The 106,201-nt window shown below is 48.6% G+C and carries 79 protein-coding genes, 4 tRNA genes and 2 pseudogenes (1 of these 85 running past the window's edge); 53 read left to right on the top strand and 32 right to left on the bottom strand.

Annotated elements, in window-relative coordinates; translation table 11 throughout:
* Window positions 1-74 precede the first annotated feature (74 nt).
* Both LVQ79_RS16820 and LVQ79_RS16815 read left to right on the top strand, forming a co-directional pair.
* Window positions 75-9,818: an Ig-like domain-containing protein gene (locus LVQ79_RS16820; protein WP_232865795.1), complete on the top strand. Its 9,744-nt coding sequence runs from the start codon at window positions 75-77 to the stop codon at window positions 9,816-9,818.
* Window positions 9,819-9,877: 59 nt separating this feature from the next.
* The gene (locus LVQ79_RS16815) at window positions 9,878-10,228 is read left to right on the top strand and encodes a tryptophan synthase subunit beta (protein WP_232865794.1); all 351 of its coding nucleotides are present in this window, start codon (window positions 9,878-9,880) and stop codon (window positions 10,226-10,228) included.
* Window positions 10,229-10,496: 268 nt separating this feature from the next.
* Here the strand turns inward: LVQ79_RS16815 and lapD are convergent, their stop codons facing one another.
* From lapD to LVQ79_RS22600, 5 genes are all read right to left on the bottom strand, one after another.
* Entirely contained in the window at window positions 10,497-12,437 is a 1,941-nt protein-coding gene (gene lapD, locus LVQ79_RS16810; RefSeq protein ID WP_232865793.1) for a cyclic di-GMP receptor LapD, read from the bottom strand.
* Between the two features lie 10 nt (window positions 12,438-12,447).
* On the bottom strand, window positions 12,448-13,086 hold the full coding sequence (lapG, locus tag LVQ79_RS16805) for a cysteine protease LapG (protein WP_232865800.1): 639 nt from the start codon (window positions 13,084-13,086) through the stop codon (window positions 12,448-12,450).
* An 82-nt stretch (window positions 13,087-13,168) separates the two neighbouring features.
* A complete protein-coding gene (locus LVQ79_RS16800) occupies window positions 13,169-14,035 on the bottom strand; it encodes an amino acid ABC transporter substrate-binding protein (protein ID WP_232865792.1) in 867 nt (288 codons plus the stop codon).
* Between the two features lies 1 nt (window position 14,036).
* Window positions 14,037-14,951, bottom strand: coding sequence for a transporter substrate-binding domain-containing protein (locus LVQ79_RS16795; protein WP_232865791.1), 915 nt, complete (start codon window positions 14,949-14,951; stop codon window positions 14,037-14,039).
* The gene (locus LVQ79_RS22600; protein ID WP_232865790.1) at window positions 14,941-17,136 is read right to left on the bottom strand and encodes a putative bifunctional diguanylate cyclase/phosphodiesterase; all 2,196 of its coding nucleotides are present in this window, start codon (window positions 17,134-17,136) and stop codon (window positions 14,941-14,943) included. The genes LVQ79_RS16795 and LVQ79_RS22600 overlap by 11 nt, the downstream gene beginning before the upstream one ends.
* A 755-nt stretch (window positions 17,137-17,891) precedes the next feature.
* On the opposite strand from LVQ79_RS22600, the gene LVQ79_RS16785 reads away from it, so the two are divergent.
* The 12 genes from LVQ79_RS16785 to LVQ79_RS16730 all read left to right on the top strand — a co-directional run bounded on the left by LVQ79_RS16785 (window position 17,892) and on the right by LVQ79_RS16730 (window position 33,477).
* Window positions 17,892-20,084: a sensor domain-containing phosphodiesterase gene (locus LVQ79_RS16785; protein WP_370639864.1), complete on the top strand. Its 2,193-nt coding sequence runs from the start codon at window positions 17,892-17,894 to the stop codon at window positions 20,082-20,084.
* Window positions 20,085-20,212: 128 nt separating this feature from the next.
* Window positions 20,213-22,312, top strand: coding sequence for a methyl-accepting chemotaxis protein (locus LVQ79_RS16780; RefSeq protein ID WP_232865789.1), 2,100 nt, complete (start codon window positions 20,213-20,215; stop codon window positions 22,310-22,312).
* Entirely contained in the window at window positions 22,299-23,384 is a 1,086-nt protein-coding gene (locus tag LVQ79_RS16775; RefSeq protein ID WP_232865788.1) for a chemotaxis protein CheB, read from the top strand. Before LVQ79_RS16780 ends, LVQ79_RS16775 begins: the two co-directional genes overlap by 14 nt.
* The gene (locus LVQ79_RS16770) at window positions 23,381-24,805 is read left to right on the top strand and encodes a CheR family methyltransferase (protein ID WP_232865787.1); all 1,425 of its coding nucleotides are present in this window, start codon (window positions 23,381-23,383) and stop codon (window positions 24,803-24,805) included. The genes LVQ79_RS16775 and LVQ79_RS16770 overlap by 4 nt, the downstream gene beginning before the upstream one ends.
* Before the next feature lie 8 nt (window positions 24,806-24,813).
* Window positions 24,814-26,958, top strand: a complete 2,145-nt coding sequence (locus LVQ79_RS16765) for a hybrid sensor histidine kinase/response regulator (RefSeq protein ID WP_232865786.1) — start codon at window positions 24,814-24,816, stop codon at window positions 26,956-26,958.
* Window positions 26,959-26,981: 23 nt separating this feature from the next.
* Window positions 26,982-27,350, top strand: coding sequence for a response regulator (locus LVQ79_RS16760; RefSeq protein ID WP_232865785.1), 369 nt, complete (start codon window positions 26,982-26,984; stop codon window positions 27,348-27,350).
* Between the two features lie 33 nt (window positions 27,351-27,383).
* A complete protein-coding gene (locus LVQ79_RS16755; protein WP_232865784.1) occupies window positions 27,384-29,042 on the top strand; it encodes a diguanylate cyclase in 1,659 nt (552 codons plus the stop codon).
* The gene (locus LVQ79_RS16750) at window positions 29,039-29,563 is read left to right on the top strand and encodes a chemotaxis protein CheW (RefSeq protein ID WP_232865783.1); all 525 of its coding nucleotides are present in this window, start codon (window positions 29,039-29,041) and stop codon (window positions 29,561-29,563) included. Before LVQ79_RS16755 ends, LVQ79_RS16750 begins: the two co-directional genes overlap by 4 nt.
* Complete coding sequence (locus LVQ79_RS16745; RefSeq protein WP_232865782.1) at window positions 29,547-29,906, top strand: hypothetical protein; 360 nt, start codon at window positions 29,547-29,549, stop codon at window positions 29,904-29,906. Before LVQ79_RS16750 ends, LVQ79_RS16745 begins: the two co-directional genes overlap by 17 nt.
* 220 nt (window positions 29,907-30,126) lie before the next feature.
* Entirely contained in the window at window positions 30,127-31,137 is a 1,011-nt protein-coding gene (locus tag LVQ79_RS16740) for a sensor domain-containing diguanylate cyclase (protein ID WP_151993234.1), read from the top strand.
* Window positions 31,138-31,176: 39 nt separating this feature from the next.
* Window positions 31,177-32,358, top strand: a complete 1,182-nt coding sequence (locus tag LVQ79_RS16735) for an acetyl-CoA C-acetyltransferase (RefSeq protein WP_151993235.1) — start codon at window positions 31,177-31,179, stop codon at window positions 32,356-32,358.
* 423 nt (window positions 32,359-32,781) lie between these two features.
* Entirely contained in the window at window positions 32,782-33,477 is a 696-nt protein-coding gene (locus LVQ79_RS16730; RefSeq protein ID WP_064513498.1) for an oligogalacturonate-specific porin KdgM family protein, read from the top strand.
* A 180-nt stretch (window positions 33,478-33,657) separates the two neighbouring features.
* Here the strand turns inward: LVQ79_RS16730 and LVQ79_RS16725 are convergent, their stop codons facing one another.
* On the bottom strand, window positions 33,658-34,833 hold the full coding sequence (locus LVQ79_RS16725; RefSeq protein WP_232865781.1) for an oligogalacturonate lyase family protein: 1,176 nt from the start codon (window positions 34,831-34,833) through the stop codon (window positions 33,658-33,660).
* A 426-nt stretch (window positions 34,834-35,259) separates the two neighbouring features.
* On the opposite strand from LVQ79_RS16725, the gene kduD reads away from it, so the two are divergent.
* Window positions 35,260-36,021, top strand: coding sequence for a 2-dehydro-3-deoxy-D-gluconate 5-dehydrogenase KduD (kduD, locus tag LVQ79_RS16720; RefSeq protein WP_232865780.1), 762 nt, complete (start codon window positions 35,260-35,262; stop codon window positions 36,019-36,021).
* A 136-nt stretch (window positions 36,022-36,157) separates the two neighbouring features.
* On the opposite strand, the gene LVQ79_RS16715 is transcribed toward kduD, so the two are convergent.
* The 5 genes from LVQ79_RS16715 to LVQ79_RS16695 form a co-directional block, all read right to left on the bottom strand.
* The gene (locus LVQ79_RS16715; RefSeq protein ID WP_232865779.1) at window positions 36,158-37,288 is read right to left on the bottom strand and encodes an oligogalacturonate lyase family protein; all 1,131 of its coding nucleotides are present in this window, start codon (window positions 37,286-37,288) and stop codon (window positions 36,158-36,160) included.
* An 83-nt stretch (window positions 37,289-37,371) separates the two neighbouring features.
* The gene (locus LVQ79_RS16710) at window positions 37,372-38,661 is read right to left on the bottom strand and encodes an ABC transporter substrate-binding protein (protein WP_232865778.1); all 1,290 of its coding nucleotides are present in this window, start codon (window positions 38,659-38,661) and stop codon (window positions 37,372-37,374) included.
* A gap of 14 nt (window positions 38,662-38,675) precedes the next feature.
* Window positions 38,676-39,803: an ABC transporter ATP-binding protein gene (locus tag LVQ79_RS16705; protein WP_232865777.1), complete on the bottom strand. Its 1,128-nt coding sequence runs from the start codon at window positions 39,801-39,803 to the stop codon at window positions 38,676-38,678.
* A gap of 13 nt (window positions 39,804-39,816) precedes the next feature.
* Complete coding sequence (locus LVQ79_RS16700; protein ID WP_232865776.1) at window positions 39,817-40,731, bottom strand: carbohydrate ABC transporter permease; 915 nt, start codon at window positions 40,729-40,731, stop codon at window positions 39,817-39,819.
* The gene (locus LVQ79_RS16695) at window positions 40,724-41,614 is read right to left on the bottom strand and encodes a carbohydrate ABC transporter permease (RefSeq protein WP_064560709.1); all 891 of its coding nucleotides are present in this window, start codon (window positions 41,612-41,614) and stop codon (window positions 40,724-40,726) included. Before LVQ79_RS16695 ends, LVQ79_RS16700 begins: the two co-directional genes overlap by 8 nt.
* A 688-nt stretch (window positions 41,615-42,302) precedes the next feature.
* On the opposite strand from LVQ79_RS16695, the gene wzz(fepE) reads away from it, so the two are divergent.
* Window positions 42,303-43,412, top strand: a complete 1,110-nt coding sequence (wzz(fepE), locus tag LVQ79_RS16690; protein WP_232865775.1) for an LPS O-antigen length regulator Wzz(fepE) — start codon at window positions 42,303-42,305, stop codon at window positions 43,410-43,412.
* Between the two features lie 61 nt (window positions 43,413-43,473).
* On the opposite strand, the gene LVQ79_RS16685 is transcribed toward wzz(fepE), so the two are convergent.
* Window positions 43,474-43,797 (bottom strand): cupin domain-containing protein, encoded by a 324-nt coding sequence (locus LVQ79_RS16685; RefSeq protein WP_151993240.1) that lies wholly within the window; start codon window positions 43,795-43,797, stop codon window positions 43,474-43,476.
* A 164-nt stretch (window positions 43,798-43,961) separates the two neighbouring features.
* Between LVQ79_RS16685 and LVQ79_RS16680 the strand changes: the two genes are divergently transcribed.
* Window positions 43,962-44,657, top strand: a complete 696-nt coding sequence (locus LVQ79_RS16680) for an aspartate/glutamate racemase (RefSeq protein WP_232865774.1) — start codon at window positions 43,962-43,964, stop codon at window positions 44,655-44,657.
* A gap of 207 nt (window positions 44,658-44,864) precedes the next feature.
* Window positions 44,865-46,031 (top strand): MFS transporter, encoded by a 1,167-nt coding sequence (locus tag LVQ79_RS16675; RefSeq protein WP_232865773.1) that lies wholly within the window; start codon window positions 44,865-44,867, stop codon window positions 46,029-46,031.
* A gap of 1 nt (window position 46,032) precedes the next feature.
* Here the strand turns inward: LVQ79_RS16675 and LVQ79_RS16670 are convergent, their stop codons facing one another.
* Entirely contained in the window at window positions 46,033-46,956 is a 924-nt protein-coding gene (locus LVQ79_RS16670; protein WP_232865772.1) for a LysR family transcriptional regulator, read from the bottom strand.
* A gap of 112 nt (window positions 46,957-47,068) precedes the next feature.
* Between LVQ79_RS16670 and lysA the strand changes: the two genes are divergently transcribed.
* Window positions 47,069-48,328, top strand: a complete 1,260-nt coding sequence (gene lysA, locus LVQ79_RS16665; protein WP_232865771.1) for a diaminopimelate decarboxylase — start codon at window positions 47,069-47,071, stop codon at window positions 48,326-48,328.
* Here the strand turns inward: lysA and LVQ79_RS16660 are convergent.
* Window positions 48,301-49,329, bottom strand: coding sequence for a LacI family DNA-binding transcriptional regulator (locus LVQ79_RS16660; protein ID WP_232865770.1), 1,029 nt, complete (start codon window positions 49,327-49,329; stop codon window positions 48,301-48,303). The genes lysA and LVQ79_RS16660 overlap by 28 nt on opposite strands.
* 306 nt (window positions 49,330-49,635) lie before the next feature.
* On the opposite strand from LVQ79_RS16660, the gene LVQ79_RS16655 reads away from it, so the two are divergent.
* The 4 genes from LVQ79_RS16655 to LVQ79_RS16640 all read left to right on the top strand — a co-directional run bounded on the left by LVQ79_RS16655 (window position 49,636) and on the right by LVQ79_RS16640 (window position 53,717).
* Complete coding sequence (locus LVQ79_RS16655) at window positions 49,636-50,973, top strand: PTS sugar transporter subunit IIC (protein ID WP_232865769.1); 1,338 nt, start codon at window positions 49,636-49,638, stop codon at window positions 50,971-50,973.
* 7 nt (window positions 50,974-50,980) lie between these two features.
* Window positions 50,981-52,408, top strand: a complete 1,428-nt coding sequence (locus tag LVQ79_RS16650) for a glycoside hydrolase family 1 protein (RefSeq protein ID WP_232865768.1) — start codon at window positions 50,981-50,983, stop codon at window positions 52,406-52,408.
* A gap of 89 nt (window positions 52,409-52,497) precedes the next feature.
* On the top strand, window positions 52,498-53,271 hold the full coding sequence (locus LVQ79_RS16645; protein WP_232865767.1) for a GntR family transcriptional regulator: 774 nt from the start codon (window positions 52,498-52,500) through the stop codon (window positions 53,269-53,271).
* Entirely contained in the window at window positions 53,268-53,717 is a 450-nt protein-coding gene (locus tag LVQ79_RS16640) for a GNAT family N-acetyltransferase (protein WP_232865766.1), read from the top strand. Before LVQ79_RS16645 ends, LVQ79_RS16640 begins: the two co-directional genes overlap by 4 nt.
* Before the next feature lie 3 nt (window positions 53,718-53,720).
* Here LVQ79_RS16640 and galR read toward each other — a convergent pair whose 3' ends face one another.
* A complete protein-coding gene (galR, locus tag LVQ79_RS16635; protein ID WP_232865765.1) occupies window positions 53,721-54,728 on the bottom strand; it encodes an HTH-type transcriptional regulator GalR in 1,008 nt (335 codons plus the stop codon).
* Window positions 54,729-55,421: 693 nt separating this feature from the next.
* On the opposite strand from galR, the gene aas reads away from it, so the two are divergent.
* Window positions 55,422-57,581, top strand: coding sequence for a bifunctional acyl-ACP--phospholipid O-acyltransferase/long-chain-fatty-acid--ACP ligase (gene aas, locus LVQ79_RS16630; RefSeq protein WP_232865764.1), 2,160 nt, complete (start codon window positions 55,422-55,424; stop codon window positions 57,579-57,581).
* Window positions 57,574-58,770 (top strand): lysophospholipid transporter LplT, encoded by a 1,197-nt coding sequence (gene lplT, locus LVQ79_RS16625; protein ID WP_232865763.1) that lies wholly within the window; start codon window positions 57,574-57,576, stop codon window positions 58,768-58,770. Before aas ends, lplT begins: the two co-directional genes overlap by 8 nt.
* A 35-nt stretch (window positions 58,771-58,805) precedes the next feature.
* Here the strand turns inward: lplT and LVQ79_RS16620 are convergent, their stop codons facing one another.
* The 4 genes from LVQ79_RS16620 to mutH form a co-directional block, all read right to left on the bottom strand.
* Window positions 58,806-59,846 carry an NADP(H)-dependent aldo-keto reductase gene (locus LVQ79_RS16620; protein ID WP_232865762.1) on the bottom strand — a complete coding sequence of 347 codons (1,041 nt, stop codon included), beginning with the start codon at window positions 59,844-59,846 and terminating at the stop codon, window positions 58,806-58,808.
* A 279-nt stretch (window positions 59,847-60,125) separates the two neighbouring features.
* Entirely contained in the window at window positions 60,126-60,344 is a 219-nt protein-coding gene (locus LVQ79_RS16615) for a YgdI/YgdR family lipoprotein (protein WP_232865761.1), read from the bottom strand.
* A 126-nt stretch (window positions 60,345-60,470) separates the two neighbouring features.
* Complete coding sequence (locus LVQ79_RS16610; protein ID WP_232865760.1) at window positions 60,471-61,184, bottom strand: TerC family protein; 714 nt, start codon at window positions 61,182-61,184, stop codon at window positions 60,471-60,473.
* A 73-nt stretch (window positions 61,185-61,257) separates the two neighbouring features.
* Complete coding sequence (mutH, locus tag LVQ79_RS16605; protein WP_232865759.1) at window positions 61,258-61,944, bottom strand: DNA mismatch repair endonuclease MutH; 687 nt, start codon at window positions 61,942-61,944, stop codon at window positions 61,258-61,260.
* A gap of 685 nt (window positions 61,945-62,629) precedes the next feature.
* On the opposite strand from mutH, the gene rppH reads away from it, so the two are divergent.
* From rppH to recD, 12 genes are all read left to right on the top strand, one after another.
* The gene (gene rppH / locus LVQ79_RS16600) at window positions 62,630-63,160 is read left to right on the top strand and encodes an RNA pyrophosphohydrolase (RefSeq protein WP_034457550.1); all 531 of its coding nucleotides are present in this window, start codon (window positions 62,630-62,632) and stop codon (window positions 63,158-63,160) included.
* Between the two features lie 12 nt (window positions 63,161-63,172).
* Window positions 63,173-65,419, top strand: coding sequence for a phosphoenolpyruvate--protein phosphotransferase (gene ptsP / locus LVQ79_RS16595; protein ID WP_232865758.1), 2,247 nt, complete (start codon window positions 63,173-63,175; stop codon window positions 65,417-65,419).
* 234 nt (window positions 65,420-65,653) lie between these two features.
* Window positions 65,654-66,529: a prolipoprotein diacylglyceryl transferase gene (lgt, locus tag LVQ79_RS16590; protein ID WP_232865757.1), complete on the top strand. Its 876-nt coding sequence runs from the start codon at window positions 65,654-65,656 to the stop codon at window positions 66,527-66,529.
* Between the two features lie 6 nt (window positions 66,530-66,535).
* Window positions 66,536-67,330, top strand: a complete 795-nt coding sequence (thyA, locus tag LVQ79_RS16585; RefSeq protein WP_151993255.1) for a thymidylate synthase — start codon at window positions 66,536-66,538, stop codon at window positions 67,328-67,330.
* A 184-nt stretch (window positions 67,331-67,514) separates the two neighbouring features.
* Window positions 67,515-67,988, top strand: a complete 474-nt coding sequence (locus LVQ79_RS16580; RefSeq protein WP_232865756.1) for a prepilin peptidase-dependent protein — start codon at window positions 67,515-67,517, stop codon at window positions 67,986-67,988.
* Window positions 67,979-68,539, top strand: a complete 561-nt coding sequence (locus tag LVQ79_RS16575; RefSeq protein ID WP_232865755.1) for a prepilin peptidase-dependent protein — start codon at window positions 67,979-67,981, stop codon at window positions 68,537-68,539. The genes LVQ79_RS16580 and LVQ79_RS16575 overlap by 10 nt, the downstream gene beginning before the upstream one ends.
* Window positions 68,536-68,970, top strand: a complete 435-nt coding sequence (locus LVQ79_RS16570; protein WP_232865754.1) for a DUF2509 family protein — start codon at window positions 68,536-68,538, stop codon at window positions 68,968-68,970. The genes LVQ79_RS16575 and LVQ79_RS16570 overlap by 4 nt, the downstream gene beginning before the upstream one ends.
* Entirely contained in the window at window positions 68,952-69,293 is a 342-nt protein-coding gene (locus LVQ79_RS16565; protein ID WP_064513419.1) for a prepilin-type N-terminal cleavage/methylation domain-containing protein, read from the top strand. The genes LVQ79_RS16570 and LVQ79_RS16565 overlap by 19 nt, the downstream gene beginning before the upstream one ends.
* Before the next feature lie 7 nt (window positions 69,294-69,300).
* Entirely contained in the window at window positions 69,301-72,675 is a 3,375-nt protein-coding gene (gene recC / locus LVQ79_RS16560) for an exodeoxyribonuclease V subunit gamma (protein ID WP_232865753.1), read from the top strand.
* A gap of 155 nt (window positions 72,676-72,830) precedes the next feature.
* On the top strand, window positions 72,831-75,719 hold the full coding sequence (gene ptrA, locus LVQ79_RS16555) for a pitrilysin (protein WP_232865752.1): 2,889 nt from the start codon (window positions 72,831-72,833) through the stop codon (window positions 75,717-75,719).
* A gap of 44 nt (window positions 75,720-75,763) precedes the next feature.
* Window positions 75,764-79,306, top strand: a complete 3,543-nt coding sequence (gene recB, locus LVQ79_RS16550; RefSeq protein ID WP_232865751.1) for an exodeoxyribonuclease V subunit beta — start codon at window positions 75,764-75,766, stop codon at window positions 79,304-79,306.
* Window positions 79,303-81,138, top strand: coding sequence for an exodeoxyribonuclease V subunit alpha (gene recD, locus LVQ79_RS16545; RefSeq protein ID WP_232865750.1), 1,836 nt, complete (start codon window positions 79,303-79,305; stop codon window positions 81,136-81,138). Before recB ends, recD begins: the two co-directional genes overlap by 4 nt.
* A gap of 24 nt (window positions 81,139-81,162) precedes the next feature.
* Here recD and argA read toward each other — a convergent pair whose 3' ends face one another.
* Entirely contained in the window at window positions 81,163-82,494 is a 1,332-nt protein-coding gene (argA, locus tag LVQ79_RS16540; RefSeq protein WP_232865749.1) for an amino-acid N-acetyltransferase, read from the bottom strand.
* 233 nt (window positions 82,495-82,727) lie between these two features.
* Here argA and amiC point away from each other — a divergent pair, with 233 nt between their 5' ends.
* Complete coding sequence (amiC, locus tag LVQ79_RS16535) at window positions 82,728-83,984, top strand: N-acetylmuramoyl-L-alanine amidase AmiC (protein WP_151993263.1); 1,257 nt, start codon at window positions 82,728-82,730, stop codon at window positions 83,982-83,984.
* Between the two features lie 119 nt (window positions 83,985-84,103).
* On the opposite strand, the gene LVQ79_RS16530 is transcribed toward amiC, so the two are convergent.
* The 4 genes from LVQ79_RS16530 to LVQ79_RS16515 all read right to left on the bottom strand — a co-directional run bounded on the left by LVQ79_RS16530 (window position 84,104) and on the right by LVQ79_RS16515 (window position 84,596).
* A tRNA-Met gene (locus LVQ79_RS16530) sits at window positions 84,104-84,180 on the bottom strand.
* A 61-nt stretch (window positions 84,181-84,241) separates the two neighbouring features.
* Window positions 84,242-84,318 (bottom strand) — tRNA-Met (locus LVQ79_RS16525).
* 62 nt (window positions 84,319-84,380) lie between these two features.
* Window positions 84,381-84,457 (bottom strand) — tRNA-Met (locus LVQ79_RS16520).
* 62 nt (window positions 84,458-84,519) lie between these two features.
* A tRNA-Met gene (locus LVQ79_RS16515) sits at window positions 84,520-84,596 on the bottom strand.
* Window positions 84,597-84,828: 232 nt separating this feature from the next.
* Here LVQ79_RS16515 and mltA point away from each other — a divergent pair.
* Both mltA and tcdA read left to right on the top strand, forming a co-directional pair.
* On the top strand, window positions 84,829-85,929 hold the full coding sequence (gene mltA / locus LVQ79_RS16510) for a murein transglycosylase A (protein WP_232865748.1): 1,101 nt from the start codon (window positions 84,829-84,831) through the stop codon (window positions 85,927-85,929).
* 19 nt (window positions 85,930-85,948) lie between these two features.
* Entirely contained in the window at window positions 85,949-86,758 is an 810-nt protein-coding gene (gene tcdA, locus LVQ79_RS16505; RefSeq protein ID WP_232865747.1) for a tRNA cyclic N6-threonylcarbamoyladenosine(37) synthase TcdA, read from the top strand.
* On the opposite strand, the gene csdE is transcribed toward tcdA, so the two are convergent.
* The gene (gene csdE, locus LVQ79_RS16500; protein ID WP_151993266.1) at window positions 86,749-87,189 is read right to left on the bottom strand and encodes a cysteine desulfurase sulfur acceptor subunit CsdE; all 441 of its coding nucleotides are present in this window, start codon (window positions 87,187-87,189) and stop codon (window positions 86,749-86,751) included. The two genes, tcdA and csdE, sit on opposite strands and share 10 nt — an antisense overlap.
* Window positions 87,190-88,395, bottom strand: a complete 1,206-nt coding sequence (gene csdA, locus LVQ79_RS16495) for a cysteine desulfurase CsdA (protein WP_232865746.1) — start codon at window positions 88,393-88,395, stop codon at window positions 87,190-87,192. It abuts the gene before it with no gap.
* Between the two features lie 192 nt (window positions 88,396-88,587).
* Between csdA and LVQ79_RS16490 the strand changes: the two genes are divergently transcribed.
* The 4 genes from LVQ79_RS16490 (at window position 88,588) to rlmM (ending at window position 91,639) form a co-directional block, all read left to right on the top strand.
* Window positions 88,588-88,815 carry a YgdI/YgdR family lipoprotein gene (locus LVQ79_RS16490; RefSeq protein WP_034457528.1) on the top strand — a complete coding sequence of 76 codons (228 nt, stop codon included), beginning with the start codon at window positions 88,588-88,590 and terminating at the stop codon, window positions 88,813-88,815.
* A 368-nt stretch (window positions 88,816-89,183) separates the two neighbouring features.
* Complete coding sequence (gcvA, locus tag LVQ79_RS16485; RefSeq protein WP_034457527.1) at window positions 89,184-90,101, top strand: glycine cleavage system transcriptional regulator GcvA; 918 nt, start codon at window positions 89,184-89,186, stop codon at window positions 90,099-90,101.
* A gap of 49 nt (window positions 90,102-90,150) precedes the next feature.
* Complete coding sequence (locus tag LVQ79_RS16480; protein WP_034457526.1) at window positions 90,151-90,546, top strand: DUF423 domain-containing protein; 396 nt, start codon at window positions 90,151-90,153, stop codon at window positions 90,544-90,546.
* Window positions 90,539-91,639 carry a 23S rRNA (cytidine(2498)-2'-O)-methyltransferase RlmM gene (gene rlmM, locus LVQ79_RS16475; RefSeq protein ID WP_151993269.1) on the top strand — a complete coding sequence of 367 codons (1,101 nt, stop codon included), beginning with the start codon at window positions 90,539-90,541 and terminating at the stop codon, window positions 91,637-91,639. The genes LVQ79_RS16480 and rlmM overlap by 8 nt, the downstream gene beginning before the upstream one ends.
* A 40-nt stretch (window positions 91,640-91,679) precedes the next feature.
* Here rlmM and xni read toward each other — a convergent pair whose 3' ends face one another.
* Window positions 91,680-92,450, bottom strand: coding sequence for a flap endonuclease Xni (xni, locus tag LVQ79_RS16470; protein ID WP_232865797.1), 771 nt, complete (start codon window positions 92,448-92,450; stop codon window positions 91,680-91,682).
* Between the two features lie 186 nt (window positions 92,451-92,636).
* On the opposite strand from xni, the gene LVQ79_RS16465 reads away from it, so the two are divergent.
* Window positions 92,637-93,821, top strand: a complete 1,185-nt coding sequence (locus LVQ79_RS16465; RefSeq protein ID WP_232865745.1) for an aminotransferase-like domain-containing protein — start codon at window positions 92,637-92,639, stop codon at window positions 93,819-93,821.
* Between the two features lie 52 nt (window positions 93,822-93,873).
* Here LVQ79_RS16465 and kdgT read toward each other — a convergent pair whose 3' ends face one another.
* Window positions 93,874-94,869 (bottom strand): 2-keto-3-deoxygluconate transporter, encoded by a 996-nt coding sequence (gene kdgT / locus LVQ79_RS16460; protein WP_151993271.1) that lies wholly within the window; start codon window positions 94,867-94,869, stop codon window positions 93,874-93,876.
* Between the two features lie 408 nt (window positions 94,870-95,277).
* Here kdgT and kduI point away from each other — a divergent pair, with 408 nt between their 5' ends.
* Window positions 95,278-96,114, top strand: coding sequence for a 5-dehydro-4-deoxy-D-glucuronate isomerase (gene kduI, locus LVQ79_RS16455; protein WP_232865744.1), 837 nt, complete (start codon window positions 95,278-95,280; stop codon window positions 96,112-96,114).
* A 181-nt stretch (window positions 96,115-96,295) separates the two neighbouring features.
* On the opposite strand, the gene LVQ79_RS16450 is transcribed toward kduI, so the two are convergent.
* The 4 genes from LVQ79_RS16450 to queF form a co-directional block, all read right to left on the bottom strand.
* A complete protein-coding gene (locus LVQ79_RS16450) occupies window positions 96,296-97,660 on the bottom strand; it encodes an L-serine ammonia-lyase (protein WP_232865743.1) in 1,365 nt (454 codons plus the stop codon).
* Between the two features lie 67 nt (window positions 97,661-97,727).
* Window positions 97,728-99,026, bottom strand: a complete 1,299-nt coding sequence (locus tag LVQ79_RS16445) for an HAAAP family serine/threonine permease (RefSeq protein WP_134184453.1) — start codon at window positions 99,024-99,026, stop codon at window positions 97,728-97,730.
* 478 nt (window positions 99,027-99,504) lie between these two features.
* Window positions 99,505-100,869, bottom strand: a complete 1,365-nt coding sequence (ppnN, locus tag LVQ79_RS16440; protein WP_064513378.1) for a nucleotide 5'-monophosphate nucleosidase PpnN — start codon at window positions 100,867-100,869, stop codon at window positions 99,505-99,507.
* A 115-nt stretch (window positions 100,870-100,984) separates the two neighbouring features.
* Window positions 100,985-101,827 carry an NADPH-dependent 7-cyano-7-deazaguanine reductase QueF gene (gene queF, locus LVQ79_RS16435; RefSeq protein WP_232865742.1) on the bottom strand — a complete coding sequence of 281 codons (843 nt, stop codon included), beginning with the start codon at window positions 101,825-101,827 and terminating at the stop codon, window positions 100,985-100,987.
* 68 nt (window positions 101,828-101,895) lie between these two features.
* Here queF and syd point away from each other — a divergent pair, with 68 nt between their 5' ends.
* The 7 genes and pseudogenes from syd to gudD form a co-directional block, all read left to right on the top strand.
* Window positions 101,896-102,444, top strand: coding sequence for a SecY-interacting protein (gene syd / locus LVQ79_RS16430; RefSeq protein WP_232865741.1), 549 nt, complete (start codon window positions 101,896-101,898; stop codon window positions 102,442-102,444).
* 654 nt (window positions 102,445-103,098) lie between these two features.
* A complete protein-coding gene (locus tag LVQ79_RS16425) occupies window positions 103,099-103,428 on the top strand; it encodes a YqcC family protein (protein WP_232865740.1) in 330 nt (109 codons plus the stop codon).
* Window positions 103,428-104,198 (top strand): tRNA pseudouridine(65) synthase TruC, encoded by a 771-nt coding sequence (gene truC, locus LVQ79_RS16420; protein WP_232865739.1) that lies wholly within the window; start codon window positions 103,428-103,430, stop codon window positions 104,196-104,198. The genes LVQ79_RS16425 and truC overlap by 1 nt, the downstream gene beginning before the upstream one ends.
* A gap of 27 nt (window positions 104,199-104,225) precedes the next feature.
* Complete coding sequence (locus LVQ79_RS16415; protein ID WP_232865738.1) at window positions 104,226-104,675, top strand: flavodoxin; 450 nt, start codon at window positions 104,226-104,228, stop codon at window positions 104,673-104,675.
* Window positions 104,676-105,026: 351 nt separating this feature from the next.
* A pseudogene (locus LVQ79_RS16410) lies at window positions 105,027-105,389 on the top strand (MFS transporter); the annotation flags it as partial.
* A pseudogene (locus LVQ79_RS16405) lies at window positions 105,386-106,072 on the top strand (enolase C-terminal domain-like protein); the annotation flags it as partial. The pseudogenes LVQ79_RS16410 and LVQ79_RS16405, both read left to right, overlap by 4 nt.
* 28 nt (window positions 106,073-106,100) lie before the next feature.
* Window positions 106,101-106,201 carry the 5' end (the start) of a glucarate dehydratase gene (gudD, locus tag LVQ79_RS16400; RefSeq protein WP_232865737.1) on the top strand. Its footprint extends 1,234 nt past the window's final position, so only the first 101 of its 1,335 coding nucleotides appear in the window; the start codon lies at window positions 106,101-106,103; its stop codon lies off the right edge, out of view.

Below are 106,201 nucleotides of genomic sequence, written 5' to 3'. Positions count from 1 at the left end.
AGGCGGGGAAAGATGCCCGGGCCGGTGACAAAGTTGATGTTGCGGTTAACGGACAGACTTTCCACGGCAGGATTGTGGCGGATGCAACCGGCGAACTGCACTATAACGTGGCAGTGCCGAAGGGCACGCTGAATGAAGGCCCGAACGATGTGGCGGTGACCGTCACCAGCCACGACAGTGTGGGCAACGAAACCAGTAAGACTGCGCACCAGAACGTGACACTGGATACCCACGCAGAGACATCTATCACAATTGATGATGTCACCACTGACAACATCCTGAATCATGATGAGCTGGATAATTCAACGGTAACGGTTCACGGACACGTTGGTGGTGATGCGGCAATCGGCGATAAAGTTACCCTTAACATTGGCGGTCACAGTTTCTCCGGGAACGTCATCAAGTTGGGTGATGGTCATCTTGGTTACAGTATTGATGTTAATTCCCGGGCATTTAGCAATAACAAAGGTGAAATCGATACCGACGTTGGGGTTCACGCGACCATCATCTCCCATGATATTGCTGGTAACGAAGCGACTTCTTACAGCGATCATATTGTTCACATTGATAACCATGCTAACAACGATGTGACAATTAACACCGTGGCGGGTAATGACTGGGTGGACGGAAAGGAATACCAGAACCCGATCAGTATCACGGGTGATGTTACCGGCCCGGATGCGAAGGTTGGCGATGATGTCCTGGTGAATCTGAATGGGCACGATATCCCCGGCAAGGTAGTAGCAGGAAGCGATGGCAAGTTGCACTACGATGTGCCGGTTTCTGCCGGGAACTTCATTGAAGGCCTCAATGAAGTGACAGTAACTGTCACCAGCCATGATAAGGTGGGGAACACTGCACATGCTGTGAGCAATCATTTTGTTGCGGTTGATACGCATGCGGATGCGACGATTACGGTTGATGGTATTACCAAAGATAATGTGCTGAACCACGATGAACTGGACCATCCGAAACATGCTATTACAGGAACAGTGGGTGGCGATGCTCGCGTCGGTGATTTGGTAACGCTGGATATCAACGGGCACAAATACACCGGTCACGTCATTGATTTAGGTAACGACAAACTGGGCTACAGCATTGATGTTGATTCTGGTGCGTTCAGCAATAACAAAGGCCACATAGAGACCCACGTCAACTTTACGGCTTCGGTGACCTCTCATGACGCTGTGGGTAACGAAACCACTGAGACGACCCATCACACGGTGAATATTGATAACTTCGCCAAGAATTCAGTGGATATCGGTTTGGTGGCCGGTGATGACACGGTGAACGCTATCGAGTCCCGTATGCCAACGATGATTACAGGTAACGTGGATGGTGATGCGAAGGTTGGTGATAATGTCGTCGTCACTGTTAACGGGCTGCGCTTTAGCGGCGAGGTGGTGCCAGGGGATGATGGTAAGCTTCACTACGAAATACCGTTGCCGAATAGCGCACTCAAGGAAGGCCCAAATGATGTGCATGTGTCGGTAACCAGTCACGATGCGGCGGGTAATGAGGTGACCACCGAGACCAGTCATAACGTTACGCTGGATACCTTTGCAGAAACGACCATCAGCATTGACGATGTCACGATTGACAACGTTCTTAACCACGATGAATTAGCCAGCAAGAATCAGCTCATCACCGGAACGGTAGGCAAAGATGCGAGTATTGGTGATCGCGTTGATATCGAAGTTAACGGCACACATTTCTCTGGCAATGTTATTGACTTAGGTCATGGTCAGCTTGGTTACAGCATCCCGGTTGATCCTTCCGTATTTGCTCATAACCAGGGCGAAGTAGACACCGATGTGACTTTCCACGCTACAGTGACGTCTCATGATGCCGCTGGTAACGAAGCCAGTGACACCACTTCACACACGGTGCATATCGATAACCATGCAAATAACCATGTGACCATTAACACGACGGCTGGTGATGGCGTAGTGAATAAAGTGGAATCACAAGGCCCAACAGCCATTACGGGTGAAGTGACTGGCCCAGATGCGAGGGCAGGTGACAAAGTGGACGTCACCGTCGATGGACATACCTATACCGGCAAGGTGGTGCATGATGATGGCCATCTTACATACCACGTAGATGTACCAAAGGGTGTACTGAAAGAAGGTAATAATGGCGTTAAGGTTGAAGTCACCAGCCACGACAGTGCAGGCAATATAACGGTTGGTGTCGATTTCCAAAACGTCAAGGTGGATACCCACGCTCGAACTACGATAACGATTGATAATGTCACTGAAGATAACATCCTGAACCATGATGAGCTGAATGCTCCGAAACAGATGGTGAGCGGCTTGGTCGGCGGTGATGCGAGTATTGGTGATAAGGTTGATATTGAAATCGGCGGCCAGCATTTCTACGGCAAAGTTATCGATTTGGGTGGTGGCAAGCTGGGTTACAGCATTCCCGTTGATCCTGAAGCGTTCAATAATAATAAAGTCAAGTTTGATGGAGATGTTACCTTCCACGCCACGGTAACATCTCATGATGAGGCCGGTAACGTAGCGACAAAAACTACAACTGGCACCGTCCATATCGATAACCATGCTGATGTAAACATCACTGTTGGTACGGTATCGGGCGATAACTTTATCAACGGAGTTGAATCACACCACGAACACACCACAGTGACGGGCACCGTCAGTGGTGATGTGGGCGTGGGTGATAAAGTCATCGTGGCAGTAAATGGTCATAACTATGAGACGAGAGTTGAGCACCAGCCGCATCTTAATGGAGCGCTGGGTTATAGCGTTGACGTTAATACCGATGACTTAGTTGCCGATCCGAATATCACCGCATCAATTACTGGGCATGATGACGCACATAATACTCACACCGTGACAGTTCCTCATGGTCTGACGATCGATCTGACGGCAGAAGCAACCATCACCATCGATAAGGTGACTGGCGACAATATTATCAATGGTGCGGAGTCGGGAGAGGAGTTCACCGACGTTACCGGCACAGTCGGTGGTGATGCGAAGGTTGGTGACCTAGTGCATCTGTATGTGAACGGTAACGATTTAACGGGTCGAGTGGTCAGGACGGATGACGGTTTAGGCTTCAGCATTAAGGTCAGCACGAATGACTTAATGGCTGACCCTCACTTAACCGCGACAGTCACTGCGACTGATGAGGCCAATAACTCGATAACAGTGTCAGATTCACAAAAGGTGAAAATTGATACCCATGCTGATGCCACAATCACTGTTGATAAAGTAGCGTTCGATGACACGCTGAACGGAGATGAGCTTAAACATGGCTATACCATAGTGAGCGGTATTGTCACCGGAGAAATGAAGCCTGGTGACTCAATACATTTGAACGTGAATGGTCATAATTATGATGGGTTTGTGGAAGATCAGGGTAATGGCAAAATGGGTTACCACATTCCAGTTGGTACAGGCGATATTCAAGCTGGCGGCGAGCACAGTAATATTAGTGCCACCATTACTGTTATCGACCATGCAGGAAATACGGCAACGGCGACGACTAATCATCACGTAGGTATTGATGACCATGCTGATGCTTCCGTGACGATTAACGCGGTTTCTGGTGATGATGTGCTCAATAAGTTAGATCAAGAATCCCCAACAACAACTGTTAGCGGCACCGTAGGCGGTGATGTTAAGGATGGGGATGTCGTACATCTGATGATTAATGATAAACCCTATAATGCCACCGTTCACCTGCAAATTTACCCTGACGGTCAGCCTGCCGGTTTGGGTTATTCGATAGAAGTCGATACCAAAGACCTGTTAGCCGATCCGAATTTCACAGCCACCGTCACCGCAACGGATGATGCAGGTAACACGGCAACAACCGAAGCTCATCACAGCATCACAGAAGATCATGAGGTTAATGCAGGCATCACCATTGATAAAGTCACCAAAGATAATGTGATTAACAATGTGGAAGCCCATAACCCACATACCACTATCACTGGTACTGTCTCAGGCGATGTACATATTGGTGACCCTGTTGATCTGATGGTCAATGAGCAGCACTACTATGGCCGGGTTGAGGACTTGGGCAATAATAAAGGTTTAGGTTATAGAATTGATGTCAGTACTGATGATCTGATCTCGGAAAAAGATCCGAAAATTCATGCATCAGTAACCGGCTATGACGGTGCAGGAAATACAGTGTCAGCTGAAGCTGATCGCAATGTTCTGGTTGATACGCGTGCGGATGTCCATCTTGAACATGGTACTTCTTCGCCCCAAAAGCCCGATGGGCCTGATTTATATGACGTCAAAGGTTATGTTAGCGGTGATGATATACACGTAGATGATCTCGTACATGTCACTACGGGCAGCGGTTCGCAGGATCTCCATGTTGAAGTTATGGCTGATGGCCGATTGGGGTATCACTTCACAATGAGACCTGATGAGGTAAGAGCGGATCCCAATGTCAAAGTCGAAATAACCAAAACGGACAAACACGGTAATACCACGACGCTTCACGATAATATTCACGTCGATTTAGTACCGGAAAATAATAGTGATAATAACGGGAATGGCAACCAAGGTAATGGTAATCATAATGGCAACCAAGGCAATGGTAACCACGATGGCAATATTCCGTGGGTGCCGTTACATCCTGTTTTACACGCTAATATAACTGTTAGCCCTGTCGCCGGTGACAACTGGATAAACAAAGTTGAATCTACATCTAACAGTGCTATGACCGTAATACGGGGAACCGTTACCGGTGATGTGCATGTTGGCGATAAGGTGACGGTCGATATTGGGGGGAAACTCTATGACGGCACTGTCTTTGAACGCCCTAATCTCCCTGGCGAGTATGGTTATGCCGTAGATGTTGGAACGGATGTGCTTAAGGTACACCCTAATTTCACGGTCAGTATGTTCAATGGCACTAGTCATACCGATGGCTCTGTACAAGTTGATACCGATGTTAACGCCACAATCACCATTGATAAAATTGCGGGTGATGGGGTTATCAACATTGCTGAGGCGGCGTCGGGTACCACAAGCGTTACTGGAACGGTGTCTGGCGACAATGTGCATGTAGGTAGTAACGTCACTATTGAAGTTAATGGCCACAAGATAACGACGCAGGTGCTTGATGGGTTGAGATACAAGGCAGATGTCAGCATTGACGATCTGCGTCAGGATCCGAATATTACTGTCAGCGTGACCGGAAATGATGATCACGGGAACTCAATGACAGCAACGGCCGATACCCACGTTACCGTTGATACCCAGGTTTCAGCCAATGTCAGTATTGATGATGTCACGACAGATAACGTACTTAACGCGGATGAAAGTAAGCCGGGTGGCACTTTTGCAATCACCGGTAAGGTCTCAGGCGACGTGGATGCTGGCGATCATGTGAAAGTGATGGTCAATGATCATGAATATGATGCTGTGGTGGATGCTACCGGGAAATACAAAGTTGACGCTCTCACAGATGATCTAAAACTGGATCAGCCAAATAATATAACCGCTGAAGTGACAGGGCATGATGATGCTGGGAACACCACCTTAGGCACTGCCAACCACGGTTTTTCAGTCGATACCCAGGCGGGGGGAACTATCACCGTTAACACCGTTTCTGGTGACGATATTCTCAGCGCGAAAGATCTTGCATCAGGCACCACTACGGTGAGTGGTCGTGTCGGTGGTGATGCGCAGATTGGCGATCCCGTCACGATCATGGTCAATGGTCATCCGTACACGACAAATGTAATAGCGTTGCCCAATATGAATGGGGTGCTAGGCTATCGCGCAGATGTGAAGACGGATGACCTGAAAGTGGATCAAACCATTGATGTGTCTGTCAAAGGTCACGATAGTGTGGATAACGAGTTTGAAGCACACTCTGACAGAACGCTGAGTATTGATGACCATGCTGATGCTGGAATAAGTATCAATGATGTGTCCGGCGATAACGTGCTAAATGAAGCTGAAACCCATCACCCAACCACGGAAATCAGCGGCAAAGTAACCGGGGATGTTCATGTCGGCGACAAAGTTGTCGTCACCGTCAACGGTAACAACCTGCTGGGTGTTATTGAGAAAGATGAGACTAGTGGTGATTTGACCTTTAAAGTTAATGCCAGCACGAATGACCTGCTTAACGATCCACATATTACCTATTCGGTAACAGGCACTGATGATGTGGGTAATACCTATACCTTTACCACAGATAAAACGATTACCGTCGATCGCATAGCGGAAAACCACATTCATATCGATATGGTTGCCGGTGACGATACAGTCAATATTGATGAATACAATGCAGGCACAACGTCGATAAAAGGCACGGTTGATGACGATGCTCATGCTGGTGACACCGTTACACTGACTGTCAATGGCAAGACTTTCCACGGCAATGTAGTCGATCACAACGGTATGCTGACTTACGACATTCCGGTTGATAATGACGCGTTAAATGAAGGTGCTAACGATGTTGTGGTCAATGTCAGTGGGCAGGATGCTGCGGGTAACACAGCAACCTCGACCGATCACCGGGTTATCACGGTAGACACGCATATTGCTGCCTCCATCCATCTTAATGATGTGACAACAGACAACGTTGTTAACAACCAGGAATCCGCGAATATCCACATCACTGGCACGGTGGGTGAGGATGCGAAAGATGGCGATGAAGTTAAACTGGATGTGAATGGTCACCCCGCCACAGGCAAGGTCAGCGGTGGAGGTTATGACATTCTGGTGGATAAATCCTGGCTGAACGAAGGTGACAATAACGTCAAAGTGTCAGTGACGGCCTCAGATGAGGCGGGCAATACTGAGACTGCCACCACTGAGCATCATTTCGTGCTGGACACCCATGCCGACGCCTCAATCAATCTCGGCATAGTGGCTGGAGATAACATCGTCAACGCTCAGGAGTCGGGGGATATTCATATCACCGGCACGGTAGGCAAAGATGCGAAAGCAGGCGATGAAGTGACACTGGAAGTGAATAATCACTCCGTCACAGGCCACGTCAGTATGGTGGATGGTCACTTGGGTTACGACATTCCGATGGATAAATCCTGGCTGAACGAAGGTGACAACGACGTCAAGGTAACCGTGTCAGTCACTGATGCTGCGGGCAACAACACGACGGCGACGGATAACCATAATGTGGTGCTGGATACGCATGCCGACGCCTCAATCATCCTTGGCACAGTGGCTGGAGACAACGTTGTTAACGACCAGGAATCCGCGAATATTCATATCACCGGCACGGTAGGCAAAGATGCGACAGCAGGCGATGAAGTGACACTGGAAGTGAATAATCACTCCGTCACAGGCCACGTCAGTATGGTGGATGGTCACTGGGGTTACGACATTCCGATGGATAAATCCTGGCTGCACGAAGGTGACAACGACGTCAAGGTAACCGTGTCGGTCACTGATGCTGCGGGCAACAACACGACGGCGACGGATAACCATAATGTGGTGCTGGATACGCATGCCGATGCCACTATCACTATTGATCCTGTGACAGCGGACAACGTAATCAATGTCAAAGAGTCCGCAGATATTCACGTCACTGGTGCGGTTGCTGGCGATGCGCATGATGGCGATTTAGTTACGCTGAATGTCAATGGTCATACAATCGAGACCAAAGTGGTGCCGGTTGGCGACCATCTGGGCTACGACGTTCGCATGGATAAAACCTGGCTGAATGAAGGTGAGAACAATGTCACCGTCAATGTTCAGGTAACAGACGATGCGGGTAACCGGCTCATTCCAGCCTTTAATCAGGTTGTAACTTTGGATACCCATGCTGATGCGACTATCACCGTCAACCCGGTAACGGCTGATAACACCATCAATGCGGCGGAAGCTAAGCATATCTCTGTGACGGGCACCGTTGATGGTGATGCTAAAGTTGGTGACAGCGTGAAGCTGGAAGTAAATGGCCACTCTATCAATGCAAAAGTTGAGATGGTCGACGGGCATAAGGGTTACAGCATTCAGCTTGATAAAGCCTGGGTACACGAAGGCCATAACGATCTGAAAGTGAGCGTAAGCGTAACTGACGCGGCGGGTAACCACTTTACGACGCCACCTGTCATTCACCCTGTTTATGTTGATACCCAAATCCACGCGTCAATCGATATCAATCCGGTAGCTGCCCATAACGTGGTGAATGCTAACATGGCGGAACATGTCACGATCACTGGTAGCGTTGGCCAAGATGTGAAGCTGGGCGACCACGTATCGCTTGAAGTTAACAATCATCCGTTTACGGCTGAAGTAAAAGAGGTCAACGGGCGCCTGGGCTATGAAGCGCAAATAGACAAAGCGTGGCTGAATGAAGGTGATAACGACCTGAAGGTACGCGTGACAACGGAAGACCATGCGGGTAATACCACATCGGCTTACCACAGCCAGACTATCAATCTGGATACACACGCCAACGGCACGATTACCATTGATCCTGTGGCGGGAGACAACGTAATCAACGCTAAAGAGTCCCAGCACATGATTCATGTGACGGGTAAAGTTGATGGCGATGCGCATGATGGCGATTTAGTTACGCTGAATGTCAATGGTCATACTATCGAGACGAAAGTCGTGCCAGTTGGCGACCATCTGGGTTATGACGTGCGCATGAATAAAGCCTGGCTGCACGAAGGTGAGAACAACGTTACTGTGAATGTCCGCGTGACGGACGATGCCGGTAACCGCGTGACTCCAGCCTTCAACCAGGTGGTGGTGCTTGATACCCATGCTGAGGCTTCAATTACCGTCAATCCGGTGGCTGGGGATAACGTCATCAACGCGTCAGAAATGAAGCATATTTCCCTGACGGGGCAAGTGGGTGGTGACGCTAAAGAAGGCGATAAAGTTACATTGGACATTAACCATCACACCGTTACAACCGACGTTAAAATGATCGATGGCCACTTGGGCTATAACGTAGACATTAGCAAATCATGGGTACATGAAGGCCACAATGAGCTGAACGTTGGGGTTAAAGTAACTGATGCGGCGGGTAATACCGCAACGGCTCACTACAAAGAGTCTTTCCAGGTTGATACCCGTACTGACGCTACACTGACCGTGAACAAAATCGCAGGTGATAACCACATCAACGCCCAGGAAGCGCGTCATGACGTGACTCAAATCACCGGGCAAGTTGAAGGAGATGTGCACAGAGGTGATCACGTTACAGCGACGATTGGCGATAAGCAGTACGACGCAGTTATTCATGAACACAAAGGGCATTTGAGCTACGACATTCCAGTGAACACCGCCGACCTTCATGCCGGAAACAACAGTGTGAATGTGTCAGTCACTGCGCAAGATGCTCATGGAAATAATAATCTGATTGAGCAAAATGTAGATGTCACAGTGGATGCTCCATCCCATCACGGCAAGCATGACGTGGATATTGCTGACAAATCACTCCATGCCGCTAATGCACCTTCTCACGATCATGGATTAAGTAACTTGTTTGGCGATGACAATGACTCGTTCTCCTTTAATCTTGCCCATGATTCGAAAGGTCATCACGGCGATGAAGGTCTGAAGGTCTTTACAGGCAAAGAGAACGGCCATTTCGACAAAGTTGATCTCAGCGATTTGGCTCATGAGCTGCACGAAGGCACGGATATTGCGCAGATGATTAAGGTTGTTGAGGCACCACAACATCAAGGCAAGGGCAGCGCTGCCGATGCAGTTGCTCCAGCGCCGGCGGTTCCTGGGCATACCGGCGATGCACATCATGCCGGCTATGACTCAGCTGGTTCTGCGACCCATTCACTGGATCACTTAATCCCAAAGCCTGAGCAGTTCCACTCATAATTGAGAGTCACCGCCCTTTACCGGGCGGTGATATCACATGCACTTAAAAGGTATTGAAAATGTATTACGTTCAACGTAATGAAGAAGGCCAGTTAACACGGGTTGAAAGCGAGCCGTTTAGCGGCATGACGGGTGAGATTTTCTCACAGACTCCGGAGATTGCAGCCTGGAACAGCGCCCGTGATGTGGTTGATGGGACTTTACAGAATCGAGAGTTGCTTCAGCGAAGCGACCTGGAAATGGTCCGCGTTCTGGACGATCTGATTTTTTTGCTGATTCAAAAAGGCGTGATAACCATTACTGATTTGCCAGCAATGGCACAGGTTAAGCTGATGAATCGTGCGCAAGCGCGCCAGGGATTGGGTGGGTTAGAGGATTTATTAAACTCTGACGACCAGGGCATCTTCTAAATAGCCGTCATATTTCGAGCTGCTTCTGCGTTGACTGCGTTCACAAACCCCAGTCACTTACTTTTGTAAGCTCCTGGGGATTATGCGGCCCATCCATGGGCCTTACCCCTTTGGGGACGCTGCAAGCAGCGTTCAAATTTGTTCCAGACAAATTTGTTGCTCTCTTGCCGCCTTGATGCAACTCGAACTATTTAGGCTACGCATTAGTGAACGCGTTTAATGGTTTGTAGGGTGGATAAGCGAAGCGTCATCCACCATTTTTTACTGCTTAAAACGGAGCTGGTTCACCTAACAACTGCCCCATAGCACCGTAAATCCCCACCTCTTGCAGCACTCGCAGTTCACCTTCGGTTTCTACTCGCTCGGCAATCAATGGCAGATCAATGTTGTTTGTCGCACCGTGTAACACGTCAATAAACAAGCGCTTATCGTTTTCAATATCAATATGGCGGATGTAGCTGGAGTCGATTTTCAGATAAGCCAGGCCCCATTGTGACAGGTGGCCAATCATATCGAAGCGACTACCGAAGTGTTGCAGGCCCAGGCCACAGCCATACTGGTTCAACGATTTGATAAAGACTTCCATCTGCTCAGGTTCTGGCAACTGGTTTTCATCCAGCTCCAGAATTAAGCGGTTGGCAAGCTGCGGGCTTTGCTTCAGTGGGCTGAGGAGCTGTTTGATACTCGCTTCATTCGCCAGTGAATTTCCGGACAAGCTGAGCGCCAGATAGCCTGGGTAGCTTTTCAACTGCTTCAGGGTCAGGCTCAACATCACCTGGTCAAGACGTTGGCTCCAGCCAAAGCGGTGAATCCATGGCAGGAAGCGGCCGGCGGTAATGCTGTTGCCGTTTTCATCCACGATGCGCGACAACACTTTGTAATGAATAATTTTCTGTGTATTTTTACAATCGACAACCGGCTGGAAGAATAACTGGAACTGCTCTTTACTCAACGCATTTTCAAGGCGAGTAAACCACAGATGTTGGTCTTCCAGGGCGGCGTCAGTTTGTACCACAGGCAGGAAATTAGTCTGATGCGTGGTATGCGTTTCTGATTCCGTCAGCGCTCGGTCAGCCTGAACAATCAGCGACTGCGCTGAATCGCCGTAGCTAAATGGCACCATTCCTGTATGTGCGACAGGGTTCATGTCTGACATACCGGTGGCATAGAATGCGGCAAGCTGCTGATTGAGCGAGTTTTGCAAATTCAGCATTTCATTATGTGTGACACCCGGGCAGAGCAGGGCGAATTCACCACCACGGATACGCGCAAGAATACTGTCTGAACCGGCGTATTGGTTTCTCACCACATTCATCATATCGGCAACATGTTTGAGCAGGTTGTCAGTATGCGGGCCGCCAAAACGTTGGTTCAAGCCACCCAGATCCTGAATACGCAGTAACAGTAAATATCCTGATGCGGTTTCTTCGTCGCTTAAACGTGTTTGCATCTGCATATCGAAAGCACGGCGGTTAGCAATACCTGTCTGGCTGTCGATATAGGCTTCATTGTGCAGGCGTTCACTGTGCTCAGCTTGATCTTCAAATAGCGTTTTGAGTTTGGTGACCATCAGGTTCATGGCTTCAACTACACGGCGCAGTTCTGGGGTTTTCGGTAAGTCGATCTGAGTCAGATATTCACGACGAGTAATAGCTTGCGATTGTTTAACCATGTAATTGAGCGGGCGTAACTGGCGGCGTAATAGTGCTGCACCCGCCAGAATACACACGACGCTACAGGCCAGCATCCACAGAAGGTTCGCCAGCGTGCTTTGCCACAAACGCTTAATCGCAAACACCGGGTTGCTTATCACCTCAACACGGGCTGCTTGTTGCCAGCCGCGCATAATGGTTGCTTCTGCGGGTTGCGGAGAGACATTGACCAACGAGACAAACCAGGCTGGAACCTCAGGTACGGACAAAGAGGCGGTGCGCTCAAGAATAGTCTTGCCGCTAGCTTGATCGATAACACGGATAGCATCGTAATAACCGCTATCAAAAATCGAGCTAACCATCAGTTCGATCATCGCGGGATCGTCAACGTGCGGAGTGAGTGATAGGCCCAGTGCGGTTGCAGCATCCTGCGCATGTGAAAGCAGCTGATTATTGTACTGCTCTCGAGAACTTTCGAGATTAACAATAAAACTGCCGCTGAATATAATCAGCATAAAAAGAAAGATAGCTATAAGAAGCTGTTTGAAAAGAGACACAGGCTATTTCCTATTCATCAATTGGGAAACCCTCTTCCCGCATTTTTTTCAACACATCCTGCCAGCGAGAAAGGCGCTTACTATCCCCGACACGTTTATTATTCTGACTTCCTGGTAACCACAGACCGTTATCATTGAAGGAATACACAGGTAATAAATCCGTACGCTTGGTTGCAGGTAAAATGTTATCTGTCAAACTATCAAGTACTATCGGTATTGCATCGGGTGTTTCGTACCAGGTTAATACCATATGGGCTTTATCAAGTCGTAAGGCTTTAACGTAGGTAATACGCAGCTTTTCTCCTGAAACACCTAGCTGACGTAATGTGAAATATTTAGCGATGGCGTAGTCTTCGCAATCTGCTTCCCCTTTTCGAAGGGATTCTATCGGTGTGGCCCAGTAGTCAATTACGTGCCAGATATCAATATCTTCACGATAGTGCAGCTTCTGGTTAAAAAAGTGATTCACTGCACTTAATTGTTCAGACTCACTTTTGTTTCGCTGCTCAAGCAGCAACTGCTGCCAGTCATCAATTCGCTGCCCGGCGTCAATAGGTGCAGGGCCATAAAGTTTGTCGGTGCGTTGTTGTATGGTAGTGAAATCCCATGCAGCACGTAACGAGTTTCCCGCCAATAACAACAATAGCATGCCAGAAAATATGAAATGCGTAGCGAGTCTGGTATGCAAAAATTTCCTGACTGAGTTCAATTACACGTCCACATCGAGGCGCTTAATATTGAGTATTCTGCGTATTTTTCATGACCACTTTTTGCGCCAGCCACTTACTGGTTAGTTGAGCATTGAGTGGCGATTCGAATATTTGGCCCAGTGTTTTGTCGACAAAAGCCACAAACAGTGGGTCTTCTTTTCTCATCATAAGGGCATATTTCATTTTATCACCAACAACCTCAGACGAAACGGTGAAATCTTCAGGGTGTTCACTTTGGTTGATATACGGATAAGCCAGAATATCATCTAATATTAATGCGGCTGTACGTTTTTGCATCATCATATCGAAAGCATCTTCCACAGTATCTGAAGTCACAATCGAAAGGCTAAGATTTTTTTCGCGATTAATCCTGTTCAATTCTAATAGGTCTTTAGAGCCGCGCGGCACAGCAATGGCTCTGCCTTTTAAATCATTAAGAGATTTAATATTATTAGTGCGGAGGGAGATGATGCGCATGTTTGCAACAAAGTAATCAACCGAAAAAGAGACGCTGTTTTGGCGCTCAGGTGCAACAGTGTTAACGCTGCAATCTAAATCAATCTTACTGGAGTTTAGTGCAGAGACACGCTCGGTAAATAAAATGGGAATATAATGAATAGCAAGTTTTTTGATACCCAGACTTACTCGTAATTGATCAGCAATCATATTACACAGTTCAATGGTGTACCCCGTGACTTTGCCATCGCTATCGCGGAATGAAAACGGCTCAAGCTGGCGATAGCCTATGTTTATCGTACTGCTCGATTTAATATGATCCAGCGTAACCGATTTTTGTTCTGCGGATAGTTGCTGGGATACCATGGAAAATGGTAACAAGATCAACGCGCTGAACAGATACTTAATCTTAAGATTAAATGAATTTTTCATTTTAGTTCGCATGGGTTGATGTTGATACAATTAATGCTTTTAGCGCATCTGACATGGGAATATTGAGATTTATCGACTTAGGCGGTATGGGGGACATAAACCAGTGTTGATAAAAACGCGGAAAGTCTTTACTGATGAGAATTGAACGCATGGCATCATCGATAAAGTTTTTAAATTCCCGGTCATTTAACGGCAGGAGCAAGCCTGCAGGTATCGGCTGGCTAAACACCTCATCCGATATTTCGAACTCATCAGGATTAGGGGATTGGGTCATCATACCTTTAAGTAGCACGTAGCTTGAAATTAATGCAGGTAATTCCCCCGATTCAAGGCTCTGAAATGCTGCATTGTTATTATTTTCTAGCTCTATATTGAGATTGAGTTCGTTCACATTATTAAGTTGATGCAGTTGCTCAACATAGATTGTGCCACTTTTCACTAGCACACTGTGGCCGGCTAAATCTTCGATTGTGTCGGTGTGATTATTTTTTCGTGTGATAAAGCGTGTGCTGGAAAAGAAGAAGGGGAGGGTAAACTCTGCTTGTTGGTGGCGTAACTCTGAATAAAATGCCGGAATGCACATCATATCCGTCGCGTGGTTTTTGATTAAAACAAATTGTGAGGCAGTGCTACTTTTGACCCAGCGAACTTTCAGATCTTTTAGTTTTAATTTTACTTTAAGTGCATCAACGATTTTATTACAAATATCTATGGAGTAACCCGCTGGATGCTGGGACTCAACATACGAAAATGGGAAAGCATCATCTTGATAGCCGAGCGTGATGGTTTTTGTCTCGGCTATCCTGTCCAGGGTTGGTTTACTATGAATGTTATGCGCCCGGCACAGCGGGCTTATCAAAAGTAATAGAGCAATGGCCAGATACGAGTTTTTACAAAACCATGGCTTATTCAGCATTGCAAACCTCGCCATCAATGACTTTATTACCAAAGGTTGGCTCCAGATCTTTTTCTGGCAACGGTCGACTGTAATAGTACCCTTGTACGTTTTGGCAGGAAATACGTCGTAAAATAGTCCGCTGCTGTTCGGTTTCGACACCTTCAGCCGTCACACTCATGCCATATTTCTGGGCAAACTGAATCAGCATCACGACCAGATATTGACTGGCACTTTCTTGTTCCAGTTTCATAATCAGCGTGCGGGCGATTTTTATGCGTGTGAATGGATAAATAAGCAGGTAATCCAATGCTGCGTACCCGGTACCAAGGTCATCCATTGCAATTGAGATGCCCATCTCGCGAATGCTATTAAAGACGGGTAGTGCGATAGACTGATCCAGTTTTTCGGATTCAGTGACTTCGATTTCAAGGCGGTTTGCCGAAAGGCCACTTTGTTTCAGCGCATCAACAATAATATCCAGCAAGCCTGGGCTATGAAGTTGATAGGCCGAGATATTGACCGCAACTTTTATTGATTCCGGCCATTTGGCCGCAGCCATACACGATTGGCGAATAATCCACTCGCCCAGGCGGATAATCAGACCTGATTCTTCAGCAATATTAATGAAGTAATCAGGGTATATCAGACCTTTGGTTGGATGATTCCAACGAATAAGCGATTCATAACCACAAACAGTTTCATTTTCCAAATCGACAATCGGCTGGTAGTGCAGCACAAACTCATTGTTATCGATGCTATTAATGATTTCCTGGTTCACAAACACACTGTTGGTGTGCTTCATCATCATGCCATCTTCAAAGAAGTGGTAGCAGCCACGGCCACTGTGTTTTGAGGCATACAAGGCCAAATCGGCATTAATCATTAATGTTGTCGCGCTATTACCCTGAGAAGGGGCCGTGACAATACCGACGCTGCAACTGATCGCAAAAGAGTTGGTGCCGTAGGTAAATGGAATGCTTAATGCACGGACAATTTTTTGCGACAGCGCGGCGGCTTCCTGATTATTGTCAGACTTCACGCTTTGCAGAATTGCGAACTCATCACCGCCCAAGCGGGCAGCAAAATCCATTGGCCCTAACAGCAGTGATAGACGTTGCGCCACGCCAATAAGTACTTCATCCCCTGCCGAGTGGCCGAAGGTATCGTTTACCGGTTTAAAGTTATCAAGGTCAATAAGCAGAAGGTTGAATAGTTGCCCGTTCTGATTCACTTCGCGGATGCACTTATCAAGAGCCTGGCTAAAGGAGGCGCGGTTCGGGAAGCCAGTCAGGGAATCATGGTGAGCCATGTACTCCATTTTTTGCGACATCTCCTGCATTTTTTGCAGGTAATCTCGTTCGACCATCGCTACGCGCAGTTTTTCAATTGCTGAAGCAAGCCTCCCGATTTCGTCATCCTGGTCCAGGTATGGAGTAATCAGATCGGTCTGTTCGTGTGCAATGCGGGTCAATGAGTTTATAAGCACGGGTACCGGGCGGAACAGGCGGCGCATAAAGATGGTCACAAGCGCCAGAGTGCACAATAAAATCAATGCCAGAATGACAAAGGTCTTCTTCAGCATGGCGTCATAAGCCGCATACAATTGGCTTTTATTACCAATACTGCTGATTAAGCTGCCAAGTATTTCACCTGATGGTGCAAGAATCGGAACGGCGCTAATAAAGCACTCTTTTCCATTAATAGTGGCAAAGCCAATGTAATAGTTCACCAGAACGTCTGTGGCTCTTTGCCCTTTGAAGGTGATTTTTGATTCTGGTGATTCCGAATTATTGCTGATGCCCTGAAAGCCTTTTTCCGGCGTATAAAGGAAAAGCCATGTTGGATTGCGGGTTTGTACTGAGGCGAGCGCTAGCACATCGACTGGGTTATAACCGGTCTGGATGACAGAGTCCGGATCACCGAGTTTGTGCTCCGAGACAATTCGCGTGATTTGCCCCGTAGGGCTCGTTCCTACAGCAACATTGGTGTACACGTTACGGACAATGTAAGTCATTATCTGAGCATTCGCTTCAGCCTGGTGAACCCATTGCTGGTACGAGAAACTATCAATCAGGCCCCAACCAGCACATGCACCCGCACCAAACGCAATCAGAACTCCAGCCAATAAGAATTGGGTGACTTTCCCCGCGATAGAATGGTGCCAACCTTTTACGCTTTTAAGCGCGAAAAAATTTTTAGCCACAGATTGTTAGTATCCTAATGAACGCGAATGACTCATGAATTAAAGATTTGGTATTAACTCATTGCTATATATTGTCTGGTTGTTGCTTTTATGTGAGTTTTTTTATGAAGTGTGTCAGACGTTGCGTCAACAATAATGAACTATTGTGTAACATTATTGATGATTATATTTATAAAGGAAAAATGACGCGCCGGGACTATAGTTAACCCAACAGGTCAAGTCAATCATAAAGAATGTACATTAAACACTAATTTAAGTATTGATTGATCCTCTTTAACATTCCAGTTAAATAAACACTTTCAGCACTGCGAGATATTGTCCTTCATTCAACATAATAACCTTTTATCTTATTAATAATAAATAGTTATATTTTCAATTATTTCATACTGTTATGTTACATTTTTACTGTTGAATTTGATGCTTTTTGATAACTTATGATGTCCATTTTTACATATAAATGGCTGTTCTTTTTTGTTCGAAAAGTGAATACAATTAAAGGGTAGCTTGAGGGTGGATATGGTTTTACCTTTCGCTAGTCGCCAATAATATTAAAGTTATTAAGGGTGGTTGTTAATTATTTGTTTGTGCGGGTTTTGGCATAAAAATGTGCGTGTTATTTTTAGCTAGTATAAATGTTAATTAATTACGGCTTTTGTTTTATTTCATAATATCTACCGCAAGATTCTTGCCCATTTAGCAATACATTCACCAAACCACATAAATAATTTACAAAGCATACTCAACGGGTTAAACACTTGGACTCTACAGCGAGCAATAGTACAGCGTATACCAATAAACGGTGGATTTTACCGCTGGTACTCCCGTGTCTGCTTTACTTACTGGCGCAACTACTTAGTAGTCATCGGTTTTTTGAAAACCAGGTATTGGTAGTGTATGACCTGAGATTAGCGGCTCTGACGGCTTTGCTTGTGTTGTTTGGCTACAGAGTCATTGCAGGGGTTACTCTGCTTGCCGTTTACACATTGATATACCGGCCAGAACCTGAAATCTATGACCTGTTTTGCTATCAGTCCGCAGCACTGATCAGTTACTACCTTTATAAACAGAGTACAGGCTGGCGGAGTGCGGCAAGTTTTGGGCGTATAAAACTCACTACCAAAAGAATTATCTGGCTATGTGTTTGTAATGTTTTGCTAAACACCGTTATGAGTGAAGTGATTTGTCTATTTACGACTTATCACACCGGCACAAAAATGGTCTTTGATCATGTTTTCAATGCGGAAACTCTGGTCAGAATACAAGGGATGATGAACGGGTGTGTTACCGGCATTCCCCTGTTTTATACAGTGTTAAGGATTATTTGCCGTCCGAAGTATTGGTTTACTTGCGTAAGGACGATGAAGGCTCAGTTTTCTGCAGACGTGAGTCTTTCCCACTTTACCGCGTGGTCGGTAGTGCTGATTGCTCTGATGTACTGCCTGAACACTCCTTACCAGGGCTCGGTCTTATTCACGTTTTATAGCCTGATTTTAATCTTCCCGCTCATGCTGTGGAGTTCTGTTCGTATCGGCTATGTTTTCACGGCACCGGTCTGGACCGTGATGATGATCGTGCTGGCGAAGAACAACGCAAATTATATCGCGCTAAATGATGACTTCATGCTTCATCAGATGTTGGTTTCAACAGTCATTTTTATCTTTACCCTGACTATTGTCATTATGGGCGTTCTGGCGAGATTCAATACGTTACGCTTCGAGCAGTTGCTACATATGGGGCTCACAGACCCTATGACTAACATGCCTAATCTCCGGGCATTAAAAGCCGATGTAAAAGAATCCCCGAACTCTACGGTTTGCCTGATACAAGTTCCTGAAGTGGATCTGTTTGCCCGGCGCTATGGCACGCACTTTCGCGCCAGATACCAGAAAAAACTAGGCGAAACGCTGCGTACAAAGCTCAATGCCAATGAAAAGGTTTACTACCACGCGGGCTACGGTCTGTTGCTGAAGCTCGAGCAGCCAAGCTGGGGAAGACTCAGCATTCTTTACAGAGCAGCGAATACATTTCGTTATTCCCACAATAACCAGCAACTCGGTTTTCGTAGTGGGCTTGGCTATTGCCGTGCGACACAATTTTCCGACGACATTTACAGCCTGACAGGAAAGCTGGGTATCGTTTCCGGGCTATCGGTGGTGAGCGGTAAGCCTGAAAACCTCGAAGCACAGACCAGTCGCGCAATTGAAAACCATATTGTTGGCCGAACTGATATTCGTACAGTCTTACAGAGAACGCTGGATAACGATGCATTTGTCTTAATGGCTCAGCCTATCGTCAGTACCCGTGGCGAAGAGCGGTATCACGAAATACTGCTGCGAATGCTGGATGAAGAAGGTCGCTTTATTCCGCCGGATCGCTTCCTGCCGGTAGCAACTGAGGCGGGCCTGGCACCAGAAATTGATTTATGGGTGATTAAGAACACCTTAAAAAATATGCAGTTGTACCCTGACCGCTGTTTTTCAATCAACCTGACGCCGGTAACTATTTGTCGCGCAAGCTTTGTTAATAATGTTCAGCTATTGCTAACGCAGTTCGGGGTCGATCCACATAGGATCATCTTTGAAATTACCGAAGCGGACGCATTGTCTGATACTGAGCAGTCACAAAATACGGTGCGCTCGCTCAAAAGTCTGGGATGCCGGATAGCGATTGATGACTTTGGCACGGGTTTTTCCAGCCATGCTCGTTTAAGAGATGTCAGCGCAGACATTCTGAAAATAGATGGTTCTTTCATTCGTGAAATTACCGAGAACGAACTCAGCCGCTACATTGTTGAGTCGTTTTGTCATGTAGCAAGAATGAAGAATATGCAGGTCGTTGCTGAATATGTTGAGAATGAAAAAATTCAGCGGTGCCTGGAAAAAATGAACGTTGAATGGCTACAGGGCTATCACTTAGGTAAACCTGTGCCGCTACTGACGTTGGTATGAAATGGCTGAAAAACCGCTCCCTTTGGAATGATTTTTCTGGCCCTTACGCTCGCGTGTCCAGTGAGTACTGCACGTAGCAAGATATTAATTCGGCATTAATTTCACATTATCTAGATCACTGGAATCTCATGCATAAATTCTTAAACATGCAGCAACCTGCGGAAGCTGACGCCTTAGCTACTACGGAAAAATTTCTGACATCATGGCTGCATAAGTTGCAAATCGGTGTCGCCATGAAGCTGGGCCTGATGCTGGTTTCATGCATTGCTGTGTTGTTGGTTGGTGCATCCTTCCTGCTTTCGTCTTACCTGGCGACTCAGCTGCAAGATAATGCTCTGGAAGTTCTGCGTTCCAATACACGGATTTTCCACAATAACATCAACACTGAATACAAAAGGGTCCTGCGGGACGCTGAGCGTTATAGCAACGTATATATTAACAATTACCAGAATATGTCCCCGGCTCCGCTGCGTTCGCTGGATGAAACTGCGCTTAAAGCTTTATTAAGTGATACCAATATTAATTCCCACTTCACTGAGTTAACCAGCGTATTCGCTTCCACCTTAGTGCGTGAAGGCGATCAGTTTGTGCGCGTTTCTTCGACCTTGCAGGGTAAAGAAGGAAAGATTGCCACTTCTACCGTTCTGAGCCATGACAACCCTGCATATGCTGCGTTAATCAAAAACAAACCCTTCTCTGGTGTAGTGGTGATTTACGGAAAACAGTTCATCAGCCACTACGAACCGATTGCCGATAAATTCGGCCAGGTTGTTGGGGCGGTGGCAATTGGTTTTGACGTTAAACTTGCTTTGCAGCCGGTCATTAAAGAACTGTTAGCGGTACACATCGGCGAGGGAGGTTACGCATACGTGCTGGATGCTGGATTTAGTCCTGGTACGATGGTCGCGCACCCGACTCTGGTGAATCAGCATGTTGAGAACCTCACCGACGCCCATGGTTATAAGCGTTACGCCGATATCTTAGCGCGTAAAAACGGCACGATTTATTACGAAACCGTCAGTGGATATGGTGCTGCTCCTCGCAAAAGAGTCGCGGTGTTCGAATATATTGATGGGATTAACTGGATCATCGCCACTACCAGTTATGTTGATGATGTTGCTCGCAGCAGCAACCTGGTACGCAATAGCCTGCTGCTTTTCAGCTTGCTGCTGATGCCAGTGATTTTGCTGTTGATTGCCGGAACCAGCCGAATCCTGATTTCCAAGCGCTTGAAGAACGTATTGAAAATTTCACAAGCGATTTCTCAGGGTGATCTCACCGTTGATATTCGTATCGATCATAAAGATGAAATCGGTGATTTGCTGAGCGCCAACGAAAAGATGCGGGCTTCTTTGCATGCACTGGTTGGCGGCGTTGTGTCCCATGCCCATCACGTACATGAAGCGGCACTAAAAATTACTGAGGCTGTTGATGGCCAGGCTTCTACTAGCGTTGAAACCTCTTCTTCGGTAGCAGAAATCACCTCGACCATGGAAGAGTTGTCAGCTTCTTCTACGCAGATTGCTGAGCATTCTCGCGCAGTGGTAGACATTGCCAATGTGACTCTTGATGACTGCAACAAGGGCTCCGATTCGATGGGTGAATTGCTCACTCGTATGTCTGATATCGACAACGACAACCAGCAAAGCATGCGCGAAATTATGATGCTGGGTAACAAGTCTAAAGAGATTAGCCGCGTGATGGTTATCATCAACAACGTTGCTGACCAGACTAAACTCATTGCCTTTAACGCGGCTCTGGAAGCTTCTAGTGCTGGCGAGTCCGGTAAACGTTTCTCAGTGGTTGCTGCAGAAATTCGCCGTCTGGCAGACTCAGTGACTGAATCGACCTTTGAGATTGAGAACAAAATCAGCGAAATCCAAAACTCGATTAATCGCCTGGTTCTTAACGCAGAAAAAGGCAGCAACAGCATTAAAGCGGGCACTAAAGCCTGTAAAGTCAGCGCTGACCGCTTACATGACATAGTAGCAACTGCTGAACAAACCTCTACCGCAGCTATGCAGATTTCTTTGTCTACTCAGCAACAGAAAACGGCAAGTAATCAGGTGGTTATGGCTTTGCGCGAAATCGTAGTTGCCAGCAATTACACCTCTCAATCAATTAAAGACATTCTGTCCATCAGCCAGGATATGACTCAGTTATCCGAAGAGTTGAACCAGGCCTCAGGGTCTTTCAAATTGACGGATAGACCTGATGAACAGGCCTAAAATTCGGGTGCTGATCGTCGATCATGGCAGCGTGTCGCGCAATGATCTGACTAGACAGCTTGAGAGCAATAAAAACATAGTGGTCGTAGGCCAGGCTGTGCATCGCGAACAAGCGGCGAGCCTGGTTCAAAAGATGGCTCCGCAACTTCTGGTGCTGACGTTAGGTGCGCCAGGTCCGGAAAACGTCGAAACCGTTGAAACGATTATGGCCACTTGCGCGATCCCTATTATGGTGATGCGTTACTATCCCGATGCGCAGTGGGATGCGGAGTTCATCACGCGTGGTGCCCTGGCTGTGGTAAACAACCAGGGTGAGTCGGCACAGGCGACTAAAGCGTTGCATCGCCAGGTTGAGATGTTGGTCGGTGTTAAGGTTATTCGCCATATCCAGGGGTTGCGTCAGCATTCCGAGGCTGCGTCGACAAATAATACTCTGACAAATAGCACGCCAGCGTCAGTCATTGCCGATACGTATCATCGTCAGTGGCCTTATGTGCTAGCAATCGCCTGCTCAACGGGTGGGCCGCAGGCGCTTAGCAAATTACTGCAGGCACTGCCTGCAGATTTTCCATGCCCAATTATTATTGCGCAGCATATTGCTGACGGCTTTGCCAAAAGCATGGTTGAGTGGCTGGATAGCGTCACTGAACTCCAGGTGCAGTTAGCCCAGGAAAATGATGTGTTATGTGCCGGCCACGTTTATATCCTGCCTCCTGAGCACCATCTGGTAGTCAAAAAGTATCATCGTTTGGCTGTTATACCTCGCAAGGCGACTGATGTTTACCATCCTAGCTGCAATTTGCTGCTGGAGTCTGTGGCTGAAGTTTATGGTGAAAAAGCGGTAGGACTCATCATGACGGGCATGGGTAGCGATGGATGCCGTGGCATCGAGGCTATCTTCCATAATGGCGGTAAAACGCTGGCGCAGGATGAAGTTTCTTCCGTCGTATTTGGTATGAATAAATTCGCCATCGACAAAAACGTCGTTCATAAGACACTTCCGCTGGAAAAACTTGCTGGTGCTTTGTTGGCTATGGCTCGTCTTGGGCAATCTGAGGGCAAACTGCCATGATCCCAAATATTGCGGCCTTTAAAACACTCATCAAGGATAGAGTGGGTCTGCATTTTTTTAATGGCATGGAAGGATTGCTTAATGCGGCATTGCAGCAGCGCATCTCTGAGCGCGGAAAAGAGAGCTTTGAAGAATACTATGAGATCCTCTGCGTCTCGACTGACGAATTCGATAAGCTTCTTAGCCTACTGACGATTAACGAAACGTACTTTTTCCGTGAGCCGGATGTGCTGGATATCATTTGCGATAAGCTGGTGCCGCGCATTCTTGAGCAACGCAGTGGCCCGGTGCGCATCTTAAGCGCAGGCTGTTCTTCGGGCGAAGAAGCCTACTCTCTGGCAATAAAGCTCCATCAGAAATACCACGATAAATTCATCGACAACGTGGAGATTCACGGCTGCGATATCGATACCAAAATTCTGGAAAAAGCTCGTGCAGCAATTTACTCCAGTTACTCTTTCCGTGGCGTCGATCCTTTATTGCAGCAAAGCTATTTCACACGCAACGGTAACCAATTCCAACTGCATGATGTGATTCGTAATAAGGTGAAGTTTCACCGCGCGAACATTGTTAAAGAACAGCTTCAACCCACATTCGATATTATTTTGCTGCGTAACGTCTCCATCTACTTTGATGTCGAAACGCGCCGAGCACTGCATTTTAACCTGCTGAACATGCTGCAACCGGAAGGGGCGCTGTTTTTTGGTAACGCTGAAACGCTGGCTAATAATTTTGGCATCCTGAAGCTTAAACAAGAGTTCGGGAATTTCTACTTCTGCCAACCGAAAGCGGCGCGTACTCAGACTCCGGCAGTCAATGTACGACCACGTATTATTACTCCGGTTATTCCGGCCGCCGCACCTTTCATTGATGCTCCGGTTCCTTCCGCGCAGCAGTGTGATAGCTGGATTAAAAAAGCACTCGCCTGCGTTGCTGACAAACGCTTTTCTGAAGCAGAAGAGCTGATAGGTCAGGTGTTGAATAGCGACATTCATAATCTGGAAGCGCTGGTTATCAAAGGTGCCATTGCACTGGAGAAATGTGAGTTCGAGCAAACGGCTTTAAGTGCGAAACACGTGCTTGAGCTGGATGAATGGTCTGCGGAAGCGAAAATGCTACTTGGTTTGGCAATGATGTGGCAGCAGCATACCCAACAGGCGATTGCCTGGTTTAAACAGGTTGTTTATCAACAGCCTGGCTACTGGCCTGCCCATTACTACCTGGCGGAAATGTATCGACAAAGCGAGTTGTACCGCCCGGCTCAACGGACTTATCGCATTACTCTTCAATTACTCAACGCCGAAATGAGCAATACCGGCAACGCCACCGCATTGCGGCTGCCGCTGTCATTTCCGAGTAATTCTTTTCGTTTTCTTTGTGAACATCAGCTGGCGCAGTTCACCACTCAGGATGGGCAATAGAGAACCGTATGGCTATCGATCTTAAAAAATTTGTGCTGCGCTTTATTGATGAAGCAAACGGCCATTTACATACCGTAAAAGAGGGGGCGTTCCTGCTCTCATCTGGTCAAAATACCGACGCACAAATCGGAGAGATGTTCCGTGCGGCACATACCCTGAAAGGGGGCGCGCGAATGCTGAAATTGCAAAGCATCGCCGATGTTACCCATCAGCTTGAAGAGATATTAAGCGAGCTACGAGATAAGAAACTCGAGCCTAACCAAAGCCTTGGTACATTAATTCTTCAGGCTTGTGACTACATTTCAAACCAACTGGCACAACTGTCGGCAAGTGAAGGTAATAACCAGTTGCCTCCGGCAGATGTTGCATTGTGCGAGCAGTTAGCCCGCGCCAGCCGTGGAGAAATGGGCACAGAAGCTGATGAAGTGGTTAAAGCCCCGCTAGAAAAACCGGCCACTTTGCCATCGCTCGAAGTATTAGATGGTGGCTTAAAACAGGCGGGTTCAGTTCGCGTTAAGCTCGAAAAACTCGATGACCTGATAAACATCCTCGGTGAAGTTGTCGCCAGTCATGACCGTCTCGAGCAGCAAGTACACACGTTAGTCAATCTTGGCCCGCGGCTGGCACAAATGGATGTCGAACAACTGCGCAAGCAGGTTCTGCAATTCAGCCGCAAGCTAAAAGATGATTTCCAGGTTCAACATCTCCAGATGCATGAACTTTATGATGTTGCCACCACCATTCGTATGCTTCCGGTGTCGATGCTGTTTGAACCGGTCTCAATGCAGGTGCGGGAGCTGGCATCCTCCCTGAATAAGCAGGTGGACTGCCGTATTTTGGGTGGTGAAGTAGAGATCGACAGGCAATTAATCGACAGACTCTCTGAGCCTTTAACCCACTTGCTGCGTAATGCCGTTGATCATGGTCTTTGCGAAGCACCAGAACGGTTGGCTGCCGGAAAGTCGGCGCGTGGCACCATCACCCTGACCACTCAGCAAGACGGGCGCGGTATTTTGCTGCGTGTGGAAGATGATGGCCGTGGCCTGGATTACGCGGCGATTCGCGCTAAAGCGGTGGCTCGTGGTTTGGTTGATGCGGCTGTGGTTGATCAGCTTTCAGAGCTGGAATGTAACGAGCTTATTTTCCACCCGGGTTTCTCAACCAGCAAGATTGTCACTGAATTATCCGGTCGTGGTGTGGGCCTGGATATTGTTCGCAAGACTATTGTGACTGATTTACAAGGCACGCTTCAGGTCCATAGCCGTCCTGGGCAAGGCACCACCTTTATTATCAGGCTGCCCATTTCTCTGGCAATGATGCGCATTTTGCAGTTTGAACAGCAGAACCATCTTTTTGGGGTTGCTGCGCAGTACGTCGTTGAAGTGGTTAAATATTCTCGTGATGAAATTCGTGATATTGCCGGGCGCCCGGCAATTATTCTGCACAACGAATTTATCCCGGTTATCTCAGCGGCTGAAATACTGCGTATCAACGACAGGCCTGGAGTACATAACTCATCGGCCTCTAATGCGAATGACTTGCTGCTTATTATCATTCAGAACCAGTTTGGCAAGATGGCGATGCTGGTGGACAGCTTGCTCGATGAACGCAGCATGATGATTAAGCCTCTGCCGAAGCATATGCAGCAGCAGTCGCTAGTCTCTGGCATGGTTCTAAGCCCCGACAATCAACTGGTCAGTATCTTGCAAGTTCCAGTTTTAATGGAGATGGCACAAAAACAAGGGCAGCCACGGACCGCTGCACCTAAGCCACAAGTTCGACAGAACTCATGGCATGTGCTGATCGTCGATGACTCATTGAATACGCGTGAAATTGAGAAAAACGTTCTGGAAGCACACGGTTATCAGGTCACGCTCGCCGAAGATGGATTCTCGGGGTTACAAAAAGCGCGTTTAACACAGTTTGACGCAGTATTGACGGACGTAGAAATGCCTGTGATGGATGGATTCTCGCTCACTAAAGCATTGCGTGCCGAAGATAATTACCAACATATTCCGATTATTATCGTGACTTCACGGGCTAAAGAAGAAGATCGCCGCCGAGGGATCCAGGTGGGTGCGGATGCATATATAGCCAAGGGTGATTTCGAACAGGATAGCCTCATAGAAACATTAAAAATGCTTTTATGCTGAAGGCTTAAAAAGTGAGAAAAGAGATGCGTGTTTTATTAGTTGATGATGATTTGTTTGCTGCTGAACTGGCTTCGGTATTTCTGGAAATGAACGGCTATGAAGTGGTTCTTGCAGAAAGTGCAATGTCCGCATTAGCCAATCTTGATTCTGATGATGGAATCGAATTGGTCATCAGCGATTTCCATATGCCGGAAATTACCGGGCTGGATTTATTAGAGGTTTTGCGTGCCAACGGCTGGAAAAAACCTTTTATTTTACTCAGCGCCAGTGAGATGACTGACATCACTATCATTCCGGATTGCTGGGTGAAGAAAGACGAGAATATGGCTGAAAGACTGGTGGCTGTAGTGAATAAATTCCTCAAGCCAGATGCTGCGGCAGAGCAACTATAAATCATGATAAAACAAGAATTTATGCAAAGTACGATGAATACTGCACAAGATAAAATCGCTCGCTTGCGTCAGCGCTTTTTGCAACGTATTCCCGTGATGCTGAGCCAGGCAGATGCTCTGCTGGCAAAATTAGTCACTGAACCGAACGAAGTGGATAGTAAGCAATTGCACCTTTTGTTGCATAGCATCCACGGAACCAGCGCGTCGTTTGGTTTCACGAAAATTGCCAGCCAGGCTGCTGAAGGTGAGCACCTGTTAGTGAGTCATTCTGTTTCGGATACGAAATACAGCAAGCTTGGCGAGATATTACGCCAGCTATATGCATTGACTGAAGAGCAGATGGAAAGCGCACGTCGTGGAGCAGACTCTTTAGTTAAGTTCCCGATAGCGGCTTCGACTCAGGAAGAGGTTGCGATTAATCGCACCATTAAGCCTGTTTATCTGTGTGACGATGAATGCGACCAGGCTGAATTACTGGCAACCCAACTTCGCTGTTTTGGCTTTATCTGTTATGTGTTTACCAACACGGCCGATTTTACCAAGGCGGTTTTATCACAGCCTCCGTCAGTGGTCATTATGGATGTTAGCTTCCCGGATAACGCTTATGGCGGCCCGCTTGCGATGTCTGATCTGAGAGAGAAAGTCGGCACACCTTTCCCGGTGCTTTATCTTTCCTGCCATAGCCATTTCCACGCTCGCATTAATGCGATTAAAGCCGGCTGTGATGGTTACTATGTAAAACCCGCATCAACCACCGATTTAGTTCAGGAGTTGCACCGCTTAACGCAACCGTCACTGAAAAAACCGTATCAAGTTTTACTGATTGATGATGAGCCTGAAGTCGCGCAATACAATGCCGAGATGCTGCGTATGGCGGGGATGGAAGTGCATGTTCTTACGCAGATTCCACACTTGCTGAATGTTCTCAATACTCATCCGATCGATATTGTTCTGATGGATTTCCACATGCCGGACTACAGTGGCGAAGAACTGACAAAACTGATTCGTCAGATCCCACAACATATCGGTTTGCCTATCGCCTATCTCTCAAGCGAGACCAATAAGAAAACCCAGTTTGGGGCGATGAGTACCGGCGCGGAAGATTTTATTATTAAGCAGGCCGATCCGCAGGAGTTAATTAATGCGGTTTCGATTCGCGCAGAAAGAATGCGTACACTGCGTGCTCGCATGTCTCAGGATAGTTTGACGGGCCTGTATAACCACTCAACGACGACGCATTATCTGGAAAGCGCCATCACAGAGTCCAACTACAGCGGTATTCCATTTAGTTTGGTAATGGTCGATTTGGACCACTTTAAAAATATCAATGATACCTACGGTCATGTCGCGGGCGATCAGGTGATTCTGGGCATCTCACAGCTGTTTTCCCACCGTTTACGCAGCACCGATATTGTTGGGCGCTATGGCGGCGAAGAGTTTGCGATAATTATGCCGGCCACCACGCAAGAACAGGCAGCCGCAGTGGTTGAAAGACTGCGCCAGGGATTTGAAAAAATTCACTTCTCAGTCAACCAGACTAACTTCAGCAATACCTTCAGTGCGGGAATTGCCTCCTGGCAGCCGGGAGACAAAATAGAAACTATCCGCGAACGTGCAGACCAGGCTCTATATTCGGCAAAACAGCATGGCCGTAACCGTTATTGCATTGCCGATGATAAGGAAGTCGCATGAGCGAGCCATTAGAGCAAATACTCAGTCTCTATCAGGACGAAAATCGGGAAATTGCCAACGTTGATGAACCGCAGTGCAGCCTTGTTTTGTTTAAGCAGGCTGACAAAAATTTTGCTTTTTACGGTTCGCAAATAAAAGAGATTCTGGCCGAGCGCCCTATTTCATGGGTGCCGGGCTGCCCGCCTTCTCTTGAAGGGGTGATTAATTATCGTGGGCGCGTTGAATCAGTGATTAACATTAATCAGTTAATTGATGCCGCTGGTCAGGATGTGCCAGGCAAACGCACAATTTTTATTGGCCGGGGCAATAAAATGCAAAGCGGGATACTTATCGACAAATTAATAGATGTGCTGGATGTGGCTGAAAGCCTGATTCTTCCTGCCGCTGATAATTTATCTGCTGGTATGCAAAAAGTGGTGGTCGGTATTGTTCCTGTAGGCCACGAGTATTTTGCGCTACTGGATTTGAATTTAGTCTTTGAGCGTTACCTGGAAACCAGTGGCTATGACTCACTCGCTTAGTCTTGCGGCAGTGCGAATCACCCTCGGGAGGATGCATTTTTATATCCCATCATCGCAGGTACAGCGCTGTGTGCTGGCGGGGCCCGATACACCGGATATACAGCAATTTAGCCAATGGCTAGGGTTGCCGGATGAGCCACAGAGCGGTATGCATCTGCATTTATTAGTTCCTGCAAGTAACGTCGCAAAAGGTTGGTACTTCTGGGGAGAGCTGGAAAATGTGATACTACGGCCAAATGAAATACTCCCGCTACCCGTGATATTGCAGCAATGTTGCAAATTACCTGGGCTGCGCGCGCTGGTGCAGGATGAAAGCCTGAGTCCGTTATTAAGCTGGCGGTGAATATTGCGCCGCCCGCTCTCTTCGTTATCACTACGTCAAATTCGCAGATAACTCCCTGAACTAAACGTTTCTTCAATCTTGTGAAAAATGAATCCATCCAACGAGTGGCAGACTCCCAATAGTCATATTTGGCAGGGGAAGTCGTACTCAAAATATGTTAAAAACATGCCCATCTGAGATTTACATCTGTGCGATTAATTAAAAAGGTATACCCGATTTTATGTCTGACAATCTTATCGAGCGTATTTCCACCGCGTTAGAATCTGAATACACACTTGAGGGGCTTGTCCGACAGCTGCTGGAAATGCTCGAATTGGTTACCAACATGGAGTCAACTTACCTGACTCGTATTGACCCGGACGGCAGTTTCCAGCATATCCTCTTTGCCCGTAATACCCATCACATGCAGATCCCTGAAGGCCTTTCGGTTCCTTGGGGTGATACGCTTTGCAAGCGCGCGTTAGACGAAGGAAAGCGTTACACCTGCGATGTGGCCAATGTTTGGGGGGATTCGCAGGCCGCGAAAGCGTTAGGCATTACCACTTACGTCAGCACGCCGGTAACACTTGCGGATGGTTCTTTATATGGCACGCTGTGCGCAGCCAGTTCCGAGCATCGCATTTTGACCGAGCGTAGCGAGCAAGTGCTGCAACTCTTTGCACAGCTGATTGCGCAACAAATTCAGAATGAACAGCTTTTGCAGCAGCTCCAGCAGGCAAATGCCGCGCTCACTACCGCCAGCTATACTGATGAGCTGACTGGGCTGCCTAACCGTCGAGCAGTATTTGAAAAGTTACCAAAACTCTTTTCTCAGGCTCGTCAGGATGCGCGTTTTGTGTTGCTGGCTTTTGCCGATCTGGATGATTTCAAAGAAATTAATGATGTTTATGGCCACGATTCTGGTGATGACTTCCTCTGCTCCATTGGGCAGCGCTTGCAAGCAGGTGCCCGGCCTGACGATATAATAGGGCGAGTCGGTGGTGATGAGTTTATCGTGGCCGGTATTGGTCCTAAAGAGTACGGCATGGCGCTACAGGCAGCGCAGGCATTCAAAATTCGCCTCTCAAACTTGCTGACTGGCGAGTATCAGCTACATTCCAGTGTGATTAATTATGCAGGCCCCAGTATTGGTGTTGTTGCAATCAACCCAGAGCTAACCGATCACGATCAGGCGTTGCGCGAAGCTGATGCTGCGATGTATCTCGAGAAAGATCGTCGCCGGGGCTTATAACCTTTCCAGAAAAGCAGTCACAACGTTGCGGAGATAACGATGAAAGATGTCGTGATAGTGGGGGCTGCACGAACGCCCATTGGCTGCTTTCAGGGGGCTCTTTCACCACGTAGCGCTTCGGAGCTGGGGAGTGCGGTGGTTAAAGCGCTACTAGAACGCAGCGGCGTAAGTGAGCAAGAAGTTGATGAAGTGATCCTGGGGCAGGTCCTCACTGCGGGAGCCGGGCAAAACCCTGCGCGCCAAACCGCACTGAACAGTGGTTTGCCGTGGTCTGTTTCCGCTATCACCATTAATGATGTTTGTGGCTCCGGCTTAAAAGCGCTTCATCTTGCGACTCAGGCGATTCAATGTGGTGAAGCCGACGTAGTGATTGCTGGTGGACAGGAGAATATGAGTCGCGCTCCACACGTTTTGGCCGATAGCCGTAACGGTGCTGGCCTGGGGAATAGCCAACTTATCGACAGCCTGGTTCACGATGGATTGTGGGATGCCTTCAACGATTATCATATGGGCGTGACGGCTGAAAACCTTGCGCGTGAATATGGTATCAGCCGTGAAAGCCAGGATGCCTATGCTCTGGCATCACAACATAAAGCGCGGGCAGCGATTGATGCCGGGCGTTTTAAAGATGAAATTGTGCCGGTGGCGTTTGAGACTAATAGCGGAAAACTGGTGATTGTTGATACCGACGAGCAACCACGCACCGATGCCAGTGCCGAAGCTCTGGCACAATTGCACCCAACCTTCGATATTCAAGGAAGCGTAACCGCGGGAAATGCCTCTTCTATTAATGACGGTGCCGCAGCAGTATTAATGATGAGCGCCAGCAAAGCCGAAGAATTGAATCTGCCGGTGTTGGCTCGTATCAAAGCTTTTGCAAGCGTTGGTGTTGATCCCGCTTATATGGGCATTGCGCCAGTCACCGCGACTCAGCGTTGCCTTGAACGCGCGGGCTGGAAGCTTGAGGAGCTTGATCTTATCGAAGCCAATGAAGCCTTTGCGGCGCAGGCACTTTCGGTGGGAAAAATGCTTGAATGGGACGAGCGCAAAGTGAATGTTAACGGTGGTGCGCTGGCGCTAGGGCACCCGATTGGCGCGTCCGGCTGCCGGATTCTGGTGTCGCTGGTGCATGAAATGATCAAGCGCGATGCCAAAAAAGGGCTGGCGACGTTGTGTATTGGCGGCGGGCAGGGCGTGGCGCTGGCAATAGAACGCGACTAATTTCCTATATTAATTTTAATTATTGATTTTTAAGAACACCGCCTTATAGGCGGTGTTTTTCTATTACAGAGGTCACACTTTTACTCCATTTTATTTAACTGCGTCACAAAATCCCCCTGTTACTCATTTTAATTGATAAGCGTCCACCCATTTTAATTTCATTTAAGTCCTCAGCTTTTTCTTGTGTAAATAAATTTAAATATCATTGAAATGTGTACCAAATGAAGTTTTTGGTTATTTTAATGTGATGTTTGTCGCCAAATATCAGGTGCTGTTGGTTGTTTTGTTGATAGTCATCACGAAGATTACCAGATGTTAATTTCGACATAAATATTTACGATCTCGATCACTAAAATAATGTTCATTTAAAAATAAAATCCAGTTTCATAATAATGAAACGATATTTCAATGAGGGATTTATTTATGTTGAAGAAAACTCTGGGTCTGGCAATGTTGATTGGTGCTTCTTTTGCAGCCCAGGCTGTAACCGTCGACTTACGCCATGAATTCATTGACGGTGGTAAAACGGACTCAACCAACGCCGACCGCGTCTCAGTTTCACATCGTTTTGCAAATGGTTTTGGTTTCTCTGTCGAAGCGAAATGGAAATCAGGTGGTGATAATACCGATCAGCCGTTTAGTGACTTTGTAGGTAATGGCCATGAAGAAGCCATTAGTTGGCAATGGAAAGCCGATAAAAATTTCTCCGTAACACCTGGTTTTAATATTGAAAGTAACGATAGCCGTTCTATCTATAAGCCAAACTTACGTGTGCAATATAGCTTCGATAATGGCTTCTATGTTGCTGCTCGTTACCGTTATGATTACACCCGCTACCCGGCTAACGCTAAGAAAGATGACGATAAAGTCAACCGTGGTGATGCATGGGCAGGCTTCGTGATGGGTGACTGGCGTACCGAGCTAAACTATGTTTACGCACGTAGTGAAGAGGGTAATGCTCGTAATAACAACAAGCCTTATTCTCAGGAATATAACGTGAAGTTGGCTTATAAATTGGATAAAAACTGGGCTCCATATGGTGAAGTCGGTAACGTTGGGGTAAATGATCGCGATGACCGTCAGACCCGTTTACGTGTCGGTGTTGCATACTCCTTCTGATAGTTTAATCCTTTAATACCTTCTCCCGGCCTCTGCTATTAGCAGAGGCTTTTTTATATTTGAATAAGATATAAAGTGATTAATTTTAAGTACACAGCCAATACCTTAAATAAATAGATATAAAAAAGCCCTCTCATAAAGAGAGGGCAAGGCCTACACAGGGCACACTATGTTTATCTATCAGGCAGAAATTAATTCTGGGTTAGCAGGCATTTTGGCAATATACAGTGCAGGCTTACCATCTTTATCGGAGCTGAATAAAATGGCACTGTCATCCGGAGTAAATGAAGGGTGCGGATGCGTAACCTGGCGGCTATTAGCAAAAGTTGCCCAGGAAGTATCGTGGCGAGCGACGCGGAAATAAGCTTTTTTCGCTACATCGAAGGCATATAAATATGGATCGTTGTCGATGGTGTAACCGCTAGTATCTTTAACGTCAACCGGAGTACCGGAACCGTCTCCAACCAGCAACGAACCATCGAAGTTACTCATCAGGTGTGAACATGCTGGCATCTGCATGACTTCGGTATTTTCGCCGTTATCCGGGTTGTAACTATAAATGGTGCGGCCTTGCTGACCTTTCAAATAAGAAACGTACATCAGCGAAGAACCGTTTGGCACCCAGAATTCATGTGTGCAGCTTTCGCCTTCAGCGTGCTCCTTTACTTTGCGCACGTTGCTACCGTCTTCGTTAACCATCCACATGCGTGCATCAACCAGGTCGTGCGGACCTTCGTGACAGAACGCAACGGTGTTGTCATCGAACGGGCGGTAAATCGGGTGGCCAAGCCAGTTATTCTCCTGGTGGATAACGGCGCTTTCGCCGGTTTGTAAATCCACACGCAGCAGGCGACAGTTTGGTCCTTTATGGAAGAAGTCATGGAAGATTTTCCAGTCGTTCAGTGGAACCCAATCGTCTTTGGAAATTTCAATACCGACTAATTTGGTGCAATCGCTGTTAGCAACCCAGGTACCGTAACCAACCCAGTCAGCAGGTACACGATAAACTTCACGCTCAACCAGAGTTTCAAGGTTAACTTCCAGCAGCGTTCGCTCGTTCTTCACATAATAGAGCGATTTGTCATCCGGGGAGAGGAAACCACCAAAGGTATTGTCGCCAGTACCTTCCGTTAACTGTACGGCTTCGGCAGCGGCGATATCCAGCAGATAGTAGTTCCAGTTACCATCAAATTCGCCTGCGAACAGTAACTTACTGCCATCCTGGGTAAAGCATTTTTGGTAGAAGTAATTGCGGTGGCACGTTACTTCTGGTGGCGTTAAGCGGGTGACTTCGACGCCTGTGTCTGGGTCCTGGCTCACTTCATAAACCAGTTTAACCCGCATACCTTTAGCCATGATGCTCTCCTTTAAATGACAATTCATATACCCGTCATCCTGCAACTCGAATGCTAACGGATATCTAGTGAAATCAATGTTCAAAATTCTGGTGTTAATTTATCAAAACATTGTTTCAATATGTGTGATTGCATTCACTAAACGGCAACACCACTATCAATACTTTCAGTAAACAGATGCATTTCAGGGATAAGTGCAGAGGGAACGTGATCGAAATATCAAATTTGAGAAGTATTCTCCTAAAGTTGAAACAACGTTTCATTTATAATTGAAAAGCGATTTCAACAAGATTACTATGAATCCATCAAAGATTACGGAACAGCGTTTTTACCGTAAGTGATTTATGAGTTGCGCAATTTGCGTGAACAAATTTTTCCCCAAAATGCTTGCACTTACAGCAGGCCCGTATAAAAAAAGGAAACCTACATGATTCTGGATTCATTCTCCCTGGAAGGTAAAGTTGCTGTTGTTACTGGTTGTGATACAGGTCTGGGCCAGGGTATGGCTATCGGTCTTGCAGAAGCTGGTTGTGACATCGTTGGTATCAACATCGTTGAACCGGCTGAAACCATCGAGCGTGTAAATGCTCTGGGTCGCCGCTTCCTGAGCCTGACTGCTGACCTGCGCCAGATTGATGGTATCCCCGCTCTGCTAGAGCGTGCTGTTGCTGAGTTCGGCCAAATCGACATTCTGGTTAACAACGCAGGTCTGATTCGTCGTGAAGATGCCATCAACTTCAGCGAAAAAGACTGGGACGACGTAATGAACCTGAACATCAAGAGCGTATTCTTCATGTCTCAGGCTGTGGCTCGCCAGTTCATTGCTCAAGGCAAAGGCGGCAAAATCATTAACATCGCTTCTATGCTCTCTTACCAGGGTGGTATCCGCGTACCGTCTTACACCGCTTCTAAAAGCGCAGTTATGGGTGTGACTCGTCTGCTGGCGAACGAGTGGGCACAACACGGTATCAACGTGAATGCTATCGCACCGGGCTACATGGCGACCAACAACACCCAACAACTGCGTGCTGATGAAGAGCGTAGCGCTGCAATTCTGGAGCGTATCCCTGCTGGCCGTTGGGGCCTGCCAGAAGATCTGAAAGGTCCAATCGTGTTCCTGGCATCTACTGCTTCTGATTACATCAACGGTTACACCGTTGCGGTTGATGGCGGCTGGTTAGCGCGTTAATTCGGGTCAGCGGTGGATGACGCTTGCGCTTATCCACCCTACAAAACCCATTCTGTTTGTAGGTCGGGCAAGCGAAGCGCCCCCGACACCATCAAACGATAGAGAAGCCTCCTGAAACCAGGAGGTTTTTTTATATCTATACCCTTGCCAAATACAACGCGGGCATCCCTTCTTCGTCAGATGTGTAAAGTACCCATTGATTATCAGGGCTAAATGACGGATGTGGATGCGTCACCTGGCGATCGCCATCCAGCACTTTCCAGGATGTATTGTGGCTGCAGATTGCTTTTTGCGTACCTTTCTTTAGATCGAATACCCAAATGAAGGGATCGTTGAGATCGATATTTCCGGTCTTATGCGGCGCGCCATCTCCAACGACCAACGAACCGTCATAGTTACTCATTAAATGTGAGCAAGGAGGAATGGTGCGAAGCTGGCGATTCTCAAGGGTTTGCGGATCGGCGCTCCATAAATAACGGTGCGCATCACCTTCTTTATGCGCGACGTAATAAAGTGTAGAGCCGTCCGGTACCCAGAATTCATGAGTAAAACTTTCACCTTCTTCATGCTGGCGAACTTTGCGTAGATTGCTGCCATCCTGATTAATCAGCCACATCCGAGCATCAATTGCATCACGCGGGCCTTCATGGCAAAACGCGACGGTTTCATCGTCAAACGGGCGGTAAATAGGGTGACCCAGCCAGCGTTTTTCTTGCAAGATGACCTGCTGCTCGCCACTGTGTAAATCGATGCGAATCAGGCGACATTCCGGGTTCGTGAAGTAGAAATCACGGAATTTTTTCCAGTCGGTGAGGGGCGACCAGTCACTTTTTTTGATTTCAATACCCACCAGTTGGCTGCAATCGGAATTTGCAACCCAGGTGCCATAAGCCACCCATTCATCATCGACTTCATAAACCACGTACTCTTCGAGTGAATCCAGATCGACCCGGCGTAATTCGCAGGTGTTCTTCACATACCACAAAGAGCGATCGTCAGCTGACAAAAAGCCGCCAAAGGTATTATCGCCTTCGCCTTCCGTTAGCTGCGTGGCAATTTGCTTTTCTAAATCCAGCGAATAGTAATTCCAGTGGCCCTCGAATGCGCCGCCGAAAATCAGCCGCTGCCCATCGTTGCTAAAGCATTTTTGATAGAAATAATTACGGTGGCAAATAATGTGTGGAGGGGTCAAACGTAATACTTCAGTTCCGGTTTCCTTGTCGCGTCGTGCGCGGAAGGAAAGTTGGATTTTCTTACCTTTAGCCATAACGAATTTCCTTATTTGTTTAAAAAAATACCCTGCCTCGCAAGCGGGGCAGGGTATCTATCTGCAAATATCAGGCTGATTAATTAACGCATTGCGCGTTTCAGAATACGGTTACCCTGGCGTTCAAACTCAGCAGCGGTTTCTTCTACGGTTTTCTGGCCATAGTCGATGTACTGCAAAGAAGTACCGAACAGGGAAACAATCTGCGGGTCATCAAAGTAAGGCGATGTTGGCAGTTTGTTTGGCAAAGATTGCGCCAGCTTCAAGCCCGCAACCGCCGGGTCGTTATCTTTAATCACGCCGTCAGCAGTCAGTTGGGTCACAGCCGCTTTGCTCAACGGAACGCCACGCTCAAGGCCCAGCGCTTCCACGCCTGCTTTTTCGTTCAGCAAGAAGTTAATCAGCATCGCTGCTTCTTTCGGGTGCTTGGTCGTTTTGCTGATAGAGAACATCTGTGCTGGTTTAAAGAACATACCGGCATCTGTTGCTCCTGGCAGCATTGGGTAAGAACCCAGCTCGAGTTTCGCTGGTGGCTTCAGGTTGTCGGAATACTTTTTAATGGTCGAGTTCCACATATAAGTACCGGCCCATTCGCCCTCAATCCACGGCTTCATCTCGTACATATTGCTCTTACCAAATGACGCATAGTATTTGGTATCAGGCATTACGTGGCTGTCGATAAGTTTTTTGTACATGCCAAAGAACTCAACCCACTGTTCTTTGGAGTAGCCGAATTGCTTTTTCGCGGTATCGATTTCAGGAATATTGTATTTCTGCACCATATAAGAGCGCAGCAAAGACAGCGTATCCTGGTGCTCAAGCACTACTGGGAAATATTGCTTGCCCAGTTTGGATTCAAAGGTTTTACCCGCCGCCATCAACTCATCCCAGGTTTTCGGGTATTCAACACCCGCTTTTTTCCAGGTTTCATCGTTGAAATAGAACACGCGCGCAGTCACGGAGATTGGAATGCCGTTCAGCTTGCCGTCAACGGTGGTGGTTTGCAGCTCTTTCGGATCAAACTGCGTCAGATCCAACTCACCTTTCACGGTATTTAGATCGTAGAATCCGGTGCCGGTTTTGGAGAAAATTGGCAGCCAGTTCCAGTTTGTCTGCATCACATCAGGCTCGGTACCGCCCGCAATCTGCGTAGTCAGGCGCGAAAGGTGGCCGTCCCAACCGGTGTATTCAGACTTCACCTTAATGTTTGGGTGTTGCTTCTGGAACTCTTCCACCGCTTTCAGTGTGACCTGATGGCGGCCGTTGCCACCCCACCAGGACATACGTAAATCAACATCATCTGCCGCAAATGCCGAGCCGGCAGCCATTCCTAAAGTAGAAGCAATCAGGGTACTTAACAGCACTTTTTTCATTATGATAGATCCTGTTAGAGAGAGATGTTCTGTTCAGTTTTAGCGTCGAAAATATGACATTTTTCCATGTCAAACTTGAAATACACCTTACGGTGAAGACCCTTTTCAATCATCGGCTTAGCTTCATCGGAAGGGATGCGGCAGGTCATTTCAAAATCAGCTACTTTCAGGTAGATGAAGAATTCATGACCCATATTCTCTACACGCACCATCTCACCGCTGGAATGGCTTTCAGCGAACGGTTCATCAGAGATTGAAATAAACTCAGGACGGATGCCGAAGAAGATGTCCTGATCTTTGTATTCAGCACAACGCTTCTGCTGGCGCTCGTTTAATGCCAGTGTGTCGTGACCGACGCTAATTTGCAGACGGCCATCTTTCTCAATCAGCTTGCTCGGGCGAATGTTCATTTCTGGCGCACCAATAAAGCCTGCCACGAACATGTTTTTCGGGAAGTGATAGAGGTTATCTGGCGTATCCACCTGCATGATATGACCCAGTTTCATGACACAGATACGATCGCCCATGGTCATCGCTTCGGTCTGATCGTGCGTCACGTAAACGGTGGTCGCTGGCTTGCCGCTTTTCTTCAGTTGCTTATGCAGGTCGGAGATACGAATACGCATCGACGCACGCAGCTTGGCATCAAGGTTAGATAACGGTTCGTCGAACAAGAACACGTCAGGCTTTTTCACAATCGCACGGCCTACAGCCACACGCTGTGCCTGGCCGCCGGATAACTGGCGCGGCAGACGGTCCATCAGCTCATCGAGCTCAAGGATTTTGGCCGCTTCATTCACCTGCGACTCGATTTGCTGTTTTGGCAGCTTGCTCAGTTTCAGGCCAAAAGCCAGGTTTTCACGCACGGTCATGTGCGGATACAGCGCGTAGTTCTGGAACACCATCGCGATACCGCGAGATTTCGGTGCCAGGTTATTCACCACGCGGTCGCCAATTCTGACTTCACCGCCGCTGATGGTTTCCAGACCTGCGAGCATACGCAGGGTGGTTGATTTCGCGCAGCCGGATGGGCCGACGATAACCATAAATTCACCGTCTTCAATTTTCAGGTCGATACCATGAACCGCCTGGAAGCCGTTGGAGTAAACTTTTTGCAATTTGTTGAAAATAACTTCAGCCATGATATTCCCTCACTTAACCTTTAATTCCGCTGCTGGTCACGCCTTGTACGAAGTAGCGTTGAGCCAGGAAGAAGATGATGATCGATGGCAGAATGGAGATGCTCGCCATTGCCAGAATTTCGTTCCATGGAGCGCCTTCCGTCACGTCGATAGACATTTTGAGCGCCAGTGCAATTGGGTATTTGTCTACGCTGTACACATAAATCAGCGGCCCGATAAAGTCGTTCATCGACCACATGAACTGGAACAGGGCGACAGAGATAATGGCCGGTTTCAGAATCGGCACCACCACATACCACAGCACCTGGAAGGAGTTACAGCCATCAATCTGTGCGGCTTCTTCCATATCGCGTGGCACACCACGCAGGAACTGGATCAACATGAAGACAAAGAACCCCTGGGTTGCGAACGCCATTGGCAGCCACAGCGGCAGGTAGCTATTCAACATGCCCATTTCACGGAACATCAGGTATTGCGGGATTAACAGTACGGTGCTTGGCAGCAACATAGTAGTAATCAACGTCGCGAACCAAAACTTCTTGAACGGGATGTCGAAACGCGCAAAGCCGTAAGCGACAATCGTTGAAGAGATAATGGTTAGCAGTACTTTTGGAATCACATACTGCATTGTGTTCCACATATAGTGGCCAAAGGTGTACTCAGTACCGGTTTTCCAGCCGTTGACGAAGCCATCGCTAGTTGGGTTTGACGGCCACAGGCCGAGTGTGGTGAAGATCTCATGGTTCGGTTTAAACGCCGCAGAGAACATCCACACCAGCGGGTAGAGCATCAACAGACCGACAATAATCAGCACGACATAACGGATGGTGCGGCTGATTTTTTCACGGCGCAACGTACGCGCGATCTCTTCTTCTGCAAGGTCCGTCGCATTTTTAGCCGCTAGCTGGCTTGGTTGGATATCAGCCATTTTTGCCTCCCTTATCTGCGGAGTAGAACACCCAGTATTTCGATGACTTAAAGGCGATGGAGGCAAAGACCGCCACGACCAGGAACAGTACCCACGCCAGCGCCGCGCCATAACCCATATCGAAGTATTTGAAGGCGGTGTCGTAGATATACAGTGAGAACAAGTAGGTGTAGTGAGTAGGGCCGCCGCCGGTGATGATGTACGGTGCGGTAAACTCCTGGAACGCCTGCGTGGTCTGCATGATGAAGTTGAAGAAGATGACCGGCGTAATCAAAGGCACGGTCACTTTCATGAACATCTGCCATTTAGACGCGCCGTCGATCATTGCCGCTTCATATTGTGATTGCGGAACGTTTTGCAGTGCTGCGAGGAAGATGACCATCGCCGAGCCGAACTGCCAGACTCGTAAGAGCGTAACGGACATAAGCGCCAGAGAAGGCTCACCCAGCCAGTTCACCGGGTCGAGGCCAAACACACCAATAAAGCTGTTCAGCAGGCCGTCGATAGCAAACAGTGCGCGCCACAAAACGGCAATGGCGACAGAGCTACCAAGAATTGACGGAATGTAATACGCCGTACGGAAGAAACCGATGCCGCGTAGTTTAAAGTTCAGCACAAACGCGATGCCGAGTGCGAATGCGAGTTTTAACGGGATGGTTAAAAACACATACGCAAAAGTCACACCCATGGATTTCCAGAAGAGTGAATCTTCGGTCAACATGTAGCGATAGTTCTCAATACCGGTGAATACCGGGGGATTCATCAAATCGTACTCAGTAAAACTGAGGAAGAAAGATGAAACAAACGGGAAGGCAGTAAAGACTAACAACCCTATTATGTAGGGCGAAATCCATGCCAATCCCAGCATTTTGTTTTCATTCATACATACCTACCTGGCGATCAATGGTTTAAAAATTGTTTTTTGCAAAATCGTTCTCGAAACTCATTGCCTCACCCGTGAAACCAAACGGATGGGTCGGAAAGAGGTGGCGTGTTCTTCATATTCATTCCCTGATAATTGATTGATAAATAAAGATTAAAAATCCATGTCGTTTGTTCGTGTTCTGTATTTACATCCAGATTTCATAAACATGCGAACCATGGTTCCCGATTAGTAAAACAGCGTTTTAATTAATCCTATTACGATTTGTAACTGAGTCATTCAATTCATGATGGAAATGTGATCAAAGTCGAAACACTGTTTCGATAATGTGAAATGAACGAGGTTTTGCTCTGGATGAAAAATGAAAGGAGGTAATTCTTAGTTTTTAAACTGCAATAGTTGGTGGTTGTTTTTCAGTTGATTCTTAGGAATAATGGCCATTCATTAAAGAGAGTTACGTTTCGTTACAGAGTTAAGGCTTTGTTATCAGTGCGTTACCAGATGGTAATTATGTTATTTAAAGTCAGTTTTTGATATCGACAGTGACATGCACAAGGAAAAGATAAACAGCCTTTCTTATGGTTTAAAACCCAACCTATTTCTCATTCTTTGGCGTAAGCGCTGCTTAATTTCCTGCTCCTGGAAGTTAGACGGGTATTTTTCTCAATAACTTAAAAACTGGCCAGTTATGTCTTCTATAGAAATGAAAACCAATCAATTAGAGAACACGTCTCCATACCCACTTATGGCTCCTCGCCACGAAGAGATCGACTTACTAGGCCTGATGTCCACTCTTTATGCGGCAAAAAAACAGATAATTACCATTACACTACTGTTTGCCTTATGTGGGCTGGCTGTCAGTTTTCTACTGCCGCAAAAATGGACTAGCGAAGCGATTATCACCCCGCCTGAAACAAGAAACGTTATTGGGCTGCGTCGTGCGCTGGTTGACATTACTGTGCTTGGTGTGGATGCGAATGTTGATGCGGGTAATCTCTATAATATGTTTTTGAAGAAATTTGAATCGCAAGAGCTGCGCGAGCAATTTCTGGCAAAATCTCCTTATGTACAGGCTTTGGTGAAAAATGCTGATGTGGATAAGAGTGCACTATATCGCGCAATATCCAATGTTTCTGAAAAATTCAAGGCAGTAAACAATATCGATCCGAAAAAAACCGACAATGCCCCTTATACTTCCTGGACGCTAAGTTTTACCGCGCCAGATGCGGAAACAGCTCAACAGGTGCTGCAAAATTACGTTGAGTTTGTTGCTGCTGAAGTGAACAAAGACGTTATCGCGAATGTAAAAAATGCTCTTGAGCTTAAAATTGCATTTGAAAAAAACAGACTGGCATTGGACCGTGCTGCGCTTGAGAATCAGCACAATGTTAACCTCGAGCGCTTGGGGTATTCACTGCAGGTAGCAAATGCTGCAGGCCTGAAAGACCCTGTATATAGTAATGGGCAGGCGGTAAAAGATGACCCTGATTACTCTGTTGCTCTCGGCGCAAAAGGGCTTACAGAAAAGTTAAAGATTGAGCAGTCGATTAAAGATGTGGCTCAATTGAATGCATCAATACAAAACCGCGATCACATTCTTAATTCCTTAGAAGCAATCAAGCTTGGCAAAATAGATTTCAAACCTTACCAATTCCAGATGCAACCTTCGTTGCCACTGAAAAAAGATGGTCCAGGTAAAGCGCTGATTATCGTATTGGCGACACTGGTGGGTTTGATTGTCGCTTCAGGCGTGGTGTTAGTACGTGGTGCATTCACATCTCGTATGCACATTGATTGAAGACATCTAAATTAGATTTAGTCACAAGCGGTGCCTTCCCAGGCACCGCTTTTTTTATATCTTACTTCAGGAAATCTTCGCGCACTGGGGTAAAGGTGTCCAGTAGAGTACCCGCCTTCAGGCACACGCAGCCATGCATCACATGCGGTTCTTTATATAGCGTATCACCCGCTGTTACGCGGTGAGTTTCATCACCGATAGTGAATTCAAACTCGCCGGACAGTACGTAGGTCAACTGCTCATGTGGATGGTTATGCATCGGGCCGATTGCGCCAGCTTCAAAGTTAACCTGCACACCCATCATTTTACCGTCGTGCGCCAGAATACGACGGCTCACGCCAGCACCTAAATCTTCCAGTTTGGTATCTTTAATAAAAGTGAACATTCGCGATCCTTTTCTATGTGAAACGTTGTTTCATTTAATTAATCGTATCTTGAAAAGTTCTTTTACGATAGTTCACTCCAGCGTTTTGTAAGGCAGATCACGCTTTCCTGCCGGGTAATCTCTCTGATATAACCAAAGTAATAAAAGTTAACAGGTGAAACGTCATGAAAACAATGGGTTTGCTGGGCGGGATGAGTTGGGAGTCGACCATTCCTTATTATCGGTTAATTAATGAAGGCATTAAGGAACGATTAGGCGGCCTGCATTCAGCGAAAATTGTTCTGCACAGTGTTGATTTTCATGAGATTGAAGCTTGCCAGTCAAAAGGCGAATGGGATCTGGCTGGCGATATGCTGGCGCAGGCAGCGTTAGGGTTACAGAAGGCCGGAGCGGAAGGTATTGTGTTGTGCACCAACACGATGCACAAAGTTGCGCACCATATTGAATCGCGCTGTGGGCTGCCGTTTTTGCATATCGCTGATGCAACTGGCCGTGCGATTACTGCGCAAAATGTGCAGCGTGTTGCGTTGCTTGGCACGCGTTACACCATGGAACAAGATTTCTATCGTGGCCGCCTGAGTGCTGAGTTTGGTATCGAATCTCTTATCCCGGAAGAGCCTCAACGTTTGCGTATCAACCAGATTATCTTCGAAGAGCTTTGCCTTGGGAAAATCACCAAAGAATCGAAACGCTACTATCAGCAAGTGATTGAAGAGCTAAAGGGGCAGGGTGCACAAGGTGTGATTTTTGGCTGCACTGAAATCGGATTGCTGTTAAACCAACAGGATTGCCCGCTCCCGGTCTTCGATACCGCTGCGATTCACGCCGCCGACGCGGTGAATTTCATGCTGGCTGAGTAATATTTTTTTATTTCGTATTTCAAATGGTTAAACCATAAAAAAGAGTATCCTTAGCGTACGCCGGGTCACCACCGGCGTTTTTTGTGTTATTAATTTGTTAAGCAGCGCACGTTTTTCCAAACAAGCTGCACCTCTGACATCCTCGTAATCTGGCGGTCGAACACAGTTCTCCCGCCTTTTGTTATTTCTGCAACCTGGAGTTATTCCATGCCTATTTCCTTACTCGCGCTGGCGATGAGTGCATTTGCCATCGGCACGACGGAGTTCGTTATTATGGGCCTGTTGCCCGATGTGGCAGGAGATCTGGCGATCTCTATTCCCACAGCCGGTTGGTTGATTAGTGGCTATGCGTTAGGTGTGGCGATTGGCGCACCTATCATGGCTTTGCTTACGGCACGATTGCCGCGCAAACTCTCACTGGTACTACTGATGGTGATTTTTATTGTCGGTAACATCCTGTGTGCCTTAGCGCTGAATTACCAATTCCTGATGCTGGCTCGCATAATTACGGCGCTGTGCCACGGTGCCTTCTTCGGCATTGGCGCGGTGGTAGCTGCAAGTCTGGTTGCCCCTAATCGTAAAGCATCAGCGGTGGCACTTATGTTCACCGGTCTGACGCTGGCCAATGTGTTGGGCGTGCCGATTGGCACCTGGTTTGGGCAATTGTACGGTTGGCGTTCGACGTTTTGGGGAGTGGCGATTATCGGTGTGGTTGCCTTTATTGCGCTGATTGTCAGCCTGCCATCACAGAAAGAGGAAGCGCCGACCGACCTTAAACGTGAAGTCAGCGCACTGGCTAATGGCAAGCTTTGGCTTTCTTTGGCGATGACGGTGTTTTTTGCCGCAGCGATGTTCACCTTATTTAGCTACATTGCCCCAATGTTGTTACAGGTGACGGGAGTGACTCATCAAGGCGTAAGTTGGACACTGTTCTTGATTGGTGCCGGTTTAACGGTTGGCAATATCCTTGGTGGGCGTCTGGCAGATTGGAAAGTTTCCTTTAGTTTGATACTGAGTTTTAGCCTGATTGCTATCTTCTCTCTGCTGTTTCGCTGGACCAGCCACGGGATGTGGCTTGCGGAAATTACCTTATTCCTTTGGGCAATGGCGGCTTTTGCAACCGTCCCCGCGCTGCAAATCAACGTTGTGCTGCACGGTAAAGATGCACCAAACCTGGTTTCGACGCTGAATATTGCGGCCTTTAATGTTGGCAACGCGCTCGGTGCATGGGTTGGCGGCACAGTTATTGCTCACGGCTTTGGCCTGACTGCCGTTCCGGTCGCGGCAGCAGGGCTTGCGGCTGTCGGGCTTATCATTTGCCTGATCAACTTTAGCAGTGGAACGGGTCACCATCAGCCGGTAACCGAGCAGTAATTCAGGTGTCGAGCAGCTGATTCAGCGGCTCGATGTAAATCTGCATACTGTTTTGCAGATGGTCGCTAAACGCGCTGACGAGCGCGGAAGCAGGGCGGTGAAGTGGGCGAATCAGGCTCACCGTAAACGGCACCGCCACGCTAAATCGGCGGGCGACCACGCCACTTGAAGCATAATCCAGAGCGGTCAACGGATTGACCACCGATACACCCACCCCCGCACGTACCATCGCGCACACTGAGGCTGCACTGTGTGTTTCCATCACCATTCGTCGCTTAACGTCGTGCTCCTGAAATAGTGAATCCAACAACTGGCGATAGCTGTCGGTGCGTGAAAGGCTAATGTAGTTTTCCCCAGCGAAATCTTGCGGTGTGAGTACTTTTTTATCGGCGAGGCGATGCCCTGCGGGTAACACGCACACTTCATTGAGCGTCAGTAACGTCTGGCGCTCCGTTCCGGCAGGTGTTGTGATGTTTTCGGTTAACCCTAAATCATGGCGCTGAGCTGATAGCCACTCCTCTAACAGCGGTGATTCCTGCGGCACAATATTCAGACTTAATTCCGGGTAGCGTGCCAGAAAAGGTTGAATCAACATTGGCAAGAATGATTGTGAAAACACCGGCAGACAGGCTATGGAGAGCTCGCCCTGGCGGAATTCACGTAAGCTCTCAGCGGCACTCAGAATTCTGTCCAACCCGTACCAGGAGCGCTGCACCTCTTCAAATAACCGTAAACCTTGCACTGTCGGGTGCAAACGCCCACGGCTACGTTCGAACAATTGCAGACCAATTAATTTCTCAAGTCTTGCCAGTTCGCGGCTAACGGTAGGCTGCGAAGTATGAAGTAACCCTGCGGCTTCGGTGAGGTTGCCGGCGGTCATTATCGCGTGGAAAATTTCAATATGGCGCAGAGTTATTGAGGGCATGATAGTCTCCTTTATCTATATCAGTTTTGCATAGACTCTTGCTAAAGCGATATTTTTTCTTCACTTCACTCTATGGCGTAATACAAAAAACAAATTGTTGCCGGAGCCCACCATGCCACGCCCACTGAATAACACCGACACTGCTTTGAATGCGCAAAACCTGCTGGCATTGCCAGCCGAATTTGGCTGCCCAGTCTGGGTTTACGATGCTGAAATTATTCGCCAGCAGATTGCTCAACTGCGTCAGTTTGATGTGATTCGCTTCGCGCAAAAAGCGTGCTCCAATATTCATATTTTGCGTCTGATGCGCGAGCAGGGCGTGAAGGTGGATTCCGTTTCGCAGGGCGAAATTGAGCGTGCGCTAGCTGCAGGTTACAAGCCACTGGAAAATCACGACGATATCGTATTCACCGCCGATATGATTGACCAGCCGACGCTGCAACTGGTCGCCGAACAACAGATTCCGGTGAACGCCGGTTCCGTCGATATGTTGCAACAGCTTGGTGAGGTTTCTCCAGGCCATCGCGTCTGGTTGCGTGTTAACCCGGGCTTCGGCCATGGCCACAGCCAGAAAACCAATACCGGTGGCGAAAACAGCAAACACGGTATTTGGCACGCAGATTTACCGCAGGCACTGGAAGTTATCCAGCGCTACAAACTGCATTTAGTCGGTATCCATATGCATATTGGTTCTGGTGTTGATTATGGTCACCTTGAGCGTGTTTGTGGTGCGATGGTACAGCAGGTGATTGATTTTGGTCAGGATCTGGAAGCGATTTCCGCGGGAGGCGGCTTGTCTATTCCGTATCGTGAAGGTGAAGAGACTATCGACACTAACCACTATTACGGATTGTGGAATGCTGCACGTGAAAAAATTGCTCAGCGTCTGGGGCATCCGGTGAAACTTGAAATTGAACCAGGCCGTTTCCTGGTAGCGGAGTCAGGTGTGCTGGTGGCTCAGGTGCGTTCGGTTAAAAACATGGGCTCACGCCACTTTGTGCTGATTGATGCCGGGTTTAACGATCTCATGCGCCCGTCGATGTACGGCAGCTACCATCATATTTCGGCTTTGGCGGGTGATGGACGTGAGTTGACTGAGCTCCCGTTAGTTGAAACTGTCGTTGCCGGGCCATTATGTGAATCAGGGGATGTATTTACCCAACAGGAAGGCGGAAAAGTAGAAACTCGCGCGCTGCCGCCAGTACAGGTGGGGGATTATCTGGTACTGCACGATACCGGGGCGTATGGCGCGTCGATGTCGTCTAACTACAACAGCCGCCCGTTGTTGCCTGAAGTTTTATTTGATAATGGCGCGGCGCGACTGATTCGCCGCCGCCAGACTATTCAGGAATTGCTGGCGCTGGAAATGTAATACGGGCCCGGGCCGACTGAATCACGTAATACCAGCTTGCCAACAAACGGTGGGATTGCTTCAAGCGACTCGCCGTTTGCCAGTTTTATCGCCTGGTCGATGGCTGTAGTAATCATGCTGTCGATAGGCAAATAGACACTGGATAGCGCAGGTTCCAGCCACTGAGCGCTCGGCGCATCATCGAAACCAAACAACGAAATATCCTGTGGTATTCGCACACCAGCCTGATGAAGAGCTTTTGATGCACCCAATGCCATATCATCGTTACAGGCAAATAGTGCGGTAAATGCTACGGGACCTTCCAGCAATTCCTGGCACAGTTTATGGCCGAGCACCATGCTTGAATCACCATATTTGACCAGCTCTTCACTAAAGGCAATACCATGCTTTTGGAGCGCTTTTCGATAACCCATCAGGCGCGCCTGGCCAGTTGGTGTGGAAATCGGCACCGTAATGCATGCAATGTCGCGATGCCCTTGCTGAATGAGGTATTCAGTCGCCTGGAATGCAGCATCCTGTTGCTCGAAGAACACGCAACGATCGCGAGCCTGGCTTACATCACGGTTAATGACGACCAGTGGCACTTTGATGCTATTCATGAGTGAAAGTAATGTACGTTCATTCATAAAGCGGGTGTACAGCACAATAGCGTCGCAATGCCTGTCCACCAGCATTTGAACGGCTTCCAGCTCTTTTTGCGGCGTGTCGTGCCCATCAGTGACAATCAGCTGTTTACCCCAGGCTTCAGTCTGGCGTGAAGCTTGCTGGAGCAGGCGTCCAAAGTAGAAGCCATCAAAAGTAGACACCACCAGACCCACGCTATTACTGCTGCGATTGGCAAGAGATCGCGCCAAAAAGTTAGGCCGGTAGCCCAACTCTTCCATGGCGTTAAATACCTGTTCACGGGTGCTCTCTTTGACTTGCCCAATCCCGTTGAGCACGCGTGATACCGTTGCTTTAGAAACGCCAGCGCGTAGCGCGACATCCAGCATTGTTACCATCAATTCATTCCTGATTAAGACGCTTGCTGCGTGGTCGCATGATTTCGCTAGTTTAACATGCTGTGCTTATGAAACATCGGGCTTGCGGGTTCGTTATGCCACGGATCACGCTTTTGAATGATTAAGGCTACTTACCTCTATTTGGTATACCAAAATAAGTGAATTGGTTGGCATTGGAATTCCAATATAACAATGTGGGACATTTGTCACGGAAATGTTACGCAGTTACTTCTATTTTTGGTATACCAAATCGGTCGTCTTCCATCGCAGTAAATAATAAAAAACGACAACACTGAGGTATACCCTATGGCTTTGCAGGAAAAGTTAATCGACTCTCTGGGAAGTTTTGCCACTAAATTCAATAGCTATCGCTATATTATGGCGATCAAATCTTCCTTTATTACCCTGATGCCAGTGATCATCGTCGGGGCATTCTCCGTACTAATATCGAACATGGTGCTGGATCCCAAAAACGGTCTTGCCAGTTTTTCATCGCTGTCTTTTCTCGCACAACTAAAGCCGATTACCGCGGCGATAAACTACGCCACGCTTAACTTTTTGAACATTGGTGCGGTGTTCCTGATTGGTATCGAACTGGGCCGAATCAACGGTATTAAAAGTCTGTTCCCGGGCTTGCTGGCGGTGATCTGCTTTATCTGTGTTACGCCGACCACCATCGAGATGATGGTCGACGGGCAGATGCACATGGTGAAAGACATTCTGGCACGCCAGTTTTCTGATACCCGCAGCCTGTTCCTTGGCATGTTTATCGCTATTTTATCGGTTGAAATTTACTGCTGGCTGGAAAAACGCGAAGGGCTGAAGATCAAGATGCCTGACACCGTGCCGCCGAACGTTTCTGCTTCTTTCTCCGCACTGATCCCGTCAATTATTACCGTTACCGCCATCGCCACTTTCGGCTTTATTTTCCACCAGACCACCGGCATGTATCTGTATGACGCGGTCTATCAGGTGGTGCAACAGCCGCTGGAAAAAGTGGTGCAAAGCCTGCCGGGTATTCTGCTGTTGATGTTTGTGGCGCAGCTTTTCTGGGTGATCGGCATTCACGGCAACCAAATGATTAAGCCTATCCGCGAGCCGCTACTGCTGGGGGCGATTACCGTCAACATGAGCGCGTTTGAACAGGGTAAAGAGATTCCTAATATCATCACCATGCCGTTCTGGGATGTGTATATGAGTATTGGTGGCTCGGGTTTAACTATCGGCCTGCTGATTGCGGTCATGATCGCCACTAAGCGCAAAGAAATGAAAGAGATAGCCAAGCTCTCTTTTGGCCCTGGGATCTTTAATATTAACGAGCCGGTGATTTTTGGTATGCCGATTATGCTTAATCCTATTTTGGCCATTCCCTTCATTATTACGCCACTAGTCACCGGCACTATTGGTTACTTTGCAACGGCGATGGGTTTTGCTGGTAAAGCCGTTGTAATGGTGCCGTGGACCACACCGCCGCTGATCAACGCCTGGCTTTCGACAGCGGGTTCCATGGGCGCGGTCGTCACGCAATTGGGCTGCATTCTGGTTTCCATCCTGATTTACCTGCCATTTGTGAAAATTGCTTCTCGCCGTGCCGAACAGGCGCAACTGCAGGCCGAACAGCAACAAATTGCCAATAACGCGTGAGGAAGGTATGAGCAACGTAAAAATCACCATCCCAAAAGATTTCATCCTTGGCGCTGCGGCATCAGCCTGGCAAACAGAAGGCTGGAGCGGCAAGAAAGAGAGGCAGGATTCGTGGCTGGATGCCTGGTATAAAAACGATAGGCATGTCTGGCATGAAGGCTATGGTCCTGCGGTCGCCACGGATTTTATTAATCGTTATCGCGAAGATGTGGCGTTGATGAAACAGGCAGGATTGACGCATTACCGCACCTCAATCAACTGGTCGCGCTTTTTCACTGATTACGAAAATGGCGTGGTTGATGAGGAATATGCGCAGTATTACGACAATCTGATCGACGAAATGCGCCACACCGGCATTGAGCCGATGATCTGCCTCGAACACTACGAACTGCCCGCTACGCTGTTTGAAACCTACGGCGGCTGGGCGTCGAAAAAGGTGGTCGAGCTGTATGTGCTGTACGCTGAAAAAGTGTTTGCCCGTTATGCTCACAAAGTGAATCGCTGGTTTACCTTTAACGAGCCGATTGTGGTGCAAACCCGCGTCTATCTTGACGCGCTGCGCTGGCCATACGAGCAAAACACTCATAAATGGATGCAGTGGAATCACCACAAAAACCTCGCCACGGCAAAAGTGGTGAAGCTGTTCCACGAGAAAGGATACAGCGGAACCGTGGGATGCATTCTTAATCCGGAAGTCACTTACGCACGTTCCAGTGCCGCCCATGATCAGCAGGCCGCGCAAATTTACGACCTGTTCTACAACCGCGTATTCCTTGACCCTCTGGTGCATGGTGAATATCCGGAACAGTTGATTGAGCTGCTAGAAAAACACAATGTGCAGTGGGATTACACAGAACAAGAACTCGCGATCATCCGCGAAAATACCGTTGATGAATTGGGGATTAACTTGTACTACCCACATCGGGTAAAAGCACCGTCGAGAGCCTGGAACCCGGAGACGCCATTCCATCCGGCTTATTATTATGAGCCGTTTGAGTTGCCAGGGCGGCGGATGAATAAGTCGCGAGGGTGGGAAATTTACCCGTGCATTGTTTATGACATGGCGATGCGCATTAAAACTGAGTATCGCAATATTCCGTGGTTTGTCGCGGAGAGTGGAATGGGTACCGAAAATGAAGCGCAATTCCGTAATGCCGATGGTGTGATTGAAGATGATTATCGGATTACGTTTATCAGTGAGCATTTGTACCAGGCGCTGCGCGCCCGTGAAGATGGGGCAAATTGCCAGGGTTATATGCTGTGGGCATTCACCGATAACGTTTCCCCAATGAATGCATTCAAAAACCGTTACGGTTTGATTGAAATTAATCTGCAAAACAACCGTGAGCGGCGCGCTAAAAAATCAGCTCATTGGTATCGGTCTGTCAGCGAATCTCGAACGTTACAGCTTAACCTTAACGACGAATGGAAATAATATTTCAGATGAATAGTTTGATAAGCTAATGGGTATTAATCAGCGGCAGGACACAACGCCGCTTTTTTAGCAAACACATAGGTAATATTGTGGATAAGCTCGTACTTTCGCCAGAAAAAAAACAATACCAGGAAATTGGTGAGGATCTGCGCGCGCAAATAATACAGGGATTGTATCCGGTCGGTTCGCGTTTACCGCCGGAACGAAATATTGCTGAGACTTACGGTGTTAGCCGCACCATAGTCCGTGAAGCACTGCTCATGCTTGAACTGCAAGGTACGGTCGATATTCGACAGGGCTCGGGAGTGTATGTCACCCGTGTTCCTGCAGAAAACGAAGCGGAAGAAGAAGCCTTTTTCAGTAGCGATATTGGCCCATTTGAAATGCTCCAGGCGCGCCAGTTGCTGGAAAGCAATATTGCAGCATTCGCCGCAAAAATGGCGACCAAAGCTGATATCGACAATCTCAAACGTATTCTTGAACAAGAGCAGCGTGCGATTGCGATTAACGACCTGGGCCAGGATAACTGCAAAATGTTTCATCTGGTGCTGGCAGGTGCTTCGCAAAACCAGATGCTACTGGCGACGGTTGAAAGTATCTGGCGTCATATGGACAGCAGCCCAATGTGGCAGCAACTGCGCGCGCATATCAATTCCCGAAGTTATCGTCTGAAATGGCTTGGCGACTTACAAACTATTCTGGCTGCACTTCGCCGCCGGGATGTCATGGGGTCGTGGCAGGCAATGTGGCAGCATCTTGAGAACGTGAAAAACAGTCTGCTTGAACAGTCTGATTCTGATGCCCCTGATTTTGACGGCTATTTGTTCGAGTCTGTTCCTATCTTCCAGGGAAAACTGATGTGAAAATTATGCCACTTTGTGCCGTGCCGCAGCATGAACAGCAAGTCACCGACTGGCTGTGGCAGGCGTTTGGCACTCCCGATAGCCGGGACTTTTTCGCCTCAATTGTGGTGACCAGCCAGCGGGAAGGTGAAATGCCGCTGACGTTTGTTGCCGTAGAAGGTGAGAAACTGGTTGGCACTGTAGGATTGTGGCGCTGCGATCTGATTAGCCGGCAGGATCTTTACCCTTGGCTGGCTGCACTTTACATCGATGAAAACCAGCGCGGATATGGTTTAGGGGCAAAACTGCAACAACACGTTATCGAACATGCCCGTGAATTAGGTTATCCGCACCTTTATCTCTATTCAGCCTGTAAAGGCTATTACGAACGCTTTGGCTGGCAGTACATTGGCGATGGCCTGGACTACCCAAATACGCCCGTCCATCTGTACCAATTCACTCTCTGAAAATCATTCGCCTGAATACGCAATGACTGAATGGCGTCGCACAAGTGTTGGGCTAAACATATGAGTGATTTCGGGTAATTCACGTTTTTCAGCCAGCGCCAGTGCCAGTTCTGCAGCTTGTGCTGCCATAGTGATTATCGGATAACGCACTGTTGTCAGGCGTGGACGCACATAGCGCGAGATCAGCACATCATCGAAGCCAATCAGTGAAATCTCTTTTGGTACGTCAATTCCGTTGTCGTTTAGAACGCCCATCGCACCTGCGGCCATAGAATCGTTATAACAGGCGACGGCACTGAAATGTTTCCCTCGGCCTAATAATTCGGTCATGGCCTGTTCACCGCCACTTTCATCCGGCTCACCGTAAGTCACTAAGCGATCATTCACCGACAAGCCGTGCTCCGTTAGCGCATCGTAGTAACCCTGTAGCCGGTCATCCGCATCGGAAATCTGGTGGTTGGAACACAGATAACCAATTTTGGTATGGCCTTGCTGAATCAGGTGTCGTGTCGCGAGCCACGCGCCATAGCGATCGTCCAGCGCCACACAACGCTGCTCAAAACCGGGCAAGATGCGGTTAATCACTACCATCCCAGGCATCTGCTTCATTAGTGAAATCAATTCACTATCAGGAATCATCTTCGCGTGAACCACTAATGCCGCACAACGATGGCGAATGAGTTGTTCAATGGCCTGGCGCTCTTTTTGTTCGTTGTGATAGCCGTTGCCGATCAACAAAAAGTTACCGGTGCGGTAAGCAACTTGTTCGACTGCTTTTACCATTGCGCCAAAGAATGGATCGGAAACATCACCTACGATAAGACCAATAGTTTCAGTGGTTTGCTGTGCCAGTGCACGCGCATTGGCGTTAGGGTGATAATTTAGCTCTTCCATCGCGCAGGTTACTGCCTGACGTGATGCCTCGCTGGCTTTTGGTGAATCATTAATGACACGAGACACAGTGGCGACAGAAACGCCTGCCAGTCTTGCTACATCCTTTATTGTCGCCATCGTAAATATTCCTTGGTGGGTAAACGCTTACACAACTTTAAGTGTTACGGAAAAGACGCGTCACTTCAAGGTCGCAACTGTATTCCTTGTCGCAAACCTACGCAAAATGGGGGCGTTTTGAGTGTAATCGTTACACTTAGCGAATACGGGAATTCAAGCGCAGCGGCAGACAGAGGCATGTTCTGGATTTTTAATGATTTCAGACTAAATCTTTGCTTACAGTTTGCAGCGTGCTGTTGCTATTTCGCCATGGCGAAAAGTATTCAGCCACTGCTACATTTGAAGTCCCAGAGGTATTGATAGGTGATGTCAGCATCTAATGCTGATCACATGATTTACACCAACCTGCGCGGATGCGCAGGTTTTTTTTGCCCAAAATTTGCCTGCCTGTAACAAGACGCGATGTTTTAAACACCTGGTTGCACTTTCCGCTAATTCTCTTGCTTTTTCTCGCTGGTGACACTGACTGGACTGAGCCACAATTCAGATCCCAGAGGTATTGATTGGTGAGAATTCTAGTTACGTTGTTAAGTACAATTCTTTTGCACCGACCTGCGCAGATGCGCAGGTTTTTTTTGCCTTTTTTTCAGACAATGCATTCCGCCAAACTATCGCTCCTTTTTAGTTAGTCATGTAATCTGCTGCCACTACACTTAAACATCTGCGGCATTATTAATGACAAAGGGAGTTGCTATGCTATTTGGTTTTTTCCGTACGCTTTTTCGTATTCTGTTCAGGGTGCGACTTCATGGCGATCAACAACTTCTTTCCCAATCACGCGTTCTGATTGTCCCCAATCACGTCTCCTTTATTGACGGCATTTTACTGGCGTTATTTTTACCGGGGCGTCCGGTTTTTGCTGTGTACTCCTCGATTAGCCAGCAGTGGTATATGCGTTGGTTAAAATCCTTGATTGATTTTGTGCCGCTTGACCCAACAAAACCGATGTCGATTAAGCATCTGGTCCGCCTGGTTGAGCAGGGCAGGCCGGTTGTCATCTTCCCGGAAGGGCGCATCACGGTGAGTGGCTCATTGATGAAAATCTATGAGGGCGCAGGGTTTGTTGCCGCTAAATCTAATGCGACTGTTATCCCTATTCGCATTGACGGCGCCGAACTGACATTTTTCAGCCGCCTGAAAGGGTTGGTTAAACGCCGCTTATTCCCGCGCATTAATCTGCATATTCTTCCACCCACCTCTGTTCCTATGCCGGATGCACCACGTGCCCGCGACCGCCGCAAAATGGCTGGTGAGATGCTTCATCAAATTATGATGGAAGCGCGTATGGCAGTGCGCCCTAGGGAAACATTGTACGAGGCTTTGCTTTCCGCACAGTACCGCTATGGTGACCGTAAAAGCTGTATCGAAGACATCAATTTCAAACCTGATACCTATCGTAGCTTGCTGACCAAAACGCTGTTTGTTGGGCGCATTCTGAATAAATACAGTGCGCCGGGCGAAACCATCGGGCTGATGTTGCCGAATGCGGCAATTACCGCTGCGGTAATTTTTGGTGCTTCATCGCGCGGACGAGTTCCTGCCATGATGAACTACACCGCGGGCGTGAAAGGGTTGACCAGCGCGATTACGGCAGCACAGCTCAAAACGATTTTCACCTCGCGTCAGTTCCTCGATAAAGGCAAGTTATGGCACCTTCCGGAGCAGCTTACGCAAGTGCGCTGGGTGTTCCTGGAAGATTTAAAAGCAGATGTCACGCTTGGCGATAAGCTATGGATATTCGGCCATTTATTCGTGCCGCATCTCGCACAAGTTAAACAGCAGCCAGAAGATGCTGCGATGGTGCTGTTCACTTCCGGTTCCGAAGGGAACCCTAAAGGCGTGGTGCATAGCCATAAAAGCCTGCTGGCAAACGTCGAGCAAATTCGCACGATTGCCGATTTCACCGCCAATGACCGCTTTATGTCAGCGCTGCCGCTATTCCACTCTTTTGGCCTGACGGTAGGTCTATTCACACCGCTATTCACTGGCGCGGAAGTGTTCCTTTATCCAAGCCCGCTGCATTACCGCATTGTGCCAGAACTGGTGTATGACCGTAACTGTACCGTGTTGTTTGGCACCTCTACGTTCCTTGGCAACTATGCTCGTTTTGCTAATCCATATGATTTCTACCGTCTGCGGTATGTCGTGGCAGGGGCGGAAAAACTTCAGGAAAGCACCAAACAAATCTGGCAGGACAAATTCGGCCTGCGCATTCTTGAAGGCTATGGCGTAACAGAGTGCGCCCCCGTGGTTTCCATCAACGTTCCAATGGCGGCGAAAGTCGGGACTGTGGGGCGCATTCTCCCGGCGATGGATGCCCGTCTGATGGCGGTTCCTGGTATTGAAGATGGTGGTCGGCTACAACTGAAAGGGCCGAACATCATGAAAGGTTATCTTCGTGTGGAAAACCCTGGCGTGCTGGAAGCGCCGAGTGCTGAAAACGCGCTGGGTGAAGTTGAACCGGGTTGGTATGACACGGGTGATATCGTCAAATTTGATGAAAACGGTTTTTGTGTTATTCAGGGACGAGCAAAACGCTTTGCAAAAATTGCCGGTGAAATGGTTTCGTTGGAAATGGTGGAGCAACTGGCACTTGGCGTTTCCCCAGAAAAAATGCATGCCACCGTTATCAAAATGGATGCTGCAAAGGGTGAGGCTCTGGTGATGTTCACCACTGATAACGAGCTTAACCGCGAAAAACTGCTGCAATATGCTCGCGCAAATGGTGTGCCAGAGCTGGCTATTCCGCGCGATATTCGCTTCCTGAAACAGTTGCCTGTGTTAGGTAGCGGTAAACCCGATTACGTCAACCTGAAAGCGCTGGTAGACCAACCGGAGACAGAGAATGCATGATAATGCCGTGAACGATACCTCAATCTGGTCCAGAGGTATGATGGCAGTTACCGGCGCGCAGTTTCTATCGGCGTTTGGTGATAATGCACTGCTGTTTGCCACGCTTGCGGTACTGAAACAACAGTTCTACCCCGACTGGAGCCAGCCTGTTTTGCAGATGGTCTTTGTCGGTGCGTACATTCTGTTTGCTCCGTTTGTCGGCCAGATAGCTGACAGCTTTGCCAAAGGGCGGGTGATGATGTTCGCCAACAGCCTTAAGTTAATGGGGGCGGCGATTATCTGCTTTGGCTTCAACCCGTTTATCGGCTATACGCTGGTGGGCGTGGGGGCTGCTGCTTATTCACCGGCTAAATATGGCATTCTCGGTGAACTAACCACTGGCGATCGTCTGGTGAAGGCCAATGGCCTGATGGAATCTTCGACTATTGCCGCAATTTTGCTTGGCTCAATGGCTGGCGGTGTGCTGGCCGACTGGCATATCGTGGCGGCACTTAGCCTGTGCGTGCTGGTGTATGCGGGCGCGGTTGTTGCTAACCTATTCATCCCAAAACTCGCCCCTGCACGCCCTGGTCAGTCATGGCGCTTTGCGCCGATGACACGCAGTTTCTTCACGGCGTGTCGCACACTTTGGCACAACGGTGAAACTCGTTTCTCATTAGTTGGCACCAGTTTGTTCTGGGGGGCAGGCGTAACACTGCGCTTCTTGCTGGTGTTGTGGGTGCCGGTGGCGCTGGGTATTACCGATAACGCGACGCCAACGTATCTGAATGCGATGGTGGCGGTGGGGATTGTCGTTGGGGCAGGTGCGGCGGCGAAACTGGTGACGCTTAAAACTGTAGCGCGTTGTATGCCTGCCGGTATTTTGATTGGCGTTGGCGTACTGTTCTTCGCCATGCAAACTGCATTGCTGCCGTCTTATATGCTGCTGGTGCTGATTGGTATTATGGGTGGTTTCTTTGTTGTGCCGCTGAACGCATTGCTTCAGGAACGAGGGAAACATTCGGTTGGCGCGGGGAATGCGATTGCTGTGCAGAATCTCGGCGAAAATACCGCGATGTTGCTAATGCTGGGGCTTTATTCGCTGGCGGTAAAAACCGGCGCGCCGATAGTCGGAATTGGAATTGGTTTTGGTGCCGTGTTTGCGCTCGCGATTGGCTGGCTGTGGGTTTGGCAGATTCGGCAGAAATAGTTTTATCCTCTCCCTGGGGAGAGGATATTTCTACATCACGGTGCCGGATAAGTATAAATCCGGTTCACCGCTTCTAACTCTTCAAGTACGTCTTCGCTCAAGTCCAGATGCAGGCTCTCAAGGTTAGTTTTCAACTGCTCAAGTGTGGTGGCACCTAACAGTGTGCTAGCGACAAACGGCTGACGGCGAACAAAAGCCAGAGCCATTTGGGCCGGGTCAAGATTGTGTCGCTTAGCAACATCAACATAGGCGGCAACCGCATGCTGAGTCTGTTCACCGCTATAACGAGTGAAGCGGCTAAACAGCGTGTTGCGAGCGCCAGCAGGTTTAGCTCCGTTGAGATATTTACCGGTCAGCGTACCGAACGCCAGACAGGAGTAAGCCAGCAACTCCACACCTTCGCGCTGAGTAATTTCTGCCAGCCCCACTTCAAAGCTGCGGTTCACCAGACTGTATGGGTTCTGAATGGTGACAATGCGCGGTAAATCATGCTTTTCAGCAAGTTGCAGATAACGCATCACGCCCCATGGTGTTTCATTGGAGACGCCGATATAGCGGATTTTCCCGGCACGCTGGAATTCCGTGAGTGCTTCCAGGGTTTCAAGTAGGGTGACCGGTACAGCGTTATCGGTCCACGTATACCCCAATTTGCCAAAGCAGTTGGTGGCACGTTGTGGCCAGTGAACCTGATAAAGGTCGATATAGTCGGTTTGCAAACGCTTCAGGCTGGCATCTAACGCATCACGAATATTTCTGCGATCCAGCATTTGATTTGGGCGGATGCCGGCATCGTTGTTGCGGCTTGGGCCACTGACTTTTGTGGCGATAATCAGTTTTTCGCGATTCGCACGCTGCTTTAGCCAGTTACCGACGTAGGTTTCTGTTAAGCCTTGGGTTTCCGGGCGAGGGGGTACAGGGTACATTTCTGCGACATCAATCAGGTTAACACCCTGGCTGACTGCGTAATCGAGTTGTTCATGAGCGTCGGCTTCGCTGTTTTGCTCACCAAACGTCATGGTTCCCAGCCCTAGCGTACTTATTTCAAGAGAGCTGTGGGGGATACGGTGATATTGCATAGCCGCCTTCCTTATTCTTCTGTCTTATCGGTCAGGCAAGCACCCGACAAAAAATTGACTAATAACCAAAATAATTCGAGCTGCATCGCGGCGGCAAGTGAATGAATCCCGATGAGCTTACATAAGTAAGTGATTCGGGTGAATAAACGTAGCCAACAATGATGCAGCTTGAAGTATGACGGGTATAAACATGGCAGAAGGGAGGCAAAAGCGGAAGGGGGAATGTGAAGAAAAAGTGTTACAGGCCAGCGAGGCGCTGACCTTTATACGCTGTATTTACTAACGTTCGATAATTTGTGAAACATCATCGCGATTAATCTGCATCTCATTGCCTTGCTGATCGCGATAGCTAACCAAACCGGTGTCGTCATCGACTTGCGGTTTACCATCAGTCAGGATCATACGGCCATCTTTGGTTGCCATCACGTAATCGCTGCTACAACCTGAAACCGCAATTGCCAGACCGACAGCGGAAATTATAACTGCCCATTTTTTCATCGTTATTCGCCTCGTGTGGTATGGAATGACATATACAGTCTAGTAATAACTCGGGCAACTGTTAAAAGTAAGCAGTAAATTCTTAAAAGAAACAGCGGGGAAGCGAGAATGCTTCCCCCGAGACGATTAAAGCGGGTTCTTTTTGTTGCGAATAAGATTTAGTGTTTCTACCGCAATTGAGAAGAACATCGCAAAGTAGATGTAACCTTTCGGCACATGAATATCGAAGCCTTCAAGAATCAGCGTAAAACCGACCAGCAACAAGAATGACAGCGCCAGCATTTTCACCGAAGGGTGGCGTTCTACAAAATCACCAATCGATTTTGCAGCAAACATCATCACCATTACGGCAATCACCACAGCAGCCATCATAATAAACAGATGATCGGACAGGCCAACGGCTGTAATGACGGAATCCAGACTGAAGATAATATCCAGCAGCATTATCTGCACAATTGCGCCAAAGAAGGAGTGAACGTTGGTTTTTATTCCTTCCTCTTCACCTTCAATGGACTCGTGAATCTCTTTGCTCGCTTTCCAGATTAAGAACACGCCACCTAATGTCAAAATGAGGTCTCGTGCCGAGAACGCATGGCCCATCACGGAAAACAGAGGGTGAATTAAGTGCGTCATCCAGGCGATAGACGCCAGTAACACCAAACGCATAATCATCGCAGCCCCCAGTCCCAGGCGGCGCGCTTTGGCTTGCTGCGCTTTAGGCAGCTTCGCCACAACAAGTGAGAGGAAGATGATATTGTCGATACCCAGAACGATTTCCAGAATCGTCAGTGTCCCTAGCGCCATCCACGCGTTAGGATCGGTAACCCATGCAAACAACATTTAAAGCCCTGCCAGAAATTATAAAACGCCAATTATAAACGCGAGCTGAACGCAGGACACAAATTAATTGGTGCTACAACGAGAAATGATTAGCCAGTAAAGCGGCGGTAAAGTTCTTTTTCAGATAAAAACCGCGCGGGAGCGTAAGAATTGGCGCGCCATCAGCACCGAATGCATTGGTTAGCGCTTTGCTATTGGCGGCTTTGGGGCGTAACTGCAACACTTCTCCGTGTCGTGCGGTGATGCGCTCAACCTGGCCGAGCACAATCAAATCCATTAACTCTTCCCAATCCTGACGCAACTGCTGCTCTTCTTCCTCGGAAGGAGCCCACAGCAAAGGCGTGCCGATATGACGCTCAGCAAGAGGAATTTGCCGCTCTCCTTCAACCGGAACCCACAGAACCCGTTTTAATTTGTGGCGCACATGGCTGGTTTCCCACGTCACCCCTGTGTTACCGGTGAGCGGGGCCACGCAAACAAAAGTAGTTTCCAACGGGCGGCCAAATCTATCCACAGGAATAGTTTTCAGCTCAATTCCTAATGCTGCGAAATCTTGTTCAGGTTTGCTACCAGCACTGGCACCCAGCCATAGTTCAAGCAAAACACCGATCCAGCCTTTGTCGCGCTTGAGATCCTTTGGGATCGGCAATCTGGCTAAAGCTGCCAGTTCACCTAGCGTATAGCCAGCCAGCTTCTGAGCTTGAGTCAGTAATATCTGTTCGTTTTCTGGAGGGTTAAGTAAGGGACTGAGTGTTTGCATGTTATCTTGTTACTGGCTGTTCAAAAAGTAAGCGTAATTATCCCGCGATATAAAGATAGTTTAGCGTGCCGGGGATAAGAATGACAATGCACTGATTTTTAATAACTTTTAAGATTAAAACTTATCGTTTTTTAATTTGGAAAAAACCTTTTCCCATTCTGGTCACCGGGAGTGAACAGGATCTTACACCGGGTTATCCACAGAAAAATGGGATAAGTGATAAAAAAGCTCACTACTGGTTCGATTTACAGCCTTGACTGGGGGTTAAACCCATTTTTTCACCAGATTGTGACTAACTTGTTGGCACAATCTGTGGATAAAAACGTCATTGGTCGATCTTTCATCAGTGTGAGATCTTCATGTGTGATGATCGTCACACTACTGAGCTGTAAGTTATTCATTATATCTTTATTGTATTGAATATATTGATTATTTTATTTCATATTTTTAATGGGTTTCAGGAGTTATCCTAAGTTGTCCCGAGTGTATAAGGTAGTTCTTCACAGTTATATCCACAGAAAAAGTGAATAAACTGCGAGGCCCATCCACGTTAATGTTTATAACTCGGTCATATTTTGTGAGTTATTCAAATGTTATTCCTTCTGAGAACCGTTACACAGTGGTTTACCGTCTAGCGCTTGTATGAAACAATCGCCCTAATCTAAGTTTGTTTTGAGGTAGTCCGGTGATCGATGATGATGGCTACCGCCCGAATGTTGGTATCGTAATCTGTAATCGGCAGGGTCAGGTAATGTGGGCCAGGCGTTTTGGTCAACATTCCTGGCAGTTTCCGCAAGGTGGCATCAATCCTGGCGAATCCCCGGAACAGGCAATGTACCGGGAGCTTTTCGAGGAAGTGGGTTTACAGCGAAAAGATGTCCGAATACTCGCCTCGACCCGAAACTGGTTACGTTACAAGTTACCTAAACGTTTGGTGCGTTGGGACACAAAGCCGGTTTGTATCGGCCAGAAACAAAAATGGTTTCTCTTGCAGTTGATCAGTAGCGATAACGATATCAATATGCAAACCAGTAGTACCCCAGAGTTTGATGGCTGGCGTTGGGTTAGTTATTGGTATCCGGTTCGTCAGGTCGTCTCCTTTAAACGCGATGTGTATCGTCGGGTGATGAAAGAGTTTGCAAGCGTCGTAATGCCGCTACAGGAAGTTGCGCCACCACGTAATAACGCGCCTGCATGGCGACGTAAAAGAGGTTAAGTCACGCGAAAAATGCTTACCCGTCTGCGAGAAATAGTCGAGAAGGTTGCCAGTGCCCCGCGCCTCAATGAGGCGCTGGATATTTTGGTTACAGACATCTGCCTTGCGATGGATACCGAGGTATGCTCGGTTTATCTCGCAGATCATGACAGGCGCTGCTTTTATCTCATGGCAACACGTGGCCTTAAAAAGCCACGTGGTCGCACCATTACACTCGCATTTGATGAAGGCATTGTCGGACTGGTTGGGCGTCTTGCAGAGCCGATAAACCTTGCTGATGCGCAGAAGCACCCAAGTTTTAAATATGTACCTGCAGTAAAAGAAGAACGTTTTCGCGCCTTCCTGGGTGTCCCTATCATCCAGCGTCGCCAGTTGCTGGGTGTGTTGGTAGTACAACAACGTGAGCACCGGCAATATGATGAAAGCGAGGAGTCTTTCCTCGTTACGCTCGCCACACAAATGGCGGCAATCCTCTCTCAATCACAGCTGGCTGCCTTATTTGGTCAATATCGCCAAACGCGTATTCGTGCGTTACCTGCATCTCCGGGTGTAGCAATTGCCGAAGGTTGGATGGATTCGACACTCCCTTTAATGGAGCAAGTGTCGGAGGCATCTACACTCGATACGACACTTGAGCGTGAACGTCTGACTGCAGCACTTGAAGAGGCTTCCAACGAATTTCGCCGCTATAGCAAACGCTTTGCAGCGGGAGCTCAGAAAGAAACTGCGGCCATCTTTGACCTTTATTCTCACCTACTTACCGATGCCCGACTTCGTCGTGAACTATTCGAAGAGGTGGATAAAGGGTCGGTGGCAGAATGGGCAGTCAAAAAAGTCATCGAAAAATTTGCGGAGCAATTCGCAAACCTCAGCGACAGCTACCTAAAAGAACGAGCGGGCGATCTCCGCACGCTCGGTCAACGTCTGCTATTCCATCTTGATGACAACATTCAGAGCCCAAATACATGGCCTGAACGCTTTGTGCTGGTGGCTGATGAGCTATCTGCAACCACGCTTGCTGAATTGCCGCAAAACCGCCTGGTTGGTGTTGTTGTGCGTGATGGTGCCGCGAACTCGCATGCTGCAATCATGGTCCGGGCGTTGGGCATTCCAACCGTCATGGGAGCTGATATTCAACCCTCTGTACTGCATCGGCGCACATTGGTTGTTGATGGCTATCGGGGGGAATTGCTGGTTGACCCTGAAACAGTGTTGTTGCAGGAATACCAACGGCTTATCACCGAAGAGAATGAACTCACTCTTCTGGTTGAAGACGGTGTTGATAGCCCGGCGGCACTGAAAAGTGGTGAGCGTGTGCAAGTCATGCTGAATGCGGGTCTGAGCCCGGAGCATGAGCAGCAACTTGGCAGTCGTATCGACGGAATAGGTTTATACCGCACCGAAATCCCGTTCATGCTGCAAAGCGGCTTCCCGTCAGAAGAAGAACAGGTCGCCCAATATCAGGGCATGTTGCAGATGTTTAACGAAAAACCGGTCACACTGCGTACGCTTGATGTTGGGGCGGATAAACAATTGCCGTATATGCCTATCAGTGAAGAAAATCCATGTCTGGGCTGGCGGGGAATCCGTATCACGCTTGACCAACCTGAGATTTTCCTCGTGCAGGTGCGCGCTATGCTGCGTGCTAATGCTGCCACGGGTAACTTGAGCATTCTGCTACCGATGATCACCAGCATCGACGAGATTGATGAGGCACGCCGCCTGATTGACCGTGCCGGGCGCGAAGTGGAAGAGGTACTGGGTTATGAGCTACCTAAGCCGCGTATTGGTGTGATGGTTGAAGTCCCGTCGATGGTATTCATGATGGGGCACCTTGCCAGCCGCGTTGATTTTATCTCTGTGGGCACCAACGACCTGACGCAATATTTGCTGGCCGTCGATCGCAATAACACTCGCGTTGCAAGCCTGTATGACAGTCTTCACCCGGCAATGATCCGTGCGTTGAGCCACATTGCAAAAGAGGCGGAACGTAACGGTATTGACCTATGTTTATGTGGTGAAATGGCGGGTGACCCGATGTGCGTGGCACTGCTGGTGGGTATGGGTTATCGCCATTTGTCGATGAACGGCCGCTCGGTGGCTCGCGTCAAATATCTGTTGCGCCACATTAGCCTGGAAGAGACACAACAGCTTGCGCAGCGTAGCCTGGAAGCTCAATTATCGACAGAAGTGCGCCATCAGGTTGCGTCCTTCATGGAACGACGAGGAATGGGTGGTTTGATCCGCGGCGGGCGCTAGTTGCTGGCGCCGCTCTTCTTTCTCATACCTTATTCATGCCGAAATAATTCGAGTTGCAGCCAACACAGCCGCGGCTCGAAGTATGAAGGGCATTACATATCTTTTACAACTTCACCGACTTAATCCTTGAGCCCTTTGTGCTATGATCCGCTGCTTTCGGAGCGCATCCGCACAGATGCGTACTTGCAACCCATCGTCGACTTTCGGTGGGGTAACAATGGTTTGTGGTGACAGATGAATAGTGGCTATCTGCATTTCCCTGAATTTGACCCGGTGATTTTTTCCGTCGGGCCAGTCTCTTTGCACTGGTACGGAGTGATGTACCTGGTTGGTTTCGTGTTTGCTATGTGGCTTGCGGGTCGTCGCGCCAATAAGCCTGGTAGCGGTTGGACGAAAGACGAAGTCGAAAACCTGCTATATGCTGGCTTCCTCGGGGTATTCCTCGGCGGACGCCTTGGTTATGTCTTCTTCTACAACCTGCCATCCTTCCTTGCTGACCCACTGTATCTGTTTAAAGTCTGGGATGGCGGTATGTCCTTCCACGGCGGGCTAGTTGGTGTTATCTGCGTGATGATTTGGTTCGCGCGCCGTACTCACCGCAACTTCTTCCAGGTTGCTGATTTTATTGCACCATTGATCCCATTTGGTTTGGGCGCAGGCCGCCTGGGCAACTTCATCAATGGTGAACTGTGGGGCCGTGTTGATCCAAACTTCCAGTGGGCGATGCTGTTCCCTGGTTCCCGCAGTGAAGACGTTGGCCTGTTGGCTACACATCCTGAATGGCAGTCGCTGTTTAACAGCTACGGTGTCTTACCACGTCATCCTTCTCAGCTTTACGAGATGGTTTTGGAAGGTATCGTGCTGTTCATCATTCTTAACGTCTTCATCCGTAAACCGCGCCCAATGGGGGCTGTATCCGGCCTGTTCCTGATTGGCTATGGTGCTTTCCGCATTATCGTTGAATTCTTCCGCCAGCCGGATGCACAGTTTACCGGTGCGTGGGTGCAGTACATCAGCATGGGGCAAATCCTCTCGATTCCGATGATTGTCGCCGGTGTGGTAATGATGGTTTGGGCGTATCGTCGTCGTCCACAGCAACAGCTTTCGTGAGGAAACATGCAACAGTATCTTGATTTGATGAAACATGTGCTGGAAAACGGCACTCCAAAAGATGACCGCACTGGCACCGGTACGCTGTCGATTTTCGGTCATCAGATGCGCTTCAATTTGCAAGATGGTTTCCCGCTGGTTACCACTAAACGCTGCCATTTACGCTCCATCATTCATGAACTACTGTGGTTCCTGAAGGGGGAAACCAACGTTGCATATCTGCATGAAAACAACGTCTCTATCTGGGACGAATGGGCAGATGAAAATGGCGACCTTGGCCCTGTGTATGGCAAGCAGTGGCGCTCTTGGGCAACGCCAGATGGCCGCCATATTGACCAGTTAACCACTGTGATTAACCAGCTTAAAAACGATCCCGACTCACGCCGCATTATTGTTTCGGCGTGGAACGTGGGTGAGCTGGATAAAATGGCACTGGCACCATGCCATGCGTTCTTCCAGTTCTATGTGGCTGACGGCAAGCTTTCCTGCCAGCTTTATCAACGTTCATGTGACATCTTCCTTGGCCTGCCGTTTAATATCGCCAGCTATGCGTTACTGGTGCATATGATGGCGCAGCAATGTGACCTGGAAGTGGGTGATTTTGTCTGGACCGGTGGCGATACTCATTTGTACAGCAACCACCTCGAGCAAACTCGCTTGCAGTTAACCCGTGAGCCACGGGCTCTGCCAAAACTGGTTATTAAACGTAAACCTGAATCACTGTTCGATTACCGTTTCGAAGATTTTGAAATCGAGGGCTACGATCCGCACCCTGCGATCAAAGCGCCAGTCGCTATCTGACGACTGACAGCCTGCCATAACCGGTGCCATTTGTGCGCCGGTTTTTTTTGCCTGAATTTCGTCTTTGCGAGCCTCTTTCCAGCACTTCTGCAACCTTATGAAACCCTAAAACTATCCTTCGAGTCACCCCGAAAAATAGTTCTTTGGCAGTGGCGAAGAATTTTTCGGCTGGCACACTGCCGCCATGAAAATAAAACAACAAGGCTTTAGCCTGATAGAAATGATGGTGGTAATGATCATTGTTGCGGTACTTGGCGCTGGAGGTTTGTTTGGCTGGCAACAGTGGCAGCAACAGCAACGGCTATGGATAACCACCCAGCATGTCCGCAATTTGCTCGAAGAGCTACGCAGTGATGCTAACTGGCATAACCGAGACCATCTGTTAGTAGTGAAACGAACAGAAAAAATGTGGTGTCTTACTAGTAAGTTGGCGGAGGACAGTAAATGTCATTCTGACAAACGCTGGCGATTAAACCAGCCTTTTACTGATGTTGATATTACTGAGATAACGCCAGGAGTGGGATTTTATGGATTGAGAAATACCGCCTGGCCTGGCCATATATTGTTGCAAAGCATGGCTGGTAAATGGCGGGTTGTTCTTTCGGCTCAGGGAAGAGTTCGTGTCTGCGAGGTTATAGGGAGCAACAAATGCAGCTAAATCAGCAGGGATTCACCTTACTGGAAACGCTCATCGCCATGGCATTAAGTAGTATTGTTTTGCTAGGTGCAGGACGGTTATTTCCAGCTCTGCAACAAGCAGTATTGCAGCAATATCAAAAAGAAAGTCTACAAGAGTCACTCTGGCAGTTGGCGTTCAGTTTGGGGAAACAGTTGCAAAGAGCAGGCTATTGTCACGGAAGCTGCCAGGGAGATGGGTTGATACTGCGCAAAGAGGGCGGATGCGTTTTGTTGCAATGGGATAGCAATAGTAATGGGCGCTGGGAGCCTTCCAGCCATGCCGAAACTGAATTGGCAGGCTATCGACTAAACGGTAGCAATCTGGAATTTATGCGCGGAGCTACCAGTTGTGAAGGAAGTGGCTGGGAGAAAGTGTCCGATCCAGCAATAATGGCTATACAGAAATTCTCGGTGACCCGCCAGGCTCGTCACTCAATGCCTCCGCTGTTAATAATTGAACTGGAGGCGGCTTTCAAAAAAGGCCGAAACCAGGTGTCTTTGCACCATACCGTTGTGGGATATAACTTGTGAGTGGACATCCTGAGCGGGGAAATATCACCCTCGGATTCGTGCTGCTATTGTTTGCGCTGGGGATATTAATGCTAGGTGGATTACAACGACAGTTAAGTCACCAGCGGCACTTAGTCGCCAGCGAAATAGGTTTTCTTAAGCAATATGCTGCTGCCATTTCTGCTCAGGCCTGGGGAAGTCAGTTAATCTGGCAACCTAAGCAAACTTGGCACTGCCAGCAAGAAATAGAAAAAGGCTGGAAGGCCTGCGTCTTGTTGGTCGAAAGAAATGAGGTGTTGATGGCGGTGCGTGGAACGTATTCAGGAGCGCAATTGCCACTCACACTTTGGCGATGGGGTGTTGTAGATAATTCACATTGGTTATCAACCCCTCATGGCTGGCTGGATTTTTGCCCTTTTGCTGAGGTGCCCAGATGTCAGTTACCACAGTAAAATCATTAGAGCGCGGATTTAGCCTGATTGAAGTGTTATGTGCTATGGCACTATTTTCAGTAGTGATGCTAGCTCTGCTGGGGTATTACCGGGTATTACAACAAGGTTTTCAGTCTCAATGGCATTCTCGCCAGCTGTGGCGTTTAGCCGTAGAAATGAGCGAGCCTGATGTGCCATTGCCAACAGATGGATGGAAAGTCAGTCGACAGCAGACATCAGCGGCGGGATGTGTCAGCATCGCCGTTACTATTATTAGCCCTGGCGGGCGAACCGGGCAGCTATCGCGGCTACATTGCCCGCAAAAAGAGAAAAGTCAGGAGTAGCGATTCTATGTTGCGTGTTTACCATTCCAACCGGCTGGATGTGCTGGAAGCAATTATGGAATTTATTGTGGAAAGGCAACCGTTGCCGGACCCATTCCAGCCTGAAGTGGTGTTGGTGCAAAGCACCGGTATGGCTCAGTGGCTACAAATGACCCTGGCACAAAAATTTGGTATCGCGGCGAATATTAGCTTCCCACTTCCCGCCAGTTTCATCTGGGACATGTTTGTACGTGTGTTACCAAACATTCCTGAGCAAAGTGCTTTTAACAAGCAAAGCATGAGCTGGAAATTGATGACGCTCATCCCCACGATGCTGGAGCAGCCTGAATTTTCACTGCTGAGTCAGTATCTTGAAGAAGATGAAAATGGGCGAAAACTCTCCCAGTTGGCCTCAAGAATTGCTGACCTCTATGACCAATATTTAGTTTATCGGCCTACATGGTTAAGCCTGTGGGAAATAGGTGAACTTGTAGACAATGTGGGTGAAGCCCAATTGTGGCAGGCTCCGCTCTGGGCTGCATTGGTACGGCATACGCAAGAACTTGAACAGCCGGAATGGCACCGTGCAAATCTCTATCAACGTTTCATTGATACTCTGGAAAAAAGCAGTGAATGCCCGCCGGGCTTACCAGAGCGTGTGTTTATTTGTGGTATTTCGGCATTGCCACCGGTTTATCTTCAGGCGCTACAGGCACTTGGTAAGCACATTGACGTGCATTTGCTGTTTACCAACCCTTGCCGCTACTACTGGGGCGATATTAAAGACCCCGCTTATCTTGCACGCTTGATCAGCCGTCGGCGTCGCAGCCACGCGCAGCGAGACATCACGCTGCCACTGTTTAAAGATTGCGACACAGCCTCAGCATTGTTCAACGACGATGGTGAGCAAGACATTGGCAACCCACTGCTGGCCTCATGGGGGAAGTTGGGGCGTGATTACACGTACTTGTTAGCTGAATTACAGCGTTTTGAAGAGATTGACGTATTTGTCGATATTGAGCCTGACAATGTGCTGCGCAATGTGCAGTACGATTTGCTGGAGCTGCAAAACAATGCTGTCACCGGATTAACCGAAGAAGAGTTTGAACATAGTCATAAGAAACGCCTTCTTGCCCTTAATGATCAATCAGTGACATTCCATGAATGCCACAGTCCTCAGCGTGAAGTCGAAGTGCTGCACGATCAACTGCTTGCGATGCTGGATGCCGATCCGGCATTAACTCCGCGTGACATCATCGTGATGGTGGCAGATATCGATAGCTACAGCCCATTTATCCAGGCCGTATTTGGTAATGCTGTTGGTGAGCGCCGCTTACCCTTTGCGATTTCTGACCGTCGCGCCAGGCAGGCTCACCCGGCTCTGCAGGCGTTTATTTCTCTACTTTCCCTTCCTGATAGCCGTTTCGCAGCACAGGATGTTCTTGCTCTGCTTGAGGTTCCCGCACTGGCTGCTCGCTTCTCAATTAACGAAGAAGGGCTGCGCTATTTGCGCCAATGGGTCAATGAATCTGGGATCCGTTGGGGAATTGACGACGACAATGTGCGTGAATTGGATCTTCCCGCAACCGGGCAGCACACTTGGCGCTTTGGTCTCACGCGTATGCTGTTGGGTTATGCCATGGATAGTCAGGTGGGTGAATGGCAGTCAATTCTCCCTTACGATGAGTCGAGCGGTTTAATTGCTGAACTTGTCGGGCAACTGGCCGAATTACTAATGCAGTTGAACATCTGGCGTAGGGAGCTCTCTGTAACCCGGCCATTAGCCGAGTGGACAACAGTCTGCCGCGACATGTTATCGAGTTTCTTCATGCCTGATACTGAAACAGAAGGTGCGTTGGCGCTGATTGAACAGCAGTGGCAAGAGATCATTAAATATGGTCTTGAGTCGCGTTACCAGGAGCATATCTCGCTGACGTTATTACGTGACGAGCTGGCCCAGCGCCTCGATCAGGAACGTATCAGTCAACGTTTCCTGGCCGGGCCAATAAACTTCTGTACCCTGATGCCGATGCGTTCCATTCCTTTCAAAGTTGTGTGCTTGCTTGGTATGAATGATGGCGTTTATCCGCGCACGCTGGCGCCACTTGGGTTTGATCTAATGAGCCAGAAGCCGCAACGTGGTGACCGTAGCCGCAGGGACGATGACCGTTATTTATTCCTTGAAGCCCTCAATTCGGCACAATTACGTTTTTATATCAGCTATATCGGGCGGTCTATTCAGGACAACAGCCAACGCTACCCTTCAGTGCTGGTTGACGAATTACTGGACTACATCGCGCAAAGCCATTGTTTGCCACAGAACACGGAACAGACCTGTGATGAAAGCAGTGAGCTTGTGAAAAAACATCTGGTTCAGCGGCATTATCGCACTCCTTTTGAGGCTGGTAATTTTTTGCCAGGAGCGCTTGTACAAAGCTATGCCAACGAATGGTTGCCTGCTGCAAGTGAGCAGGGCCAGGCTCAGGTGGCATTTATTCAACCATTACAAGAAGAGAGCCAGGAAGTCATTACGCTCGACCAGTTACAGCGTTTCTGGCGTCATCCAGTACGAGCGTTTTTCCAGATGCGTCTGGGTATCCATTTTCGACTTGAAGAGAGCGATTTACCCGATGCCGAGCCGTTCACATTAGATAGCCTTGAGCGTTTCCAGATGAATCAGGAACTGCTCAATACCCTGGTTCAGGAAGGTGACTCTCAGCAACTATTCCGCCGCTACCGTGCGGCAGGCTCGTTGCCGTATGGAGCTTTCGGTGAGATTTTATGGGAAACCCAGTTAACAGAAATGGCTGAGCTGGCGCAAAAAGTGAGAGCCGAACGGCAAAACGGTAACAGCCTGGAAGTCTCGCTCGATTTAGACGGAACAAGGCTTGAAGGTTGGTTGTCGGATGCGCAGGCTGATGGCTTGTTACGCTGGCGTCCTTCCATCCTCAACCCGGCACACGGTCTGCAGCTATGGATTGAACATGTTGTCTGGTGTGCATTGGGAGGTGATGGTGAAAGCCGCCTGTATGGAAGGGATTCAACAGAGTGGAAATTCCCTGCACTTGATGTGAAACAGGCAAAAAGCTATCTCCAGCAACTTATTGATGGTTATCGGAAAGGATTAGTACAACCGCTCTTATTGCTTCCCATGAGTGGTGGAGCATGGATAAAAGCCTGTTATGAACCCGCGAATGATGCCATTTTATGGGATGAGCAGACGCAACAGAAAGCCAAAAGTAAACTATTGGCGGCCTGGGAAGGGAATCAGAGAGTTGAAGGTGAGGGGGCCGATATGTGGTTACAACGACTGTATCGTACGCTCGAGCCAGACTACTACGAGGCAATTATAAGAGAGGCGGAGCGCTACTTACTGCCGCTGTTTCGTTTCAATAAAGCTTAAATGTCTGTATAAAAATTGCACAGCCCGGCAGGTTCATCTATGATGCGCTACTTGCTCAGGGTTGGCGAAAAAAGAAACAACTAAAATAGTAGATTTTTTTTAAAAGTTGTTAATGATGAGTGAGTTAGGAAGTTTCGTGATTATGAGGTTTGTGAATGCCTAAATGCAGCACCTGGTTAAAACCGCTTTTCTTGTTGTTAGTTGCCCTTTGGGCACCATTAAGTCAGGCAGACACGGGTTGGCAACCTATCCAGGAAACTATCCGCAAAAGTGAGAAAGACAACCGTCAATATCAGGCTATACGTCTTGATAATGGTATGACAGTGCTGCTGGTTTCTGATCCGCAAGCTGTTAAGTCATTGTCTGCGTTGGTTGTTCCTGTTGGATCTTTAGAAGATCCTAACGACCATCTTGGCTTGGCTCACTATCTTGAACATATGACGCTGATGGGCTCTAAAAAATATCCGGAGCCGGATAGCCTGTCAGAGTTTCTCAAAAAGCATGGTGGCAGCCACAACGCCAGTACTGCAACTTACCGCACTGCGTTTTATCTCGAAGTTGAAAACGACGCGCTGGAAGGGGCAGTTGACCGTTTGTCTGATGCTATCGCTGAGCCCAATCTCGCCCCAGAATATGCTGAACGTGAACGTAATGCGGTTAATGCTGAGCTGACCTTAGCTCGCGCCCGTGACGGTATGCGTATGGCGCAAGTTAGTGCTGAAACTATCAACCCTGCACATCCGGGTTCACGTTTTTCCGGCGGTAACCTTGAAACTCTGCGCGACAAACCAGGCAGCAAGCTGCTGGATGCTCTGGTCGCTTTCCGTGATAAATATTATTCTGCCAACCTGATGAAGGCCGTTATTTACAGTAATAAACCACTGCCGGAATTGGCAAAAATTGCTGTGGAAACCTATGGCCGGGTGCCAAATAAAAACATTGAGCGGCCTGTTATTGATGTGCCGGTTGTCACGGATGCGCAAAAAGGAATCGTAATTCATTACGTCCCCGCATTGCCTCGCAAAGTGGTGCGAGTTGAATTCCGTATCGACAATAATAGCGATAAATTCCGCAGCAAAACTGATGAATTAATTGGCTATTTGATTGGTAATCGTAGCAACAATACGCTTTCTGACTGGCTGCAAAAGCAGGGGCTGGCGGATAGCATCCGTGCCGATTCCGACCCGTTAGTTAACGGCAATAGTGGCGTGTTCGCAATCTCCGTATCGTTGACTGATAAAGGTCTCGCGCAGCGTGATGAAGTGGTTGCGGCTATTTTCAGTTACTTAAATAAATTGCGTGAGAATGGCGTCGATAAAAGTTATTTCGACGAACTTGCCCATGTTCTCGATCTCGACTTCCGTTATCCATCAATAACCCGTGATATGGATTACGTTGAATGGTTAGCGGACACTATGCTTCGCGTGCCGGTCGAACATACACTTGATGCTGTCAATATCGCCGATCAATTCGATCCAGCGGCCATTAAAGCTCGCCTGGAGATGATGACGCCACAAAATGCACGTGTCTGGTATATCAGCCCGAAAGAGCCACATAACAAAATGGCTTATTTTGTAGAAGCGCCTTATCAGGTCGATAAAATCACACCACAAGTCTTCGACATCTGGCAGAAAAAAGCGGCAGCAATCAAACTGACATTGCCGCAATTGAACCCGTACATCCCGGATGACTTTACGTTAGTTAAACCAGATAAAACCTATGCTCACCCTGAGTTGCTGGTAAAAGAACCAGGCTTGCGTGTGTTGTATATGCCAAGCCACTATTTTGCCAGTGAACCAAAAGCTGATGTAACTATGGTGCTGCGTAACCCGCAGGCGATGGATAGTGCGAAAAATCAGGTCTTGTTTGCCCTGAATGACTATCTGGCTGGAATCGCTCTGGACGAGTTAAGCAACCAGGCTTCCATTGGCGGTATTGGCTTCTCTACAAATGCCAATAGCGGTTTGATGGTTAATGCCAATGGTTACACCCAACGTTTGCCGCAACTTTTTGAAGCACTGCTAAAAGGCTATTTCTCCTACACACCGACTCAAGAGCAGTTGGACCAGGCAAAGTCATGGTATGCCCAAATGATGGATTCGGCAGACAAAGGCAAAGCTTACGATCAGGCGATTATGCCGGTGCAGATGGTGTCGCAGGTGCCATATTTCCAGCGTGAAACGCGCCGCGCGTTGCTGCCTGATCTGACGATAAAAGACGTGCTTGATTATCGGGAAGTTTTAAAAACTAATGCTAAACCTGAGTTTTTAGTGCTGGGCAATATGTCTCCTGGTCAGGCAAAAGAGCTTGCGCATAACGTACAAAGCCAGCTGACTACCAAAGGTAATGAGTGGTGCCGCAATAAAGACGTGCTTGTTGATAGCAAACATTTAGCGATGTTTGAAAAAACAGGAGGCAGCACGGATTCAGCGCTGGCCGCAGTTTATGTCCCGAAAGGTTTCGATGAAACGGTAAGTACTGCTTACAGTTCTATGCTGGGGCAAATCATTCAGCCTTGGTTCTACAACCAGTTGCGTACCCAGGAACAGTTGGGTTATGCCGTGTTTGCGTTCCCGATGTCCGTTGGGCGCCAGTGGGGGATTGGTTTCTTGCTGCAAAGTAACGATAAGCAACCAGCCTACTTGTACCAGCGGTTTAAAGCGTTTTACCCAACGGCTGAAAAGAAGTTGCGTGAGATGAGCGCTGAAGATTTTGCTCAAATGCAGCAGGGGATGATCAGTGAGATAATGCAGGCACCGCAGACCTTGTCTCAGGAGGCTTCACAACTGAGCAAAGATTTCGATCGCGGAAACCTGGATTTTGATTCGCGTGATAAAGTAGTCGCCGAAATTAAAAAACTGACGCCGCAAAAACTGGCTGATTTCTTCCATCAGGCAGTGATTGAACCACAGGGAATAGCTGTACTGTCGCAAGTTTCTGGTAGCCACAATGGCAAGTCAGATTATGCCACTCCGAAAGGCTGGAAAACCTGGAAGGAGGTCAGCTCTCTGCAGCAATCATTGCCGCTTGTAGACGCTAAGTAATGGCGGCCACGGCACCTGCAACTTGAAAGACAATGGGTATAATAATGACCGGAATCGCTCAGCCGCTTGACCCCCTAAGTTTACCTCTGACGGGGGAGCGGCTGATTGAAGCCTCTGCCGGTACCGGAAAGACATTTACCATTGCGGCACTCTATTTGCGTTTGCTGCTTGGCCTGGGTGGGCAAAATGCTCATCCCCGGCCACTCTCCGTTGAAGAATTATTGGTCGTTACCTTTACTCAGGCTGCGACCGAAGAGCTCCGCGGCCGTATTCGCGCCAATATTCATGAGTTGCGTATCGCCTGTGTACGCAATCGCACTGACAATCCATTGTTCCAAAACCTGCTGGCTGAAATTCCAGATCTTCATCAGGCTGCCCAAGTTTTACGCCTTGCAGAACAGCAAATGGACGAAGCGGCCATTTTCACTATCCATGGTTTTTGCCAGCGAATGCTCAGCCTGAATGCCTTCGAATCAGGCATGCTGTTTGAGCAACAACTCATTGAAGATGAGTCGCGGTTGCGCCGTAATGCTTGTGCTGATTTCTGGCGTCGCCATTGTTACCCGCTTCCTAAACCGGTCGCGCAGGTTATGGCAGAGGAGTGGGCTGGCCCGGAAGAACTTCTCAGAGACATAAACAGCTGGTTGCAAGGTGAACAGCCGGTACTTAAACAGCCGCCAGCTGATGATGAAACGCTACTCGCACGGCATCAGAAAATAATTAACGCTATTGAAGATGTGAAAGCACAATGGTGTGCCTGCGCGGATGAAATTGCGCAACTCCTGAGTGTGGCGAAGATAGACCGCCGCAGTTACAGCAGCAAAAACTTACCTAACTGGCTGAACATTGTTGGCGCATGGGCGCAGACAGAAACCACTACCTATAAATTGCCTGACCAACTTGAGCGTTTCTCTCAGTCGATGCTCGACGAGAAAACCAAAGAAGGCCAACCGCCGCAGCATCCTGTTTTCAGAGCGATTAACGATTTATTGGGTGAGCCATTAACACTGCGTGATTTAGTTATCGCTCGTGCTATGGCTGAAATCCGCTATACCGTTCAGCAGGAAAAGCTTCGCCGTGGCGAACTCGGGTTTGACGATATGCTGACGCGTCTTGATGAAGCTCTGCATAAGCCGGGTGGTGATGCCCTTGCAGCCGCCATTCGTGGCCGTTTCCCTGCTGCGATGATAGATGAATTCCAGGATACCGACCCTCAGCAATACCGCATTTTCAGGCGCTTATATATCAATCAGCCCGATACGGCGCTGTTGCTTATCGGTGACCCAAAACAAGCCATTTACGCTTTCCGTGGGGCAGATATCTTTACCTACATGAAAGCTCGTCATGAGGTAAGTGCCCACTACACGTTGGATACTAACTGGCGCTCATCACCTGCAATGATAAGCAGCGTAAATACGCTGTTCCAACAACTGGATAATCCCTTCTTATTCGAGCAAATTCCGTTCATGGCAGTGAAAGCCGCGGCGAAGAACAGCGGCCTGCGTTTTACCATGAAAGGGAAGAACCAGCCGGCGATGTCGCTCTGGGCGCAGTCGGGTGACGGTTGCGGTGTGAGTGATTACCAACAAATCATGGCCATGCAGTGTGCGCAGCAGATTCGTGACTGGCTGAGTGCCGGGCAGCGCGGTGAGGCTCTATTGTGGAAAGGTGAGGCATCTCGCCCGGTACAGTCATCAGACATCACTATTTTGGTTCGTAGTCGCGGTGAAGCTTCAATTGTTCGCGAGGCTTTGAGCGCGCTAAATATCCCCTCTGTTTACCTTTCAAATCGTGACTCGGTTTTTGCAACGCCTGAAGCGCGAGAGATTTTGTGGATTCTGCAGGCTGTCCTGGCTCCTGAAATTGAAACAGCACTGAGAAGTGCTGTTGCGACTAGTATGCTTGGCCTTGATGCCCAAATGATTGAGGCGCTGAATAACGATGAAAATGCCTGGGATCAGTTGGTTGAAGAGTTTTCAGAATATCGACAAATTTGGCTACGCCGGGGCGTAATGCCGATGTTGCGAGCGCTTATTGCGCATCGCCAGATTGCTGAAAATTTGTTAGCAACGCCGGGAGGTGAAAGGCGTCTTACCGACATTTTACACATCAGCGAATTGCTACAAGAAGAAGCGGCGCAAACTGACAGTGAACATGCTCTGGTTCGATGGTTGGCACAACAGGTCGCTGAACCTGACAGCAACGCGTTTAGCCAACAACTACGCCTCGAAAGCGACAGGCATTTGGTTCAGGTTGTCACTATCCATAAATCAAAAGGGCTTGAGTATCCGTTGGTCTGGTTGCCATTCATCGCCAACTATCGGGCGCAAAACAGTGGTCTGTACCACGACCGTTCAACATTCTCACCGCTGCTGGATTTAAGCGACGATGAGGAGAGTCTTAGCCTTGCGGAAGAAGAGCGACTGGCGGAGGATTTACGCTTGCTGTATGTCGCTTTGACGCGATCTATCTGGCATTGCAGTCTTGGTGTCGCCCCATTGTTTAAGGGGAATCGTGCCAAAAAAGGGACCAGCGATCTACATCTTGGGGCGCTGGGGTATCTTCTGCAAAAAGGTGAAGCGAAAGATGCGGCCAGTTTACAGGCATGTTTGCAGGAACTGGTCAGTGAGTCGATTAGCGTCGAAGAACCTCACTCGGAAGACTACACCCCGTGGCAGCCTGTCAGTGCCGCACTCCCGGAACTGAGTGCCAGAGTGATGAAAAGGCAGGTTGCTGATAACTGGCGTGTAACCAGTTACTCCGGTTTGCAGCAACATGGCAGTAGCCAGATGCTGGATCTATTACCCAGATTAGATGTGGATGCTGCAGGTGTAGCGCCAGTGCAAAGTGAGCCATCACTAACTCCACACACCTTCCCGCGTGGGGCCGGGCCGGGCACATTTTTGCATAGCTTATTTGAAGGCATTGATTTTACTCAGTCGATTGACGACGTGTGGGTTGCAAAGCAACTCACAGAGCAAGGTTTTGCTGAAGAGTGGCAGCCGATTGTCACTGAATGGCTGCAGACAATTTTACAGGCATCGTTAAATGATTCGGGCGTCTCGCTTAACCAATTATCTCCTCAGGAAAAACAGGTCGAACTAGAGTTCTATCTACCCATTGAAAGTGATTTGCAGGCTGCACATTTGGACAGATTGGTACGTGGACATGACTCGTTATCAGCAGGTTGCCCACCGTTAAACTTCAAACAGGTGCGTGGCATGCTGAAAGGGTTTATCGACCTGGTTTTTCGCTGGCAAGGGCGTTACTACCTGCTGGATTACAAATCCAACTGGCTGGGTGAAGACAGCAGCGCCTATACCCAGGAAGCGATGGCGGGTGCGATGCAATCCCATCGTTACGACCTGCAATATCAGTTATATACATTGGCACTGCACCGCTATTTGCGCCACCGTATGCCTGACTACGATTACCAAAGGCATTTTGGTGGTGTTATTTATCTATTTTTGCGTGGGGTTGAAAGCAATGGCTCGTCACAGGGAATATTTACCACACGCCCTTCTGTGCAATTAATTGAGCAGATGCACGCATTGTTTGCCGGGCAAACAGACGAGGTTACGCCATGAAAATGTCTGCGTTGCTACAGCAGGCGGTCGAGCAAAAATTGTTGCGCGCATTGGATGCGCAATTCGCCATGATGATTGCCAGTGACGAGCAGTCCGCAGTCATGCTGGCTGCGGCACTTGTCAGTCACGATGCAGGTGAAGGCCATGTGTGTATCCCGCTTTCGCGCTTAAAGCCGGAGTTCTGTTTTGCCGGGCGGCAACCTGATTTTGCTGAGCAACTTTTCGCTCTGGTTGGTACCAAAGCCAACTGGCGCGAGCTGCTACTGACATCTGATGCGGTGAGTGAGCATGAAGGGGCGACACCGCTGAAATTAATTGGCGAGCGCTTGTACCTCAACCGGATGTGGCAAAACGAACAGTCTGTCGCGCGATTTTTTGGTGAAGAGAACTGCGCAATCCCACTTGATGAAACGCAGATTATCCGTGTACTAAATCAACTCTTTGAGCCAACAGCTGATAACGACTGGCAAAAGGTTGCCGCCGCCGTGGCACTGACACGACGCATTTCAGTTATTTCTGGTGGGCCAGGAACTGGGAAAACCACTACGGTGGCCAAATTGCTCGCAGCACTGGTTCAGTTGTCTGACGCAAAACCTTTGCGTATCCAGCTGGCGGCTCCAACGGGTAAAGCCGCTGCACGTTTAACCGAATCCTTAGGTTCCGCTCTACGGCGTTTGCCGTTGGATGATGCGCAAAAAGCCTCGTTGCCAAGCGATGCTTGTACCTTGCACCGCTTATTGGGGGCACAACCTAACAGCCAACGTCTGCGCTATCACGCAGGGAACCCATTGCATCTTGATGTGCTGGTGGTGGATGAAGCCTCGATGGTGGATTTGCCAATGATGGCAAAGCTGATTCATGCGTTGCCAGCACATGCGCGGATCATTTTCTTAGGCGACCGCGATCAACTGGCATCGGTGGAAGCGGGGGCGGTGCTCGGGGATATTTGCCATTATGTTACACACGGATATTCTCCTGTTCGTGCGGCCGAATTAAGTCGACTGACGGGTTACTCACTGGCGACAGGTGAAGGAACCGAAGCTAGCGTGCTGCGAGACGGGCTTTGTCTGCTGCAAAAAAGCTACCGTTTTGATAGCAAATCAGGGATTGGGCAGTTGGCCTATGCTGTTAATGCAAGCGATGTGAAACAGGCTAAAGCGGTGTTTGCGAAAGGTTTTGGCGATATCGCAAAGCAGCCACTGCGCGAAACTGAAGACTACGCGTTGATGATTGCTGATGCAGTGGATGGGTATCGGCCGTATCTGGAATTAATACGTAATCACGCAGAGCCTGCAGCTATTATTGAAGCTTTTGGGCGTTATCAGCTGTTATGTGCATTGCGTGATGGCCCGTTTGGCGTTAGTGGCCTGAATAACAGAATAGAACTTGCGCTGATTCAAAAAAGGCTCATTGAGCGGCCAAATCAGGCTGCTTCAAGATGGTACAACGGCAGGCCAATTATGATTTCGCGTAACGACAGTTCGTTAGGCTTATTCAATGGTGATATTGGTATCGCGTTAGATAGAGGCGAGGGGCTACGCGTCTGGTTCCCGATGCCGGATGGCACAATAAAATCAGTGCAGCCGAGCCGTTTACCGGGGCATGACACCGCCTATGCTATGACGGTGCACAAATCCCAGGGTTCGGAATTTGAGCACGCAGCCCTTGTTCTGCCAAATCAGTATACCGCTGTGGTTACACGTGAACTGGTCTATACCGCGATTACTCGTGCTCGAAGCAGGCTATCTTTGTATGCCGATGATCGGGTACTGGAAAAGGCCATTGTGACAAAGACGGAACGACGCAGCGGATTGATGGAGAGTTTTAGCTAGCCCTGGAAAGGGCTAGCTTATTGGTTACGCTAAATCCGCCATCAGCACTTTCGAACGGCGTTGATAGTTGTACATCTCTTTTTTACTTTCTGGCAGCAGCTCAACATCGACCGGCATAAACCCGCGCTCCTGGAACCAGTGAATGCTACGGGTTGTCAGCACGAACAACTTGCTTAGACCCATTTGCCGGGCTTGTGTGGCAATACGTTGTAACAACACTTCACCGCGTGACGAGCTACGATAGTCCGGGTGAACTGCTACGCAGGCCATTTCTCCAATTCCTTCCTCCAGGAATGGATAGAGTGCTGCACAGGCGATAGTCAGATTGTCGCGCTGGATAATAGTGAATTTGTCGATCTCCATTTCCAGTTGCTCACGCGAACGACGCACCAGAATCCCTTGCTGTTCCAGGGGGCGAATCAACTCCAGAATACCGCCGATATCGTTAATGGTGGCGCGACGAATTTGCTCCGCACTCTCCATAACAATTTGTGTACCGATCCCGTCGCGTGAGAATAACTCCTGCAATAACGCACCATCTTCCTGATAACTAATTAAATGGCTGCGACGCACACCGCTACGGCAGGCTTTCAAAGCACCCCGTAAGAAACGCACGGTGCCAGAGTGGTAATCACCGGCTTCTTCCAGTTCTTCAATACGTTTTTGCGCATCGTTCGGGAACAGTTCGGAAACGATATTGCCGTTGTCGTCAATAACGCCCTGAGAAGAGCAGAAGCCAATCATTTTTTCGGCTTTCAGTTTCACGCCCAGCTGGGTGGCAATCTCTTCAGATGTGAGGTTGAAGCTTTCACCTGTTACAGAAACCGCCACTGGTCCCATCAAAACAATCGCACCGTTATCAAGCTGACGGTGAATGGCCTCTTCGTCGATACGACGCACGCGCCCGCTGTGGCAATAATCCACGCCATCATCCACGCCCAATGGTTGCGCAATAATAAAGTTGCCGCTCACCACGTTGATATGTGCGCCCTGCAAAGGCGTGTTGCCAAGACTCATGGACAAACGCGCGGTAATATCCAGCTGCAATAAACCGGCCGCTTGCTTAACAAGCTCCAGCGTTTTTGCGTCGGTGACACGCGTGTGTTTGTGGTAGATAGGCTCATGATTATGCGAAGCTAAATTGGCATCAATCTGTGGGCGGGCGCCATACACCACCACCAGACGAATCCCCAGGCTGTGCAGCAGCCCAATATCATTAACGATACTCGAAAAGTTCTCGTGTTCGATGGCTTCGCCGCCAAGCATAATGACAAACGTTTTTCCCCGATGGGCATTTATATAGGGAACAGAATGGCGGAATCCCTGTACCAGTTCGGTTCTACGTTCCTTCACCACGGCCAGACCTCATTGCATGATTATTCGTAATTTCTGTATTTTTATTCTTTTATTGCCTTCGGTGCAAGCGGCAATTTCCACAAAGCGGATATTTCTGCATTCAACCTGCCAGGTGCTTGATTGCGAATGTTTACCCTTTAATGAGTGACAGCCCGTGCCTGTTTCGTTAAAGTTTTCGGCTCAAAAATAAAACTGAATATTTGATTCCCGGAAATACACCGCTCAGGAGAGCTATGTCTGATTCCAGTCCATTAATAACTCGGCGCCGGTTGCTCCAGGGAGCAGGCGCTATGTGGCTGCTAAGTGTTAGCCAGGTTGGCTTTGCTGCCTCAAGCCTGGTTGTGGCGGTGCGTGTCTGGCCTGCTTCGTCTTACACTCGTGTCACGCTGGAATCGAACAAGGAGCTTAAGTATAAGCAGTTCGCTCTTAGTAACCCCGATCGAGTCGTTGTCGACATTGAAGGTGTGAATTTAAATTCAGTATTGAAAGGAATCGGTGGCCAGATTCGTGCTGACGATCCCTTCATCAAATCTGCGCGTGTCGGGCAGTTTGACCCGCATACCGTACGCATGGTTTTTGAACTCAAACAGAACGTCACACCACATCTGTTTGGACTTGCCCCGGTGGCTGAATTTAAAGAGCGCCTGGTGATGGATTTGTATCCGGCGAATATGAATAGCGAGCAAGATCCGCTGTTGGCATTGCTGGAAGATTACAACAATGGCAAGCTGGATAAAGACAAGCCGCCGTCGCCAGAACAAGGGCCACAGCCGGGTAAAGCCGGGCGTGACCGGCCGATTGTTATCATGCTAGATCCTGGCCACGGCGGGGAAGATCCCGGTGCGATTGGGCCGAACAAAACGCGCGAAAAAGATATTGTGCTGCAGATTGCTCGCCGCCTGAAAGCGCTGATTGATAAAGAAGCGAATATGAAAGCCTACATGACCCGCAATGAGGATGTGTTTATCCCGTTAAAAGTCAGGGTAGCGAAGGCACAGAAGCAGCGTGCCGATCTGTTTGTTTCTATTCATGCCGATGCGTTTACCACGGGAGCTGCTCGCGGATCCTCCGTTTTTGCGCTCTCAACCAAAGGCGCGACCAGTACCGCCGCAAAATTCCTCGCACAAACGCAGAATGCCGCCGACTTAATCGGTGGCGTCAGTAAGAGTGGGGATCGTTATCTCGACCATACGATGTTCGATATGGTGCAGTCGTTGACTATCAACGATAGCCTTAAGTTCGGCAAAGAAGTGCTGGCCCGGTTAGGGAAAGTGAACAAACTGCATAAGAACAGCGTCGATCAGGCTGGGTTTGCAGTGCTGAAAGCCCCGGATATTCCATCCATTCTGGTGGAGACTGCGTTTCTGAGTAACGTTGAGGAAGAGCGAAAGTTGCGCACCGCGACATTCCAGCAGGAAGTGGCCGAGTCTATTCTGGCAGGCATAAAGGCTTATTTTGCGGATAGTGCGCGATTAGCGCGGCTCGGCTAATCCCCGTTATACTTCGAGCCGCAGCTGTATTGGCTGCGCTCGGATTATTTAGGGGATAGTAGAACTGTGTGAGCAAATTTCAGATACAAAAAAAGCACTCCTGAGAGTGCTTTTAATATTGGTTGCGGGGGCCAGATTTGAACTGACGACCTTCGGGTTATGAGCCCGACGAGCTACCAGGCTGCTCCACCCCGCGTCCGTAAACTTCTTTAGTACCCAAATGACTTTCATCATTGCGCGAAACTCAGCGACTTAGTTGGTTGCGGGGGCCAGATTTGAACTGACGACCTTCGGGTTATGAGCCCGACGAGCTACCAGGCTGCTCCACCCCGCGTCCGTATAACTATTTACTGCTAATGGCTTTCACCACCGCGCTAAACTCAGCGACTTTGTAGTTGGTTGCGGGGGCCAGATTTGAACTGACGACCTTCGGGTTATGAGCCCGACGAGCTACCAGGCTGCTCCACCCCGCGTCCGTATAACTACTTACTGCTAATGGTTTTCACCACCGCGCTAAACTCAGCGACTTTTTAATTGGTTGCGGGGGCCAGATTTGAACTGACGACCTTCGGGTTATGAGCCCGACGAGCTACCAGGCTGCTCCACCCCGCGTCCGTGGAAGCGCACTATACTCTGCCCGGCTTTTGATGCAACCTTTTTTTTAATAAATGCCCGATTTGTCACATGTAGCTGATAATAATTTACTTTAAGTACAGATAGTGAACACATCTGGTCTGCGTGGGGTCCAACACGTTTAATTCTTGCGGCGTGTTTGCTATCTTCCCGTGGCTGCATCTTGAAGTATCCCGGGCCAGGCGCGAAATATAATCAGGGCGAGGAAGTAATGATAGGACGTTGGACGAAGTACATTGTAACTGGGGTGATGGTTGCCATTCTGGCGGGCTGTTCCTCAAAACCGACAGATAAAGGCCAGCAATATAAAGACGGGAAGTTTTCTCAGCCTTTTTCACTCGTAAACCGCCCCGATGCGGTGGGTGCACCGATTAACGGTGGCGACTTTGCTGAACAAGTTAACCAGATCCGTTCTGCGTCTCCTCGTCTCTATAATAGCAAGAGCGATGTTTACGGTGCCGTGCAGCAGTGGTTACGTGCCGGTGGTGACACCAGCAAGCTGAGCCAGTACGGTATCGATGCCTGGCAGATGGAAGGTGCGGACAACTACGGTAACGTGCAATTCACGGGTTATTACACGCCAGTGGTGCAAGCGCGTTATACCCGCCAGGGCGAGTTCCAGTATCCTATCTACCGTATGCCACCAAAGCGTGGGCGCTTACCGTCCCGCGCTGAGATCTACAGTGGTGCACTGAGTGACAGCTACATTATTGCTTACAGCAACTCCTTAATGGATAACTTCATTATGGATGTGCAGGGCAGCGGCTATATCGATTTCGGTGACGGCCAGCCATTAACCTTCTTTGGCTATTCAGGTAAGAACGGCCATGCCTACCGCAGTATCGGTAAGGTGCTTATCGACCGTGGCGAAGTAAAGAAAGAAGATATGTCGATGCAGGCGATTCGCCACTGGGGAGAAACTCACAGCCCGGCGCAAGTGCAGGAGCTGCTTGAGCAGAACCCCTCTTTCGTCTTCTTTAAACCAGCAAGCTTCGCGCCAGTGAAAGGGGCGAGTGCTGTGCCGTTAATTGGTCGCGCATCAGTTGCATCTGACCGTTCTATTATTCCTGCGGGCACCACTATTCTGGCTGAAGTCCCGTTACTGGATAATAACGGCAAATTCAGCGGGCAATATGAACTGCGTGTCATGGTTGCGCTGGATGTTGGCGGTGCGATTAAAGGGCAGCACTTTGATATCTACCAGGGGATTGGGGCTGATGCCGGTCACCGTGCGGGTTGGTACAACCATTATGGCCGTGTTTGGGTGTTGAAAAACGCGCCAGGGGCCAGTGGCACGGTATTTAATGGTTAATATTTCCGAGGGTAACGTAATGTCTGTTGTTTTAACCGATGCCTGGCTGCAACGCTTTGGCGGCACAGCTCGTTTATATGGTCGCGATGCTCTGCAACTATTTGCTGATGCACATGTTTGTGTGATTGGCATTGGCGGCGTGGGCTCATGGGCTGCAGAAGCACTGGCTCGTACCGGTATCGGTGCAATTACGCTTATCGACATGGACGATGTTTGTGTGACGAACACTAACCGTCAGATTCACGCTTTGCGAGCTACGGTAGGGCAGTCCAAGGCAGAAGTGATGGCTGCTCGTATCCGAGAAATTAACCCGGAATGCCGTGTGACAGTGGTGGATGACTTTATTACTGCCGAAAATACCGAGCAATTGCTCAGCCAGGGCTTTAGCTATGTGATTGATGCTATTGATAGTGTGCGCCCAAAAGCCGCCTTGATAGCTTATTGTCGTCGTTACAAGATCCCGTTGGTGACTACTGGTGGGGCTGGTGGGCAAATCGATCCAACGCAGATCCAGGTAACAGATCTTGCGAAAACGATTCAGGATCCATTGGCGGCAAAACTGCGTGAAAGATTAAAAAGCGATTTTGGCGTGGTGAAGAACAGCAAAGGAAAGCTTGGAATTGATTGCGTGTTTTCCACCGAAGCGCTGGTTTACCCGCAGGCTGATGGTTCCGTCTGCGCTATGAAAAGTACCGCTGATGGCCCGAAACGCATGGATTGTGCATCCGGTTTTGGTGCGGCAACCATGGTCACCGCCAGCTTTGGTTTCGTGGCGGTGTCCCATGTATTAAAGAAAATGATGGCAAAAGCGGCGCGTACTCAGGCCTGAGCCACAACGCGCACGGCTTGCGCTAATGACGCAAGCCCGCTGCTGCGTGAAGCACTTAACTGGTTGCGCAGGCCAAGATCATCAAACAGAGCAAGCGGATCTTCATTCAGCAATTGTTCAGCCGTTTTCCCTTCAATGGCGGTGAGTAACACCGCCAGCAAACCGCGAACAATTCGCCCTTCGCTGTCACCATAGAAATGCAGAGTGCCATTTGCCTGAAGGTTGTGACCCAACCAGACGCGGTTTTCGCAGCCAGCGATCTCGATATTTTCGCACTTTAAATCAGCCGGGAGTGCTGGAAGCTGTTTCCCTAGCAGGATTAGCTGGCGGTATTTATCTTCCCACTGCTGCAATGGAGCAAATGTGGCTCGTAGGTTGTCAGCTGTGATTGAGGTGCCAAAAGGGTGACCAGCCAGGAATCCACTTGTCATTTAATCCACCAAAATTTCCAGGGCATTGTCGATGGCTTTGACCAGCGCATCCACATCGCTTTGCGTATTATATGGCGCAAAAGAGGCGCGCAGAGTTCCGCTTACCCCTAATGCGGCGAGCAGCGGCTGTGCACAGTGTTGCCCCGCACGCAGCGAAATACCAGATTCTGCCAGCAGCGTGACCATATCGTTGTGGTGAACGCCCGCGAAATCGAACGCCAGCAAGCTTGAATCCTGGCAGCGGAAACTGCGAAAACCTGGGCGTTTAGCCAGTTGCGCTTCGGCAAGTGTCGCAAGGCTACGGCTATATGCTTCAGCCTCCTGCAAATCAACGCTTTCCAGCCACTCAAGAGCGGCGCTCAGGCCAATCACACCCGCGACGTTTGGCGTACCTGCTTCAAAGCGATATGGCACGGGTTGCGTTTTAAACCCTTCAAACGAGACGTGCGTAATCATCTTGCCGCCGCCAAGCCATGGCGACATTTCTTCTAACAGCTCGTTTTTACCGTATAGCGCACCGATGCCAGTTGGGCCATAAAGCTTATGGGCGGAGAAGGCATAAAAATCGATATCTAACGCTTGTACGTCAGGCGGGCAGTGCACCACCCCTTGCGCGCCATCAACCATTACAACCGCGCCTGCGGCATGAGCCGCAGTTATGGCTTTAACCAGATCCGGGCAGCCGCCCGTCACATTCGACATCTGGCCTAATGCCAAAATTTTAGTCCGCTCGTTAAGCAATTCTGGCAGTTTGCTTAAATCAGCGAGGTAATCTTTGCCCAGCGGCAGCTTAATGACCTTCGCGCCAGTTTGCTCAGCGACCATTAACCACGGCACAAAGTTAGCGTGGTGTTCGGCTTCGCTAACAATAATTTCGTCACCTGGTTGCAGGCGAGGGCGTGCATAACACTGCGCTACCAGGTTGATTGCTTCGGTAGTGCCACGAGTCCAGACGATATCTTTGCCGGAAGGCGCGTTGAGTAGAGTCGCTACGCTGTCGCGAGCCGCTTCATAGCGTTCTGTAAGACGCTGTGCTGCCGCGAACTGGCTGCGGTGAACATTACCGGCGCTAAGGCTATAAAACTGTTCGGTCGCTTCAATAACGGCGAGAGGTTTAAGTGTGGTTGCGGCGCTATCGAGATAGACCCCCGCATCTGCCAGTGCCGGAAACTGGCTGCGAAACTGGGCAGGATTAAAAGTTTTCATGATTTTCCTCGTATCCAATCCGTAGATCGTGGCGCATTTGCTGTAATCACACAAGGGATCAATGCCTTCGGAATAATCTGCATAAACTGGCAAGCTCGTGAAAGAGGGTTATGCTAATTAATGTTAGGTGAGTATTTCACCTACTTTATTTTTTAGAGTTAATCAGCATTAAACGCTACTAAGGAGAAGAATATGAACAAGGCAGCCGCAGCAGTATTTGTAGGTGTTATGGCTTTTGGTCTTTCAGGATGTTCTAGCCCGAATTACGTAATGCACACCAACGATGGTCGTACCATCGTGTCCGATGGCAAACCGAAAACTGATGATGAAACCGGGATGATTTCGTATAAAGATGCCAACGGTAACAAGCAGCAGATTAATCGTACTGATGTGAAAGAGATGGTTGAACTGGATCAGTAATCTTTTTACTCAAACTTTTGCTCAAATTACAGGCAAAAAAAAGCACCGCAATTTGCGGTGCTACATTAATCACTATGGACAGACAGGGTAAATGTACAGGAAGTGAAAAAGGGGTAGCTTAGCTACCGGGGTCTGGAATGCCAGACCAATTGCAAACACAACAACACAACATCACAACCGTAAGCCAAAAGCCCTCCGAAACACGCATTTCAGATAACTTTTCGTTCCGGCTCAGGAAGTGACGCCACTATAGGTATTTGCTGGTGCATCCTCAACGGACAATTTATAATGGCTCAGATAAAAAAAACTAATAGGTTAACTAAGTTCACCTGTTTGTTAATAGACTTTAACATTTAAGCCAATCAACTATGTCCAAGCGTTTGCCACCTTTAAATGCCTTACGTGTATTTGACGCCGCTGCTCGTCACCTGAGTTTTACTAAAGCGGCCGATGAATTATTCGTGACACAGGCCGCCGTGAGCCACCAGATTAAGTCTCTGGAGGATTTTCTGGGCCTTAAGCTGTTCCGCCGTCGTAACCGCTCTTTGTTGCTGACAGAAGAGGGGCAGAGTTACTATCTGGACATCAAAGAGATATTTTCGCAACTGACAGAAGCAACGCGTAAGCTTCAGGCGCGTAGCGCTAAGGGTGCGTTAACGGTCAGTTTACTGCCAAGTTTTGCCATTCACTGGCTTGTGCCACGCCTAACTAGCTTTAATACAGCTTATCCGGGAATCGACGTACGAATTCAGGCTGTTGACCGTCAGGAAGATAAACTTTCTGATGATGTCGACGTCGCGATTTTTTACGGGCGTGGAAACTGGCCGGGTTTGAGAGTGGAAAAGCTTTATGCAGAATACTTGCTGCCGGTCTGCTCGCCTTTGCTGTTAACGGGCGATAAACCAATCAAAACTCCTGAAGATTTAGCCCATCATACTTTGCTGCATGATGCTTCTCGTCGTGACTGGCAGACTTATACTCGGCAATTAGGCGTAAGCCATATTAATGTGCAGCAAGGCCCCATTTTCAGCCACAGTGCAATGGTGCTCCAGGCTGCTATTCACGGGCAAGGCATTGCGCTGGCAAATAATGTTATGGCGCAATCAGAGCTTGAAGCGGGGCGTTTAGTTTGCCCATTCAATGATGTTCTGGTGAGTAAAAACGCGTTTTATCTTGTTTGTCATGACAGCCAGGCAGAACTGGGTAAAATAGCGGCCTTCAGGCAGTGGATTCTGGCGAAAACAGCGAGCGAACAAGAAAAATTCCGTTTTCGCTACGATCAATAAGCAAACCATCGCGTAGCCATGCCGCTACGCCTTACTTTAGGGTTACACCATGACCAGCCGTTTCATGCTGATTTTTACCGCAATTAGCGGTTTTGTCTTTGTTGCTCTCGGAGCCTTCGGGGCTCACGTTTTGAGCAAAACGCTTGGTGTTGTGGAGATGGGTTGGATTCAAACCGGCCTTGAATATCAGGCTTTTCACACATTAGCGATTTTTGGTCTGGCGGTTGCTATGCAGCGTCGGATCAGCATCTGGTTTTACTGGAGCAGCGTATTTATGGCGCTCGGTACAGTTCTATTTAGCGGCAGCCTTTATTGTCTGGCGCTGTCTCATTTACGCCTTTGGGCGTTTGTTACCCCCGTCGGTGGAATCAGTTTTCTGGCCGGTTGGATATTGATGTTGATTGGTGCAATGCGCCTGAAACGTAGGGGCGTAAGCCATGAATAAAGTTATTTTGTATTGCCGACAAGGCTTTGAGAAAGAGTGTGCGGCAGAGATTACCGATAAAGCCAGTCAACGCGACATTTTTGGTTTTGCGCGTGTTAAAGAAAACAGCGGTTATGTTATTTACGAATGTTATCAGCAAGATGATGCCGATAAGCTAGCCCGTGAGCTGCCGTTTAAAGATTTGATCTTTGCTCGCCAGATGATTGTTGCCGGTGAACTGCTTAAAGATCTTCCAACCGAAGATCGTATTACGCCAATCACAGGAATGCTGACCGGTGTCGTAGAAAAAGGTGGCGATCTGCGCGTTGAAGTTGCCGACACCAATGAAAGCAAAGAACTGATGAAGTTCTGCCGCAAGTTGACGGTGCCATTACGTGCAAGCCTGCGTGAAGCAGGGATTCTCACCAATTACGAAACGCCAAAACGCCCGGTTGTGCATGTGTTCTTTATCGCGCCAGGCTGTTGTTATACCGGCTATTCCTATAGCAACAATAACTCGCCTTTCTATATGGGCATCCAACGTCTGAAATTGCCTTCTGAGGCACCAAGCCGTTCAACCTTGAAACTGGAAGAAGCTTTCCATACCTTCATTCCGGCTGATGAGTGGGATGAGCGTCTGGCAAACGGGATGCATGCCGTTGACTTGGGGGCCTGTCCAGGCGGTTGGACTTACCAGTTAACGCAGCGCAACATGTGGGTTTGTTCAGTCGACAACGGCCCAATGGCGCAAAGCCTGATGGACACAGGGCAGGTGACCTGGTTGCAGGAAGATGGTTTCAAATATAAGCCAAGCCGCAACAACATCTCCTGGATGGTTTGTGACATGGTTGAGAAACCGGCGAAAGTGGCGAATCTAATGGCTACATGGCTAATTAATGGCTGGTGCCGTGAAACCATTTTCAACCTCAAGCTGCCAATGAAGAAGCGCTATGAAGAAGTGTCGCAAAACCTGGCATTGATTCATGAAAAACTGGCAGAACATGGTATCAGCGCTGAGATCCAGGCTCGCCAGTTGTACCACGACCGTGAAGAAGTGACCGTGCATGTGCGCCGTATGTGGGCGGCTGTCGGTGGTCGTCGCGACGAAAGATAATTAACTTACCCTCATCCCAACCTTCTCCTCATGGAGAGGGCTAGGGTGAAGGTGTTCCACCCGGCAAGCGTAACTGCTGCAAATTCCCATCAAGCACCAAATCCGTCTGTAGCTGTGCAACCTGGCGGCTGATAAACGCTATTTCCCGATGCTGCTCTAATTTCTTGCGCCATTTCTCAGGTACTTCATCCAGCCTTTCGTACAGCCCTTCCAGTGTGGAAAATTGATTGATTAACTGTGTGGCACTTTTCGGTCCAATGCCCGGAACGCCGGAAATTTTGCTGCTGCTTATCCCTGCAAGTCCCCAAAAATCAGCCAGCTGTTCAGGTTGAACGCCATATTCCTGTGCAATAAAAGGCTCATCTAACCAACGCTTTTGAAAATAATCACGGATTTGAATAGTGGGAGCTAACAGTTGGCAAAAGCCTTTATCGGTCGAAACGATGGTGGCGCGATGCCCACCGGCTGCTACTTTTACTGCAAGAGTTGCTGCCAGGTCATCTGCTTCATTTCCATGGGAATGCCAACAAGCTACACCTCTTTTAGCGAAGGCTTCGCGCAAGAGTGGCATTTCCTGGTGCAAGGTATCTGGCATTGGCGCGCGCCCCGCTTTATAGTCTGGCAAGACCTGATGTCGCCAACCTTCACGGCGGTCTTCGTCGTCAAACACGGCGACAGCATGCGTAGGCTGACTGTGTGTTATCAGCGCATCAAGGGCATGCAAACAAGTTTCAACGCAGGGTGATCCCTGGACCGCATGAATACGACGTATCAGGTTCAGGGCGTCAACGATAAGTAAATGAATCATCATGGATATTTCGCTTTCGACATTTGCTTTGTACACACTAACATTTCTGTAGAGTGACCGCGAATTCGGGAAGCGCAATCAGGAAAGCGGCTCGCAATAAAAGTCGTATTTAGTGATCTGAAAATGCATTGCTAACTAGTTAGGTTGCTATGTATATTTTAAATAAATAGAAAAACCAGAGACAACAACATGAGTAATAGTTCACAACTCGCACATCGTATTCAGGCTCTACAACCGTCAGCAATCAGAGAATTATTGAAGCACAGCAAAATGCCTGGCGTGATTTCGCTCGCCGGAGGCATTCCTTCCAGCGAATTGTTTGATACCGAAGGGCTGGGTGTCGCGACTCAAAAAGTGGTCGCTGAGAATTTTAACGATGCTTTCCAATATGGTTTGACTGAAGGCAATGTTGAATTACGTCATCAGCTAGTTGGATTGTGCCAGGAACGCGGCATTACCACTACTCCTGATCAACTTCTGATCACTTCTGGTTCGCAGCAAGCATTGGATTTACTGATGCGTGCGCTGGTGAACCCGGGAGATGTGTTTGTTGTTGAGCGCCCAACTTACCTGGCGACGCTGCAAATCCTCAGCCTCAATGAAGCCAATGTGAAATCAGTGGGCAGCGACGAGCACGGTATGATCGTCGATGAGCTGGAAGAGTTGCTGAAGACAACACGCATTAAAGGTGTCTACATCGTTCCGACATTTGGTAACCCAAGCGGCACAACACTCAGTGCCAGCCGCCGTGAAAAACTGGTCAAACTGGCAGAAGAGCACCATTTTGTCATTGTTGAAGATGATCCGTACGGGGCGATTAGTTTCTCAGACACACGTGAAAAAACCTTGCTGCAAGTGGCTACTGAACGCGGCAGCAGAGATAACGTGGTGTATACCTCAACATTTTCTAAAATTCTGGCGCCAGGGTTGCGCGTAGGTTGGATTGTTTTGCCAGAATGGATGAAGCAAAAAGTGGCTATCATCAAACAAGCCACAGATTTGCACGCTAACTCATTTACACAATCACTGGTGTCGGCGTATCTGACACTTGATCGCCTGAATCCGCAAATCGAACTTATTCGTGAAGCGTATAAGAAGAAGTGCCTGAGCTTGTCGGCGTTTTTACAACAGGAACTCGGCGAGCACATCACCTTCAATCAGCCGCAGGGCGGGATGTTCTTGTGGGCCGCTTTCCGCTACGAATTTGACACTACTCGTTGGTTACAGCAGACCCTGGAAAAAGGTGTCGTGTATGTACCTGGTGAGTTCTTCTTTAGTGATAATGCTGATAAGAAAACGCTACGTTTCTCTTACGCAACAGCCACTGAAGAGCAGCTTTATGAGGCAGTTCAGCGACTTAAATCTGCGCTGTAAGATGAAAAAATGGAGCCGAAAGGCTCCATTTTTGTATTAAGTGTTTTAACTATTAATGTGAAAGCTCAACCACATCATCTGTTTCGCTCTTTTTAGCGACTTTGCCGCCCATACGCCTTGAATAGAGCGCGGTAATGATTGGCACCAGAATTGCCGTCACAATCACACTCGCAGCAACCAGGGCTGTTGCTGACGCGGCTACTGGCTCAAATGCCGGGTTGATTTGCGCAATGATAACCGGGTTCGCCACCGCTGCCCCTGCTGCGGAGGATGCTGCAATACCTGCTGTACCGTTGCCGCCACCAATGTATTTATCAGCAAGAATCAGTGGAATACCGGTGATAATGATTACCGCGACACCCAACATCACACCTAGCAGGCCGGTGTGCATAATCACGGTCAGGTTGATGGTGTTACCTAGTGCAAAGCCGAAGAACGGAATCAGTACTGGCGTTGCTTTGCTGAAGAATGCACGGAAATCGTGGTCAAGGTTACCCAACGCAAAACCAATCAGGAATGGCAGCACGGCACCGATAAAGTGGTGAGGTTCAAATGAAGCCAGACCTGCGGATCCCAGAATCACCATGGTCATCAGTGGGCCAGATTCCAGAGACATTAGAACGAATGCACCTGACTCTTCTTTAGTACCGTACTGGTTCATCAGGCTCGCATACAGGCCACCGTTGGTCATGTCCATCGCAGAAACGAGGGCCAGAACGGACAAACCGGCAAACATACCCGTCTGAATACCACCTTCGGGAATAAAGGAAGCGGCAATCATAGCCACAACCCAGGCAACTGCAATTTTGGTTAGTACCAGGGTGCCAGACTTGCGAAGAACCGTACCTGTAGCACGAAGATCAATTGAGGCACCAATACAGAAGAACCAGACCGCCAGAATTGGAACGGTGCCGCTTATCATCCCTTTAGTAAATGAACCAAAATAGGCGCCAGTATCTGGAGCGAAAGTATTTAAAATAGCTCCAAGTATCAATGGAACCAACATCATCCCACCAGGAATGCGTTCAATAGTAGCTTTGATCTTCATGGTAATTCCTCATCATTCCTTCGTTCATTACAGCGTGCAAACGAAAGAATTACGTAACAGTAAGCGGTTGAAACCCATTGTTTTCCCTGGATTTGTTCTTTTCTGGTCAGCGTTGTTCTTTGCTCTTGGTGGCAAACTGCATTGACCTGAAGAGTGGCTGGTTATGAGTTTTTAATCTCATACATCCCTCTTGAAATGAACTATCTACTGATTGGAACTACACTTCAATCAAATTGAAACGATATTTCAATTTGGATCACATTATTTATTTATTCTGGTGATAAACTGTCTATGTGGTGCAGTTAAATGTAGAGGTCTTGTGAATAACTCTATTTTAATTGCTAAATTATTATTAATAGTAACGGGCGTGATTTTGTTTCCGCCTCTTATTCCCAGTAAGGAAAAGTAATGGATATTCGTCAAAGCATTCATAGTGATCATGCAAAAACACTGGATACTGCCGGTCTGCGTAAAGAGTTTCTGATTGAAACTATTTTTACCGCCGATGAGTACACCATGACTTACAGCCACATTGACCGCATCATCGTTGGTGGTGTCATGCCAGTAACTCGCACTGTGAGCGTTGGCGGTGAAGTGGGCAAACAGTTAGGTGTGAGCTACTTCCTGGAGCGTCGTGAACTGGGTGTGATTAACATTGGTGGGCAGGGCACAATTACTGTCGATGGGACTTGCTACGAAATTGGCGTTCGTGATGGTCTGTATGTTGGTAAAGGTGCTAAAGAAGTGGTGTTTGCAAGCATTGACCCGGCAAATCCAGCACGCTTCTACTATAACTGTGCACCGGCTCATACTACTTACCCAACCAAGCGCGTAACGCCTGCGGATGTTTCTCCGGTTACTCTGGGCGACAGCGTTACCAGTAACCGTCGTACCATCAACAAGTACTTCGTTCCGGATGTACTGGAAACCTGTCAATTGAGCATGGGTCTGACCCAACTGGAGCCAGGCAACCTGTGGAACACTATGCCTTGCCATACTCACGAACGTCGTATGGAAGTCTATTTCTACTTCGGACTTGAGCAGGATAGCTGCGTATTCCACATGATGGGTCAGCCGCAAGAAACTCGTCACATTGTGATGCAGAACGAGCAAGCTGTGATCTCACCAAGCTGGTCAATTCACTCCGGTGTGGGTACGCGTGCATATACCTTTATCTGGGGTATGGTTGGCGAGAACCAAGTGTTTGATGATATGGACCATGTGAAGGTCGGCGATCTGCGCTAAACCCTCGTCATACATCGCGTTGCAGATGCGTTGGTTTCACTCGGACACCCAAATCACTTACTAGAGTAAGCTCATTGGGATTCCCTTACTCACCGCCTTTCTGTAACGCGAATTATTTAGAGGGTCGCCTGGATATAAAAACGCCATTAAAAAAGGCTCTCAGATGAGAGCCTTTTTGGTATTAATCGCATGACACTTTCATGGCCAGCCCGCCGCGAGAGGTTTCTCGATATTTGGCGTTCATGTCTTTGCCTGTTTCGTACATGGTGTCGATAACCTTATCGAGGCAGACGCGAGGTTCGCTGGTACGGCGTAATGCCATACGTGCCGCATTAACCGCTTTCACTGCCGCAATAGCATTACGCTCAATGCATGGCACCTGAACTTGCCCGGCAACCGGGTCGCATGTCAGACCAAGGTTATGCTCCATGCCGATTTCCGCAGCAATACACACCTGGCTTGGGCTACCACCCAACAGTTCAGCAAGACCTGCCGCCGCCATAGAACAGGCAACGCCGACCTCACCCTGGCAACCCACTTCTGCGCCAGAAATCGATGCGTTCATCTTATACAGAGAACCAATCGCACCGGCTGCGAGGAAGTATCGTGCGCAAGAGTTGGTATTAACTTCGCGAATGAATTTGTCGTAATAGGCCAGAACCGCTGGAACAATGCCACATGCGCCGTTTGTCGGTGCTGTAACAACGCGCCCACCGGCAGCATTTTCTTCGTTCACCGCCAGTGCGAACATGTTAATCCAGTCCACAACAGCCATTGGATCAGAGTTGTTCTTGTCACTACTGACCAACATTCTGCGCAATGCTGCTGCGCGGCGTGGTACACGCATTTTGCCCGGCAGCACGCCTTCGGTGGTGATACCACGTTCGATACCGCTGCGCATCACGTTCCAGACGTTGGCAAAGTGTGCATCAATTTCAGACTGAGGACGCATCGCGCGTTCGTTCAGCATCATCAAGCCTGATAATGAAAGCCCGCTTTCTTTGCAATGACGCTGCAAATCTGCCGCACTTTTATAGGGATATGGAACGACAGCCTGTTGAGTATCTCCGAGGCCAAAGTGTGCTTCATCAACGATAAAACCGCCGCCGATGGAGTAATAAGTTTGGCTATAGATAACCTCGCTGCCCGCCAGCGCAGTAATACGCATACCGTTTTCATGCAGTGAAAGATTATCTTCGTGGAAGTTCATACAGCTATCGACCGGGAATTCCACTTCACGCTGGCCGTTAGCCAGTAACAGACGACCGTGAGTATTCACATCCTGAATGAAGTGAGGGATAGCATCGATATCGACCGTGTCCGGCATGTTGCCAGCGAGACCCATGATAATGGCGATATCGGTATGGTGGCCTTTGCCGGTGAGGGAAAGTGAACCATATACATCAACCACTACACGCGTGACGTTCTGCAAAATCCCTTGCGCGATTAAATCGTCTGCGAATTGCTTACCGGCTTTCATCGGGCCGACGGTATGGGAGCTGGAAGGGCCAATACCGATTTTGAATATATCGAATACGCTAATCATGTTGCGTCCGTTGCCTGAATAACTTAATGAAAAAAACCGCCAGCAGGAAGCTGGCGGTTTAGAACTGTTAGATGAACAGCGAGTATAGAGAGTAAGAGATAGCAGAAATAGCGACTAGACCCATAATTACCACAAATACATTGCTGATATGACCGCTATATTTGCGCATCGCTGGTACTTTCTGAATCGCATACATCGGCATCAGGAACAGAATCATCGCAATGATTGGGCCGCCGAGGGTTTCAATCATGCCCAGAATGCTTGGGTTCAGGGTGGCGACAATCCATGTCGATACCAGCATGAAGATTGCAGTAATGCGGTTCAATTTACTGATTTCGATGCTCTTGCCTTTGCCGCGCAGGGACTTGATAACCATCCCGTTGAAGCCTTCACGAGCACCTAAATAGTGGCCGAGGAAGGATTTGGTGATAGCGACGATAGCGATAATCGGTGCCATCCACGCAATCACTGGCGCATTAAAGTGGTTAGCCAGGTAAGACAGAATAGAGATGTTCTGTGCTTTTGCTTCTGCCAGGTTCTCTGGAGAAAGGCTCAGTACGCAGCTGAATACGAAGAACATCACGGTAATAACCATCATGATGTGTGCGTAGGACAGGATGCGGGAGCATTTTTTCTCAGCTTCTTCACCATACTCATTACGTTTCGCTACAGCGAAGGCAGAGATGATTGGTGAGTGGTTAAAGGAGAACACCATTACCGGAATTGCCAGCCACAGTGTCATCCATAAACCGCTGCCGGTTGCTGGGCTTGCGCTAAATGACATGGTATCGAATGCAGCGCTGCTCCAGTTAGGGATCAGATACAGTGCCAGAACCATCAGAGCGGCAACGAATGGGAAGACCAGAATACTCATCGCTTTAACGATCATCTGCTCGCCGAAACGAACGATAGTCATCAGGCCAACGATCAGAATCAGTGATAACAGTGCGCGCGGCGGAGAAACCAGACCCAACTGGTGAGTAATAAAGCTATCAACAGTGTTGGTAATAGCAACGCTATAAACCAGCAAAATTGGGTAGATAGCAAAGAAGTAGAGCAGGGTGATGACTTTACCTGCGCCAACGCCAAAGTGCTCTTCTACAACTTCAGTAATGTCTTCGCCAGGATTTTTACCTGACAGCACGAAACGAGTCAGACCACGATGGGCAAAGAAAGTCATCGGGAACGCGAGGATTGCCATAATGAACAGCGGGATCAGACCGCCTACACCGGCATTAATTGGCAAGAACAACACGCCTGCACCGATTGCGGTGCCGTAAAGCCCCAGCATCCACATGGTATCGGACTTGCGCCACGAACTTTTGCTCTCGACAGAGGCAATACTGCCGGTTTGAGTGGTTTCCATCTACTTACTTCTCCAAAGGAACATATGATTCGAAATCTGGTTCAATCGCGATGACTTGCCATTGACTACTGAAATTTAATGCTGTTTACAGGCTATTTTATAGTAATTTTGGCCAGTGATAATCAGCGGGCGGAAAGATACATTCATGGCGTCAATTCATCAGTGATCAAGATCCCAATTGTAAGAATCTACTGTTTGTATGGTTTTTTGCAGTTTTTCAGTCTGCGGATGATATTTTATGCAGTATTTATACCCTGAATATGAAGGTTTTGCGGTTTATAAAACGAAGTTTCATTATTTGGTTGGAGTGTAATCACCTGTATAAGAACGATTTTTAGTGAGGAGAGATATGAAATCATAAGTTTTTATGAAGAGAGAAACACTGATACCGGTAACATGCAAAAAGATGAATAAAACAGCAAAAGGGTGAACAAAAATGGGGAAAAAAAGATGGGCGGAGTGACTCCGCCCAGGAGAGTTAGGTACAGATTTCGTAGCAAGGAATATAAGCACTGCCTGGTAATTTCATACGGTGCTGGGCGACAAACCCCTGGAGGAGAACATCCATGCGTTTCATCATGTCTGCATCACCGTGGATTTTATATGGCCCGAATTTTTCAATTGCGCGGATCCCGCCTTCTTTAACGTTACCCGCAACAATCCCAGAAAATGCCCTTCGCAAAGATGCAGCCAGTTGTTCTGCCGGTTGGTCTGGATACAACTTGAGATTCGCCATGTTTTCATGGGTTGGCTCAAACGGCATCTGCAAATCTGGCGCAATTCGAATCGACCAGTTGAAGCTATAAGCATCACCCGTTTCACGGCGATTCTCTTTCACTTTCGGCATAGCCTTTTTCATCTGGCGGGCTACTTCAGCCGGGTCGTCGATAATGATTTGATAATGACGTCGCGCTTGCTCACCCACGGTGTTGACGATGAACTCGTCGAGCACTCGGAAGTAGTCAGCACTTTCTTTCGGCCCGGTCAGAATCAGTGGCAATACTTGATCATGGTTGTGAGGATTCATCAGAATGCCGAGCAGGTAAAGCAGCTCCTCCGCGGTACCAACCCCACCAGGGAAGATGATGATGCCATGCGCAATACGAACAAACGCTTCAAGGCGTTTTTCGATATCAGGCATGATAATCAGCTCATTCACCAGTGGATTCGGTGGCTCAGCGGCAATGATTGACGGCTCGGTCATACCAATAAAGCGGCTTTCTTTGTAGCGCTGTTGTGCATGGCCTACAGCCGCCCCCTTCATTGGGGCTTCCATAGCACCAGGGCCACAGCCGGTACAAATATTGAGTTCACGCAGGCCTAGTTGTGTGCCGACGCGACGGGCATAGAGGTATTCGTTTTCGTTGATTGAGTGCCCACCCCAGCATACGACCAGGTTTGGCGCTTCGCCGACGTGCAGTGCACGGGCATTACGTAAGATAGAGAACACCATATTGGTGATATTTGCCGGTTCTTCCAGATCGAGATTCTGGAAGCGACCTGCGCTGGAGAGTTGACCGTTAACGAATAAAATATCGCGTAATACGGCAAACAAGTTAGCTTGCAAAGCCCGGATGATACGACCATCGACGAAAGCGTCTTCAGGAGGGTTAATCAGTTCGAGTTTGACACCACGTTCGCGGCGCAAAATGTTGATATCGAAGTTTTCGTAACGCGACAACAGCTCTTTACTGCTATCGGTCTGGCTTCCTGAGTTAAGTACGGCAAGTGAACAATTGCGAAACAGTTGATAAAGGTCGCTACTGGCCGTGCGCTTAAGCATGTCCACTTCCAGTTGCGACAACATATCCATTGAGCCTAGCGGGCTAATATGTGTAATCAAGTTAACTCCTTACGAAGCGTAAAGTGCCGCTCCCAATGATTACAATAGCCCCGCAATGTTCAATTTAACAACCTGAAAACAATAATCCCACCTCAGGCTGCGAGGCGTTTCGCACTTATTGACGAACCAGACGCCCAAATGCCGGGTGGAAATCGGTATTGGTGCGCCACGGGTTAATATCCAGGCCGCCACGACGGGTATAGCGTGCGTAAACGCTCAGGCTTTCCGGGTTACAAAAATGCTGGATGTCATTGAAGATGCGCTCAACGCACTGTTCGTGGAATTCATTGTGATGACGGAACGACACCAGATAGCGCAGCAGCTTTTCCCGGTCGATGCGTGGGCCACGGTAGCGAATCTGCACGGAACCCCAATCTGGCTGGTGGGTGATCAGACAGTTGGATTTCAGCAGGTGGCTGACCAGCGTTTCCTCTACGATTTCGTCGCCAGCCGCACCACTGAGGTAATCGGCGTTAAATTCGTAGTTATCAATAGTGATATTTTGATCATCAATACACTCGCCGTTGAACGCCGCAATTTCCTGGCCTTCGAGTTCACGCAGACGGAATAACACCACGCTCACATCGCCCTGCGCGCAGGCGCTTAAATCACTTTTTAACGTTTCCTGAACGGTTTCCCAGTCGGCAAACTGCGTCTGATTGAAGCTATTTAAATAGAGCTTAAAGCTTTTAGACTCAACCAGGTTCACGCTGTTTGCATCAAGCTGCACATGCCCGACTGCCACCTGAGGCAAACCATTACTGTTTAGCCAGGACAGTTCGTACAAGGTCCAGATATCGCCGCCACTGAATGGCAGGTTATCAGCCTGTAAGCCAAGCGGATCGCGATTAAGACTACGCGGTACAGGTTGTAGTAAAGATGGCTGGTATTTATCCTGGTAAGCAGTTGGCTTGCCCAGCGTCAGGCCGCTCAGCGCCTGGTGTTTTTCATAAGACATGTGTCACCAATAGAATGCAGGTACAATTGGCCTTTATTGTACCGCAGCCTTGAGGGAGTGAGAAATTGGTGGATAACGACGTACGTCAGGCACTGGAAGATTTTACCAATCGCTTTTGTCATGCATGGCGTGAGCAGGTGGGTGGGTGGCCCGCGAGCGAAGAATTATATGGTGTGCCGTCGCCGTGTATCGTGACAACTACGGGTGACGATGTGCGTTGGCAGCCGCAACCTTTTGCACCGGAAAACGATCTTAGCGCGGTAGAACGAGCAATGGACATTGCATTACAGCCTGCGGCGCATCAGTTCTACACTACGCAATTTGCTGGCGATATGCCTGCACTTTTAGGCAGTCAGTCCTTAACTTTGTTACAGGCCTGGAGCGAAGATGATTTCCAGCGTGTTCTGGAAAACCTGATTGGCCATCTGGTCACGCAAAAAAGACTGAAACTTTCACCAACGCTATTCCTTGCGACCACACCCGATGAAATGGAAGTGGTGTCGCTGTGCAATTTAAGCGGTGAAGTGGTGCTGGAGAAAATTGGCACTAAGCAGCGCAAAATACTCTCCCCATCGCTGATTTCTTTCCTTAACGACCTTGAGCCACAGGTTATTTAAGCGTGGATCGCTGATGGGCTTGTGAGAGATCTCTTACACAAGCTGTAAGAGATCTCTAACTTTACATGCAGACCTTTGTGAGTGATAAATAGAAAAATCATTATTTATCATCATATTATGATTATTTCGGTCAACTTTTGAATGAAAGTTATCGTAAGCTTCAGTTGTGAGTGCCTTGCCAGAGTGAACGAAATGGTAGATTCTATGTCCGTCGACAGGAAGTCGGGAAGTGAAGGAGATGTCAGGATGATGTCACTTCATTGAAGAAGCGGAACACACCAGGATGGTGTTGCAAGGAAGGCTTCAGGACGAAGCAAGGATCACTCAGGAAGAGTAAGGGACACCTCCAGGACGGAGAAAGAGAGCCGAATTTGGATGTTCGGTGGGTCTGGAAGACCAAAGGATATTGCATCAGGATGATGCCGGAACACCTCAGGATGATGGTAGCAGGAAGCGAGTACGACGGATTGTAGGTCAGGAGACCACAGGACATAGTTGTCACGGACGAGCAGGGAGCACCAAAAGTAGCCGGATTAGCTGCGAAACGAACCGGGAGCACTGTTTATACAGTGCTCCCTTTTTTTATGCTTTTTTTCGCCCTTAGCAAGAAGTGGTATGATTGCCGGCTTCTTTTGACTGATGCCGGAGGTTTTCATGGAACGCCACGCGCTGGTACGCCAGCATTTACTTATCATTGAACAAGTTTTGCGTGACCATCAACTTTGGCAGGGCTGTGCTCCAGACGCTGAAGCCTTTGAAAGCACGCAACCATTTTGCCTGGATACAATGCAGCCCCACGAATGGTTGCAATGGGTTCTGATTCCCCGAATGCACGCACTTCTTGACGCTCAACACCCTCTGCCTGCTGATTTTGCCCTCGCGCCTTATTACGAAATGGCGCTGGATGCGGCACTTGTCGGGCGCGATCCGCTGTTAAAAGCGCTACAAGATCTCGATGCTCTGTTTGCGAGTGACACGAAATAATGCTGGAAATTATTTATCAGGATGAGTGGCTGGTGGCCGTTAACAAGCCGTCAGGTTGGTTGGTTCATCGCAGCTGGCTCGACAGGCACGAAACCGTTTTTGTGATGCAAACCGTACGCGACCAAATCGGCAAGCACGTTTTCACCGTTCATCGCCTCGACAGGCCAACATCTGGCGTATTGCTGATGGCGCTTTCCAGCGAAGTCGCGCATTTATTGTCTCAGCAGTTTGAAAATCACCAGATTCAGAAGCGCTACCACGCTGTGACGCGTGGCTGGCTTGAAGATGATGCGGTGCTTGATTACCCGCTCGTTGAAGAGCTGGACAAAATCGCCGATAAAAAAGCGACTCAGGATAAAGAGGCACAACCTGCGGTAACGCATTATCGAGGGTTGGCGACGGTAGAAATGCCGGTTCCGGTTGGGCGTTACCCAACAGCGCGCTACAGCCTGGTTGAACTCGAACCTAAAACTGGTCGTAAACACCAGTTACGCCGTCATATGTCTCATTTGCGCCACCCGATGATTGGTGACTCAAAACATGGTGATTTGCGTCAAAACCGTGCCGCTGCGGAACATTTTGGCTGCGAGCGTTTAATGCTTCACGCAAGTCAGCTTTCGTTAAATCACCCGGTTACCGGTGAACCGCTGTGCCTGCGTGCAAACCTTGATAACACCTGGATGCAGATGATGTCACAGTTTGGCTGGAGCGGATTGCTGAGTGATATCGAAAAGGTTGAGTTTGTTGCAAGCAACGGCCAGGATGAATAATACAGCCGTAACGCAAGGAGTTAACTGATGGCCGAAGTGGGAATTTTTGTTGGCACGATGTATGGAAACTCGCTGTTGGTGGCAGAAGAAGCCGCAGCGATCCTAAAAAAGAATGGTCATAAAGCAACAGTATTCGAAGATCCTGAACTTGCCGACTGGCAAAAATATAGCGATCAATATGTGCTGGTTGTGACATCAACCACCGGCCAGGGCGATTTGCCAGACAGTATTGTTCCTCTGTTTCAGGCCCTCAAAGACAAAATCGGTTACCAGCCTGAATTGCATTACGGTTTGATTGCATTAGGTGACAGCAACTACGAGCATTTTTGTGGTGGCGGGAAGCAGTTTGATTCCTTACTGCAAGAGCAGGGCGCTAAACGTGTGGGCACAGTTTTAGCCATTGATGCCAACGATCATCCCGAACCTGAATCGGTCTCTAACCCTTGGGTTGAGCAGTGGTCTGGATTGTTAAAGTAACAACATGAATCCAGGGCGGGTGACGTCACACTTACCTGCCCTCCGAATAAAATTTGCACTCCGCTTCACCTCAAGCTTAATCCCTTCGTTTTATCCGGTTGTTTCAAAAGTCGTGAACCATCCCCCAGCGCGTTGGACATACGCCATAAAGTGCTCAATAAATGCGCGATAAACTTGTGTCATTGCACGGTGAGGCGTTTTAACTCCCTTCATATACTTTCCATCAGCCAAATAAAAACCGCAGATACAGCATCAGAAAAATACTGTGGACAGGCTGATACCTCATTCTGATTACCCTACAAATGCAGTTCAGGATGAATGTAGCTCAACGCTATAATTCAGGAGTGCAACATGAATACAATTAGCCAAACGGCGAGCGTTGCCGAAAAAAGGACCAACGCTCGTTATTGGATAGTAGTAATGCTCTTCATCGTCACCTCGTTTAACTATTGAGACCGCGCAACGTTATCTATTGCCGGTTCAGAAATGGCAAAAGATATCGGCCTCGATCCTATTGGCATGGGTTATGTGTTTTCCGCGTTTTCCTGGGCATATGTCATAGGGTAAATTCCCGGCGGCTGGTTGCTGGATAAATTCGGTTCAAAACGGGTTTATTTCTGGTCCATCTTTATCTGGTCGCTGTTTACCTTGCTACAAGGTTTCGTTGATATCTTCAGTGGTTTTGGCATCATCATCGCGCTGTTTACGCTGCGCGCGAGCTAAAAAAACGTTTTCCGGATGCACGCATTACCGTTGACCCTAATGGGGCATGGATGCTGGAAGAAGCCATCGCGTTGTGTAAAGGAATGGGCGATGTGTTGACCTATGCCGAGGACCCATGCGGTGCGGAACAAGGCTATTCAGGACGTGAAGTGATGGCTGAGTTTCGCCGCGCCACCGGCTTGCCTGTCGCAACCAATATGATTGCCACCAACTGGCGCGAAATGAATCACGCCATCATGCTTAACGCAGTGGACATTCCGTTAGCCGACCCACATTTCTGGACACTCAGCGGAGCCGTTCGCGTCGCGCAGATGTGCGATGAATGGGGGCTAACGTGGGGTTGTCACTCTAATAACCATTTCGATATTTCCCTGGCGATGTTTACCCATGTGGCTGCTGCTGCACCCGGTAAACCAACGGCTATCGACACACACTGGATTTGGCAGGAAGGCGAGCAGCGCCTGACCAATTCCCCACTGCAAATCGTTAACGGCAAAATCGCGGTGCCGGATGCACCAGGCCTGGGGGTTGAGCTTGACTGGGAACAGGTACAAAAAGCTCACGAGGTGTATAAGTCCCTGCCAGGTGGCTCGCGCAACGACGCGACGGCAATGCAGTATCTGGTTCCGGGCTGGAAGTTTGATCGTAAATGCCCGGCATTTGGCCGCAACTAACTCATATGAAAGAAAAGGAATAAATAACATGACAACTTCTACTCCGATAGTCACTGCGATGCAGGTTATTCCCGTTGCGGGCCATGACAGCATGCTGATGAACCTGAGCGGCGCACACTCACCGTTTTT

Origin of the sequence: Buttiauxella cochleicola (assembly GCF_021282405.1) — a bacterium.
In the GTDB taxonomy this organism is placed as follows: Bacteria; Pseudomonadota; Gammaproteobacteria; order Enterobacterales; family Enterobacteriaceae; genus Buttiauxella; species Buttiauxella massiliensis.
This window is presented reverse-complemented; position numbering and strand designations above follow the sequence as displayed.

Bases quoted from the DNA above. Each gene is read 5' to 3' on its own strand.
- LVQ79_RS16815 (WP_232865794.1), top strand. From the start codon at position 9,878: ATGTATTACGTTCAACGTAATGAAGAAGGCCAGTTAACACGGGTTGAA.
- lapG (WP_232865800.1), bottom strand. From the start codon at position 13,086: ATGCTATTGTTGTTATTGGCGGGAAACTCGTTACGTGCTGCATGGGAT.
- LVQ79_RS16800 (WP_232865792.1), bottom strand. From the start codon at position 14,035: ATGAAAAATTCATTTAATCTTAAGATTAAGTATCTGTTCAGCGCGTTG.
- LVQ79_RS16795 (WP_232865791.1), bottom strand. From the start codon at position 14,951: ATGCTGAATAAGCCATGGTTTTGTAAAAACTCGTATCTGGCCATTGCT.
- LVQ79_RS16780 (WP_232865789.1), top strand. From the start codon at position 20,213: ATGCATAAATTCTTAAACATGCAGCAACCTGCGGAAGCTGACGCCTTA.
- LVQ79_RS16775 (WP_232865788.1), top strand. From the start codon at position 22,299: ATGAACAGGCCTAAAATTCGGGTGCTGATCGTCGATCATGGCAGCGTG.
- LVQ79_RS16770 (WP_232865787.1), top strand. From the start codon at position 23,381: ATGATCCCAAATATTGCGGCCTTTAAAACACTCATCAAGGATAGAGTG.
- LVQ79_RS16765 (WP_232865786.1), top strand. From the start codon at position 24,814: ATGGCTATCGATCTTAAAAAATTTGTGCTGCGCTTTATTGATGAAGCA.
- LVQ79_RS16760 (WP_232865785.1), top strand. From the start codon at position 26,982: ATGCGTGTTTTATTAGTTGATGATGATTTGTTTGCTGCTGAACTGGCT.
- LVQ79_RS16755 (WP_232865784.1), top strand. From the start codon at position 27,384: ATGAATACTGCACAAGATAAAATCGCTCGCTTGCGTCAGCGCTTTTTG.
- LVQ79_RS16750 (WP_232865783.1), top strand. From the start codon at position 29,039: ATGAGCGAGCCATTAGAGCAAATACTCAGTCTCTATCAGGACGAAAAT.
- LVQ79_RS16745 (WP_232865782.1), top strand. From the start codon at position 29,547: ATGACTCACTCGCTTAGTCTTGCGGCAGTGCGAATCACCCTCGGGAGG.
- LVQ79_RS16740 (WP_151993234.1), top strand. From the start codon at position 30,127: ATGTCTGACAATCTTATCGAGCGTATTTCCACCGCGTTAGAATCTGAA.
- LVQ79_RS16735 (WP_151993235.1), top strand. From the start codon at position 31,177: ATGAAAGATGTCGTGATAGTGGGGGCTGCACGAACGCCCATTGGCTGC.
- LVQ79_RS16730 (WP_064513498.1), top strand. From the start codon at position 32,782: ATGTTGAAGAAAACTCTGGGTCTGGCAATGTTGATTGGTGCTTCTTTT.
- LVQ79_RS16725 (WP_232865781.1), bottom strand. From the start codon at position 34,833: ATGGCTAAAGGTATGCGGGTTAAACTGGTTTATGAAGTGAGCCAGGAC.
- kduD (WP_232865780.1), top strand. From the start codon at position 35,260: ATGATTCTGGATTCATTCTCCCTGGAAGGTAAAGTTGCTGTTGTTACT.
- LVQ79_RS16715 (WP_232865779.1), bottom strand. From the start codon at position 37,288: ATGGCTAAAGGTAAGAAAATCCAACTTTCCTTCCGCGCACGACGCGAC.
- LVQ79_RS16710 (WP_232865778.1), bottom strand. From the start codon at position 38,661: ATGAAAAAAGTGCTGTTAAGTACCCTGATTGCTTCTACTTTAGGAATG.
- LVQ79_RS16705 (WP_232865777.1), bottom strand. From the start codon at position 39,803: ATGGCTGAAGTTATTTTCAACAAATTGCAAAAAGTTTACTCCAACGGC.
- LVQ79_RS16700 (WP_232865776.1), bottom strand. From the start codon at position 40,731: ATGGCTGATATCCAACCAAGCCAGCTAGCGGCTAAAAATGCGACGGAC.
- LVQ79_RS16695 (WP_064560709.1), bottom strand. From the start codon at position 41,614: ATGAATGAAAACAAAATGCTGGGATTGGCATGGATTTCGCCCTACATA.
- LVQ79_RS16685 (WP_151993240.1), bottom strand. From the start codon at position 43,797: ATGTTCACTTTTATTAAAGATACCAAACTGGAAGATTTAGGTGCTGGC.
- LVQ79_RS16680 (WP_232865774.1), top strand. From the start codon at position 43,962: ATGAAAACAATGGGTTTGCTGGGCGGGATGAGTTGGGAGTCGACCATT.
- LVQ79_RS16675 (WP_232865773.1), top strand. From the start codon at position 44,865: ATGCCTATTTCCTTACTCGCGCTGGCGATGAGTGCATTTGCCATCGGC.
- LVQ79_RS16670 (WP_232865772.1), bottom strand. From the start codon at position 46,956: ATGCCCTCAATAACTCTGCGCCATATTGAAATTTTCCACGCGATAATG.
- lysA (WP_232865771.1), top strand. From the start codon at position 47,069: ATGCCACGCCCACTGAATAACACCGACACTGCTTTGAATGCGCAAAAC.
- LVQ79_RS16660 (WP_232865770.1), bottom strand. From the start codon at position 49,329: ATGGTAACAATGCTGGATGTCGCGCTACGCGCTGGCGTTTCTAAAGCA.
- LVQ79_RS16655 (WP_232865769.1), top strand. From the start codon at position 49,636: ATGGCTTTGCAGGAAAAGTTAATCGACTCTCTGGGAAGTTTTGCCACT.
- LVQ79_RS16650 (WP_232865768.1), top strand. From the start codon at position 50,981: ATGAGCAACGTAAAAATCACCATCCCAAAAGATTTCATCCTTGGCGCT.
- galR (WP_232865765.1), bottom strand. From the start codon at position 54,728: ATGGCGACAATAAAGGATGTAGCAAGACTGGCAGGCGTTTCTGTCGCC.
- aas (WP_232865764.1), top strand. From the start codon at position 55,422: ATGCTATTTGGTTTTTTCCGTACGCTTTTTCGTATTCTGTTCAGGGTG.
- lplT (WP_232865763.1), top strand. From the start codon at position 57,574: ATGCATGATAATGCCGTGAACGATACCTCAATCTGGTCCAGAGGTATG.
- LVQ79_RS16620 (WP_232865762.1), bottom strand. From the start codon at position 59,846: ATGCAATATCACCGTATCCCCCACAGCTCTCTTGAAATAAGTACGCTA.
- LVQ79_RS16615 (WP_232865761.1), bottom strand. From the start codon at position 60,344: ATGAAAAAATGGGCAGTTATAATTTCCGCTGTCGGTCTGGCAATTGCG.
- LVQ79_RS16610 (WP_232865760.1), bottom strand. From the start codon at position 61,184: ATGTTGTTTGCATGGGTTACCGATCCTAACGCGTGGATGGCGCTAGGG.
- mutH (WP_232865759.1), bottom strand. From the start codon at position 61,944: ATGCAAACACTCAGTCCCTTACTTAACCCTCCAGAAAACGAACAGATA.
- ptsP (WP_232865758.1), top strand. From the start codon at position 63,173: ATGCTTACCCGTCTGCGAGAAATAGTCGAGAAGGTTGCCAGTGCCCCG.
- lgt (WP_232865757.1), top strand. From the start codon at position 65,654: ATGAATAGTGGCTATCTGCATTTCCCTGAATTTGACCCGGTGATTTTT.
- thyA (WP_151993255.1), top strand. From the start codon at position 66,536: ATGCAACAGTATCTTGATTTGATGAAACATGTGCTGGAAAACGGCACT.
- LVQ79_RS16580 (WP_232865756.1), top strand. From the start codon at position 67,515: ATGAAAATAAAACAACAAGGCTTTAGCCTGATAGAAATGATGGTGGTA.
- LVQ79_RS16575 (WP_232865755.1), top strand. From the start codon at position 67,979: ATGCAGCTAAATCAGCAGGGATTCACCTTACTGGAAACGCTCATCGCC.
- LVQ79_RS16565 (WP_064513419.1), top strand. From the start codon at position 68,952: ATGTCAGTTACCACAGTAAAATCATTAGAGCGCGGATTTAGCCTGATT.
- recC (WP_232865753.1), top strand. From the start codon at position 69,301: ATGTTGCGTGTTTACCATTCCAACCGGCTGGATGTGCTGGAAGCAATT.
- ptrA (WP_232865752.1), top strand. From the start codon at position 72,831: ATGCCTAAATGCAGCACCTGGTTAAAACCGCTTTTCTTGTTGTTAGTT.
- recB (WP_232865751.1), top strand. From the start codon at position 75,764: ATGACCGGAATCGCTCAGCCGCTTGACCCCCTAAGTTTACCTCTGACG.
- recD (WP_232865750.1), top strand. From the start codon at position 79,303: ATGAAAATGTCTGCGTTGCTACAGCAGGCGGTCGAGCAAAAATTGTTG.
- amiC (WP_151993263.1), top strand. From the start codon at position 82,728: ATGTCTGATTCCAGTCCATTAATAACTCGGCGCCGGTTGCTCCAGGGA.
- mltA (WP_232865748.1), top strand. From the start codon at position 84,829: ATGATAGGACGTTGGACGAAGTACATTGTAACTGGGGTGATGGTTGCC.
- tcdA (WP_232865747.1), top strand. From the start codon at position 85,949: ATGTCTGTTGTTTTAACCGATGCCTGGCTGCAACGCTTTGGCGGCACA.
- csdE (WP_151993266.1), bottom strand. From the start codon at position 87,189: ATGACAAGTGGATTCCTGGCTGGTCACCCTTTTGGCACCTCAATCACA.
- csdA (WP_232865746.1), bottom strand. From the start codon at position 88,395: ATGAAAACTTTTAATCCTGCCCAGTTTCGCAGCCAGTTTCCGGCACTG.
- LVQ79_RS16490 (WP_034457528.1), top strand. From the start codon at position 88,588: ATGAACAAGGCAGCCGCAGCAGTATTTGTAGGTGTTATGGCTTTTGGT.
- gcvA (WP_034457527.1), top strand. From the start codon at position 89,184: ATGTCCAAGCGTTTGCCACCTTTAAATGCCTTACGTGTATTTGACGCC.
- LVQ79_RS16480 (WP_034457526.1), top strand. From the start codon at position 90,151: ATGACCAGCCGTTTCATGCTGATTTTTACCGCAATTAGCGGTTTTGTC.
- rlmM (WP_151993269.1), top strand. From the start codon at position 90,539: ATGAATAAAGTTATTTTGTATTGCCGACAAGGCTTTGAGAAAGAGTGT.
- xni (WP_232865797.1), bottom strand. From the start codon at position 92,450: ATGATGATTCATTTACTTATCGTTGACGCCCTGAACCTGATACGTCGT.
- LVQ79_RS16465 (WP_232865745.1), top strand. From the start codon at position 92,637: ATGAGTAATAGTTCACAACTCGCACATCGTATTCAGGCTCTACAACCG.
- kdgT (WP_151993271.1), bottom strand. From the start codon at position 94,869: ATGAAGATCAAAGCTACTATTGAACGCATTCCTGGTGGGATGATGTTG.
- kduI (WP_232865744.1), top strand. From the start codon at position 95,278: ATGGATATTCGTCAAAGCATTCATAGTGATCATGCAAAAACACTGGAT.
- LVQ79_RS16450 (WP_232865743.1), bottom strand. From the start codon at position 97,660: ATGATTAGCGTATTCGATATATTCAAAATCGGTATTGGCCCTTCCAGC.
- LVQ79_RS16445 (WP_134184453.1), bottom strand. From the start codon at position 99,026: ATGGAAACCACTCAAACCGGCAGTATTGCCTCTGTCGAGAGCAAAAGT.
- queF (WP_232865742.1), bottom strand. From the start codon at position 101,827: ATGTCTTATGAAAAACACCAGGCGCTGAGCGGCCTGACGCTGGGCAAG.
- LVQ79_RS16425 (WP_232865740.1), top strand. From the start codon at position 103,099: ATGGAACGCCACGCGCTGGTACGCCAGCATTTACTTATCATTGAACAA.
- truC (WP_232865739.1), top strand. From the start codon at position 103,428: ATGCTGGAAATTATTTATCAGGATGAGTGGCTGGTGGCCGTTAACAAG.
- LVQ79_RS16415 (WP_232865738.1), top strand. From the start codon at position 104,226: ATGGCCGAAGTGGGAATTTTTGTTGGCACGATGTATGGAAACTCGCTG.